111 protein-coding genes, 1 tRNA gene and 3 other annotated features (2 of these 115 running past the window's edge) are annotated in these 115,343 nt (G+C 41.6%); of the genes, 10 read left to right on the top strand and 102 right to left on the bottom strand.

Annotated features, from left to right (window positions below; translation table 11 throughout):
- From HNR63_RS07780 to HNR63_RS07685, 20 genes are all read right to left on the bottom strand, one after another.
- A protein-coding gene (locus HNR63_RS07780; protein WP_181520359.1) for a DUF3196 family protein crosses the window boundary here: on the bottom strand, positions 1-289 show its 5' end (the start). Its footprint begins 632 nt before the window's first position; only the first 289 of its 921 coding nucleotides appear in the window; it begins with the start codon at positions 287-289; the stop codon falls past the left edge of the window.
- An 83-nt stretch (positions 290-372) separates the two neighbouring features.
- Entirely contained in the window at positions 373-957 is a 585-nt protein-coding gene (gene leuD / locus HNR63_RS07775; protein ID WP_181520358.1) for a 3-isopropylmalate dehydratase small subunit, read from the bottom strand.
- A 12-nt stretch (positions 958-969) separates the two neighbouring features.
- Positions 970-2,385: a 3-isopropylmalate dehydratase large subunit gene (gene leuC, locus HNR63_RS07770; RefSeq protein ID WP_181520357.1), complete on the bottom strand. Its 1,416-nt coding sequence runs from the start codon at positions 2,383-2,385 to the stop codon at positions 970-972.
- A gap of 11 nt (positions 2,386-2,396) precedes the next feature.
- The gene (gene leuB / locus HNR63_RS07765; RefSeq protein WP_021093839.1) at positions 2,397-3,506 is read right to left on the bottom strand and encodes a 3-isopropylmalate dehydrogenase; all 1,110 of its coding nucleotides are present in this window, start codon (positions 3,504-3,506) and stop codon (positions 2,397-2,399) included.
- Between the two features lie 16 nt (positions 3,507-3,522).
- On the bottom strand, positions 3,523-5,067 hold the full coding sequence (locus HNR63_RS07760; RefSeq protein ID WP_181520356.1) for a 2-isopropylmalate synthase: 1,545 nt from the start codon (positions 5,065-5,067) through the stop codon (positions 3,523-3,525).
- Positions 5,054-6,079, bottom strand: a complete 1,026-nt coding sequence (gene ilvC, locus HNR63_RS07755; RefSeq protein WP_009361777.1) for a ketol-acid reductoisomerase — start codon at positions 6,077-6,079, stop codon at positions 5,054-5,056. Before ilvC ends, HNR63_RS07760 begins: the two co-directional genes overlap by 14 nt.
- Positions 6,080-6,099: 20 nt before the next feature.
- The gene (ilvN, locus tag HNR63_RS07750) at positions 6,100-6,618 is read right to left on the bottom strand and encodes an acetolactate synthase small subunit (RefSeq protein WP_035062890.1); all 519 of its coding nucleotides are present in this window, start codon (positions 6,616-6,618) and stop codon (positions 6,100-6,102) included.
- A complete protein-coding gene (gene ilvB, locus HNR63_RS07745) occupies positions 6,615-8,333 on the bottom strand; it encodes an acetolactate synthase large subunit (RefSeq protein WP_009361779.1) in 1,719 nt (572 codons plus the stop codon). The genes ilvN and ilvB overlap by 4 nt, the downstream gene beginning before the upstream one ends.
- Positions 8,334-8,398: 65 nt before the next feature.
- Positions 8,399-8,656: a binding site (T-box leader), on the bottom strand.
- A gap of 12 nt (positions 8,657-8,668) precedes the next feature.
- Positions 8,669-9,571 (bottom strand): branched-chain-amino-acid transaminase, encoded by a 903-nt coding sequence (ilvE, locus tag HNR63_RS07740; protein WP_009361780.1) that lies wholly within the window; start codon positions 9,569-9,571, stop codon positions 8,669-8,671.
- A 263-nt stretch (positions 9,572-9,834) separates the two neighbouring features.
- Positions 9,835-9,908, bottom strand: a tRNA-Arg gene (locus tag HNR63_RS07735).
- An 80-nt stretch (positions 9,909-9,988) separates the two neighbouring features.
- Positions 9,989-10,501: a metallophosphoesterase family protein gene (locus tag HNR63_RS07730; protein WP_181520355.1), complete on the bottom strand. Its 513-nt coding sequence runs from the start codon at positions 10,499-10,501 to the stop codon at positions 9,989-9,991.
- Positions 10,498-11,109 carry an XTP/dITP diphosphatase gene (locus tag HNR63_RS07725; RefSeq protein WP_021093834.1) on the bottom strand — a complete coding sequence of 204 codons (612 nt, stop codon included), beginning with the start codon at positions 11,107-11,109 and terminating at the stop codon, positions 10,498-10,500. The genes HNR63_RS07730 and HNR63_RS07725 overlap by 4 nt, the downstream gene beginning before the upstream one ends.
- The gene (gene rph, locus HNR63_RS07720) at positions 11,106-11,873 is read right to left on the bottom strand and encodes a ribonuclease PH (RefSeq protein ID WP_085788730.1); all 768 of its coding nucleotides are present in this window, start codon (positions 11,871-11,873) and stop codon (positions 11,106-11,108) included. Before rph ends, HNR63_RS07725 begins: the two co-directional genes overlap by 4 nt.
- Positions 11,874-11,966: 93 nt before the next feature.
- Positions 11,967-13,013, bottom strand: a complete 1,047-nt coding sequence (locus HNR63_RS07715; protein ID WP_021093832.1) for a GerMN domain-containing protein — start codon at positions 13,011-13,013, stop codon at positions 11,967-11,969.
- A gap of 91 nt (positions 13,014-13,104) precedes the next feature.
- A complete protein-coding gene (racE, locus tag HNR63_RS07710) occupies positions 13,105-13,902 on the bottom strand; it encodes a glutamate racemase (RefSeq protein WP_085788728.1) in 798 nt (265 codons plus the stop codon).
- A 110-nt stretch (positions 13,903-14,012) separates the two neighbouring features.
- Positions 14,013-14,228, bottom strand: a complete 216-nt coding sequence (locus HNR63_RS07705) for a helix-turn-helix domain-containing protein (protein ID WP_032100525.1) — start codon at positions 14,226-14,228, stop codon at positions 14,013-14,015.
- A gap of 80 nt (positions 14,229-14,308) precedes the next feature.
- On the bottom strand, positions 14,309-14,758 hold the full coding sequence (locus tag HNR63_RS07700) for a thioesterase family protein (RefSeq protein WP_181520353.1): 450 nt from the start codon (positions 14,756-14,758) through the stop codon (positions 14,309-14,311).
- Positions 14,759-14,834: 76 nt separating this feature from the next.
- Positions 14,835-15,596 carry a succinate dehydrogenase iron-sulfur subunit gene (sdhB, locus tag HNR63_RS07695; RefSeq protein ID WP_009361787.1) on the bottom strand — a complete coding sequence of 254 codons (762 nt, stop codon included), beginning with the start codon at positions 15,594-15,596 and terminating at the stop codon, positions 14,835-14,837.
- A complete protein-coding gene (sdhA, locus tag HNR63_RS07690) occupies positions 15,593-17,353 on the bottom strand; it encodes a succinate dehydrogenase flavoprotein subunit (protein ID WP_035049252.1) in 1,761 nt (586 codons plus the stop codon). Before sdhA ends, sdhB begins: the two co-directional genes overlap by 4 nt.
- Positions 17,354-17,380: 27 nt before the next feature.
- Complete coding sequence (locus HNR63_RS07685) at positions 17,381-17,989, bottom strand: succinate dehydrogenase cytochrome b558 subunit (protein ID WP_181520352.1); 609 nt, start codon at positions 17,987-17,989, stop codon at positions 17,381-17,383.
- Positions 17,990-18,275: 286 nt separating this feature from the next.
- On the opposite strand from HNR63_RS07685, the gene HNR63_RS07680 reads away from it, so the two are divergent.
- Positions 18,276-18,713, top strand: coding sequence for a YslB family protein (locus HNR63_RS07680; protein WP_085788726.1), 438 nt, complete (start codon positions 18,276-18,278; stop codon positions 18,711-18,713).
- Positions 18,714-18,716: 3 nt separating this feature from the next.
- Here the strand turns inward: HNR63_RS07680 and uvrC are convergent, their stop codons facing one another.
- The 26 genes from uvrC to msrA form a co-directional block, all read right to left on the bottom strand.
- Positions 18,717-20,498 carry an excinuclease ABC subunit UvrC gene (uvrC, locus tag HNR63_RS07675; RefSeq protein ID WP_181520351.1) on the bottom strand — a complete coding sequence of 594 codons (1,782 nt, stop codon included), beginning with the start codon at positions 20,496-20,498 and terminating at the stop codon, positions 18,717-18,719.
- Positions 20,491-21,891, bottom strand: coding sequence for a glycosyltransferase family protein (locus HNR63_RS07670; RefSeq protein ID WP_181520350.1), 1,401 nt, complete (start codon positions 21,889-21,891; stop codon positions 20,491-20,493). Before HNR63_RS07670 ends, uvrC begins: the two co-directional genes overlap by 8 nt.
- Before the next feature lie 45 nt (positions 21,892-21,936).
- Complete coding sequence (locus tag HNR63_RS07665) at positions 21,937-22,851, bottom strand: FTR1 family iron permease (protein WP_181520349.1); 915 nt, start codon at positions 22,849-22,851, stop codon at positions 21,937-21,939.
- Between the two features lie 18 nt (positions 22,852-22,869).
- The gene (locus tag HNR63_RS07660; RefSeq protein ID WP_181520348.1) at positions 22,870-23,616 is read right to left on the bottom strand and encodes a hypothetical protein; all 747 of its coding nucleotides are present in this window, start codon (positions 23,614-23,616) and stop codon (positions 22,870-22,872) included.
- A 78-nt stretch (positions 23,617-23,694) separates the two neighbouring features.
- A complete protein-coding gene (locus tag HNR63_RS07655; protein WP_181520403.1) occupies positions 23,695-24,417 on the bottom strand; it encodes a glycosyltransferase family 2 protein in 723 nt (240 codons plus the stop codon).
- Positions 24,417-25,856: an alkaline phosphatase family protein gene (locus tag HNR63_RS07650; protein WP_181520347.1), complete on the bottom strand. Its 1,440-nt coding sequence runs from the start codon at positions 25,854-25,856 to the stop codon at positions 24,417-24,419. Before HNR63_RS07650 ends, HNR63_RS07655 begins: the two co-directional genes overlap by 1 nt.
- Positions 25,853-26,770, bottom strand: a complete 918-nt coding sequence (locus HNR63_RS07645) for a lysylphosphatidylglycerol synthase transmembrane domain-containing protein (RefSeq protein WP_181520346.1) — start codon at positions 26,768-26,770, stop codon at positions 25,853-25,855. Before HNR63_RS07645 ends, HNR63_RS07650 begins: the two co-directional genes overlap by 4 nt.
- Positions 26,760-27,707: an NAD-dependent epimerase/dehydratase family protein gene (locus HNR63_RS07640; RefSeq protein ID WP_181520345.1), complete on the bottom strand. Its 948-nt coding sequence runs from the start codon at positions 27,705-27,707 to the stop codon at positions 26,760-26,762. Before HNR63_RS07640 ends, HNR63_RS07645 begins: the two co-directional genes overlap by 11 nt.
- Positions 27,708-27,783: 76 nt before the next feature.
- Positions 27,784-28,992, bottom strand: a complete 1,209-nt coding sequence (locus HNR63_RS07635; protein WP_181520344.1) for a hypothetical protein — start codon at positions 28,990-28,992, stop codon at positions 27,784-27,786.
- Positions 28,993-29,119: 127 nt separating this feature from the next.
- Positions 29,120-29,434 (bottom strand): thioredoxin, encoded by a 315-nt coding sequence (trxA, locus tag HNR63_RS07630; RefSeq protein ID WP_009361800.1) that lies wholly within the window; start codon positions 29,432-29,434, stop codon positions 29,120-29,122.
- 146 nt (positions 29,435-29,580) lie between these two features.
- Positions 29,581-30,558: an electron transfer flavoprotein subunit alpha/FixB family protein gene (locus tag HNR63_RS07625; protein ID WP_181520343.1), complete on the bottom strand. Its 978-nt coding sequence runs from the start codon at positions 30,556-30,558 to the stop codon at positions 29,581-29,583.
- Between the two features lie 16 nt (positions 30,559-30,574).
- A complete protein-coding gene (locus HNR63_RS07620) occupies positions 30,575-31,348 on the bottom strand; it encodes an electron transfer flavoprotein subunit beta/FixA family protein (RefSeq protein WP_021093817.1) in 774 nt (257 codons plus the stop codon).
- A gap of 15 nt (positions 31,349-31,363) precedes the next feature.
- Positions 31,364-32,131 carry an enoyl-CoA hydratase gene (locus tag HNR63_RS07615; protein WP_181520342.1) on the bottom strand — a complete coding sequence of 256 codons (768 nt, stop codon included), beginning with the start codon at positions 32,129-32,131 and terminating at the stop codon, positions 31,364-31,366.
- A 37-nt stretch (positions 32,132-32,168) separates the two neighbouring features.
- On the bottom strand, positions 32,169-32,750 hold the full coding sequence (fadR, locus tag HNR63_RS07610) for a fatty acid metabolism transcriptional regulator FadR (RefSeq protein WP_085788313.1): 582 nt from the start codon (positions 32,748-32,750) through the stop codon (positions 32,169-32,171).
- A gap of 96 nt (positions 32,751-32,846) precedes the next feature.
- The gene (locus HNR63_RS07605) at positions 32,847-34,523 is read right to left on the bottom strand and encodes a long-chain-fatty-acid--CoA ligase (protein ID WP_181520341.1); all 1,677 of its coding nucleotides are present in this window, start codon (positions 34,521-34,523) and stop codon (positions 32,847-32,849) included.
- 192 nt (positions 34,524-34,715) lie between these two features.
- Positions 34,716-35,123, bottom strand: a complete 408-nt coding sequence (locus HNR63_RS07600) for a DUF350 domain-containing protein (RefSeq protein WP_009361806.1) — start codon at positions 35,121-35,123, stop codon at positions 34,716-34,718.
- A gap of 11 nt (positions 35,124-35,134) precedes the next feature.
- On the bottom strand, positions 35,135-37,480 hold the full coding sequence (locus HNR63_RS07595; RefSeq protein WP_181520340.1) for an endonuclease MutS2: 2,346 nt from the start codon (positions 37,478-37,480) through the stop codon (positions 35,135-35,137).
- Between the two features lie 19 nt (positions 37,481-37,499).
- Complete coding sequence (gene polX / locus HNR63_RS07590; protein WP_181520339.1) at positions 37,500-39,209, bottom strand: DNA polymerase/3'-5' exonuclease PolX; 1,710 nt, start codon at positions 39,207-39,209, stop codon at positions 37,500-37,502.
- Between the two features lie 49 nt (positions 39,210-39,258).
- Positions 39,259-39,798, bottom strand: a complete 540-nt coding sequence (locus HNR63_RS07585) for a CvpA family protein (RefSeq protein ID WP_181520338.1) — start codon at positions 39,796-39,798, stop codon at positions 39,259-39,261.
- The gene (gene zapA / locus HNR63_RS07580) at positions 39,791-40,066 is read right to left on the bottom strand and encodes a cell division protein ZapA (RefSeq protein WP_181520337.1); all 276 of its coding nucleotides are present in this window, start codon (positions 40,064-40,066) and stop codon (positions 39,791-39,793) included. Before zapA ends, HNR63_RS07585 begins: the two co-directional genes overlap by 8 nt.
- Before the next feature lie 364 nt (positions 40,067-40,430).
- Positions 40,431-43,553 (bottom strand): efflux RND transporter permease subunit, encoded by a 3,123-nt coding sequence (locus HNR63_RS07575; RefSeq protein ID WP_181520336.1) that lies wholly within the window; start codon positions 43,551-43,553, stop codon positions 40,431-40,433.
- Positions 43,550-43,996: a MarR family winged helix-turn-helix transcriptional regulator gene (locus HNR63_RS07570; RefSeq protein WP_181520335.1), complete on the bottom strand. Its 447-nt coding sequence runs from the start codon at positions 43,994-43,996 to the stop codon at positions 43,550-43,552. The genes HNR63_RS07575 and HNR63_RS07570 overlap by 4 nt, the downstream gene beginning before the upstream one ends.
- Before the next feature lie 663 nt (positions 43,997-44,659).
- Complete coding sequence (pheT, locus tag HNR63_RS07565; protein ID WP_181520334.1) at positions 44,660-47,074, bottom strand: phenylalanine--tRNA ligase subunit beta; 2,415 nt, start codon at positions 47,072-47,074, stop codon at positions 44,660-44,662.
- A gap of 15 nt (positions 47,075-47,089) precedes the next feature.
- On the bottom strand, positions 47,090-48,124 hold the full coding sequence (gene pheS, locus HNR63_RS07560; protein WP_181520333.1) for a phenylalanine--tRNA ligase subunit alpha: 1,035 nt from the start codon (positions 48,122-48,124) through the stop codon (positions 47,090-47,092).
- 46 nt (positions 48,125-48,170) lie between these two features.
- Positions 48,171-48,406 (bottom strand) — a binding site (T-box leader).
- Between the two features lie 69 nt (positions 48,407-48,475).
- On the bottom strand, positions 48,476-49,228 hold the full coding sequence (locus tag HNR63_RS07555) for a TrmH family RNA methyltransferase (RefSeq protein ID WP_181520332.1): 753 nt from the start codon (positions 49,226-49,228) through the stop codon (positions 48,476-48,478).
- Entirely contained in the window at positions 49,225-49,749 is a 525-nt protein-coding gene (gene msrA, locus HNR63_RS07550; RefSeq protein WP_042534097.1) for a peptide-methionine (S)-S-oxide reductase MsrA, read from the bottom strand. The genes HNR63_RS07555 and msrA overlap by 4 nt, the downstream gene beginning before the upstream one ends.
- 83 nt (positions 49,750-49,832) lie before the next feature.
- On the opposite strand from msrA, the gene sspI reads away from it, so the two are divergent.
- Complete coding sequence (gene sspI / locus HNR63_RS07545) at positions 49,833-50,042, top strand: small acid-soluble spore protein SspI (RefSeq protein ID WP_019416728.1); 210 nt, start codon at positions 49,833-49,835, stop codon at positions 50,040-50,042.
- Between the two features lie 15 nt (positions 50,043-50,057).
- Here the strand turns inward: sspI and HNR63_RS07540 are convergent, their stop codons facing one another.
- The 33 genes from HNR63_RS07540 to HNR63_RS07380 all read right to left on the bottom strand — a co-directional run bounded on the left by HNR63_RS07540 (position 50,058) and on the right by HNR63_RS07380 (position 85,592).
- Positions 50,058-51,113 (bottom strand): aldose epimerase family protein, encoded by a 1,056-nt coding sequence (locus tag HNR63_RS07540; protein WP_181520331.1) that lies wholly within the window; start codon positions 51,111-51,113, stop codon positions 50,058-50,060.
- A gap of 53 nt (positions 51,114-51,166) precedes the next feature.
- Entirely contained in the window at positions 51,167-52,186 is a 1,020-nt protein-coding gene (locus tag HNR63_RS07535) for a LacI family DNA-binding transcriptional regulator (RefSeq protein WP_181520330.1), read from the bottom strand.
- A 22-nt stretch (positions 52,187-52,208) separates the two neighbouring features.
- Entirely contained in the window at positions 52,209-54,152 is a 1,944-nt protein-coding gene (locus HNR63_RS07530; protein ID WP_181520329.1) for a beta-galactosidase, read from the bottom strand.
- 16 nt (positions 54,153-54,168) lie between these two features.
- A complete protein-coding gene (galT, locus tag HNR63_RS07525; protein WP_181520328.1) occupies positions 54,169-55,680 on the bottom strand; it encodes a UDP-glucose--hexose-1-phosphate uridylyltransferase in 1,512 nt (503 codons plus the stop codon).
- A 3-nt stretch (positions 55,681-55,683) separates the two neighbouring features.
- Positions 55,684-56,670: a UDP-glucose 4-epimerase GalE gene (gene galE, locus HNR63_RS07520; protein ID WP_181520327.1), complete on the bottom strand. Its 987-nt coding sequence runs from the start codon at positions 56,668-56,670 to the stop codon at positions 55,684-55,686.
- A complete protein-coding gene (locus tag HNR63_RS07515; RefSeq protein ID WP_181520326.1) occupies positions 56,667-57,848 on the bottom strand; it encodes a galactokinase in 1,182 nt (393 codons plus the stop codon). Before HNR63_RS07515 ends, galE begins: the two co-directional genes overlap by 4 nt.
- A gap of 149 nt (positions 57,849-57,997) precedes the next feature.
- Positions 57,998-59,017 carry a galactose/methyl galactoside ABC transporter permease MglC gene (gene mglC, locus HNR63_RS07510; protein WP_181520325.1) on the bottom strand — a complete coding sequence of 340 codons (1,020 nt, stop codon included), beginning with the start codon at positions 59,015-59,017 and terminating at the stop codon, positions 57,998-58,000.
- Positions 59,018-59,029: 12 nt separating this feature from the next.
- Complete coding sequence (gene mglA / locus HNR63_RS07505; RefSeq protein ID WP_181520324.1) at positions 59,030-60,535, bottom strand: galactose/methyl galactoside ABC transporter ATP-binding protein MglA; 1,506 nt, start codon at positions 60,533-60,535, stop codon at positions 59,030-59,032.
- A gap of 125 nt (positions 60,536-60,660) precedes the next feature.
- Positions 60,661-61,713 (bottom strand): galactose/glucose ABC transporter substrate-binding protein MglB, encoded by a 1,053-nt coding sequence (gene mglB / locus HNR63_RS07500; protein WP_181520323.1) that lies wholly within the window; start codon positions 61,711-61,713, stop codon positions 60,661-60,663.
- 321 nt (positions 61,714-62,034) lie between these two features.
- Positions 62,035-63,120, bottom strand: coding sequence for a M20/M25/M40 family metallo-hydrolase (locus HNR63_RS07495; protein ID WP_181520322.1), 1,086 nt, complete (start codon positions 63,118-63,120; stop codon positions 62,035-62,037).
- A gap of 55 nt (positions 63,121-63,175) precedes the next feature.
- Positions 63,176-63,664: a dUTP diphosphatase gene (locus HNR63_RS07490; protein ID WP_181520321.1), complete on the bottom strand. Its 489-nt coding sequence runs from the start codon at positions 63,662-63,664 to the stop codon at positions 63,176-63,178.
- A gap of 60 nt (positions 63,665-63,724) precedes the next feature.
- The gene (rplT, locus tag HNR63_RS07485) at positions 63,725-64,084 is read right to left on the bottom strand and encodes a 50S ribosomal protein L20 (protein ID WP_003397837.1); all 360 of its coding nucleotides are present in this window, start codon (positions 64,082-64,084) and stop codon (positions 63,725-63,727) included.
- 18 nt (positions 64,085-64,102) lie between these two features.
- Positions 64,103-64,303, bottom strand: coding sequence for a 50S ribosomal protein L35 (gene rpmI / locus HNR63_RS07480; protein WP_003397838.1), 201 nt, complete (start codon positions 64,301-64,303; stop codon positions 64,103-64,105).
- A gap of 19 nt (positions 64,304-64,322) precedes the next feature.
- Complete coding sequence (infC, locus tag HNR63_RS07475; protein WP_004889092.1) at positions 64,323-64,865, bottom strand: translation initiation factor IF-3; 543 nt, start codon at positions 64,863-64,865, stop codon at positions 64,323-64,325.
- A 26-nt stretch (positions 64,866-64,891) separates the two neighbouring features.
- Positions 64,892-65,015: a sequence feature (ribosomal protein L20 leader region), on the bottom strand.
- Between the two features lie 118 nt (positions 65,016-65,133).
- A complete protein-coding gene (gene thrS / locus HNR63_RS07470) occupies positions 65,134-67,065 on the bottom strand; it encodes a threonine--tRNA ligase (protein WP_181520320.1) in 1,932 nt (643 codons plus the stop codon).
- Between the two features lie 296 nt (positions 67,066-67,361).
- Positions 67,362-68,216, bottom strand: a complete 855-nt coding sequence (gene ytxC, locus HNR63_RS07465; protein ID WP_181520319.1) for a putative sporulation protein YtxC — start codon at positions 68,214-68,216, stop codon at positions 67,362-67,364.
- 62 nt (positions 68,217-68,278) lie between these two features.
- Complete coding sequence (gene dnaI, locus HNR63_RS07460) at positions 68,279-69,211, bottom strand: primosomal protein DnaI (protein ID WP_181520318.1); 933 nt, start codon at positions 69,209-69,211, stop codon at positions 68,279-68,281.
- A gap of 10 nt (positions 69,212-69,221) precedes the next feature.
- On the bottom strand, positions 69,222-70,619 hold the full coding sequence (locus tag HNR63_RS07455; protein ID WP_085788298.1) for a replication initiation and membrane attachment family protein: 1,398 nt from the start codon (positions 70,617-70,619) through the stop codon (positions 69,222-69,224).
- 33 nt (positions 70,620-70,652) lie between these two features.
- Positions 70,653-71,123 (bottom strand): transcriptional regulator NrdR, encoded by a 471-nt coding sequence (nrdR, locus tag HNR63_RS07450; RefSeq protein WP_009361824.1) that lies wholly within the window; start codon positions 71,121-71,123, stop codon positions 70,653-70,655.
- Positions 71,124-71,184: 61 nt separating this feature from the next.
- Positions 71,185-71,577 (bottom strand): hypothetical protein, encoded by a 393-nt coding sequence (locus HNR63_RS07445; protein WP_021093798.1) that lies wholly within the window; start codon positions 71,575-71,577, stop codon positions 71,185-71,187.
- A 75-nt stretch (positions 71,578-71,652) separates the two neighbouring features.
- Positions 71,653-72,027, bottom strand: coding sequence for an adenosylmethionine decarboxylase (speD, locus tag HNR63_RS07440; protein ID WP_003397846.1), 375 nt, complete (start codon positions 72,025-72,027; stop codon positions 71,653-71,655).
- Between the two features lie 242 nt (positions 72,028-72,269).
- Positions 72,270-73,298 carry a glyceraldehyde-3-phosphate dehydrogenase gene (locus tag HNR63_RS07435; RefSeq protein ID WP_181520317.1) on the bottom strand — a complete coding sequence of 343 codons (1,029 nt, stop codon included), beginning with the start codon at positions 73,296-73,298 and terminating at the stop codon, positions 72,270-72,272.
- A gap of 107 nt (positions 73,299-73,405) precedes the next feature.
- The gene (coaE, locus tag HNR63_RS07430; protein WP_085788297.1) at positions 73,406-74,008 is read right to left on the bottom strand and encodes a dephospho-CoA kinase; all 603 of its coding nucleotides are present in this window, start codon (positions 74,006-74,008) and stop codon (positions 73,406-73,408) included.
- A 12-nt stretch (positions 74,009-74,020) separates the two neighbouring features.
- On the bottom strand, positions 74,021-74,644 hold the full coding sequence (gene ytaF / locus HNR63_RS07425; RefSeq protein WP_042894966.1) for a sporulation membrane protein YtaF: 624 nt from the start codon (positions 74,642-74,644) through the stop codon (positions 74,021-74,023).
- Positions 74,645-74,711: 67 nt separating this feature from the next.
- Entirely contained in the window at positions 74,712-75,527 is an 816-nt protein-coding gene (gene mutM / locus HNR63_RS07420; RefSeq protein ID WP_181520316.1) for a DNA-formamidopyrimidine glycosylase, read from the bottom strand.
- 17 nt (positions 75,528-75,544) lie between these two features.
- Positions 75,545-78,172, bottom strand: a complete 2,628-nt coding sequence (gene polA / locus HNR63_RS07415) for a DNA polymerase I (protein ID WP_181520315.1) — start codon at positions 78,170-78,172, stop codon at positions 75,545-75,547.
- Positions 78,173-78,366: 194 nt separating this feature from the next.
- Positions 78,367-80,130 carry a two-component system histidine kinase PnpS gene (pnpS, locus tag HNR63_RS07410; protein WP_181520314.1) on the bottom strand — a complete coding sequence of 588 codons (1,764 nt, stop codon included), beginning with the start codon at positions 80,128-80,130 and terminating at the stop codon, positions 78,367-78,369.
- Positions 80,123-80,839 carry a response regulator transcription factor gene (locus HNR63_RS07405; protein ID WP_181520313.1) on the bottom strand — a complete coding sequence of 239 codons (717 nt, stop codon included), beginning with the start codon at positions 80,837-80,839 and terminating at the stop codon, positions 80,123-80,125. Before HNR63_RS07405 ends, pnpS begins: the two co-directional genes overlap by 8 nt.
- A 90-nt stretch (positions 80,840-80,929) precedes the next feature.
- Positions 80,930-81,400, bottom strand: coding sequence for a MaoC/PaaZ C-terminal domain-containing protein (locus HNR63_RS07400; RefSeq protein WP_085788293.1), 471 nt, complete (start codon positions 81,398-81,400; stop codon positions 80,930-80,932).
- Between the two features lie 56 nt (positions 81,401-81,456).
- Positions 81,457-82,395 (bottom strand): malate dehydrogenase, encoded by a 939-nt coding sequence (gene mdh / locus HNR63_RS07395; RefSeq protein ID WP_021093789.1) that lies wholly within the window; start codon positions 82,393-82,395, stop codon positions 81,457-81,459.
- A 22-nt stretch (positions 82,396-82,417) separates the two neighbouring features.
- The gene (icd, locus tag HNR63_RS07390; protein WP_085788292.1) at positions 82,418-83,692 is read right to left on the bottom strand and encodes an NADP-dependent isocitrate dehydrogenase; all 1,275 of its coding nucleotides are present in this window, start codon (positions 83,690-83,692) and stop codon (positions 82,418-82,420) included.
- 65 nt (positions 83,693-83,757) lie between these two features.
- Positions 83,758-84,876 (bottom strand): citrate synthase, encoded by a 1,119-nt coding sequence (gene citZ / locus HNR63_RS07385; RefSeq protein WP_085788291.1) that lies wholly within the window; start codon positions 84,874-84,876, stop codon positions 83,758-83,760.
- A gap of 260 nt (positions 84,877-85,136) precedes the next feature.
- Positions 85,137-85,592: a DUF441 domain-containing protein gene (locus tag HNR63_RS07380; RefSeq protein ID WP_085788290.1), complete on the bottom strand. Its 456-nt coding sequence runs from the start codon at positions 85,590-85,592 to the stop codon at positions 85,137-85,139.
- An 88-nt stretch (positions 85,593-85,680) separates the two neighbouring features.
- On the opposite strand from HNR63_RS07380, the gene ytvI reads away from it, so the two are divergent.
- Positions 85,681-86,799, top strand: coding sequence for a sporulation integral membrane protein YtvI (ytvI, locus tag HNR63_RS07375; RefSeq protein WP_085788289.1), 1,119 nt, complete (start codon positions 85,681-85,683; stop codon positions 86,797-86,799).
- A gap of 18 nt (positions 86,800-86,817) precedes the next feature.
- Here the strand turns inward: ytvI and HNR63_RS07370 are convergent, their stop codons facing one another.
- The 9 genes from HNR63_RS07370 to HNR63_RS07330 all read right to left on the bottom strand — a co-directional run bounded on the left by HNR63_RS07370 (position 86,818) and on the right by HNR63_RS07330 (position 98,593).
- On the bottom strand, positions 86,818-87,210 hold the full coding sequence (locus HNR63_RS07370; RefSeq protein WP_021093784.1) for an FxsA family protein: 393 nt from the start codon (positions 87,208-87,210) through the stop codon (positions 86,818-86,820).
- A gap of 46 nt (positions 87,211-87,256) precedes the next feature.
- Positions 87,257-89,017 (bottom strand): pyruvate kinase, encoded by a 1,761-nt coding sequence (pyk, locus tag HNR63_RS07365; RefSeq protein ID WP_181520312.1) that lies wholly within the window; start codon positions 89,015-89,017, stop codon positions 87,257-87,259.
- A 48-nt stretch (positions 89,018-89,065) separates the two neighbouring features.
- A complete protein-coding gene (gene pfkA, locus HNR63_RS07360; RefSeq protein ID WP_021093782.1) occupies positions 89,066-90,025 on the bottom strand; it encodes a 6-phosphofructokinase in 960 nt (319 codons plus the stop codon).
- 189 nt (positions 90,026-90,214) lie between these two features.
- Complete coding sequence (accA, locus tag HNR63_RS07355) at positions 90,215-91,192, bottom strand: acetyl-CoA carboxylase carboxyl transferase subunit alpha (protein WP_021093781.1); 978 nt, start codon at positions 91,190-91,192, stop codon at positions 90,215-90,217.
- Complete coding sequence (accD, locus tag HNR63_RS07350; protein WP_021093780.1) at positions 91,177-92,049, bottom strand: acetyl-CoA carboxylase, carboxyltransferase subunit beta; 873 nt, start codon at positions 92,047-92,049, stop codon at positions 91,177-91,179. Before accD ends, accA begins: the two co-directional genes overlap by 16 nt.
- Positions 92,050-92,118: 69 nt before the next feature.
- Positions 92,119-92,721 carry a FadR/GntR family transcriptional regulator gene (locus HNR63_RS07345; RefSeq protein ID WP_181520311.1) on the bottom strand — a complete coding sequence of 201 codons (603 nt, stop codon included), beginning with the start codon at positions 92,719-92,721 and terminating at the stop codon, positions 92,119-92,121.
- Positions 92,708-93,961 (bottom strand): NADP-dependent malic enzyme, encoded by a 1,254-nt coding sequence (ystJ, locus tag HNR63_RS07340; protein ID WP_181520310.1) that lies wholly within the window; start codon positions 93,959-93,961, stop codon positions 92,708-92,710. Before ystJ ends, HNR63_RS07345 begins: the two co-directional genes overlap by 14 nt.
- Before the next feature lie 87 nt (positions 93,962-94,048).
- The gene (dnaE, locus tag HNR63_RS07335) at positions 94,049-97,270 is read right to left on the bottom strand and encodes a DNA polymerase III subunit alpha (protein ID WP_181520309.1); all 3,222 of its coding nucleotides are present in this window, start codon (positions 97,268-97,270) and stop codon (positions 94,049-94,051) included.
- 105 nt (positions 97,271-97,375) lie between these two features.
- Positions 97,376-98,593, bottom strand: a complete 1,218-nt coding sequence (locus HNR63_RS07330) for an RNA-guided endonuclease InsQ/TnpB family protein (protein ID WP_181520308.1) — start codon at positions 98,591-98,593, stop codon at positions 97,376-97,378.
- 214 nt (positions 98,594-98,807) lie between these two features.
- On the opposite strand from HNR63_RS07330, the gene ytrH reads away from it, so the two are divergent.
- Together ytrH and ytrI are read left to right on the top strand one after the other, a co-directional pair.
- Positions 98,808-99,146 (top strand): sporulation membrane protein YtrH, encoded by a 339-nt coding sequence (gene ytrH, locus HNR63_RS07325; protein WP_021093776.1) that lies wholly within the window; start codon positions 98,808-98,810, stop codon positions 99,144-99,146.
- Positions 99,143-99,643, top strand: a complete 501-nt coding sequence (gene ytrI / locus HNR63_RS07320) for a sporulation membrane protein YtrI (protein WP_181520307.1) — start codon at positions 99,143-99,145, stop codon at positions 99,641-99,643. The genes ytrH and ytrI overlap by 4 nt, the downstream gene beginning before the upstream one ends.
- An 8-nt stretch (positions 99,644-99,651) precedes the next feature.
- Here ytrI and HNR63_RS07315 read toward each other — a convergent pair whose 3' ends face one another.
- Entirely contained in the window at positions 99,652-100,599 is a 948-nt protein-coding gene (locus tag HNR63_RS07315) for a DHH family phosphoesterase (RefSeq protein ID WP_181520306.1), read from the bottom strand.
- A 98-nt stretch (positions 100,600-100,697) separates the two neighbouring features.
- Here HNR63_RS07315 and HNR63_RS07310 point away from each other — a divergent pair, with 98 nt between their 5' ends.
- Positions 100,698-100,997: a YtpI family protein gene (locus HNR63_RS07310; RefSeq protein ID WP_021093773.1), complete on the top strand. Its 300-nt coding sequence runs from the start codon at positions 100,698-100,700 to the stop codon at positions 100,995-100,997.
- 16 nt (positions 100,998-101,013) lie between these two features.
- Here the strand turns inward: HNR63_RS07310 and HNR63_RS07305 are convergent, their stop codons facing one another.
- Complete coding sequence (locus HNR63_RS07305; protein ID WP_181520305.1) at positions 101,014-102,324, bottom strand: CBS domain-containing protein; 1,311 nt, start codon at positions 102,322-102,324, stop codon at positions 101,014-101,016.
- A gap of 73 nt (positions 102,325-102,397) precedes the next feature.
- Complete coding sequence (locus tag HNR63_RS07300; protein WP_021093771.1) at positions 102,398-103,075, bottom strand: metal-dependent hydrolase; 678 nt, start codon at positions 103,073-103,075, stop codon at positions 102,398-102,400.
- A 105-nt stretch (positions 103,076-103,180) separates the two neighbouring features.
- On the opposite strand from HNR63_RS07300, the gene HNR63_RS07295 reads away from it, so the two are divergent.
- On the top strand, positions 103,181-104,275 hold the full coding sequence (locus HNR63_RS07295; protein WP_181520304.1) for a M24 family metallopeptidase: 1,095 nt from the start codon (positions 103,181-103,183) through the stop codon (positions 104,273-104,275).
- Between the two features lie 17 nt (positions 104,276-104,292).
- Here the strand turns inward: HNR63_RS07295 and HNR63_RS07290 are convergent, their stop codons facing one another.
- Positions 104,293-105,072 carry an SDR family oxidoreductase gene (locus HNR63_RS07290; protein WP_181520303.1) on the bottom strand — a complete coding sequence of 260 codons (780 nt, stop codon included), beginning with the start codon at positions 105,070-105,072 and terminating at the stop codon, positions 104,293-104,295.
- 81 nt (positions 105,073-105,153) lie between these two features.
- Positions 105,154-105,282 carry a hypothetical protein gene (locus tag HNR63_RS13925; RefSeq protein WP_021093768.1) on the bottom strand — a complete coding sequence of 43 codons (129 nt, stop codon included), beginning with the start codon at positions 105,280-105,282 and terminating at the stop codon, positions 105,154-105,156.
- Positions 105,283-105,387: 105 nt separating this feature from the next.
- Between HNR63_RS13925 and HNR63_RS07285 the strand changes: the two genes are divergently transcribed.
- On the top strand, positions 105,388-105,840 hold the full coding sequence (locus HNR63_RS07285) for a universal stress protein (protein WP_009361531.1): 453 nt from the start codon (positions 105,388-105,390) through the stop codon (positions 105,838-105,840).
- A gap of 12 nt (positions 105,841-105,852) precedes the next feature.
- Here the strand turns inward: HNR63_RS07285 and argH are convergent, their stop codons facing one another.
- Complete coding sequence (gene argH / locus HNR63_RS07280) at positions 105,853-107,229, bottom strand: argininosuccinate lyase (RefSeq protein ID WP_181520302.1); 1,377 nt, start codon at positions 107,227-107,229, stop codon at positions 105,853-105,855.
- Positions 107,226-108,434 (bottom strand): argininosuccinate synthase, encoded by a 1,209-nt coding sequence (locus tag HNR63_RS07275; RefSeq protein ID WP_181520301.1) that lies wholly within the window; start codon positions 108,432-108,434, stop codon positions 107,226-107,228. Before HNR63_RS07275 ends, argH begins: the two co-directional genes overlap by 4 nt.
- Positions 108,435-108,580: 146 nt before the next feature.
- Between HNR63_RS07275 and HNR63_RS07270 the strand changes: the two genes are divergently transcribed.
- The gene (locus HNR63_RS07270; RefSeq protein WP_021093765.1) at positions 108,581-108,895 is read left to right on the top strand and encodes a hypothetical protein; all 315 of its coding nucleotides are present in this window, start codon (positions 108,581-108,583) and stop codon (positions 108,893-108,895) included.
- 239 nt (positions 108,896-109,134) lie between these two features.
- On the opposite strand, the gene HNR63_RS07265 is transcribed toward HNR63_RS07270, so the two are convergent.
- The 5 genes from HNR63_RS07265 to HNR63_RS07245 form a co-directional block, all read right to left on the bottom strand.
- A complete protein-coding gene (locus tag HNR63_RS07265) occupies positions 109,135-110,328 on the bottom strand; it encodes an acetate kinase (protein ID WP_043965415.1) in 1,194 nt (397 codons plus the stop codon).
- A 157-nt stretch (positions 110,329-110,485) separates the two neighbouring features.
- Positions 110,486-111,460, bottom strand: a complete 975-nt coding sequence (locus HNR63_RS07260) for a class I SAM-dependent methyltransferase (RefSeq protein WP_181520300.1) — start codon at positions 111,458-111,460, stop codon at positions 110,486-110,488.
- 85 nt (positions 111,461-111,545) lie between these two features.
- Positions 111,546-112,052, bottom strand: coding sequence for a thiol peroxidase (gene tpx, locus HNR63_RS07255; protein WP_085788280.1), 507 nt, complete (start codon positions 112,050-112,052; stop codon positions 111,546-111,548).
- 77 nt (positions 112,053-112,129) lie between these two features.
- Positions 112,130-112,558: a GerW family sporulation protein gene (gene ytfJ, locus HNR63_RS07250; RefSeq protein ID WP_181520299.1), complete on the bottom strand. Its 429-nt coding sequence runs from the start codon at positions 112,556-112,558 to the stop codon at positions 112,130-112,132.
- Positions 112,539-113,189, bottom strand: a complete 651-nt coding sequence (locus HNR63_RS07245; RefSeq protein ID WP_181520298.1) for a DUF2953 domain-containing protein — start codon at positions 113,187-113,189, stop codon at positions 112,539-112,541. The genes ytfJ and HNR63_RS07245 overlap by 20 nt, the downstream gene beginning before the upstream one ends.
- Before the next feature lie 125 nt (positions 113,190-113,314).
- On the opposite strand from HNR63_RS07245, the gene HNR63_RS07240 reads away from it, so the two are divergent.
- Positions 113,315-114,118 carry an NAD kinase gene (locus tag HNR63_RS07240; protein WP_085788277.1) on the top strand — a complete coding sequence of 268 codons (804 nt, stop codon included), beginning with the start codon at positions 113,315-113,317 and terminating at the stop codon, positions 114,116-114,118.
- Positions 114,119-114,139: 21 nt separating this feature from the next.
- On the opposite strand, the gene HNR63_RS07235 is transcribed toward HNR63_RS07240, so the two are convergent.
- The gene (locus tag HNR63_RS07235; RefSeq protein WP_181520297.1) at positions 114,140-115,270 is read right to left on the bottom strand and encodes a phenylacetate--CoA ligase family protein; all 1,131 of its coding nucleotides are present in this window, start codon (positions 115,268-115,270) and stop codon (positions 114,140-114,142) included.
- Positions 115,270-115,343 carry the 3' portion of an ABC transporter ATP-binding protein gene (locus HNR63_RS07230; protein ID WP_009361542.1) on the bottom strand. It continues 715 nt past the right edge of the window, so 74 of the gene's 789 nt are visible here — the last part of the coding sequence; its start codon lies beyond the right edge, outside the window; the stop codon is at positions 115,270-115,272. The genes HNR63_RS07235 and HNR63_RS07230 overlap by 1 nt, the downstream gene beginning before the upstream one ends.

The following is a 115,343-nucleotide window of genomic DNA, read 5'->3' as shown; positions in this document are numbered from 1 at the left end:
CTTCATCGTATTGTTGTAAATGAACGAGCATAGAAATGTATACTGTCCAATCCCCTCTGCCGCGCTCTAACAGTTGTTCACATCTTTCTTTTGCCTCTCCTACATGTCCCATTTCAAATAAACAGACGACAAGTGCCATTTCTACATCATCATCGTGAAGTTGCAGCTCTTTTAATTGTGTTAAATACGTATACGCTTCTTTATATCGCTTTTCTTTTAACGCATTCATCCCTTCTGTTAACAACCGCTCTTTTACATATGGATGTGGAACGACTTTTCGTTTTTTCATATTCGTTCACCTTCGCTTACATTTGCCTTTAAGTTTAACAATGTTTTTGAACAAACTCAACGAAAAACGCCCTCGACAAATCGTCAAGAGCGTGCTTTTTCATAGGCGATAATATATGGTTCATATACGAACGTTAAGTCGATTTCGTCCCATCCTTTTAGAAGAAGCTGTTTTCGGTACGGGTCGATGTCAAACGCGCTTGTAAATCCTTCGTCGTCAAAAACGACTTGTTGTTCAAGAGAAATAGTTAGTTCATAATCTGGCCGCTCCGCTTGTTTTAATAAATACACGACATCTTCTTTTGGAAGTTTAATTGGAAGTAAACTATTTTTTAAACAATTGTTATAAAAAATATCCGCAAATGAAGGAGCAATAACGGCACGAAATCCGTAATCAGCAAGCGCCCAAGGTGCATGTTCACGCGATGAACCGCAACCAAAATTTTCATTTGCCACTAAAATCGTTACTCCTTCATTTTCAGGGCGATTTAACTCAAAATGCGGGTTTGGCGTCCCGTCTGGAAGATAGCGCCAATCATAAAAAAGAAATTGACCAAATCCGGTGCGCTCAATTCGTTTTAAAAATTGTTTCGGAATAATTTGATCCGTATCCACATTGGCACGATCTAGACCAGCTACTTTTCCTTTATGAATAATGAATGGTTCCAACGCGTTCTCCTCCTATCGTACCGCTTCTTTATACAATGTGCGCACATCAACAAAATGTCCGTAAATCGCAGCCGCAGCTGCCATCGCTGGACTAACGAGATGCGTGCGCGCTCCTTTTCCTTGCCGCCCTTCAAAATTGCGGTTTGACGTTGAAGCACAATGCTCACCTGCTGGCACAGTATCCGGATTCATGCCAAGGCACATGCTACAGCCAGAATCACGCCATTCAAAACCTGCATCAATAAAAATTTGAGCAATTCCTTCTTCTTCCGCTTGTTTTTTCACTTGTTGTGAGCCCGGAACGACGAGCGCCCTCACGCCCGGTGCAACTTTTTTTCCCTTCACAATTCGTGCCGCTTCTCTTAAATCGCTTATGCGTGAGTTCGTACACGATCCGATAAACACATGTTGAATAGCAATATCTGTCATTTTTGTTCCTGGCTTTAACCCCATATATTGCAACGCTAACTGAGCTGCCTTTCTCTCCGTTTCTGTCGCAAACTCTTCTGGGTGAGGGACGGTTCCATCAATCGGAGAACTCATCGCAGGCGTCGTGCCCCATGTAACCGTTGGAGCAATTTCATTTCCATCAATATGAACGACACGGTCATATACCGCTCCTTCATCTGTGCATAACTGTTTCCACTTTTCAACTGCCTGTTCAAACGCTTCTCCTTTTGGAGCATATTTTCGCCCGCGCAAATATGCAAACGTCACATCATCTGGAGCAATTAACCCCGCGCGCGCGCCCGCTTCAATCGACATGTTGCAAATCGTCATCCGCTCTTCCATCGAAAAACGACGAATGACATCACCCGTAAACTCAAGCACATACCCCGTTCCGAAATCAACGCCAAACTTTCCGATAATCGCTAAAATGACGTCTTTTGCTGATACACCTGGTGCCAACGTGCCTGTGACGTTCACTTGCATCGTTTTTGGACGGTGTTGCCATAATGTTTGCGTCGCCAACACATGCTCCACTTCGCTCGTGCCAATGCCAAACGCTAACGCCCCAAAAGCACCATGTGTCGACGTATGACTATCCCCGCACACGATTGTTTTTCCCGGCTGCGTCAATCCAAGTTCGGGACCGATGACATGTACAATGCCTTGTTCTGGACTGTTTAAATCGGCAAGCGGAACGCCAAATTCATGACAGTTCCGCTCCAATGCCGTCATTTGATTTCTTGCCACTTCATCTTCAATGACAAACCGATTGACCGTTGGAACGTTATGATCCATCGTTGCAAACGTTAAATCTGGGCGGCGCACTTTTCTTCCTTTTTGACGCAATCCTTCAAACGCTTGCGGCGATGTCACTTCATGAACGAGATGTAAGTCAATATATAATAAATCCGGTTTTCCATCTTCACGGTATACAACGTGCTCATCCCAAATTTTTTCAATAATCGTCTTTGGCGCCACCTCAATCCCTCCTACACATACACTTGCATAATTCGTTCAATTGCTACATCGTCTAAAATAGCATCTTTTACTTTTTCGACCATTTCTGTCGTCGATAATACACAATCACCTTGTTGAGCAATGTCTGCAGTACGATACCCAGCATCCAACACCTGCTTAACAGCTCGTTCGATAACATCGGCCTCTTCTGTCAATCCGAACGATAAACGAAGCATCATCGCCGCCGATAAAATCGTTGCAAGCGGATTCGCTTTATTTTGCCCAGCAATGTCTGGAGCCGAACCGTGAATCGGTTCGTATAATGCCGGTCCGTCAACAGACAAGCTTGCCGACGGAAGCATGCCGAGCGATCCTGTTAACATCGATGCTTCATCGCTTAAAATATCGCCAAACATATTTTCTGTTACAATGACGTCAAACTGTTTGGGAGAACGAACGAGCTGCATGGCGGCATTATCGACAAGCATATGTTCCAGTTGAACGTCTGGAAAACGTTTAGCGACTTGTTCGGCTACCTCGCGCCACATGCGACTTGACTCTAATACATTCGCTTTATCAACAGACGTTACTTTTTTCTTTCGCTTTTGTGCAAGTGTAAAAGCAAACGTAATGATGCGCTCGATTTCTGCTCGTTTATAAAACAACGTATCAACAACCGTTTCTTCTCCTTTTTCCACACGCCGTTCACTCGGTTTTCCGAAATATAAGCCTCCGACTAACTCCCGAACGATAACAAAGTCGGCTCCTTCAATCACATGTGATTTTAATGGTGAAGAAGCTGATAAGCTGCTATAAAACGTCACCGGGCGAATATTTGCAAATAAGTTCATTTCTTTCCGAATTTGCAACAGTCCTTTTTCGGGACGAACGTGCGGCGGATGACTGTCCCATTTCGGTCCACCAACAGCACCAAGCAATACCGCATCGCTTTGTTTGCACATTTGAAGCGTTTGTTCTGGAAGCGGTGTTCCTTCACGGTCGATCGCTTCTCCACCGATCAAACCGTATGAAAAATGAAACGTATGGCCGAAACGATCACCAATTGCTTGCAAAACTTTTACCGCTCCTTTTGTCACTTCTTTTCCAATACCATCCCCAGGTAACACAGCGATACGATACATAAGACATCCCCCTTCGTTATTGCGCGGCAAGCGCTTGTTCTTCTTTCATTTTTTCAATGACAAACATACGATTGACGGCGTGAATATATGCTTTGGCTGATGCTTCTAGCACATCTTGTGCTGTTCCACGTCCGCTTGCTTCTTTCCCATGGAGCGATACTTTCACATATACTTGCGCTAAAGCATCACGTCCGCTTCCAACGGATTCAATGCGATAGTCAAGCAACGTCACCGGCAATTGCAACGCTTTTTCTAAAGCGTTATATAGCGCCTCGACACTACCAGCTCCCGTTGCCGCTTCTTGAATGTCGTTTCCTTCTCCATCTTTCAGTACAACAACGGCTGTTGGAATTTGATTTGTCCCGTACTGCACTTGAATCGAACATAATTGGTAAAAGTTTTTATACGTATCTAGCTTTTCATCTAAAATAAGGGCAATTAAATCATCATCGGTAATATCTTTCTTTTTATCTGCTAAATCTTTAAAGCGAACGAATAAACGATTCACTTCTTCTTCTGTTAACGCATAACCAAGCTCTTGAATGCGCGTGCGAAACGCATGGCGTCCCGAATGTTTTCCGAGCACCATCGAATTCGATTGCACGCCAACAAGTTGCGGAGATATAATTTCATACGTTGTTTTTTCTTTTAATACTCCGTCTTGGTGAATGCCTGATTCATGGGCAAAAGCGTTTTTACCGACAATCGCTTTATTTGGTGGAACAATCATTCCTGTTAGCTTGCTTACGAGGTTGCTCGTTCGTTTAATCTCTTGCAAGTTCAAGCGCGTCTCAGCTTGGTAGTAGTCTTTGCGAATATAAAGCGCCACCGCCACTTCTTCAATTGCAGCGTTTCCTGCTCTCTCGCCAATGCCATTGATTGTTCCTTCAATTTGTGTCGCTCCCGCTTCAATAGCCGCAAGCGAATTTGCGACAGCCATTCCTAAATCATCGTGACAATGAGCAGACAAGCTAATTTTCTCAATATTCCGAACATTTTTCTTTAAAAAAGAGAATATGTCGCCATATTGTTTCGGAGTAATGTAGCCGACTGTATCTGGAATATTAATGACGTTCGCTCCTGCTTCGATCACTCGTTCGATAATCGTCGCAAGAAACGGAAGATCGCTTCGACATGCATCTTCTGCTGACCATTGTACAATCGGAAAATATTTTTTCGCATAACGAACAGACTCAACGGCTGTTTCAATCACTTGTTCTGGTGTCATGCGCAATTTATATTGCATATGAATAGGTGACGTTGCGATAAATACGTGTAATCGTGGTTCCGCTCCGTCTTTTAACGCCTCCCACGCTGCATCGATGTCCGACTGAACAGAGCGAGAAAGACCTGTAACCGAACAGTTGCGAACGGTTTGAGCGATCGCTTGAACGGCTTGGAAATCACCTTTTGATGCGGCAGGGAATCCCGCCTCGATGATATCTACACCGAGGCGTTCTAACTGCCGGGCAATTTCTAGCTTTTCATGCAAGTTTAAATTGACGCCTGCAGACTGCTCTCCGTCGCGCAACGTCGTATCAAAAATGTTAATTTTTCGCACCGACCGTCACCACATCTTTCTGTTTAGCGTTGACAAACGGCATCATTTTACGTAATTCGCGGCCAACAACTTCAATTAAATGCTCGTTTTCGCGGCGGTTAATCGCGTTAAACTCCGGACGATTCGCTTGATTTTCTAAAATCCAACCTTTTGCAAACTTCCCTGTTTGAATGTCTTCAAGCACTTTTTTCATTTCTGCTTTTACCGCATCGTTAATGATGCGTGGACCTGTAACAAAGTCACCCCATTGTGCTGTATCAGAAATAGAATAACGCATGCCTGCCAAACCGCCTTCGTACATTAAATCAACGATAAGTTTTAACTCATGTAAACATTCGAAATATGCGATTTCCGGTTGATATCCCGCTTCAACGAGCGTTTCAAATCCTGCTTTGACAAGGGCAGTCAACCCGCCGCAAAGAACCGCTTGTTCACCAAATAAATCCGTTTCTGTTTCTTCTTTGAATGTCGTTTCAATCACACCTGCTCGAGCCGAACCGATCGCTTTTGCATACGCAAGCGCTGTTTCTTTCGCTTCGCCGCTTACATTTTGATATACAGCAATTAACGCTGGTACACCTGCTCCTTCTGTATATGTGCGACGAACTAAATGACCTGGTCCTTTCGGTGCAACTAAAAAGACATCCACATCGCTCGGTGGGACAATTTGGTTAAAATGAATATTAAACCCGTGTGCAAACACGAGCGCATTGCCCGGCTGTAAGTTTGGTGCAATTTCTTCTTTATATACTTTCGGCTGATGTTCGTCTGGAAGTAAAATCATTACAATATCCGCTTGCTTTGTCGCTTCATCCACTGGCAAGACGACAAATCCATCTTGTTCTGCTTTTTCCCACGATTTCCCCTTTCTTAATCCAATGATAACATCAACGCCGCTATCGCGAAGGTTTTGCGCGTGGGCATGACCTTGAGATCCGTATCCGATAATCGCTACTTTCTTCCCTTGAATGTAAGCTTCGTTTGCATCGCCATTGTAATATACTTTTACCATAATAAAATCCTCTCCTTAATTTAAATGATGAATAGTGATTTATTTGTTGATGATGCGCGTTGTGAACCGCGCGGAAACGCTGTTGTTCCTGTTCTTGCAACTTCCTTTAATCCGTATGGCTTCAATAAGTCGATGAGCGCATCAATTTTTTCTGGCTCACCTGTTACTTGAACGACAAGACTATCGCGGGCCACATCGACAATCGCTGCACGAAACGGTTCAATCAATGTATAAATTTCGCCGCGCGTCGCCGGTGTAACCGCTACTTTAATTAAAGCAAGCTCTCGAACGATAATCGCTTGATCGGTAATATCGACAACTTTTAACACATCAATTTGTTTGTTTAATTGTTTTGTAATTTGTTCAGCAATGCGCTCATCATCTACATTGACGACAAACGTCATGCGTGAAACACCTTCTGTTTCCGTATGACCAACTGTAATGCTTTCAATGTTGTAATGTCGCTTCGTAAACAAACCTGTAATGCGATTTAATACACCCGGACGGTTGTTTACTGTCATTGTAATAATTCGCTTCACCATTTCACCCCCACCATCTCATGAAGCCCTTTCCCAGGAGCTACCATCGGATAGACGTTTTCCCCTGGATGAACATGAAAATCAAGTAAAACTGGTGCATTTGTCGCAAACGCTTCTTTCAATACGTATTCTGCTTCTTCTTCCGTCGTTGCGCGCATCGCTTTCATGCCGTATGCTTCCGCTAACCGAACGAAATCCGGTTGATTCGGAATGAGTGAATGAGAATATCGTTTTTCATAAAAAATTTCTTGCCATTGACGCACCATACCGAGCGCTTGATTGTTCACGATGACAATTTTAATTGGCAAATTTAACTCTTGAATAACCGATAGCTCTTGTAACGTCATTTGAAACCCACCGTCACCAACGATCGCTACAACCGTCGCTTCTGGTTGTGCCAATTGAGCACCAATTGCCGCTGGCAAGCCGAATCCCATCGTTCCAAGCCCACCGGATGTGACCCAACGATGCGGCTGTTTAAATTTATAATATTGGGCGACCCACATTTGATGTTGACCGACATCTGTCGTCACAACCGCTTCACCGTTTGTATATTCGTGAATCATTTCAATGAGCCGCTGCGGTTTGAGCACGCCCGGTTCGCGCTTGTACATAAGCGGATATTCGCGTTTCCATTCATTTAACTTGTTCAGCCACTCTGATACATCTGGTCGCTTTCCGTTTTGTTCAATTAATTGAATGAGTGCTTCTTTCGCATCACCAACGATCGGAATTTTTGTTGGCACATTTTTTCCAATCTCTGCTGGATCGATATCGATATGAGCGACCGTTGCTTTTGGTGCAAAATGAGCTAAATTTCCAGTCACCCGATCATCGAATCTTGCGCCGACATTAATGAGCAAATCACACTCATACAACGCCATATTTGCTGTGTACGTTCCGTGCATTCCTGCCATTCCGAGAAATAGCGGATGGTCGGCAGGAAATCCACCAAGTCCTAAAAGCGTATGAATCACAGGAATATTTTGTTGTTCGGCATATTGTTTTAACTGTTCATGGGCGTTCGCATGGAGAACACCTGCTCCAGCTAAAATGACCGGGCGTTTTGCTTGGCTAACGGCTTCAACAAGCTTGCGAATTTGCAAATGGTTCGGTTTTGTTGTCGGCTGATAACCCGGCAACTGTACGTCCTGTTCGTAATCAAACTCCGCTTCAGCGACGGCCATATCTTTTGGAATATCGATTAATACAGGACCTGGGCGCCCCGTTGTTGCAATATGAAACGCTTCTTTAATGATTTTTGGCAGCTCGTGTATGTCGCGTACTTGGTAACTATGTTTTGTAATAGGCATTGTAATTCCTAACACATCTGCTTCTTGGAAGGCATCTGAACCGATGACATTTGATGCCACTTGCCCTGTAAAGACGACGAGCGGAATGGAATCCATCATTGCATCTGTTAAACCTGTCACGATATTTGTCGCACCCGGTCCAGATGTAGCGATGACGACACCAGGTTTTCCTGAAATGCGAGCATACCCTTCCGCTGCATGAATGGCGCCTTGTTCGTGACGTGTTAGCACGTGGAATACGCCTGATTCATAAAGCTTGTCGTAAATCGGTAACACAGCACCTCCCGGATACCCGAAAATAACTTTCACGTTTTCTGCTTTGAGCGCTTCAATTAACATGAGCGCCCCACATAACGTTTGCTTTTTTGCTACTCTTTCTTTCACTTTCATATTCGCTGCCATTTTTTCACCCCTAAAAAATGTGAAATAAGAAAAGCCTTCTCACCCCTCCATCGGTCCACGTGGACCAAAGGGGCGAAAAGGCTTGCATCCTTCCCGCGGTACCACCCTTCTTCGTGGCAAAGCCACCTCAGGAGCACGCGACGATCGTCGCAGCGCTCGTTTTAATAACGAGTGACGTGCACCCGTCCGTCCCTACTAGAACGAATCGTTCAAGACGGCGCTCCGAGGGGAGTTCACTAGCGGAGACATCACCGGTTTTCAGCTTCCCCGGCTCTCTGTAGATGCCCGATCCGCTAGCTACTTATCCTCTTCAACGCTTTTTTCTTATTTACTTGTCATCCTGCATTCACATTTTGTGTAGCATAAACTTTTACGCCTTCAGAAACAACTCGTTTGCGAAACTCTTCTAACAATCGTTTTGTATGTTCGCCCGGTACACCGTCGCCAATGACACGACCATCGACTTTGACGACCGCAATGACTTCTGCTGCGGTTCCTGTTAAAAATACTTCGTCTGCCGTGTACACATCATGACGAGTGAACGGTTCTTCTTTAACGACATAGCCGAGGTCTTTAGCGATGTCCATGATCGCATCACGCGTAATGCCTTCAAGCGCCCCGACATATCCTGGTGGTGTATATAACACGCCGTTTTTGACGATAAATACGTTATCTGCTGAGCCTTCAGCGACATATCCTTGGTCGTTGAGCATAAGCGCTTCGCTGACGTTTGCTAAATGCGCTTCAATCCGCACTAATACGTTGTTTAAATAGTTTAACGATTTTACTTTCGGGCTTAGTACATCTGGTCGATTTCGTCTCGTTGCTACAGTAACGACTTCAATGCCCGTTTCATATAAATGTTTTGGGAAGATTGCCAACGGTTCAACGATGACGACTACTTGTGGCTTCGGACATTTGTATGGATCAAGTCCAAGGTCACCGACACCGCGTGACACGACCACGCGAATATAAGCATCTTCAAAGCCGTTTTTTTGCACCGTCTGGACGATAATATTTGTTAATTCTTCTTTTGTGTACGGAATGTTCAATAAAATGGATTTCGCTGAATTGTATAGGCGGTCAATATGTTCTTTCATGCGAAACACGTTGCCGCTGTACACGCGAATGCCTTCAAACACCCCATCCCCATAAAGAAAACCGTGATCGTATACAGAGATTTTTGCATTTTCTTTTGTGACAAATTCATCGTTCAGAAAAATCCACTGTTCACTCAATGTTTTTCCCCTCTTCCCCTGTTCGCCGTCTCTTGCTTCTTATGTTGATTGCGACTTTTGTTAGATTTATTTGAAAATTATCATACGACCATTTACCAAAAGAGTCAATACTATTTCATCGAATTTTTTGATTATTTCGATTAGTTAAAATGCTATGTATCCGCTTACATAATTGATATATCAAGGAAAAGAAAGGGTATAAAAAATTTTGAACATTTTTTGACTAATAAAAAATCCCCTTGCTTGTGCAAGGGGATTACTAGCGTCCCAGGAGAGATTCGAACTCCCGACCGACGGCTTAGAAGGCCGTTGCTCTATCCAGCTGAGCTACTGGGACATATGATCTTGGTTTGGACAATTGTTATTGTAATGATGTTTATGAAAAAAGTCAATAGGGGCGGCGGAATTTTCTTGCCCCTATTGTGTTTTGTATATGCTCGTTAAATCATGAAGGAGTTGGCCGTCGATGTTGTAAAAATGTACGGTTATGTTTGTTTCGTCTATATGAAGCATAGCATATGTTTTTTCACGACGCAGACGCGGTAAATAAATGCTTCCTGGATTAATGAAAAGAACGTCATCGATTTGTTCACATCCTGCGATGTGCGAATGACCGAAGCAAACGATGCGTGCCCCGACTTCTTTTGCTTTATAATATAGGTTCATGAGCGTCATTTTGACGTTGTACAAATGACCATGTGTAATGAAAAAGCGAACACCGTTCACATCTTCAACAAGATCGGTTGGAAAACGACGTTCATGGTCGCAATTTCCTCGCACAACAAGCATATGTTGCAACGCTTCATGATCGCTCGTCAACTCCGAGTCACCGCAATGAATGATTGCATCGACATGTTGTTTATGACGTGAAACGATTGTTTGTAATTCAGTTGTTAATCCGTGGCTATCGCTTATGATTAATACGTTCACGACTCATTCCCCTTTTCAAACAGCTTGTCCCATATGCTCAAAAGATGTTGTAACGCCTTTGCCCGATGGCTTATTTCATTTTTCTCCTCTTTTGTTAATTGGGCCATCGTTCGTTGTTTTTCAGGCACGTAAAAAATCGGGTCGTACCCGAAACCGTTCTCACCTATTGGCTCTTCTGTAATATATCCTTCGCACACACCGTCTACCGTCGTTGTTTCCCCGTTCGGTTTTGCAACAGCTAACGTGCAATGAAAACGGGCGGTTCGTTGTTCAAAAGGCACACCTTGTAACTTTGTAAGCACTTTTTCAATGTTTGCTTGATCGTCTTTTCCCTCGCCAGCGTAGCGAGCCGAGTATACGCCCGGCTCACCGTTTAGCGCATCGACGATTAAACCAGAATCATCTGCAATGACGACTTCATGAAGCATATTCGCAATCGTCGTTGCTTTTAATATCGCATTGTCTGTAAACGTCGTTCCCGTTTCTTCAACATCCGGTATGTCATCGTAGTCAAGAAGCGAACGAACGTCGATTCCTTTTTTCGCAAACAATTGTTGAAACTCGGCTACTTTTCCTTTGTTTTTTGTAGCAATGATCATCCGCTTCACTTTGCTTCTTCCCCTTCCGAACGATGTTGCATAATTTGTTCCGCAAGGGAACCGAGCGCTTCTTTTTGTCGGGCAATCAGCTCGTGAATGCCTTTTTCAGCAACCGTTAATAAATCGAGCAACTGCTCGTATGAAAATGTCGCTTCTTCCCCTGTTCCTTGAATTTCAACAAAGCGCCCCGAGCCTGTCATGACAATATTCATATCGACATGTGCTTTTGAATCTTCAACGTAATTTAAATCTAAAATAATGCCATGCTCTTCATCTATTCCGACTGATGTGGCAGCTAAAAAATCTGTAATCGGGAGCGTCGGTAATTTTTTTTCTTCGACCATTTTTCCGAGCGCCAACGTCATGGCGACAAATGCCCCTGTAATTGACGCTGTGCGCGTTCCACCGTCCGCTTGAATGACATCACAATCAATCCAAATCGTTTTTTCCCCTAACTTTTGCAAATCAACAACAGAACGAAGCGCCCGGCCAATAAGCCGTTGAATTTCCATCGTTCGCCCTGACAACTTTCCTTTGCTTGCTTCGCGAATGTTTCGTTGCTCGGTTGCGCGCGGAATCATCGCATACTCCGCAGTAATCCATCCCTTTCCACCTCCACGCATAAACGGTGGAACTTTATCTTCGATGCTTGCTGTACAAATGACTTTCGTATCGCCAATTGCAATGAGCACCGAGCCTTCTGGATGTTTTAAATAGTTCGGTTCAATATGTACGGGACGAAGCTCTTCATTTGTTCTACCATCTACTCTCACAAAAAATCCTCCTCAATGTATGTTCACGAAATAAGAGGCAGGAACACTGCCTCTCGACGATGAATCTTTATATAGTATAGCAAAAAATTGGTTTCAAAAACTACCTGTGTTCACATTTTGCGGTCTTGTTACCGGTTCGGATAACGGTTTGCCACTTTCATCAACTAATTCCGCTTTTCCGTTCACTGTAATGGCAACGCTCTCCACTCCTGGCTGTTCTGTTAACGACAACACTAAACAATTGAGCACATGCGTTGACACAACGTTTTTCTCCACGCTGCCATAAATCGCTTCGTTAAAGTTTAACGTCACTTTTCCATTTTCATATTTTGGCGCTTCTAACAATTTTGCATCCGCTTGAAAATCGCTTAATAACCCAGAACCGTAGCTTGGTCCTTTAATCAGCTCATTCACAACAGCAGCTAACTCATCTTGTTCGCTATTCGGTACGCGTCTCGTTACCGGTACATAATACGTTTGTTTCCCGTCTTGCGCTAAAAAGTAGACGATGACCGGATGCGTATTCGTAATATCGACAACACCGTTCGTTTCAATGTTAATTCCGTCATCTCTACTTAGTTCGTCGCTAATTGGCGTTCCGTTGACCGGCATCATGTTTTGGTCATGGCCATTCATCCGAATTTTTACACGTTTCACATTATCAAATTGCGTCACTGTCCATGTGATTGCTTGTAAAATTCGCTTTTCATCTTCTGGACGATAATTCGCAAATTCTTTCGAAAAATCAATAACAAGCGTGCCATCTTGTTTTAAATTGACGCTTAACACTTGGGTGTCAGCTGGAAGAACGGCACGAAATCCGTTTGGCAACAGCTCTGAAATTGGACCATTTTCTACTAAATATTCGAGTACTTGTTTTGCAGCTGCGTTTGTTTTTGGCAAGGCAAACGTTTGTGGAACGACAAAGCCGTTTTTATCAATTAAGTACAATTCGCGTTGAACGGTTTCTGTCGCTTGTTCTTTTTGTGCTGCTTCTTTTTCTTGCAACGCTTGCTCGTCTTCTATATACGTTACATCTTTTGGCGGATCAATTTCCTTTGTTGCTTTTTCACCTCCAAACAGCCCACATCCTGACAGAATAAAAACAAACATTGTTACAATGATCCATACGCGGCGCATGGACTCCCCTCCTCACACGGTTTGTACTACTATGTATACGAGCCGTCCAAAAAAGTAGAACAAAAAAATCCTTCGGCATATGCGAAGGATTTTAAAATAATTGGATCGTTTCGACATGTTCAATTGGATGACCGAACCATTTCGAAGCAATTTGTTGAAACATTTCTTTCGGTCCAGTCGTTAAAAATATATGTTCGCGACGTTTATTCCCCGTATAAAGCAAATCGCTATGATGCAAAATCGTACTCACTTCCCGCGCTGTTTCATCGCCAGAACAAATAAGTTTCACGTGCTCCCCCATATATTGTTGAATAAGTGGACTTAAAAGCGGATAATGTGTACAGCCTAAAATGAGCGTATCAATCGGTCGATCTTTTAACGGTTGAAGCGATTCGGCAACAATTTGCTTTGCTTCTTCCCCTTCAAACTGTCCGCTTTCCACTAAAGGAACAAACTTTGGACAAGCTAAACTTTCTACTTTCACATCACTATTAATGGATTTTAGCGCTTGTTCGTACGCGCTGCTTTTCACCGTTCCGATCGTGCCGATGACACCGATATGATAGTTTTTTGTAATTTTTAACGCGGTACGAGCGCCAGGATGAATGACACCGATCACGGGAATGTTGAGCGTATCGCGAATTTCTTCTAGTGCGACAGCAGTTGCTGTGTTACATGCAATAACGAGCATTTTTATGTCATATCCAAGCAAATAGTTCGTCATTTCCCATGTAAATTGTCGAATTTCTTCCCGTGGTCTCGGTCCGTACGGACAGCGTGCTGTGTCTCCTAAATATACAATTTGTTCTTTTGGTAGTTGGCGCATGATTTCTCTTGCAACGGTTAATCCACCAACGCCTGAATCAATAACTCCAATCGGTCTTTCCAATGTATTCGCCTCATTCTTTGTTGATGTATGACAAAACATCTTTCATTATAACACACATCAAATCAATAGAAAACCGGCTTGCCTAAACTAAAAAGGCGAGCCGGTTCTCTTTATAGTTCAAGTTCTCCCATTCGAAGCAATTCAACAACAGCTTGTGAGCGCCCCTTTACCCCAAGCTTTTGCATTGCATTCGAAATGTGATTCCGAACTGTTTTTTCGCTAATGAACAGTTCACTAGCAATCTCTTTCGTCGTCTTGTCTTGCAACAACAGTTCGAATACTTCTCGTTCTCTTTTTGTGAGCAGCGGCTTCTGATTCAAGTGGATAACCCTCCTTGCTTTTACCAGACCGAAACGGATGGGTATATATTTAGTCAACATATCGTATGCAAGAAGGGAAATAACGGTTACATATTTTCAGCTAATCGCGCACGTGCGCTTTCGTCCCAAGCGACTCCTTTTCCTGTCGTTTTTGACATTTGCACCATCGTCCCACGCCCTGTAAATGCAATCGTTCCATCTTGTTTTTTCCCAACGTAATGTAAATCGACAGAAGAGTTGCCGATGTGTGCGACTTTTACACCGATATGTAGCTGCTCACCAAAATATACTTGTTGTAAAAAGTCGCATTGTAAATTCGCCACAACCGGAATGGCATCGTGTTCTTTCCCTAACCAATCGTGCATAAAACCGAGATGTTCAAAAAATGCGATGCGCGCTTCTTCAAAATATACAAAAGGAACGGTATTGTTTAGATGGCCAAACATATCTGTTTCTGAAAAGCGAACGCGCACCGGATGAAAAAAAGAAAAACGTTGTTCCCATTCTTTCATATCGTCAATATAAGAGATTTTCACCTTCCCTCTCCCCCTCTACAAAAATTTAGCTAACATCAGAAACATAAGGCCGACTCTTTAAGAGCCGACCTTTTTGTTACACTTCATCGCTACCGAAGAAATTGCGGAACATTTGAATCGTTGCTGCGCGGTTCAATGCCGCAATAGACGTTGTGAGCGGAATGCCTTTCGGGCAAGATTGCACGCAGTTTTGTGAATTTCCGCAGTTCGCTAATCCACCATCACCCATAATCGCTTCAAGACGCTCCGCCTTATGCATTGCTCCTGTTGGGTGAGCATTAAATAAACGCACTTGCGAAAGCGGTGCTGGACCGATAAAGTTTGATTTACTATTGACGTTCGGACAAGCTTCTAAACATACACCGCACGTCATACATTTAGATAGCTCATACGCCCATTGCCGTTTGCGCTCTGGCATGCGCGGTCCTGGACCTAAGTCGTACGTTCCATCGATTGGAATCCATGCTTTTACTTTTTTCAACGAATCAAACATGCGGCTACGGTCGACTTGCAAGTCGCGAATGACAGGGAACGTGCGCATCGGTTCTAAACGAATAGGCTGCTCAAGCTGATCAACAAGCGCCGTACACGATTGACGCGGCTTGCCGTTAATTACCATCGAACAAGCGCCACACACTTCTTCTAAACAGTTCATTTCCCAAGCAACAGGCGTCGTTTTTTCCCCTTTCGCATTGACCGGATTGCGCCGAATTTCCATGAGCGCCGAAATAATGTTCATATTCGGACGATACGGAATGACAAACTCTTCTTCATAAGGGGCTGTATCCGGACGGTCTTGTCTTGTGACAATAATCCGAATCGTTTTATTTTCGCTCATGATTTCACTTCCCCTTTCTTTTTCGTATAGTCGCGCTTGCGCGGTTTAATGAGTGATGTATCCACTTCGCGATAATGGAATGATGGCCCATCTGGCGTGAAGCTTGCCATCGTTGTTTTTAACCATTCTTCATCGTTTCGCTCAGGAAACTCTGGTTTATAGTGCGCTCCACGGCTTTCGTTACGGTTGTAAGCGCCAAGCGTGATGACGCGAGCTAGCTGCAACATGTTGTAAAGCTGACGTGTAAACGATGCACCTTGGTTGCTCCATTTCGCTGTATCGTTAATGTTAATGTTCTTATAACGCTCAAGCAATTCTTGAATTTTTTCATCTGTTTTTAATAGTTTATCATTATAACGAACGACCGTGACGTTATCTGTCATCCATTCACCAAGCTCTTTATGCAAGACGTAGGCGTTTTCTGTGCCGTCCATCGCCATAATTTGCGCCCATTTTTCTTGTTCTTGTTTTAAATAACGATCGTATAAAGAAGAAGGCATTGCATCTGCTGATTTTTCAAGCCCTTTCATATATTCAACTGCTTTTGGACCAGCTACCATTCCACCATAAATCGCAGATAATAACGAGTTCGCACCGAGACGGTTAGCGCCGTGCATCGAATAGTCGCACTCGCCTGCCGCAAACAATCCTTTAATGTTTGTCATTTGATCATAATCAACCCATAATCCACCCATTGAATAGTGGACAGCTGGGAATATTTTCATCGGTACTTTTCTCGGATCTTCACCCATAAACTTTTCATAAATTTCAATAATGCCACCTAACTTAATATCGAGCTCTTTCGGATCTTTATGCGATAAATCTAAATAAACCATGTTTTCGCCGTTAATACCGAGCTTTAAGTCGACACACACATGGAAAATTTCACGCGTCGCAATATCGCGTGGAACGAGGTTTCCGTAAGCCGGATATTTTTCTTCTAAGAAATACCACGGTTTTCCGTCTTTATACGTCCAAACTCGCCCACCTTCTCCACGCGCTGATTCACTCATTAAACGAAGCTTATCATCGCCCGGAATAGCTGTCGGATGAATTTGGATAAACTCTCCGTTTGCATAATACGCACCTTGTTGATATACGATCGATGCTGCTGAACCTGTATTAATGATAGAGTTTGTTGACTTCCCGAAAATAATCCCCGGACCGCCTGTTGCCATGATGACCGCATCTGCTGGGAATGCTTTAATCTCCATCGTTGTCAAGTTTTGCGCGACAATTCCGCGACATACTTGCTCATCATCTAAAACAGCACCCAAAAACTCCCAACCTTCATATTTTGTCACTAAACCAGCGACTTCGTGACGGCGCACTTGTTCATCAAGCGCGTAAAGAAGCTGTTGTCCTGTCGTTGCCCCTGCGTATGCAGTACGGTGATGCTGCGTTCCACCAAAGCGTCGGAAGTCAAGCAATCCCTCTGGCGTACGGTTGAACATGACACCCATGCGATCAAGCAAATGAATAATGCCTGGGGCCGCTTCACACATCGCTTTTACTGGAGGTTGATCCGCTAAAAAGTCCCCACCATATACTGTATCATCGAAGTGTTCCCACGGGGAGTCTCCTTCCCCTTTTGTATTGACCGCACCGTTAATGCCACCTTGTGCACAAACAGAGTGAGATCGCTTCACAGGAACTAATGAAAATAAATCTACTTTTACGCCTGCTTCGGCAATTTTAATTGTTGCCATTAAGCCGGCAAGACCTCCACCAACAACGATAATTTTTCCTTTACTCATGTCTCCTCACTCCTTCAATGTTGTGGATTAAACGAATGCTAAAATCGCGCGTATACCAACGATCGAAAGCGCGACAAAAATCCCCATTGTCACGTACGTAGAAATTTGTTGTGAACGAGGAGTCACTGTAATACCCCAACTAACGAAAAACGACCATAGCCCGTTTGCAAAGTGAAACACCGCAGAGACGATTCCAACAATATAAAATGCAAGCATAAACGGGTTCGCAACGATGTTCGCCATCATATCATAGTTCACTTCCGCACCAAATGCAGCTTGAACACGCGTTTCCCATACGTGCCAGACGACGAAAATGAGCGTAATAATCCCCGTTAAGCGTTGCAACATAAACATCCAGTTACGAAAATATCCGTAACGACTGACATTGTTTTGTGCCGTAAATGCGATATATAGCCCATAGATGGCATGGAATAATAGCGGAAGAAAAATAACGAAAATTTCTAAAAAGTAACGAAACGGTAGCTGCTCCATAAAAGCGGCCGCCTTGTTAAATGCGTCTGCTCCTCTTGTTGCAAAATGGTTAACAACTAAATGCTGCATTAAAAACAGCCCGACTGGAATGACTCCGAGCAATGAATGGAGTCGACGATAAAAAAACTCTCGATTTTGTGCCATACATAACCCCCCTTGAAATTGTCATCTTCCTTTTCTATGAGCTCCCATCCGCATCTACTAGACAATGAACAATAGAAGTGTAAACACTTCCATTTCCATTGACCATTGTCACATTCATTGTACTCCCAGAATGTAGGAGCGTCAAGAAAAGGTGTTCACGAAATGTTCAATCATTTAAAATTTTAAAACAACTATACTTCTAGTGAAGTCCGAAATAAAAGAAAAGTCAATACTGTTTTTCATGTTGTTGTGCGCTATAATGAAAAAATAGAGAGGGGAATTGAACGTGAGCGGGCATGAACAGTGGAAACAAATAAACATTTCTGCTTTTAGCGACTTTTTATTTCGGCAAGAATTGTTGCCAAATTTGTTCGGAAAAGAAACGCCATTTATTTTATATTGGGCAGGAAAAGATTTAGCGAGAAAATACCCGCTAGCTACAATCGATGATGTCATCGCTTTTTTTGAACAAGCGGGTTGGGGAAATTTATCGCTGCTTGAAGAGAAAAAAGATCAATGTGAACTTCGATTAGAAGGACCGCTCGTCGCGATGCGGTTCGATTATAGTGGAGAGTGCACATTTCAACTTGAGGCAGGCTTTCTTGCTCAACAGTTTGAACAGCAAAAAGGATATGTCACCGAAGCGTTTGAACAACAAAAACGGCGCGCCAAAACTGTTTTGTTCACAGTCAAATGGGACCGAAAAGATGAAGCTGACCGATGACGGTCAGCTTTCATACGTTTGAAGCGTTTCGTAAATTTTTTGTGCCACATGTTTTGGAATGTTCGCTTCTTGAAGCTGTTCAACCGTTGCCTCTTTCATTTTTTTAATCGATCCGAAATGTTGCAATAGCGCTTGTTTTCTTTTTGCACCAACTCCCGGAATTTGATCGAGAATGGAATGAAACGCAGATTTTGAACGAACTTGCCGATGAAATGTAATCGCAAACCGGTGCACTTCTTCTTGAATGCGCTGCAGCAAATAAAACTCTTGACTATTTTTCTCTAATGAAACGATGCTCGGTGGATCACCAAAAAGGAAATGGGACGTTCGGTGTTTCTCGTCTTTCACTAACCCAGCGATCGGAATTGATAACCCAAGTTCGCATTCCAACACTTCTTTTGCGGCTTGTATTTGCCCTTTTCCTCCATCGACAACAATGAGATGAGGGAGCGGTAAACGTTCGCGTAATACACGAGTATAGCGTCGGCGAATGACTTCGCGCATCGACTCGTAATCATCTGCCCCTTGCACCGTTTTTATTTTATATTTACGATATTCTTTTTTTTCCGGCTTTCCATCAATAAATACGACCATGGCGGCAACAGCGTCTGTTCCTTGAATGTTTGAATTGTCAAACGCCTCAATCCGATGAGGTGTCGGAATCCCGAGCGCTTCACCTAGCCGTTCAACCGCGCGAATGGTTCGTTCTTCGTCACGTTCAATTAAAAAGAACTTTTCTTGCAGCGCAATGTGCGCATTTTTACAAGCTAAATCAACAAGTTCTTTCTTTTTGCCGCTTTTCGGCTGTGTAACGTTCACATCGAGCAATTTCGCCGCCATTTCTCCATCGATTTCTCGCGGCAATACAACTTCGCGTGGCTTTAAATGATAATGTTTACTGTAAAATTGACCTAAAAACGTTAAAAATTCTTCTTCCGGCTCTTGGTACAGCGGAAACATCGACACGTTTCGTTCGATGAGCTTCCCTTGTCGAATAAAAAATACTTGTACGCACATCCATCCTTTATCGTACGCATATCCGAAAATGTCGCGGTCAACGAAATCGTGTAAAATCATTTTTTGTTTTTCCATTAATGTTTCAATATACGAAATTTGGTCGCGGTATTCTTTCGCCCGCTCAAACTGTAACTGTTCCGCTGCTTCCATCATCTTTTCTGTCAATGTCTCTTTGACTTCTTTATAGCCGCCGTTTAAAAAGCGCGTAATTTGTTCAACAATTTGTTTATTTTCTTCTTCCGATACGTGATATTCACACGGTCCTAAACATTGTCCCATATGATAATATAAACAAACTTTTTTCGGCATCTTCTCACATTTTCTTAACGGATATAAACGATCGAGCAATTTTTTCGTTTCATGAGCTGCTTGGGCGTTTGGGTACGGACCAAAATATTTCCCTTTATCTTTTTTCACCGTCCGAGTAATGATAAGACGCGGATGTGTTTCACCGGTAATTTTAATGAATGGATAGCTTTTATCGTCTTTTAACATGACGTTATATTTCGGATCGTATTTTTTTATTAAATTCATTTCTAAAATAAGCGCTTCCAAATCCGAAGACGTCACGATATATTCAAAGTCGGCAATTTCGTTTACTAAGCGAAGCGTTTTTCCGTCATGTGTACCTGTGAAATAAGAGCGAACACGATTTTTCAACACTTTCGCTTTTCCAACGTAAATGACCGTTCCTTGTGCATCTTTCATTAAATAGCATCCCGGCTGATCAGGCAAAATCGCCAACTTTTCTTTTAATCGCTCATTCACGTTCTTCCTCCTCTCGCCATTCATATACTGTAATGCGTCCATATACAGGGTCAGACAATAAGCTCGATTCATACGTCCGAATCGGGCGAATATATGGGCGAACGTCTATGCCTTGCGCTTGAAACCCTTTGACGACATGATCAGTCACATACACTTTCGCATGTGGAAATACCGCTTTTTCACGTTGAAAAACATCAAACGAGAACACGCGTTCATGCGGAAAAGAAACACGTAAATATTCAAGAACGCGCGTCTCTTCCCACGTAAATAAAATAAACGGTTGTTCTTTCTGTTCAAAATCATACGCCAACTGATATGTCGCTGGCAACTGTGTCGCTTGATTGTTTACCCCTTGCATGCCGATTACCGTTTGAGAAACGAGTAAAGCGAGCATAACGATGAGGCGCATGCGCGATGACGACTGAAGGGCACTTACAAACAAAAAGAATGAAACGATGATGACAATCGGCAATATATGCCTAGGTTTTTCAATATTTTGCGCAAATAGCGCCCAAAGAAAATACGTCAATAAAAGCAAACGATATAAATTGGGCAGAAATATATGCTTCCACGTCATAAAGAACAAAATAGCAAAACAACTAAGTAGCCATACAGACTGCTTTGCCATGCCTGTCCAAATGATATTATAAAAAATAAGCATATATACTCGCTGCCAAAACGGTGCTTCATCCGTTGAAACCGTTCCTCCCCATTGTGTGAAATGCCCTGTTACAAACGAAAAGGCAAGCTGCCAAAAACTTTCTCCTTCCGTTGCAGCTACTGCACTTATCCAAATGAATTGAAACGCAATCGCTGCCAAACTGTATAACAAAAGCTGTGTCAAACGATACCTCCGCTTCCACCAAACATATAATATACCAACCCCAAAAGGAATGTACGATAAGCGAATACCAAGCATGATGCTAAATAATAATAACGGTAGCCATTGCACATGAACACGGTCCGAGTGAAGCGCACGTTCTAAACTCCACACATACCACCATAAAAGAGCGAGAGCACTCCCCTCCGACATCGGTTGTGAGACGATTAACATGACGTAGCTAAGCGATTGGACGAGTGCTGTCATGAAGAGCGCATACTTTTTTTCTACGTATGTTTTAGCAAGCAAATAAATTGGAATTATCGCACTCGTCATGAGTAATCCGTTCCAAATCGCAAGCGCTTTAGCAGCATTGTCAACAAACGAATGAATGAGCATCCCGCCAAAAATAAAATACGGATATCCTGGAAAATGTGGTTGCATCGCAAGTAAATCGTATCGATCGAGGGCGAGAGCAAAGTCCACTTCATCCCACGTTGCTGCAAACGGGCTAGCATAGACGAAATACGATGCGCATACGGTAAACAGCACGATGATTGAAACAATTCGCACAATAAAACCCTCCTAAGTAAAAAAGTACAAGGCTCCCCTTGTACTTTACATCACTTGTTGTTCAAGCACCTTCTCATTTTTTTCGTTTTTTTCTTCTTTCGTACCATAACGTGTTTTCACAAGTAAATAAATGACGACGAAATAACCAATATATGCTAACACTTCTTCAAGTGAAGGCATCGATGAATAACCGAATAACGCCTTGAAGAAAATACCGACGTCACCAGAAAAAATCGGTTCTTGTCCTGTATCGCGCACGAAATGTTCATGGTCAATCGGATGTTCTGGCATAAACCATGTAATATCGTACACGTGCGGCATGACGCTACCGATAATTTTTAAGTCTTGCAACATCGAAATGCCTTGTACAAGCAACCCAGCGGCAATCAAAATGATAAATGCACCTGTGACTTTAAAAAACGTTTTTAACGGTACGCGCATCGTTCCTTTAAAGAACATGTAGCTGACAATAGCAGCGATCGTCAAACCGGTAATGGCTCCCCATCCTTGTACCGCTGCTCCGATGTTTCCACCTGTAATGGCAGCGAAGAAAAACACCGTCTCTACTCCTTCGCGCAGTACAACTAAAAACGAATGCATCACCATACCAAATACGTCCCCTTTAGACACGTATTTGCTCATTTTTCCTTCCATACTACTTTTTATATCTTTGCTATGTTCTGCCATCCAAAATACCATTTGCGTCAGCAAGATGGAAGAAATGAAGATGATGCTCACCTTTAAATATATTTCGCTTGCCATCGTGGAAAAACCAGTTAGCACGACTTGGAATAATAATGCGACAATCGCGCTTGCAAACACAGCTAGCCCTGCGCCGAGCCAAACATATTTCACATAACGTGATTGATCAATGCGCTTCAAATACGATGTAATAATCCCAACAATTAATAGCGCTTCTAACGCTTCACGAAACGTAATGAGCAGTGCTTGAACTTCCAACGCATGTGCCCCCTTTCTTTACTTCCGTTTTCTCACGGCATACACGACAACCGCAACAATAACGGCGATAATAGCAATAATCGGAATCCAGTTTTTCACATCCGACAAATCCGTCCATTCCTTCTTTTTTGCCGCTGCTAATCGATCTAAATCTTCTTCAGTAAAATGACCCGTTTCAATATTTTCTAATTCAAATTGATCTTGCAACGCTTTCAAAATCGTTTGTTTGCTTTCTTTAAATTGATTGATGTTCGATTCTTTCTTTCCTACTCCAAACAATCCCGGATTCCCGAGCGATTGAAGGGCAACATCAAACTGTTGTTTTAATTTTTCATCTAACTCGGCATCGTTTTGTTGTACAATCGGGGAAAGGGCTTTATATGTAGCAAATGCTTTCGCTAATAAACGTTTGCTCGTATCGTAATTATCGAAATTCTTTTCTACATTTTCTAAACGACGCGCAACGTTTAACACAAGCACTTTTTGCATTGCTGAAACGATCGTATCCTCATCTTTATTTTCAATCGCCTCTAAAATAATCTCAGACGGTTCAGGTCCCATATGCATATCAATTTCTTTTTGCACCGTTTCATAAATCGCCTTCACTTCATCGAACTTTTTCTCCTGCGCTTTGGCGACCATCTCTTTATACGCTTCAGCAACCGCTTCTTCGTTCGGATCACCGTATGAGTAAGCGAACGAAGACATAGGGGCTGAAGTGAAAATTAATATCATTGATAAACAAAAAAATAAAAACTTTTTCACTCCGATCTCCTCCTTCGATGATAATGATAATAATTATCATGATTGTTGTCAAGAAAAAATGCTAGAGAATCTCTCTCTCTAGCGTTGTTGAACAGAGCGCATATACTTTCGTTTTACCGGGCGACACATTTCTTTCACGATCGCAGGAAGAACGTGTTTTAAGTAAGCTGTAAACTTAATAAACGACTGACCTGTTGTCCTCACTTGATATACAATCGGCACTTCTTTTAAGCGGAATCCTTTGCGAACTAAATTTAACGTCAATACTTGAGCGTAGTTGTAATCATGAATAATTTCCGCTTCTTCCATCGCCTCACGTGAAAAAGCCCGCATGCCTGATTGACCATCGTAAATCCATGTTTTTAATAAAATGGATTGAAGCAACGTAAACATATAATTTCCGATGCGGCGATGCCATTTCATCCCATGAATCGTTCCTAAAAAGCGAGAACCCATTGTATAATCCGCTTCTCCACATAAAATAGGCATGATGAGATCTGGGATTTGCTCTGGCGGATATTCATTATCTGCATCAATCATGACACCGATGTCGGCATCAAGTTCGACACATTGTTGTAAGCCGGTACGTACAGCTGCCCCTAACCCACGATTTCGTTCGTGTCGATAAATGAAATCAGCTCCCGCCTGCTTAGCGACGTCAACCGTACGATCCGTTGAGCCGTCGTCAACGACTAGTACATGCACTTCTATATTCGATCCAATATGTCTCGGAATACGACGAATGACTTCTCCAATCGCTTCTTCCTCGTTATGTGCAGGCAAAAATACAACGACTTTCATCATCTTCCCTCTTTCTTCAGCGCTTCAACTAACACAGGGCCACGGCTATGGCTCGGATATGGAGCTCCTAACAAATAAGCAATCGTTGGAGCAAGGGAAACGAGGCTATGTTTTTCGTCAATGCGCTTTCCTTTTTCAATCATCGGACCGTACATGAAAAATGGGACATATCGTTCTCCTTCGTCTAAATGGCCGTGTCCACCAATTCCATCTGCTTGTCCATGATCGGCACAAACGATGAGCGTCGTGTTGTCCATTTTCCCTTTCTCGTGTAGCCATTCAACAAATTGTTGAATGAGCCGATCAACTTCTTCAATTTTTTGCACATACTCATCATAATGTACACCACGACTATGACCGGTTTGATCCGTTCCAATAAATTGAACAACAAATAAATCTAAATCTTGTTCGGCCATGATTTGTTTCGCCCGCTCCATAATGTTACGGTCTGCCACATCGTTATGCATGACAGCTGTCACTGTTTCGACATCATTTCCTAGGGAATCGACAAGATGAGCGATACCGAGCACTTTTCCTTTTTTCCCCGCTTTTCGAAGTGAATCAAAAATACTTTCTACTCGAATGCCTAACTTCCATACCATATTTGAACGAATACCGTGCTCAAACGGATACGTTCCTGTAAGCATCGACGTAAAACAAACGACCGTCCGAGCAGGATATACTGTTTCCATTTGTGTAAAATCTGTTCCGTTGGCACGGAGCGATTTTAAAAATGGAGCGTTTGCTTGTTCAAAACGATCTTTTCTCATCCCATCAATCACGAGGACGATGACGCGATCACTCAACGGCCTATCATTTGTCGGCACATTGTTCGTGTACTGATCGATGACTTTCGGTTTCCAGTCAAATAAATAGCGATGCAAAACAAACGACCATATGAAAACAAATGCGTAAAAAGCAATGAATGACGGAACATGTACATCATGTTGCATCCCGTATTCCCACATAGAAAGAAGAAGCAACACTTTCGGTAATTGTTCTTGCGCATTTCCGCTTGTAGAGTCGCTATTTTTTAATACGAGTTTCCAAAAGCGAGTGAAGTTCAACCACGTTGTTCCAATGCGTAAATGATAATATAACGTTCCCCAAAAGAAAACGGTAAAAAAGAAGTAGAGACTGACAGCAAGCAAAAGTAAGCTCGTTGGAACGAAAGACCAAATCATTAAAAACATGACGTACGGAACCCATAAATAGTTACGTAAAAATAACGGATAGTCATATACGTAGTACAAAACGAAAAGGGGGAGGGTGAGTAAAAAGCTACGAAATAACTTTTCCCCTTCTTCCAACGTCATACCATCAAATAAATGAAAAAGAACGATCGTTCCGATGACAAAAATTGGAGTAAATGGTTTTCCTTCATTTAATAAGTTCCAACATCTTGCCGCTATTTTTTCAAACTTCGATGCTTTTTTCACGCTGCGTCCTCCTTTCGAACGAATGTCCATAATGTCGGGATGCGAAACCATACATATAGTCCGACGACATAAGAAAATAAAAATTTAAACAAATGGGTCACTAACGCAAGGGCGTATGCTTGTTCCCAATACGGATGAATGCGCGTTAACGCAAATGCCATAACGGCTTCATACGTAGCTAATCCTCCTGGAGTCATTTGAAATATTTGTCCTCCAACGGTCATGCTATTTACCCATAACGATTGAGCAAATGAAAGTGGAAAGGCCACCATTTTCGCCATTTCAAACAAAACGACAGCTTCACATATCCAACTGAACACAATAGCAACAACAATCGGCACAAAGCGACGGCTTTTCCATATCATGTTCCAATGTTGTTTATGTTTTTGTAGCCATGACAAGTCGATGCGTTGAAGGACGAAAAACAACATAACGATACCGCCGAAAACGAGGGGAAAAATAACGGCGGAACGAATAACGGTGTGCATATAAACGATTGCACCAAAAAAAGCAAAGAAAAATAAAACGAGCAAATCGAGAAGGCGTAATACAATAACAGACTCGGCAACAATCGCAAACGAGATGCGATCTCGCCTTGCGCATATGCCAATGCGAGCAGCATCGCCAATTTTAATCGGAAAAATGTGATTGATAAATAAACTAGCAAATAACCCATCGATACACGTTTGAAAACGAGCCTGAGGCAAATACCATTTCCATGCCATTGCACGTAAAACAAAGGCAAGTCCATACATGATGAACATATAACTTGCATGCCACGGTTGCGAAACAAGCGTGTGCATAAGATCGAACAACCGTTGGGCATTAAAATGTTGAACAGTCATCCATATAAACATTGCAATAAACAGAAAGCTAATGAGCCGTATCACGATGTTGATTTGTTTATTTTTCATATTGCTTCGCCCATTCAATCGTCTTTGCTAATCCTTCTCGTAACGATACGCGCGGCTCATATCCGAGCTGCTCTTTCGCTTTCGTAATATCCGCCCATGTAGCGACGACATCGCCAAGCCGAGAAGGTTCGTAATGAATGCGCATATGTGGAAAATGGGCTTGGAACTCTGCAAGCAACTGCTTCATCGTCACCGGTTGACCAGCCCCAAGGTTAAACACATCACTTGCCCCTTTCCGATCTAGCGCTCGAATCATTCCATCAACAATGTCATCAATAAACGTATAATCGCGAGCGGTATGTTCACCGTAAACGGTAATCGGCTCGTCGCGCAACAATTGACGAATAAATTTGCTAATGGCCATATCCGGCCGCCCCCACGGTCCGTATACAGTAAAATAACGAAAAATCGTCATCGTGTAGCCGTATATATGCGCATATGCATGGCAAAACGATTCCGCACTATATTTTGCCGCTGCATACGGGGAAACGACTTGTCCATTCGCCATATCTTCTTTTAATGGCTGAAACGCTTGATCGCCGTACACAGAAGAAGAAGAGGCGAACAACACATGCTCAACCTCCGCCTCCCCTGCTGCTTGCAATACGTTTACTGTCGCTTTCACATCGTAGTCAATATATGCAAGCGGCTCCGTTAATGATGGCTGTACGCCAGGTAACGCTGCTAAATGAAACACAACATTAGGGCGATGATGTAAAAAAATTTGTTTTAAAACATCCGCTTGCAAAATATCTACATCGTAAAAGTGAAAAAAACCGACGTCTTTTATTTGTTGAAGCTGACGCTGTTTCCGATATGTTGAATAGTACGGATGGAAATTGTCGATCACAACGAGCTCATGCCCAAGTTCAAGCAATTTTTTTCCCAGATGACTACCAATAAATCCTGCTCCACCTGTGATACATACTTTTGTCATTTATCTGACTCCCTCATCGTTTATGCGCTACTATTGTATCACAACAAAAAAGCCGCGTGTTATGCGCGGCTCTTTTTTATTGAATGATCGCACTGACAGCATCAAGCACAGCTTTGCTATGTTGAGCAGCTTCATCTTTTTTGTTTTCAGCAATGGCGTTATACCATTTTTCTGCAGCAGCAAACACTTCTGTTGCTTTTTGTTCACCTAATTTTGCTTTCACATCTAATTCGATCGCCTTTAAGAACATGTTTCCTTCTAACGCTTTCACTTTCGCTTCGACAACGTTATTTTCGTCTAACTGTGCCGGTGCTTTTTCATGATAGCCTTTCATTTTACCAAACAACGCTTTTGCAAATAATGCACTCACTTCTTCTGCTTTAATGTTTTTGTAATCATTATTCAATGATAAAATCTCATCTAAGCGAGTTGTTGCAGCCTCATCACCTTCAGCTAAAGAGCCTTTGATCGCTTGTAAAAAGCCCCACGCTTCTGCTTGTTGACCTTTTAGCTCATCTTCTGCTTTACCTTCTTTCACACCTGCTTCAATTTTTTCAGCATATGATTTTGATGCTAAATAGTAGCTGCGATAGATCGATTTATCCGTTAACTGAATGTACACTTTAAAATCATCTACGTTATTTGCTTTTAACGCTTCTTCTTGCGCAGCTAAACCAGCGTTAATGCTTTGCTCAAGGCTAGATTCTCCCGTTAATTGATAATATTCATCACGTTTCATCGCTGTTGGAACGAAAATTTCCGCTGCTAGCAACTTAATTTGTTCGAACAATGTTGTCGCTTTTTGTTGGTCGCCAGCTTCAAGTGCAGCTACAACGTCTTTTTGCAATTTCTTTTGCAACTGATAAAAATATGACTGCGTCACTTTATCTACAATTTGGCGCGCTGGATGTACGTTTAGCTCCCCGCTTTTTCCACCTTGAATCGCTGCTTCAATCGTTTGGGCAAATGTACCATCTAGTTCGTTAATTGGCTTTTGCAGTTGCTCTGTATATGTTTTTTCCACAACGCTCCAATCAACTGGTTGTCCTTCTTTCGCTTTTTCTGTTTCTGCTTTGATCGCTTTATAAGCATCGATGAACGCTTGAACGTTTACTTGCTCTTCTGCTTGCTCAGTTTCAGCTTGTTGTTGCTCTTCTTGTTTTTCTTCTACTTTTGTTTCTTCCTTCTTCTCTGTCGTTTCCGTTTTTTGTTGGCCGCAACCTGCAAGCACTCCACCTGCTAATAAAAACATAGCAAATACAGCTTTTAATTGACGTTTTTTCATTTCGTATGTATCCCCCTTTTTTTGATAACGATTTTCATTAACCGTTATCATTATAGTAGAGAACGATTTTCAATGTCAATATAAAATTTCAAAAAAAAATACCTCGGATTTCTCCGAGGCATGTCGATTATAAATGTTTGCTTAAAAGACCAACAAGCGCTTCTTTTGGTTGGAAACCAACTGTTTTGTCGACAACTTCACCATTTTTAAAGACAAATAACGTTGGGATGCTCATAACGCCAAACTTTCCAGCTGTTTCTGGGTTGTCATCGACATTCACTTTCACAACCTTCACTTTGCCGCCAAGCTCGCGATCAACTTCTTCTAATACAGGTGCAATCATTTTGCAAGGTCCGCACCAAGGTGCCCAAAAGTCAACGAGCACAACTCCTTCTTTTACTTCATTTACAAACGTTTGATCTGTTGCATTTACAATTGCCATGTTTCATTCCTCCTTAAGCATTTCAGTTCCATGCACATAGTATACCATTGAACGTATTCATTACGCCAATCTTTTGCTTCGCTTCTACTATTTCCTTGTCGTTAAAAAATATGCTGAAAAGAAAAGGCAAAGCATCATGCTCTGCCTTACGAATGTACTTTTAGTTTTTTAAACTCCTCAATTAAAAGCGGAACGACTTCAAATAAGTCACCAACGATGCCGTAGTCTGCTACTTTGAAAATGTTCGCTTCTGGATCTTTATTAATCGCTACGATCACTTTCGAGTTAGACATGCCTGCTAAATGTTGGATAGCACCAGAAATGCCGCATGCAATATATAAGTCTGGTGTAACGACTTTGCCCGTTTGACCGATTTGAAGAGAATAATCGCAATATCCCGCATCGCACGCTCCACGCGATGCCCCAACCGCACCGCCAAGCAAGTTCGCTAACTCTTTCAATGGCTCGAATCCCTCGGCACTTTTCACGCCACGGCCTCCAGCAACAATCACCTTCGCTTCAGATAAATCGACACCTTCTGCTGTTTTTCGCACAACGTCACGAACGATTGTGCGTAAATCCTTTATATCTACTTGCACGTCAACGATCGCACCTGTTCGACTCTCATCTTTTTCAAGTGGAGCGATGTTGTTCGGACGAACGGTAACAAACATGAAACCGTCTGTAACAATTTTCTTTTCAAACGCTTTACCTGAATAAATTGGTCTCGTAAAGACGATATTTCCTCCCGTTTCTTCAACAGCAACAACATCGGATACAAGCCCAGACTGCCATCTTGCAGCAAGTTTTGGCGATAAATCTTTCCCAAGCGCTGTATGTCCGAATACAATTCCTTCTGGCTTCTCTTGCTCGACAACCGCTTGCAACGCTTGAGCATAACCGTCTGGTGTATAAGCCGCTAATTTTTCATGCTCGACAACAATGACACGGTCTGCACCGTAAGCAATGAGCTCATTCGCTAATGAGCGAACGCTCGCTCCGACAACGACAGAAACAACCTCTCCGCCTTCCGCGATCGTTTTTGCCGCAGCAATTGCTTCAAACGATACGTTACGCAACGCTCCGTCGCGCACTTCAGCTAATGTTAACACTTTTCTTGCCATAATCCCCATCCCCCTATTAAATGACTTTTGCTTCCGTATGAAGAAGTGAAACGAGTTCTTTTACTTGCTCTGAAATGTCACCTTGTAAAATTTTCCCCGCTTCTTTTTTCGGTGGTAAAAAGATTTCAATCGTTTTCGTTTTTGCTTCGACATCTTCTTCTTCCAAATCCAAATCATCAAGCTCTAATTCCTCAAGCGGTTTCTTTTTCGCTTTCATAATCCCCGGCAATGACGGATAACGCGGTTCATTTAAACCTTGTTGCGCCGTCACTAATAACGGTAACGATGTTTCAATCACTTCTTCGTCCCCTTCAACATCGCGTACCACTTTCACATTTGTTCCATCAATTTCTAGTTTCGTAATTGTCGTTACGTAAGGAATGCCTAACAATTCAGCAACGCGTGGGCCGACTTGACCTGAACCACCGTCAATCGCTACGTTCCCTGCTAAAATTAAATCGGCTTCTTTATCTTTTAAATACTCCGCAAGCACTTTTGCCGTTGTATATTGATCGCGGTTTTCTACATCGTCTTCAATGTTAATGAGCACCGCTTTATCGGCCCCCATCGCAAGCGCTGTGCGAAGCTCTTTTTCCGCATCTTCGTTCCCGACGGTGACAACTGTCACTTCTCCACCGTGTTGATCGCGCACTTGAATCGCTTCTTCAATCGCATATTCATCGTACGGATTAATGATAAATTCCGCACCTTCTTCACTTACTTTCCCATTTTGAATCACAATTTTTTCTTCCGTATCAAATGTACGTTTCATTAATACGAAAATATTCATGCTTCTCTCCCCCTCTTATTTTCCTCGGAACTGTGGTGTCCGTTTTTCAATAAATGCAGAAATACCTTCTTTCGCATCTTCCGTAACAAATACTTGCCCAAAAAGCTGCGCCTCTTTTTCCACACATTCGTGGAACGTTTTTGTTCTTGCCTCATTAACAAGCTGCAATACCGCTTGAACAGAAATCGGGCTCTTTTGAGCAATTTTTTGTGCAAGTTGCTTTGCTGTATGAAGCAACTGTTCTTCTGGTACCGCTTGATTTGCTAGCCCCCATTGAACAGCTTCTACTCCTGTTATCGGTTCGCTTGTCCACATCATTTCTAACGCTTTTGCCATACCGACGTGGCGCAACAAACGCTGCGTACCTGCAAATCCAGGAATAATGCCAAGCTGTAATTCTGGCAAACCAAGTTTAGCGGTTTCAGATACGATGCGCAGATGGCAACTCATCGCCAACTCTAAACCTCCACCGAGTGCGGCACCGTGAATGGCCGCAATAATCGGTTTCGGAAACTGTTCAATTTTCTCCATCACTTGTTGCCCTGCACGAGCGAGTTCAGCCGCTTGTTCGCTCCCATCAATCGCTGTAAATTCTTTAATATCCGCACCAGCTGAAAAAAATCTTCCTTCCCCATGAAGAACAATGACGCGCACTTGATCATTTTCTTTTAGTGTATCAAGCCGTTCTGAAAGCTCTTTCAAAACAGAAGAGGCTAAGGCATTGGCTGGCGGACGATGAAGCGTCAAAATTGTCACATACCCCTCTTGTTGAACGGAAAACATGTTCCCCCTCCTTCGTATATATCCGGAAGGTTGTTGTTTATACACAACAACCTTTCGTTAACAACTGATGAACCGATCTTGCTAATGCGACAAGATCATATTTTTGTTCGTTCATTACCCATGTCGTCACCATTTCGTCAATGGTTCCGAAAATCATTTGACGCGTAAGCCGTACGTCTAAATCCGAACGAAATTCCCCTTTGTCAATCCCTTCTTGTACAATCCGATCGACTACTTTCAAATATCCTTTCAAAATTTCGTTAATTTTCAGACGTAACGATTTATTCGATTGTCGAAGTTCCAATTGGGTAACGATTGCTAAATGCGGATCTGCCGCTAACATTTGAAAATGTTTTTGAATCAGCAAGAACAACTTCTCCGACGGACTCGAAATTCCTTCTATTTCTTCTTCAATTTTCTCAATAAAATATCCCATTTTTTCTTGAAACAACGAAATTAAAATATCTTCTTTATTTTTAAAATACAAGTAGATCGTACCATCCGCTACACCTGCTTGTTTCGCAATTTTCGAGACTTGCGCTTGATGGTAGCCATTTTCAGCAATGACGATCACAGCTGCATCAATAATTTGTTTAAACTTCGGTTTATCGCGTTTCAACTTTGCATTCTCCCTTTCAAAAATATGAATGAACAATCATTCATATTTTTATTTTAAAGAGAGGTCAAAAGCGTGTCAAGAAAAAACGTGCAAAGGTTATTTTTGCTTTTCTTTTTCTTCTTCAACAAGCGCACGGCGCAATATTTTTCCGACTGCTGTTTTTGGCAATTCTTTTCTAAATTCATAAATGCGTGGCACTTTATATGCCGCCAATTTACTTCTCATAAATTGGTCAAGCTCTTCTTCTGTGCACTGTTCTCCTTCTTTCAGCACAATAAATGCTTTTACCGTCTCACCGCGATAAGCATCAGGTACACCAATGACGACTGCTTCTTGCACTTTCGGATGCTCATACAACACTTCTTCTACTTCCCGCGGATATACGTTATAACCGCTCGCAATAATCATATCTTTTTTCCGATCTACAACGAAGAAATAACCTTCGTCGTTCATATAGCCTAAGTCACCTGTATATAGCCATCCGTCCCGAAGCGTCGCAGCCGTTTCTTCTGGGCGATTCCAATACCCTTTCATCACTTGCGGTCCACGAACAACAATTTCTCCGATTTCATTTACATTTGCCCGCTCACCTGTTTCTAATGAAACGATCATCGCCTCTGTATCTGGCCAAGGCACACCGATACTTCCTTTGATTCGTTTTCCATCCCAAATGAAATTGGAATGCGTCACAGGGGATGCTTCTGTTAAACCGTATCCTTCAATAATTTTTCCGCCTGTTACCGTTTCAAATTGTTCTTGCACTTCAACCGGAAGTGGAGCTGAGCCGCTAATACATATTTTAATCGATGATAAATCGTATTTTTTCAAACTCGGGTGGTTCAGTAGCGCGATGTAAATTGTTGGCGCCCCCGGAAATAGCGTTGGCCGCTGTTTTTCGATCGTCTTTAACGTCGTTTCAACATCAAACTTTGGCAATAAAATCATTTTATATCCTTCCATAATGGATAAGTTCATGACCGCCGTCATCCCATATACGTGGAAAAACGGAAGCACTCCGAGAATGGATTCATTGCCGCGCTCACATTTATACATCCATTTTGTACACATAAACGTGTTTGCTGTTAAATTATAGTGTGTAAGCATGGCCGCCTTCGGAAATCCTGTCGTTCCACCTGTATATTGAAGCAGAGCAACATCTTCGACCGGATCAACATGCGCTTCTTTTACTTTTCCACTCGCTAACGATAATGCTTTCGTAAACAAATGACAATCTCCTTCATGTTTGACGCGCACAATCATTCCTGTTTGTTTCTTTTGTACAAACGGATATAATACGTTTTTCGGAAACGGTAAATAATCTTTTATACTTGTAATGATCATATGTTCAACATTTGTATGCGCTTTCACTTTTATGATTCTTGGATAAAGTAAATCAAGAGCAATAATAATTTTTGCACCGCTGTCATTTAACTGATATTGCAATTCTCGCTCGGTATATAGCGGATTTGTTTGTACGACAATACCACCTGCAAACAAAACGGCATAATAGCTAATGACCGCTTGAGGACAATTTGGCAACATAATCGATACGCGATCGCCTTTTTCTAAACCGAGCTGTTGCAAATACGACGCTAACTTGATCGCTTGCTCATATATTTCTTTGTACGTCAACTCCTTTCCTAAAAAGTGAATCGCTGTTTTGTGCGGAAACTGCTCCGCTGCTTCTTGCAAAAATTGTTGCAACGGCTTGCGCGGATAATCAATCGAATGAGGAACTTGCTGAGGATATAACGCTAGCCATGGCTTCTCCATTTCTCTTCCCCCTTTTTCTATAAGATTATTTATATTTTATAATATTTTCTGAAATTTTTGTATCAAAAAATGAAAAAAGGTGCCTACTGACACCTTTTATGCAAAAAACGTAAGGTATATGACACCTATAAGCAAAAATACACCGCACAATCCAAGCAATACTTTCGCTAACGTTTCCATTTCTTTCTCCTCTCACCGTATACTTGCTCCGATGACAAACGACAAGCCGATGGAAATGACCATCGAAATAAATCCTACCGCGCGATTATCGTTGGCAATTTCATCGTCAATGTTAAACTTTGGTGTTAAAAACTCATAAATAAAATAACCGACTAAAAGCAAAACAAAGCCATAAATCCCCCAACCGATCATCGTTAATAGTGAATCGTGATGATCGATTGAATAACGAAAAATATTCGCAATACCAAATATTTTTCCGCCTGTCGCCATCGCTACCGCCATATTTCCTTTTTTAATTTCTTCCCAGTTTTTATATTTCGTCACAAGCTCAAAAATAGCTAAAAATAAAACTAAACATAAAATGACGACACTAAAATTGGCAGCAATATGAATCATTTCATTTTCCCAAAAAGCGCTCATAGTTCCTCCTGTCATCGTAATTCGACAATGGTGACGCCTGTTCCCCCTTCAGTCGCTTCACCAAACCGAATGCTTTTCACCGAACGATGATTTTGTAAATATTGTTGCACCCCTTTTCGAAGTGCGCCTGTTCCTTTTCCGTGAATAATGGACACGCGTGGGTACCCTGCTAATACTGCGTCATCAATATACTTTTCAACGCGAAGCAACGCATCTTCATATCGTTCACCACGCAAATCTAGCTCAAGCGGAACGTGATAATCGCGTCCTTTCACCGTCGCAATCGGCTTTGTCTCCATTGGTGTTGGACTGCTTACATACTGCAAATTTTCTTCATCCACTTTCATTTTTAAAATACCGATTTGCACAAGCCACTCTTTGTCGGATACTTTCTCAATCAACTTCCCTTTTTGATTGAGGTGGGTGACTTTCACTTCATCACCAGGTTGTAAAGGTTGCTTTTCTTTCTGCACTCGCTTTTTCTTTTTCGTGTCGATTTGTGGTATAGCTTCTTCTAGCTTTTTACGCGCATCGATGAGTTCATGTTCTTTCATCGCGACCGCTTGTTGTTTTTGCATCTCGCGAAGGTTTTGAATGACTTCTTCTGCGGTTTTCATCGCTCTTTTCACAATCAGTTCTGCTTCTTCTTTCGCTTTTTCTAGCAAACGATCACGTTGTTCATGCCATTCGTTCCACTGCTTTTCTAATTCGTTTCGCAACTGTTCCGCTTCTTGACGAAGTTTTTCTGCTTGCTCCCACTCTTCTTCTGCCCGCTTTTTACTTTGCTCTAGAGAAGCAATCATATTTTCGACTTCATTGTTTTCCGCACTAATATACGTGCGGGCGCGCGCAATAATATGTTCATCTAATCCGAGCCGACGAGAAATATCAAGCGCATTGCTTCGACCGGGAATACCGATCAATAGTTTATACGTCGGACTTAACGTTTCGATGTCAAATTCAACGCTTGCATTCATCACACCACGACGATTATAGCCGTATGCTTTTAATTCAGGATAGTGTGTTGTCGCTACGACGCGGGCACCACGATTATGCACTTCATCTAAAATAGCAATGGCTAATGCTGCACCTTCTTGTGGATCCGTTCCTGCACCAAGCTCATCAAATAAAACGAGGCTATGCTCGTCCACTTGTTTTAAAATCTCAACAATATTGACCATATGAGAAGAAAACGTACTTAAACTTTGTTCAATCGATTGCTCATCTCCAATATCAGCATACACCGAACGAAATACGGCTAGTTGCGATCCGTCTAACGCTGGTACTTGCAATCCAGCTTGCGCCATGATGGTAAACAAGCCAATCGTTTTTAACGTGACCGTTTTCCCCCCGGTATTCGGTCCTGTAATCACCATTGTCGTGTAGTCGTTTCCTAGTTCAATATCGTTTGGAACGACTTGATCAGGTGGAATAAGCGGATGACGAGCTTGAATGAGGCGAATATATCCACGCCCATTGATCGCTGGCTTTGTTGCTTTGATCGCTTTAGCGTATTTTGCCTTAGCGAACAAAAAGTCAAGATGTGCGAGCAGTGCAACGTTTTCAATAATCGTTGTCGCCTGCTCTCCCACAGAGGCAGATAATTCACTTAAAATCCGTTCAATTTCTTGCTTTTCTTTTACACGCAATTGTTGTAGTTCATTGTTTAATTCTACAACTGATTGTGGTTCAATAAATAACGTCGCGCCCGATGAAGACTGATCGTGTACAATGCCACCATACGTATGGCGATATTCTTGCTTGACTGGAATGACGTACCGATCGTTACGAATCGTAATAATCGCATCAGACAATGTTTTTTGAGCCGATGATGAGCGAATAATACTCTCTAACTTATCGCGCACTCGCCCTTCAATCGTGCGCAGTTGGTGGCGCAACGAACGAAGCCGATCGCTTGCTTCGTCAAGCACTTCCCCGCTTTCATCAATACAGCGATATATATGTTGCTCAAGCTCAACGAGCGGAACGATTCGCTCGGCATATGCCATCATATGCGGAAGCTCTGCCTCCGTCCCTTCTAAAAATTTTCTCAACTGCCTTGCCGCTCGCATCGTGCTTGCGATATCAAGCAGTTCATGTGGGCTAAGCGTTCCCCCGATGCTCGCACGCTTCGTTTGTGGGCGTACATCAAATATACCACCTAACGGAACGTGACCGCGCAAACGAAGAACCGTTGCCGCTTCATCTGTTTCTTCTTGCCAACGCACAACTTCTTCAACATGTGATGACGGCATAAGCGCTACAACTTTTTCTTTTCCTAATGAGGAAGACGCATATTCCGCAAGTTGTGCTTTTACTTTATCAAACTCAACAATGTGTAACGTTTTTACGTGCACCGAGTAACCCTCCTGCTGTTTATTTTCGTAAAAAAGACATGAGTTGGTCGACATCCCATGTATTGATGACCGTCTCTTTTCGAATCCACCCTTTCCGTGCGAATGCAACACCGAGCTCCATATCATCGAGCATACGAATATTGTGCGCATCTGTGTTAATTGCAATTTTAACACCGAGTTGCTGCGCTTTTTGTAAATAGGTGTACGTTAAATCGAGACGATGTGGATTTGCATTTAGTTCTAGCACCGTATTTGTTTCTTTCGCAAGCTGTAACAATTCATCTATGTTTACAGCGTATCCGCTTCGCTCGCCAATTAACCGCCCAGTCGGATGAGCAATCATATGAACGTATGGATTCATTAGCGCTTCTTTTAGACGTTTCATTATCGTTTCTTCTCGTTGTGAAAAAGCGGAATGAATGGAAGCGATGACAAAGTCAACGGTTTGTAATATATCATCAGAAAAATCTAACGTTCCATCTGGTAAAATATCCATTTCAATGCCAGATAAAATAACAAAGTCATCGTATTGTTCGTTCAGGCGAGCAATTTCTTCTTGTTGCCGTTTTAATCGTTCAACAGTTAACCCATTGGCTACTTTTAAAAACTGCGAATGATCGGTAATCGCCATATAACGATACCCTTTTTTCCGGCATGCTTCCGCCATTTGCTGAATCGAAAACGCACCGTCGCTCCATGTCGTATGCATATGTAAATCGCCGCGTATATCGGCTAAAGAAAGGAGCGGCGTTCCGTCATATTCATCGACTTCTTGTCCACTTTCACGCAGTTCTGGAGGAATAAACGGCAAATGAAAATGAGCAAAAAATTGCTCTTCTGTCGCAAACGTTTTCACTTCACCTGTTTGTATATGCTCCACGCCGTACTCGCTAATTTTTTCACCACGTTCTTTCGCTAACTGACGCATGCGCACGTTATGATCTTTTGAACCAGTAAAATGATGAAGCGTCGTAGCAAAATGTTCAGGAGAAACGATGCGGAAATCAACATTGACAACATACTCATACTTTAATTGTAACGATACTTTCGTGTCACCGTTCGCAACAACGTCATGAATATGTTCAAGTTGCAACAACTGCTCACGAACAAGCGAATGATCGTTTGTTGCAATAATAAAGTCTAAATCTTTTATCGTCTCGCATACACGGCGCAAACTGCCCGCGCGCGAAAACTGAACAATCCCTTCCATCTTCGCAAGCTGACGTTCGACGTCTAAAGCCACTTCAAGCATGAATGCAATCGGCAACCGCTCAGGACGCGCATAGAGATTAGCGAGTGCGGCTAAAATGTTTTCTTCTGTTTTTGCGCCGAAACCGCTTAATTGTCGCACTCGTTGAGCTAAACATGCCTCTTTTAATGTTTCGATATCGGTCACACGTAGCTCATGATACAGCTTAGCAATTTTTTTCCCGCCAAGTCCCGGCAATTTTAAAAGCGAAAACAATCCCTCAGGAATTTCTTTTTTTAACTGTTCAAGCACATCGCTCGTCCCTGTCTGCAGCCATTGTTGTAAAACGGCCGCGGTTCCTTTCCCGATGCCTGCAATCGATGTAAAATCGGCAATATGTGTTAAGGCGCGTTCATCTCGCTCTAACGCTGAAGCTGCTTTGCGAAAGGCGGACACTTTAAACGGATTTTCTCCTTTGATCTCCATATATAAAGCGATTGTTTCAAGCAAACGAATCGCTTCTTTTTTACTTTTCTCCATTTCATTCCCTTCCTTTCGACGAAAAAACTTCTCTCAAACGGAGAAGTTTTTACGCCATATATTGCACGAGCATATGCTTCACAAAGTCGGATAAAATCGGTGTATGTTTGACGATCAAACTAGCGATCAATGAGTCGTGGAGCGGTTGTTGAATGGCAGACACAGGAACAAGGGCACTCACGTATAAAAGCACGAATAAAAGCAAATACACTTCCATAAACCCAAGCGCCCCGCCTGCCCAACGGTTTACGCTTTTTAGAAGCGGCAACTGTGCGACGAAGTCTAACATTGAACCGATCACTTGCATGACGATTTTCGTAGCAAAAAACAAAACAGCAAATGCAATCGCACGATAATATGCCTCATCTAAATTTGTGCTTTCAATGAGCAATTTCATCGTCTCACCGTCGCCGAAGCTCGGATACGGCACCCACAACTTCAGCCGTGGCGCTAGTTGGTCGTAATATTTATACGCAACGATAAACGCGATAAAAAAACCTGTCATATGAATAAATTGCAAAATAAATCCTCGTTTCAATCCAATCATTAGTCCCATGAGAAGGATGAAACAAATGAGCAAATCAATCATCGCTGTCATCATCCTTTTCTTTATTCATTTTTCGCAAAAGACGATCGTATTCATCTTTTAGTTTAATATATTCATGAACGATATTGACAGCCGTTAGTACGGCGAGCTTACTCGTATCAAGCGTCGGATTTTTCGCACTAATTTCACGCATTTTGTCATCAACAATTGACGCAACGAGACGAATGTGACTTGAACTTTCTGTTCCGACGATCGAATATTGTTGCCCGTATATATCTACTGTAATGCGCGTTTTTGGCTGCTCCTTCAAACCGTTTCCCCCATTCAGCCGATCTCCCGTTTCGGCAAAATTCTACCTTTTATCTTACCACGATTTGCAGATATATCAACTACCCAACGACTAAAGTCGTGGGCTTGCAACTCCCCAGAAGTGCAAGCGGACGGTGTCCTCCTTCCTTCATTTGGGGTTGCATCAGGGCAGGTTGACAACTACCCAACAACAAAAGTCATGCTTTTGTTGTTTCTTCAACGATGTAACATATCTCGTTCCACATTTCCTTTGCGTGAAAAAATCCAATCGTTTAGTTCAGACATATTCATTTTTCTCACTTCGTTTCACTCCAGAAACTATTTTTACATTATATCACAAAAAAAGCGGGCATCGACACCCGCTCTTACTTCATAAATGGCCACCAATTCGCCCGTCCAAACGTTTTCGCCATCACCGGAATAAATAACGGCAAAACGATCAGCGCATATAAGAAAAGGCCTGTTAAAATAATCGTCGCAATTTGCAAGAGTGATAGCACACCCGATGGATACATCGCCGCAAACGTTCCTCCTAAAATGACCGCTGCGGAAATAATGACTGTTCCCATGTGACGCATCGCTTCAAGCATCGCTTCTTGAACGGTTTTGTCACGATATTCATTAAAGCGGTCCATTAAGAAAATGCTATAGTCAATGCCAAGCGCCATTAAAATAACGAACGCAAAAAACGGAACAGCCCAGCTCACCCCTTCATAGCCAAGCATATTGACAAATACAAGTTCAGTGAATGCCATCGACGTATAATACGTTAAAATAAGCGATAACATTAAGTACGCAGGCATAATGAACGAACGAAGTAGGACAATTAAAATGATCGCAATACCTATAAGCATAAATAATGACGTGCGCGCATAATCGTCAGCAGAAATGTCGCGTAAATCTGAGTATATGCTTGTCACGCCACCAACGCCTACTTTCGCATGCTCAAGTTTCGTACCGTTCACTGCCCGAGCGATCGCTTCTTTCACTTCTGCGATTTTTTCCATCGTTTCCGTTTCATATGGATTGGACGAAAAAACAACGTCGAACGTCACTACTTTTCCTTCTTTCGACATATACGCTTCCTTCGCCTGCGCAAATTCCTTGCTCGTCAACAATTGTGGTGGCATATACCACCCTGCCATTTCTTCATCTGGCGCATTCGCTAAGTTAGAAACGTACTGTTTTGCGGACTGTAATCCATTTTCTACTTGTCGCAATCCATCGACGCTTTGATTTAATCCTGAGATGAGTTGATCTATTTGACCATTAAGTTGTGAAAAACCTGTAAGCAATTGCTGTTGTCCTTCATTTACTTTCGCTAGTCCATTTGTCACTTCTGGCAGTCGTTGAACAATTTGTCCTTGCCCATCTGCCGCTTGCTCTAATCCTAAGCGAAGCTTTCTAAGTCCAACGATGACTTCATCCATTCCATTCATGAGTGCTTTTTGTCCATTTGTGACTGTCGCAAACGATTCATTCGCCTGCTGCAAACCGAGCTGAATCCGTTGTAGCGCATCATTCACTTGAACAAACGCATGAGAGAGTGTATTCATTTGCACACTGATTTGTTCAATCGCTTGCTTCACATATGTATACTCCGCATCTTCACGCAAACCCGCATGCCGTTCTTCCACGCGATTCAGCGACTGAGAAAGAAGTGGCAATTGTTTCGAAATCGCAGTAAGTCCTGCTTCCATTTGTTTATATTGTTCGCTTAGTTGACGCAACCCGCCCGTTGCTTGCTCATATCCGTTTCGCAACTCATTCGCTCCATCATGCAGCTTTTTCATATTCGTTTGTATCGTCTGCAATCCTTTTTCTAAATCAGCTGCACCGAGCGCTCCGCTTCGCACGCCATCTTCTAATTGCTTCAATGCTTGTTGTAAATCGTTCATTCCCGTTTTCAACTTCGTCGTTCCGTTGACGAGTTCACGAATGCCGCCCGTCGCCTGCTCTAGTTTCGGGGCTGACTTCACCATTTCGCTGCTCGCTTCGCTTAAACCGGAACGAATTTGTCCGATGCCGTCTGCTCCTTTTCCTAATCCATCTTTTAACTGTTCGGCTTGCTTTGTCACAAACAATTGATCGATCGGCTCTCCAAGCGGGCGCGTCACCGAACGAACAGCATCCACACCATCAATATTTGCCACTTCACGGCTAATTTTTTCTATTAAATAGTAATATTGCTCGTCATTCATCGCTTCGTCGTTTTTCATGACGATTTTCGTAGGCATCGCTTCTCCTTCGCTAAAGTGAGAAGAAATGATGTTGAACGCTTTGACGGAAGGATATCGATCGCCAATTTCCTCCATTGAGTTAAAGGAAAGTTTGCCATCATACGTCAATAAAATCGGCAATGTGATGATCGCGACAATCGCAAGCGCCCATAGTGGTCGTGCGAAAGAAAAGCGACCTGCCACATCCCATAATTTACTTGGTTTATGTTCAAGCGCACCTTTCATCGGCCAAAACAGCTTTTCGCCAAGTGTAACCATAAAAAACGGCACAAGCGTAACAAGCGCAACAAGTAACACAACGACACCAACTGCGACGGCTGAGGCGGATTGATATAATTTAAACGTCGATAATCCAATCGATGCAAAGCCGATCATCACCGCCAGTCCGCTAAAAATCACCGTTTTTCCTGCTGTTTTATATGTCGCAATAATCGCTTCTGTCCGATCTTCTCGTTTCGCTAGTTCTTCTTTAAAACGGCTAAGCAATAAAATGCAATAGTCTGTGCCAATCCCGAATAAAACGGCAACTAAAAACGTTTGCGTAAATGTAGAAAGCGGAAAATCGACGCGGTCAACGAGAAAGGCGACAATCGATTGCGACACAACATACGTCAATCCGACCGTTAACAACGGTACAAACGGAGCAACAAGCGAACGGAACACAAGAAATAAAACAACTAAAATAAAAACAACGGTAATGCCTTCTGTTTTTTTCAACCCTTCTTGTGAACTTTGCACGACATCTTCATCGATCATCCAACTACCTGTGTAATAGTGCGGCACATCAATATGCTTGATCGCCTCATAAAGCGCTGTGCTTATTTCTTTTGCTGTACGTTTGTTTCGTTCTAATTGAAGCGAAATGAGTGCCGTTGTTTCATCTTTTGAAACGAGCTTTTCTTTTAGCGAGCTGTCATCAAGTGGCGAAACGATTTGCATTAAACCGAGCGATTCTTTTTTCATTTGCAGTTGTTCGACAGCCTTCTCTATTTCGTTCCAATCCTTTTCTTGTAATCTTTCTTTTCGATGGAAGACGAGAACAGCGCTCATTTCCCCTTCTTTCTTTTCTTGTTTTTGTACTTCTGTTAGTAGCTCGCTGGCAAGCGAAGACGAATAGCCGTCTGGAACGGTAATTTGCCCTTTTTCACGCACAAGTTCCCCCATATTCGGTGCAGTCATCATCAGTACGACGGCTGCTAAAATCCAGAGAAGCAAAACGGCCCACTTTCCGCGAATGATCGCTTTCATTTGCTTTCCCCCATTTCTTGTAAAATCATCGCTAGCTTTTCATACGTTTGAATAAACTGTTCAATTTCTTCATGTGAAAGTTTCGTCATAATTGCTTCCACAAGTTCATACACATTTTGTTCTGTTTCTTCAAGCCATTTCCTTCCCTTTTCCGTCAGCGAAAGCGCAATAACACGACGGTCGTCTCCCCCTCTCCCTCGTTCAATCATTCCTTTCTCAACAAGACGATTTGTCATCGCGGTAATGGCGCTTTTATTCACCGCAAACACGTCCGCCAATTCCGTTGATGTGCACACCCCTCGCTTATATATGTAGCGCAATACATAATATTGATCGTGCGTCACATCATCTAACTCACATTTCATCAGCGCCGCCCCTCGTTTATTGACAAGAAACGAAACGGATAAATAGCGCTCAATCAATTGTTGTATGCTTCGCTCCACCGCTCGATGCCTCCTATCCAAATAGTTCAATTGTTTAACTATTTAATAATATAACTATGAAATACAAAACGGTCAATGATGAAGTGATGTATGATATGGTTCTGTTTTTTAATTCAATCGTAAAAATATATTAAAAAATTTCCATAAAATCCGCGTGGTGCTAATTGAGCTCTAGCTCTCAACTAACACCACAGGTTAATGAATTACTTAAAGATAACTATTCAGTCCAACTTGTCGACAAAATCGACAAGCTAAACATTTCACTAAGTTGAAATATTTAATGTGTTGCCAAGTAACCGTACGCAAATACAAAAATAAAAATAAAGGTTAGCAGAACACCTAATATTGTTTGATTGTGTGTATTTTCATTACTGTTTAATCTTTTTAAAAAAATCGTGAAATTTAAAAACCATAAAGAACCAATTATCGGTAGAGTAATTAGGTATAGAAACTCCATTTTAAACCTCCTTGTATATTTTTCCTATCCAACCTCATTATACCTCCATTTTCTCACTCTTTCACCGCCAACTTGTGTCGGAACCCCGCCATTTTTTGACGGTGCGCCCGCCAATTTTGGCGGACTAGACAAAAAACGCTCTCACCGATTCGACGAAGACATAAAAACCCCCATCCAATGCTCGTGCATCAGATAGGGGATTCGTTTTACCCACGCAATGTGGCGCCGAATTGTTGTTCAACAGCTTTAATCACTTGTTCGTGAACGTTTGTTACTTCTTCATCCGTTAACGTCCGCTCTGGGTCGTAGTAACGGAGCGCAAAGGCAATTGATTTTTTGCCTTCTGGGAGGCGGTCTCCTTTGTAGACGTCGAAAATCGATACGTCTTTTAATAGTTCACCGCCTGCTTCGATAATCGCTTTTTGCAACTCACCCGCGACGACATGTTCATCGACGACGAGCGCAATATCGCGCGTAATGGATGGGAAGCGTGGAATCGCGGTATAGCGAATGTTGTCTACTTCCGCTTTCAGTAACACTTCAAGGTCTAGTTCAAACACATACGTTTCTTTTAAATCAAATTGTTTTTGTACGATCGGATGTAGCTGACCGATAAAACCAATTGTTTTGCCGTCTAGCAACATATCGGCTGTGCGCCCTGGATGAAGGTGCTCGCGTTTTGCTTGCTTGTATTCCACGCGGTTTTCTAATCCTAGCAACGCAAACAAACCATCTAAAATCCCTTTTGCGACATAAAAATCAACCGCTTTTTTCTCTCCTTGCCACAAATGCGTATGCCATACTCCTGTCAAGACGCCGGCTAACCGCTCTTTTTCGTTTGGCAGTTCGTGCTCGCCGTTAGCTAAGTATACCGAGCCGATTTCGTATAGCGCGACGTTTTCGACTTGGCGAGCGCGGTTGTAGCTTGCCGCTTCCAATAAGTGCGGCACTAAGCTTTGTCGCAAGACGCTGCGTTCTTCGCTCATTGGAAGAGCAAGACGGATCGGTTCCGCCGTTTCAAGCGCAAACATCGTCGCTTTCGCCTCGTTCGTGAGCGAGTACGTAATCGCTTGGAATAAGCCCGCATCTTCTAAATAACGGCGTACTTTGCGGCGCTTTGCTTGATATGGGGTGAGTTTCCCTGGCTTTGCTTCCCCGACTGGAAGAGTTGCCGGCAAGTTGTCATACCCATAAAGACGCGCCACTTCTTCAATGATGTCTTCTTCAATCGCAATATCGCGACGACGCGATGGAACAGTAATCGTAAACGTTCCGTTCTCTTCTGTGAACGTAAATTGCAAGTTTGTTAAAATGCCTGCGACTTCTTCTTTCGTAATTGTTGTGCCAAGCACGTTATTGATACGGTCTAATGTAATCGTGACAACGACATCTTTTCGTTGCAGTGTGTTCACTTCCACAACGCCGCCAACGACTTCGCCGCCAGCATATTCCGCCATCAATGCCGCTGCACGATCAAGCGCTTCTTTCGTGCGCGCTGGGTCGATGCCTTTTTCAAACCGTGTGCTCGACTCGCTGCGCAATCCGTGATCTTTGACCGCTTGGCGAATCGTTGCTCCGTTAAAATATGCCGCTTCAATAAATACGTTTACTGTTTCATCACATACTTCCGAGTTCGCACCGCCCATCACACCAGCTAAAGCAACAGGCTCTTTGCCGTTTGTAATGACAAGATGTTCTTCTGTGAGCGTGCGCTCTACATCATCAAGCGTCACGATTGTTTCACCGGCTTTTGCGCGGCGAACGACAATTTCTTTTGAACCGAGGCGATCGTAGTCAAACGCATGAAGCGGCTGACCGTACTCAAGTAAAACGTAGTTCGTAATATCAACGACATTATTATGTGGGCGAATGCCGGCCGCCATTAAACGCGCTTGCATCCAAAGAGGGGATGGACCAATTTTCACGTTTTTCACAATACGTCCCGCATATAACGGATTGTCTTCTGGCGTATCGACGCGCATAGAAATATAATCATGAACGCTTTCGCTGTTTTCGTGAAGTTCGATTGTCGGTAGCTTTACGCTCCGTCCTAAAATAGCCGCTACTTCATAAGCAACGCCAATCATACTTAAGCAATCAGCACGGTTTGGCGTTAAACTAAGTTCTAACACTTCGTCATCTAAGTAAAGTAGTTCTAGCGCATCAGCTCCGACCGGCGCATCGCTTGGGAAAACGAAAATGCCGTCGGCGTATTCTTTCGGCACTAATTTTGACTCCACGCCAAGTTCTTGCAACGAACAAATCATGCCGTTCGATTCCTCACCGCGCAATTTGGCGCGTTTAATTTTAAAGTTGCCAGGCAATACAGCTCCTACTTTAGCAACGGCAACCTTTTGTCCTTTTGCGACGTTCGGTGCCCCGCAAATAATTTGCACCGGCTCTCCTTCACCGATATCAACGAAACATTTGCTTAATTTATCAGCATTCGGATGTTGTTCACGCTCAAGTACATGTCCGATGACGACACCTTGTATTCCTTTATTGCGCACCTCAACACTTTCCACTTCAATGCCTGCTTTTGTGATGCGATCAGCCAATTCTTTTGCGGTAATGCCTGTTAAATCGACATATTGTTGTAGCCATTTATATGAAACAAACATCGTTCCAACCTCCTTTTACACCCGACTAAATTGTTGTAAGAAACGAACATCGTTTTGATAAAAATGACGAATATCATCAATGCCGTACTTCAACATCGCAATACGCTCTGGCCCCATCCCGAACGCAAAGCCTGTATATTTTTTTGAATCAAATCCCGCCATCTCCAGCACGTTCGGATGAACCATCCCAGCACCTAAAATTTCAATCCAACCTGTTCCTTTACATACGCTGCAACCGTGTCCACCGCAATTGGCACATGAAACATCTACTTCAACAGACGGCTCAGTAAATGGGAAAAAGCTCGGGCGGAAACGAATGTCGCGGTCTTCACCAAACATTTTGCGAGCAAACTCGCGCAACGTTCCTTTTAAGTCGCTCATGCGAATATGTTCATCGACGACAAGCCCTTCAATTTGCGTAAATTGATGCGAATGTGTCGCATCGTCGTTGTCGCGACGATATACTTTTCCCGGGCAAATGATTTTTACTGGACCGCGTCCTTGATGTTTTTCCATCGTGCGCGCTTGCACAGGTGACGTATGCGTGCGCAATAAAATTTCCTCTGTAATATAAAAGGAATCTTGCATATCGCGCGCTGGATGACCTTTTGGCAAATTGAGCGCTTCAAAGTTGTAATAGTCTTTTTCGACTTCCGGTCCTTCAGCAATCGTATAGCCCATGCCGATAAATAAATCTTCAATTTCTTCAATGACGCGCGTTAACGGATGATGATTGCCGCGTCTAATCGGACGTCCTGGAAGTGTCACGTCAATCGCTTCCGCCGCTAGTTTTTTCTCGACTTCTGCTTGTTCAAGGGTTGCTTGCTTTGCTTCAAGCGCTGTTTGAATCACTTCGCGCACTTCGTTCACAAGCGCTCCCATGACAGGACGCTCTTCAGGAGACAATGCTCCCATGCCGCGCAGCACTTCTGTAATTGGACCTTTTTTACCGAGATATGCGACGCGCACGTCATTGAGCGCTTTTAAATCGTTTGCCTGTTCAATTTTTTCAAGTGCTTCTTGTTGAAGCTGTTGTAACCGCTCCTTCATAAAAACCCTCCTCTGATCGATATAAATAAAAAAACTCGCCCCTAATATAAGGGACGAGTGCACCCGCGGTACCACCCTTGTTAGCTATGCCGTTCGCATAGCTCACTTCATTAAGATAACGGTTTACACCGGAACGCCTTTACATTTTGCATGTGCAAAATGGTCCAAGCGCCAACTCCCGAGGTGAATTCACTTGCTTCTACCATAAAAACGCTCGCAGTCTATGGCGTTTTCTCCCTGAATGGCGATCGGCAAGCTACTCTTCTCGATCATCGTCTTTTCATCATGAAATTCTTCATTTATTATAAGCAAATGTGCCATCAGGTGCAAGGCAATCATGTAAGCATACGTTTATTTTTTCTGTAAATGATACAGTAAAATGCCTGTCGCAATGGCGACGTTTAATGATTCCGCTTTCCCGTAAATCGGCACGTATAAGTTCGTTGTCGTCTGTTTTAGCCATTGCTCATTCACTCCGCTTCCTTCGTTGCCAACAATTAATGCAAACGATGACGAAGGAGCGACAGAACGATAGTCTACCCCATGTTGAAGCGATGTGCCATAAATAGGAATATGCCTATTTTGAAAGCGGGCGATCCATTGCCCGATATCTTCTTTTATAACAGGGAAATGAAACAGTGAGCCTTGCGTGGCACGAATGACTTTTGCGTTGTATATATCTGCGCTTCCCTCACCAACAACAACGACGTCTACTCCTGCGGCATCTGCGGTGCGAATGATCGTCCCGACATTCCCCGGATCTTGAACGGCATCAATGAACAACGCGGTTTGTACATCGTCGACGTTCCAATGCAATTGTTTGCATACCGCTGCGATGCCTTGCGGTGTTTCCGTGTCGCTAATTGTTTTCATCACGTCATTTGTCACGATCGTCATCGGAATGTGTGCAACGTTCCAGCTTGCGGGAATAATCGCATGCTCCGCAACAATCAGTTCTTCGATATGAACGCCACTTTTGATTGCCTCTTCGACTAAATGAAATCCTTCAATGAGAAACAACCCGGTTTTGTCGCGCTCTTTTTTCGTTGAAAGTTTTTTCCATTGCTTCACTCGCTCATTTTTTGTTGATTCAATTCGTTTCACTCGTTGTTCCCCCAATGTTTCGCAATAAATTCATCGCGACCTGAGGCAGCGCGGTCTTCTTTATAATGTTTCGGATTTTTTTTATGGTAATTTTGATGATAGTCTTCTGCTGGATAAAACGTTGTCGCAGGTAAAATTTTTGTCACAATCGGTTTTGAAAAACGTCCGCTTTCTTCGAGTTGTTTTTTCGATTGCTCCGCTAATGTTTTTTGTCGCTCATTATGATAAAAAATAGCTGTTCGATATTGCGGACCACGATCATGAAATTGCCCGCCATCATCCGTCGGATCAATTTGACACCAATATAACTCTAACAATTTTTCGTACGGAAATACATCTGGATCGAACGTAATTTGTACGGCTTCGTAATGTCCTGTCGTCCCTGTTTTCACTTGTTCATATGTCGGATGTTCGACATGACCGCCGGTGTATCCAGAAACAATGCCATAAATGCCATCAAGTTCTTCAAACGGAGTGACCATGCACCAAAAACAACCTCCAGCAAATGTCGCTTTTTCCATCTTTCTCTCTCCTCTTTGATGAATAGTAGTTACCATTATAGCAAAAACTACGTACGCAATACATAAAGAATGGAGTGAGTCAAATGGATTTTAATTTACGTGGTGCCGTGATGGCAAACGTCGCAAACAGCTCAAAAGACCAATTAGAACATACGATCGTCGATGCGATTCAACAAGGGGAAGAAAAATATTTGCCTGGTCTTGGTGTCTTATTTGAAGCATTATGGAATCACGCAACAGATGAACAAAAACAATCGATGCTTGCCACATTAGAAGAAGCAGTAAAAAAATAGCCTTCCATGCGAAGGCTATTTTCCATCAACAACACGAAACTTATATTTTGTCGTCGATGAGTATACTTCTCCCGCACGCAATATACAAGACGGGAAATGAGCATAATGCACGGCATTTGGCAATGCTTGCGTCTCCAAGCAAATCCCTAAATATTTTCGCGATGGTACACCGTCCATCTTTTCTTCATGAGGAAGGTGATTTCCTGTATATACGACGACACCAACTTCATCGGTTTCAACAATCAATATCCGCCCGCTCTCTCTATCACATAAAACAATTTCTTCATCATGATGGGCGTTTAACACAAATGGATGGTCATATCCTTGCCCGACTAAAACAATTTGCGGATCTGTTGAATCGATTACTTCTTTTAGCACTTTTCCTCGGCGCAAGTCAAAAGGTGTACCCGCTACATCTTTTATTTCTCCAGTCGGGATAAATTCATGATCTAACGGTAAAAAGCGATCACTTTTTATTTTTAATTCATGTTGCAAAATATCTCTTTTTACGTTACCGCTTAAATTAAAGTACGTATGGTTCGTTAATGTAAACGGTGTGTCTTGATCGGAAACGGCATGGTAAGAAATTATGAGTTCGTTTTGATTATTCAACGTATATGTCACTTGAACGTCGACATTTCCCGGATATCCTTCTTCCCCATCAACACTTCGATGGGAAAAACGCACACCGACTTCTTCTTTTTTTGAGAACCCTGTTGCTTGCCAAATGACGTGATGAAATCCTTTTTTTCCACCGTGCAAGTGGTTTTTATGTTCATTTGCATGTAGCGTATATGCTTTTCCGTTTAACTGAAAAGAACTATTTTTTATTCTTCCGGCTACTCTCCCAATGACAGCTCCTAAATACGGACGGTTTGTCAAATAAGAAGAGAAGTTATCAAATGCTAAAACGACATTCTCCATGTTTCCGTTTTTATCAGGAACGAGTATGCTTGTAATGATACAACCGTAGTTTAAACAAGTGACTTCCATTCCATGATCATTTGTAAGCGTAAATGCAATAATCGGTTGACCGTTTATTTTTGTTCGTTGTTCTTGTACAAGTTTCATGTTTATTCCCCTTTTGATTGTTTTAAAAGAAATAGCTTTCGCCAAGGCGGAAGCTATTTCTTTACCGTATGAGCACAGCTGCTTTCTCTGACGACAAGTTTCGTTGGAACAACAATTTTTTTCGGAATGTCTCTTTTCGTTTGAATTTGTTCGACAAGCAATTCAACCGCTGTTTCTCCCATAAATTCTGTGTAAACTTGCACAGTGGACAATGGAGGCTGAACAAATTTTGATGTAGGGAGATCATTAAAACCGACCACTGTGATTTCATTCGGAACGTCAACTCCTGCTTCATGCAACGCCCGCAACGCTCCGATAGCCATCGAGTCGCTCGCAATAAAAAATGCAGTTGGCCGATTCGGCAGCTGAAGCGCTTGTTTCATTAACATATACCCATCCTCTGCAATAAAACGCCCTGTGAACACATATTCTGGAATAAACATACCACGTAAATATAAATATTCATAAAATGTACGCTCGCGCTCATCTTGAATTAAATGACCGTCATCAACATATTCACGCCCTCCAATATAGCCGATATGTTTATGACCGAGATCAATTAAATATTGAAGAACGCGAGCTGTCGCTTTTCGAAAATCAACAACGACCGAATCAAAGCGATCTTCATCAGGTGAATAGTCAACAAAAACGATATGGTCGGTAACAGATGCAAACAAATCAATCTCCTTCTTCCCAAACTTCCCGACCGCAATCATTCCGTCTAAACCTGTCAGCCATTCTGATTCATACGAGCCATCTTTTTTAAATAACTTGACTAACTCAATTTGGCGACGAAAACATTCCTTTTCAACACCAAGGCGAACAGCCATGTAGTATGGATCGTCAAGCTCTTGAGATTCCGAATACCAGTTCACAACACCAAAACGCAATCGGTCTTTTGCATTCATTTGATTGCGCTCCCTAGGTGTTTTATAGTTCAGCTCTTGGGCAATTTCAAAAATGCGCTTTCTTGTTTCATCCGAGACGGATAACGTTGTATCGTAGTTTAACACACGCGATACAGTGGCGACCGAAACCCCTGCTTTCTCGGCAATTTCCTTCAATGTAGCCATCGATGCCACCCCTTTATTTATGCTAAATTTTAACGATTTGACTATCATACGGTTTTAAAATCAAATCGCCAAATTGTTTTTCTTGATCGGTATGGTTTAAAACGAATATATACTCTCCATCTTCACATACACGTCGATATACTTCGACACCTTCCTCACTTTCTACATGCCATATACGATGTTTTTGCACAACGTCTTTGGCGAGATCATCAAGAACATGGCGATCTATTCCACCGCCAATATAATACACGTTCCCATCACCATATTCATTTTCAGTTATCGCAGCGAGAGGATAAAACGGATCGTCATATCGATATAATACATTAGCTGTTGTTGGTTCAAGCAAATCTCGCCACACAGAGCACATCGCCTTCTTACCTTGCCATCGTCCTTCACCGATGATTGGAACATGACGATATGCTAGAGATTCTACTTCGTGAATATGCGCACCGACAAGATCGCTGACGTGCGCAGGTAATACATGTTTAAAATGAATATTATTTTGTTTATTTTTTAGCCCTGTTCGGAAAGAAAATATAATTGTCCCGCCACGACGAGCAAACGTTTTCAACTTTTCCGCTAATTGTTCGTCAATGATTTGTAATACAGGAACGATAAGTACTTTATATGTTGAAAAATCACGCGACACAGGAATGACGTCGATGTTCGCATTTAAACGATAAAACGGCTCATATAGCCGAAGAAGTTCGGTTGTAAAATCAAACGCCTTGCTTTGTGGCTGAAAACGCCACGACCAAATGTTATCATAATCATATAAAACAGCAATATCGGCTTGAATAGGTGATTGTAACACATGTTCAAATGTCGGAATATGTGAAAAAACAGATTGCACTTCTTTATATTTCCTGCCTCGTATATTGCTATGGTCAACGATGCCATAACAAAATTGTTCTGCTCCTCGATCCATTCCTCGCCAGCTAAAATATAACATATTCGTACATCCATGAGCGAACGCTTGATACGACCACATTTTTGCTTGATTCGGTCGCGGTAAATACCCGATCATTTCATGTCCTTGAGCTCCCATTAACTCTTCGACAATCCAATAATTTTTTCCGAGCAATCCGCGATTAAAATCATGACTCATCGCAATCGCGGCAGGAGAAATCGGCTCATCTAGTCCTCCCCATACCGGATAGTTGTCATAAGACACGAAGTCCATGTGGCGCACATTTTCTTCGTGATCAAACCATTTATAAAAAAATCCGCCAGATACGTTTGTCGTTACTTGCTGATGGGAACCTTTATATTTTTTGACGATGTTTGTCATTTCATGAGCGAAACGATTGACTGAAAACGAACGAAAACGAGCCCAGTCTAACTGCAAAGACGGGTTATGCGTGGTGATGGTTTTTGTTGGCATTGGAATTTCTGAAAAATCATTATACGTCTGTCCCCAAAAAATTGTTCCATACGCTTCATTTAATGCGTCAATTTGTTTATATTTTTCTTTCAAAAATTGCTGAAACTCACGATGACACTGTTCGCAATAACACATATCGCTTCCTTCATGTCCAAATTCATTATCGATTTGCCAAGCAACGATCGCTTCCTCATCTTTGTAATGTTTAACAAGTTGTTCCGTTATATTAGCTGCATATGCGCGATACGTTTTCGAACTAAAACAATATTGTCGTCGTCCTCCAAAAACACGAGTACGTCCATATTCGTCTTTCGATAAAATATCTGGGTGCTTTTTTGCTAGCCATGCTGGAAACGTTGCGGTCGGCGTACCAAACATGATCGAAAGCCCGTGTTCTTTCAACTTTTTTACTACTTCATCAAAAAAAGAAAAGTCAATATTCCCCTCTGTCTTCTCCATCAAATGCCAAGAAAATTCCCCAATACGAACGATGTTAGCTCCAAGCTCTTTTATTCCTTGAATATCTTCATCGATCATTTCTTTTGGCCAGTATTCTGGATAGTAGTCCACCCCTACATACATGTTTTCTCCTCCACCTTTATCTATATTGTTCTTGAATATGACGAATAAAACGATGAAACGCTTCTTTTCCTTCTTCCGTTCGTTTAAATACGCCCGCATGTTCGAGCACTTGTTCAAATCGTTTTCCTACTTCTTCTTTTAATAGCTCATGTACATCATCGATGATCGCATGTCTCTCCATGATCTCTTGCACCCATTCCCAATGTTTCAATAGCGACGAATCCCATTGCTCTCTTCGTGTGTTATTTTTCATGTATGTTGCAATCGTCTCTAATTCATTCGCTAATCGACTAGGCAATACAGCTAATCCCATCACTTCAATTAAACCGATATTTTCTTTTTTAATATGATGCAATTCCTCATGTGGATGAAAAATGCCGTACGGATATTGCTCTGATGTGCGATTGTTTCTTAACACAATATCCATCTCGTACAATTCCTCGCGTCTACGAGCAATTGGCGTGACCGTATTATGCGGTACATCGTTTGTTTGTGCGTATATATTCGCTTTCGGATCGCTATATTTTTTCCATTCTTTGTAAATAAAGTCACTCACTTCTAACACATCTTGTTTTGTTCCTCGGATACGTATCACCGACATCGGCCAACGAATGACGCTCATTTGTACATGCGGATAAGCTGGAAGTGTGAATGAAAAATCGGATGAAGCTTTTTCAATCGCAAATGTATATTTTCCACCTTGAAAATGATCATGCGATAAAATCGATCCTCCTACAATAGGTAAATCAGCATTTGAGCCGATAAAGTAATGCGGAAATTGATCGACAAAATCAAGCAACCGTTCAAACGTTTTTCTCTCCATTTTCATCGGTACATGCTTATCACGCAGTACGATGCAATGTTCGTTGTAATAAACGTAAGGTGAATATTGAAAAAACCAACGTTCCCCACATAACTCAATAGGGATAATGCGATGGTTCGCTCGCGCAGGGTGTCGGATCGTTCCAGCATATCCTTCATTTTCAATACATAGCAAGCAGGAAGGATAATGTTGCTCTTTCGTCTCCTTCATGCGCGCAATATCACGAGGATCTTTTTCCGGCTTAGATAAGTTGATCGTTATATCCATATCCCCATATTTCGTTCGCACTTTCCATCGTCTATTTTTCATCACTCGGTCTACACGAATGTAATTGGATGCTTGACTAAGTTCATAAAACCAAGTTGTTGCTTCTTGCTTATTTCGTTTATATTTTTCATAAAACGTTTGAATAATCGTTGATGGACGTGCCACAAAACAATTCATGATTTCTGTATCAAATAAATCACGCTCTGTCACTGTCCTTCCAGCAAATCGCCCATGCGCTTCCGCCCAATTCATAATATGTTGTAAAATCGAAACAAGTGGACGATCGGAGGAGGGAGTAACTCCTACTTGTTTCCATTCGTCCAACTTTAACAAAGCGAGCAGTCGATTGCGCGTATAAATGACGTCTTCCTTTTCGATTAAATGATGATGGAGCGCATACTGAATTAGTGCTTCAATTTCTTCATAAATGTTTACCATCGTTTACACCTCTTCATATCCGTTCGGATTCGCTTGATGCCACTCCCATGCCGAAGCAATAATTTTCTCTATCGTTGTGTACATCGGCTTCCATCCGAGCTCGCGTTTCGCTTTTTCGGATGAAGCAACTAAGCGAGCAGGATCCCCAGGGCGTCTCGGCATCATTTTGGCGGGAATCGGATGCCCCGTGACACGACGTGCTGCTTCAACGACTTCTTTGACAGAAAAACCGTTGCCATTTCCTAAATTGTATATGTTACTTTCACTCCCCTTTCTTAGTTTTTCCACGGCTAACATATGAGCATCTACTAAATCTAATACGTGAATGTAATCGCGAATACAAGTACCGTCATATGTGTCGTAGTCATCTCCAAAAATATGAAACTCTTCTCGTTTTCCTAGCGGCACTTGCAAAATAAGGGGAATGACATGTGTCTCTGGGCGATGGTCTTCGCCAAGCATCGTTCCATACGCGCCAGCGACGTTGAAATATCGTAAAGAAATGTAGCGAATACCGTATGCGACGTTCGCCCATTTCATCATTTTTTCCATCGCTAGTTTTGTTTCACCATACGGACTTTCAGGATTCGTTTCATCTGTCTCTTGAATCGGAATTTGTTTTGGCTCCCCATACACCGCAGCCGTTGAGGAAAATACAATTTGTTTTACGCCATGTTCATTCATGACATGAAGCAACACTTCTGTTCCATAAACATTATTGTTGTAATAAGCTAATGGCTTTTTCACACTTTCTCCAACAAGGGAATGAGCCGCAAAATGAATCACTGTATCTATTTCATGCTTTTTAAATATGTCGCTTAAAAAGTGACGATCACGAATATCGCCCTCGTAAAAAAGGGCATCTGGGTGAACAGCTTTTCGATGCCCTGTTTGTAAATTATCAACAACAACAACTTGTTCTCCTTTTTCAACGAAACGATACACCGCATGACTCCCGATATATCCTGCCCCACCACAAATGAGAATCATCGCATGCTCTCCCCTTCTTTTGTCAGTTGTTTCGCCCCGTCACCAATTTTCGCTACGTAAAAACTTGGTGCATATCCTATTTCCATTTCATACATTTGCCCAACTTCTTCGATAAACGACGGAATATGATCGTCTTTTACAATGTTTACTGTACAACCGCCAAACCCTGCTCCTGTCATGCGCGCCCCAATCGTACCTTTATGTTTCCACGCTGCTTCCACGAGCGTATCTAACTCTTTTCCGGTCACTTCATAATCATCACGCAACGATTCATGTGATTGGCGCATGAGTTGTCCAAACGTATGCAAATCTCCTTGTTGTAAAGCAAAGGCAGCTTGTTTCGTCCGTTCATTTTCTGAAACGACATGACGCACTCGTTTTTGTTCTGTCGATGAAAGAATATGTGCATATTCGTTAAACTGCTCAGTCGTTAAATCGCTAAGAGAGTGAATGCTTACATAGCGCTTTAATTTGGCGAGTGCCTGTTCACATGTCGCACGTCGCTCATTGTATGCTGAATCGGCTAAACCTCGCTTTTTATTCGTATTTGCAATAACAATCGAGCAATCTTCTAAAGAAAGAGGCAAATATTCATACTGGAGCGTCTGGCAATCAAGCAACAGCGCATGCCCTGCTTTCCCCATTCCAACCGCAAATTGATCCATAATACCACAATTCACACCGATATATTCATTTTCGACTTTTTGACTGATTTTTACTAATTCCATCATCTCTATGTTTAGTTGAAACAACTCGTTTAACATGACGGCGGTCACAAGCTCAATAGAAGCAGAAGAAGATAACCCTGCCCCATTTGGAATGTTGCCATAGTATAAGACATCAATCCCCTTTTGAACATGTTTCGGCATAAGTGCTTGGATCATTCCTTTTGGATAATTCGCCCATCCATGACGCTCATCATAGGCAAGTTCTTCTTTTGTCATCGAAACAATTCCATCTTCATGAAAGTTTTTTGAATAGAGCCGAATCATCCCATCATCATTTAATCTGGCAACCGCATACGTTCCGATATGCAATGAACAAGGAAGCACATACCCTCCGTTATAATCTGTATGTTCACCGATTAAGTTGACACGCCCAGGGGCGAAGAAGATTTGAATTTCTTTACTGTTCTCATCAAAAAGATCAATAAAATCCGATTTTAAGTCTCCAGTCATTGCTTCTCCTCCTTAAACATCTTTATAGTAAATATTTTAGTTAATTTTTTAGTAAAAACAAGCGATTTTTACTATAAATCTAAGTTTGTTTTACATGTACAATAAAAGTGCCTCAGTCCTAACCGAGACACCTTTATCTATTTATCAAATTATTTCTTTTTGGCGTGTTTACGCATATCAAATGCTACCGCTAAAATGATTATTAAACCTTTCACAATAAATTGGATATAAGGGCTTACACCAAGAAAAGCCAGACCATAGTTAATAATTTGGAAAATTAAAACCCCTGCTATAACACCTGAAACTGTTCCAATACCTCCAGAAAGAGACACACCACCTACTACGCAAGCTGCAATTGCATCTAGCTCATACATATTTCCAGTATTATTCGTTGCACTACCTACCCGTCCAGCTTCTAATGTTCCTGAAAAACCATAAAGAATTCCTGCAATCGTATAAATAATAATAAGGTTTTTTGTAACATTTACCCCAGAAACTTTGGCAGCTTCTGGATTACCCCCGATCGCATACATATTTTTCCCTAATTCTGTTTTGTTCCAAATAACCCATATAACAATAGATACAATCACCGCATAAATAATGAGATAAGGAATTTCAGATTGTCCAATAGGTATCCCTTTTTGAGCGAATTTGATAAACTTTTCACTTAATCCACCAATTGGTTGAGCTCCATAAGGTGGACGATCGAAATAAATCGAAGTAATTCCATAGACTCCAATCATCATTCCTAACGTAGCAATAAAAGGGGGAACATGAAATTTCGATACAATAACACCATTTAATGCACCTAATAGCCCTGTAACAACCATCGCAATCAAAATAGGTATAAATAAAGGAAATTCTGGTAAGTTAGGGTACATTTTGTAAGCATAATCTGGTGCTTGTAAAAGAGAAGCAGAAATGACCGCCGCGAGTCCAACCATTCTCCCTGCTGATAAATCTGTACCTGCTGTAATTAGAATTCCCGCTACTCCTAGTGCAATAATGATACGTGAAGATGATTGACTTAGTATGTTAATTAAATTCGTAATCGATAAAAAGTCAGGAGATATAATTACAATTCCTGCCACAAGGAATATTAAAACGACGTATATAACATTATCCACAAGCCATTTCATCACAGCTGAGTTTTTTATATCTTGAGTCATCTCTCCATCCTCCTAATACATCGCTGATAATCTCATGATCTCCTCTTGGGAAGTTTTAGCCGTATCGACGATCCCAGCTAATCTCCCATTGCTCATTACTAAAATCCTGTCAGTAACCCCCAGTAATTCAGGCATTTCAGAAGAAACCATGATAATGCCTTTTCCTTCTTTAGCTAACTCATTAATTAACTGATATATTTCAAACTTAGCACCTACATCAATTCCACGTGTCGGTTCATCCAATAATAAAATTTCAGGTTTTGTAAGTAACCATCTACCGATTATTACTTTTTGTTGATTTCCACCCGATAAGCTTCGAATCGGCGTTTTTTGTGAAGGAGTTTTTACTTTCATTGCATCGATAACCCATTTTGTATCGTTATGCATTTCACTATCAGATATAAATAATCCCTTTGTTCTATATTTACGCAAATTTGAAATGATAGAATTAAATCTAACACTTAGATCAGGGAATATCCCTGTTGTTCTCCTTTCCTCTGTTACAAGTGCAAATCCATTTTCAATTGCCTCTTTTGGTGTTCTATTATTGATAGCTCTCCCATGAATTTCGATTGTTCCAGATTGAATAGCCCTCAATCCAAATAATGATTCAAGCAACTCGGTACGCTTTGATCCTACTAGCCCTGCAATACCTAAAATTTCTCCTCTTCTTAACTCAAAGCTAATATCAGAAAAAGAAGGCTGCGTTTCAGCTGTCAAATTCGTTACTCTTAAAATTACATCACCAGGTTTATTTGTTTTTTTTGGAAAACGTTGTGATAATTCTCTTCCTACCATCAACCTAATAATCTCATCTGTTGTTAATTCCTTCGCACTTTTCGTTGTAATGTATTGACCGTCTCTCATAATTGTAACTTCATCAGATATCTTCAGAATCTCTTCCATTTTATGGGATATATAAATAATACTTATATTTTCTTTCTTTAACTTTTCAATAATTTTAAATAAATGTTCTACCTCTTTTTCAGTGAGAGAGGAAGTTGGCTCGTCCATCACAATAACTTTTGATTGATATGAAACTGCTTTTGCAATCTCCACCATTTGCATCTCTGAAACAGATAAAGTGCTAACTTTTCTGCGAGGATCGATATGAATATCTAACCCCCTGAAAATTTCCAAAGTATTCTCGTACATCTTCTTCTCGTCTATAAGAACACCTTTTTTTGGATAACGCCCTAACCAGATATTATCCATCACACTTCGTTGTCGTACTTGGTTAAGTTCTTGATGCACCATAGAAACTCCACTTTCTAACGCTTGTTTCGAATTTTCAAACTTCACTTCTTTCCCATCTAACAAAATTTTCCCTTCATCCATCGAATAAATACCGAACAAACACTTCATTAAAGTGGATTTACCAGCGCCATTTTCTCCCATTAATGCATGGACAGTTCCGGGTTTAACTTTCAATGTAACATTTTGTAACGCAACTACCCCTGGAAATCTCTTTGTTACGTTTTTCATTTCTAATATGTAACTAGCGCTAGATGCCGACATAAATTAAACCTCCTAGATAAACCGTATTAAAAAGAGGAGTGGTATGTGCAAATCCGTATTGAGAAAGCGCCCTAGCAACCATAGATTCGGTTACACTAAGGCGCTGCCTTCATTCAACTCGTTATTTATTTATAGGAGTCTTTCCCTACTTGAATGTTCTCTTTGGTTATTGCTACATAAGGAACGCGGACGGCTTTCGTTTCATCCAATTTCCATTCAGTTCCTTCTAAAACATCTTTCCCATTTGCAGCGTTTGTTGCAAGTTCAATTGTTGCTTTCCCTTGGTTTTTTGCATCATTCAATACTGTACCGATCATTTTTCCTTTTTCGATCATCTCAAGTGCCTCAGGAATTGCATCGACACCAACTACCGGGATAAACTTATCCCCATTAAAATACCCAGCTTTTTCAAGAGAAGCAATTGCACCAAGTGCCATTGCGTCATTATTACAAATAACAAATTCAATTTTGTCATTAAATTTAGAAATCCATGCGTCCATTTTTTCAGTCGCTTTCGTTGCATCCCACATAGCCGTATCCATAGCTAATTCTTCAACTTCAATTCCTTTTTGTTTGACTGTTTCAACAGAATATTTTGTTCGTGCTTCTGCATCAGGATGCCCTGGCTCACCCTTTAATAATACGTATTGAATCTTTCCGTCCTTATTCTTATCGTATTTGTCTTTATTAGCCTCCCATGCTTTTGCAATCAATTCCCCTTGAATAATCCCAGACTCTGCTGAATTTGTCCCCACATAATATGCTTTATCGTAACTAGCTAACACATTAGCATCTGGTTCCTTGTTAAAAAAGATAACCGGAATATTTTTCGCTTTAGCTTTGTCAATAACAGTTTGTGCAGCCTTTGGATCCACTAAGTTAATAGCCAGTGCCTTTGCACCTTTTGCTATTAACGTATCAATTTGCTCGATTTGTTTTGACTGATCGTTTTGTGAATCATTCAACATGAGATTGATTTTTCCTTTTGCAGTCTCCTCCATAGAGCGACGTACATAAGACATAAAGTTGTCATCAAATTTATAGATTGTGGCACCAACCATCGGGAGAGAATCATCTTTACTATCTCCACCACTTGTACTACTATTGCACCCTGTTGCCATTAACATACTAGACGCAACTACTAAAGATAATACGAAACCTTTTTTTCCTTTAAACATGGACTTAGTTCCCCCTTTTCTCTTTATGTAACCCCTTTCATAAACCGGTAGAAAAAAAGATAAATTTATTCATTTTTTGGAATATAACATTTCTCCTTTGCATCACCACCCTCTTTTTAGTTAATTTTTACTTAATATTTAAGTAAAATATAACAAAAACCATTCAGGTTATCAATGCTTTTTTTTAAATATTTTTATTCTTTTAATATGAAAGGGTTTTAATTCTTATTATTCATTTATCGAATTTGTAAATGACGCTAAGTTCTATCATCACTCACACAACGAAAAAAGCCGACCGTGTACAGGTCGACTTCTCTTCTCTTAATCAAACGTAATTTCTTTTACTTTCTCTTCATCCAGTCGCTTAATGACTTCGACTAATAGTTTTACTGTTTGTTCGTAGTCATCGCGATGAAGAAGCGCAGCATGGGAGTGAATGTAGCGCGTTGGGATGGAGATGGTCAATGCCGGAACACCGCGCATCGTCATATGGATCGCACCTGCGTCTGTTCCGCCACCTGGCATCGCATCAAAACGATATGGAATGTTCATTTCCTCTGCAACATGAATGACGAATTCGCGCAATCCTTTATGGGAAACGAGCGTTGCATCGTATAAAACGATATGCGGGCCACCGCCAAGTTTCCCCATCGCCTCTTTTTCTGATACACCTGGCGTATCGCCAGCGATGCCAACGTCAACCGCAAAAGCAATATCTGGTTCAATCGCAAAAGCAGATGTTCGTGCACCGCGCAAGCCGACTTCTTCTTGTACTGTGCCGACGCCGTATACGACGTTTGGATGCTCGACGTCTTTTAATTGTTTTAGTACATCGATCGCAACGGCGCAACCGATACGGTTATCCCATGCTTTCGCAAGCAACATTTTTTCATTGTTCATCACCGTGAATTCAAAATATGGCACAATGGCATCGCCAGGGCGCACACCCCAAGCAATCGCCTCGTCACGGCTAGAAGCTCCGATGTCAATAAACATATCTTTTATTTCCACCGGTTTTCTTCTTGCTTCAACAGGTAAAATGTGTGGCGGCTTTGAGCCGATGACGCCTGTAATATCCCCTTGTTTTGTTACGATCGTCACGCGTTGAGCGAGCATCACTTGTCCCCACCACCCGCCAAGCGGTTGGAAACGAATGAAGCCCTTTTCATCAATTTGCGTCACCATAAAACCAACTTCATCTAAGTGACCAGCAATCATCACTTTTGGTCCGTTTTCTTTTCCTACTTTTTTTGCAATTAAGCTACCGAGACGATCCGTCGTGACTTCATCTGCATATGGAGCGATGTACGATTTCATTACTTCACGTACTTCCCGTTCATTGCCCGGAACACCTTTTGCATCCGTTAACGCTTTCAACATCGTTAACGTCTCATCTAATTTCTTCACGTATGTCACTCCTCTCTATGTACAACATTCATTATACTAAACATTTTGACAGTTGTTAATAATTGTGACTTTGTCGCTCATGGTTCACTTCGTTTTTTGCGACATACGCTCGCTCAATTTGTTCAGCATTAAATTGAAGCGCATGACCGAGCTGTGCATACGCATACACTAATTGATCGTATGCTTGTTCGTCCATCTTTTTGCGAAACGTCTGAACGGCTTCAAATACGTGTAAAAACTGTTCAACGAGCGATTTACTTTCTTGCACATGCGGCCATTTTACATGCTCATGAAGCGAAAGATCAAGCCCGAGCGATAAAATAAAATGAAGGCCGTCTACATATTCCTCTAAAATTGTTTCTTCTGCCGCTTTCGGCTTCGAACTCCAAAATTTAAAGCAACGTGTTTCGTTCGCCAGTTCTCCAATTTCAACAAGAAGAGCTAACAACTTGCGCTCAACTAAACGTTCCCCGCGCAAACCACGCTCCGTTTCAATTCGCTCATCTAATTGCCGTTGCATAGAAAATAATTTTTTTATATCCATTTTTCTCCCCCTCTTATAAAAAATGACCATCCCCTCAAGGGAGAATGGTCATTTCCTTTATTACTTGTTTAAGTTTTCTTTTGCGATGTTTGCAAGTTGTGTGAATGCTGCTGCATCGTTTACTGCTAAATCAGCAAGCATTTTACGGTTTACTTCGATTCCCGCAAGTTTTAATCCGTGCATTAAACGGCTGTAAGAAAGACCGTTCATGCGCGCTGCAGCGTTAATGCGCGTAATCCAAAGTTTACGGAAATCGCGTTTGCGTTGGCGACGATCGCGATACGCATACATTAACGATTTCATTACTTGTTGATTTGCAACTTTATATAAACGATGTTTCGAACCGAAATATCCTTTTGCAAGTTTAAGAATTTTTTTACGACGTCTGCGTGTGACTGTACCGCCTTTTACACGTGGCATAACATTTCCCTCCTAAAATTATTTTACGTTATCTAACAATTGACGAATGCGTTTGAAATCGCCTTTTGATACGAGCGTTGCTTTACGAAGTTTACGCTTTTGTTTTTGTGTTTTGTTTGCGAATAAGTGGCTAGTGAATGCGTGTGAACGTTTTAATTGACCTGTTCCTGTCTTTTTGAAACGCTTCGCTGAGCCTTTGTGAGTTTTCATTTTTGGCATAAGGTGTTCCTCCCTTTTGTTATTTGTCGTTTTTCGGTGCTAGCACTAAAAACATGCTGCGGCCGTCCATTTTCGGAGCCGTCTCAACCGTACCAATATCCGCGCACGCCTCAGCAAATCGATCAAGCACGCGCTGACCAATTTCCTTATGCGTAATCGCACGTCCTTTAAAGCGAATCGTCGCTTTCACTTTATCTCCTTTTTCAAGGAACTTCCGCGCGTTGCGCAATTTCGTGTTGAAGTCATGTTCTTCGATCGTTGGGCTTAAACGAACTTCTTTTACGTTAATCACTTTTTGCTTTTTGCGCGCTTCTTTTTCTTTCTTTTGTTGCTCGAAGCGGAACTTACCATAGTCCATAATGCGGCACACTGGCGGTTTCGCATTTGGTGCAACCATCACTAAATCTAAATTTAAACGCGCTGCAATTTCTAACGCTTCTTGCTTCGTCTTAATCCCAAGTTGCTCTCCATTTGGATCGACTAAACGAACTTCACGTGCCCGAATGTTTTCATTAATAATAAAATCTTTGCTAATAACTAGCCACCTCCACGGTTTTTTCAAGCTTGTTTGTTAAAGCAGAACGCACACGACAAAAAAACGTGTGGGCACAATACACCCACACGTCTCGCTCACAACATTTTTCTGTCATGAAACCTGCTAACAGCCATACGGCGTCGATCAGGTGAGAAGCGGGTGCTTCTGCTTATGTTCAAACAAGTATTTACTTTTACTTTAACATATATACCATATATCAAAACACATTGTCAACTGATGTCAATTGATCACAACAAATAAAACTATAACAAACATAAAGAGAAAATGCAACTATTTATTTACGCACTTCTTTTACGATAGAGTCAACGAACGCATCGAGCGGCATCGTTTCGCTCTTTTGTTCCCCATATTTTCGTACGTTCACTGCCCGTTCGTTTACTTCGTTATCCCCAACAACGAGCATGTACGGAATTTTTTGCATTTGCGCTTCGCGAATTTTGTATCCAATTTTTTCTTCACGCTCATCGACTTCAACACGAATGCCTGCAGCTTGTAACGCCTGTTTTACTTCATACGCATAATCTATATGAACAGCTGGGGAAACAGGAATAACTTGTACTTGTACAGGCGCTAACCATGTCGGGAACGCCCCTTTATACTCCTCAATTAAAAAGGCAACGAAACGTTCCATCGTTGATACGACACCGCGATGGATGACAACCGGACGATGCGGTTTTCCGTCTTCACCGATATATGTTAAGTCAAAACGTTCTGGTAACAAGAAGTCAAGTTGAACCGTAGATAAGGTTTCATCTTTTCCGAGCGCTGTTCGCACTTGAACGTCTAGTTTTGGACCGTAAAACGCAGCTTCTCCTTCTGCTTCGTAATAGTCAAGTCCGAGCTCGTCCATCGCCTCTTTTAACATGCTTTGTGCTTTTTCCCACATCGCATCGTCATCATAATATTTTTCTTTATCTTGCGGATCGCGATACGACAGACGGAACGAATAGTCCGTTAAACCGAAATCTTTATATACATCTAAAATTAAATTAACGACGCGCTTAAACTCGTCTTTAATTTGATCTGGGCGAACGAAAATATGCGCATCATTCAACGTCATCCCACGAACGCGTTGCAATCCTGTAAGCGCCCCTGACATTTCGTAACGATGCATCGTACCGAGCTCTGCGATACGAATTGGCAACTCGCGATAGCTATGAATTTTATGTTTATACACCATCATATGATGCGGACAGTTCATCGGACGTAAGACAAGCTGTTCATTATCCATCTCCATTGGCGGAAACATTCCATCTTTATAATGATCCCAATGGCCAGACGTTTTATATAACTCGACGCTACCGAGCACCGGTGTATATACGTGTTGATAGCCAAGCGACAGCTCTTTATCGACGATATAACGCTCAATTGTTCGGCGAATAGTTGCACCTTTTGGAAGCCAAAGCGGCAATCCTTGTCCTACTTTTTGCGATGTCATAAATAAGTCAAGCTCTTTTCCGAGCTTACGATGATCACGCTCTTTCGCTTCTTGTAAGAGACGTAAATATTCATCTAAATCTTCTTTTTTGAAAAAGGCTGTACCGTAAATACGTTGCAACATTTTGTTTTTGCTGTCACCACGCCAGTACGCACCTGCTACACTTAACAGTTTAAACTCTTTAATTTTTCCTGTTGATGGGACGTGCACCCCACGGCAAAGATCGAAAAACTCTCCTTGTTCGTAAATGGAAACGACTTCTCCCTCTGGAATGTCGTGAATAAGTTCAATTTTTAAATGATCGCCAATTTCTGTATAGCGACGAATTGCCTCTTCGCGACTCACTTCTTTGCGAACGATATCTAAGTTTTCTTTCACAATTTTTTTCATTTCTTGTTCAATTTTCGGTAAGTCTTCTGCTGTAATTGGTACGTCAACATCAATATCATAGTAAAAGCCGTTTTCAATGACAGGGCCAACGCCAAGCTTCACATCTTTGTACAATCGTTTAATCGCTTGTGCCATTAAATGCGCTGTGCTATGACGTAAAATGTCAAGCGCTTCTGGCATATCTTGCGTAATAATCGAAATGGCGCCGTCTTCTTCAATCGGTGTACGCAAATCGATCATGCGATCGTTTAGCTTTCCTGCAATTGCTTTTTTCTTCAGTCCTGGGCTAATGGACGCTGCAATATCTTCCGTTGTCACTCCTTTCGGAAACTCCTTCACTGCTCCATCTGGAAATGTAATTTTTACTACATCCGCCAAAGCTGCTCACTCCTTTTTTAAAAAATAAAAAAACTCGTCCCAAAAACGAGGGACGAGTTGGTTTCGTGGTTCCACCCTTCTTCCCGTCTATACGAACATAAAGCGAGCGTATAAACGGCTTCATCTCGATAACGGCGCAAACCGTCAGCAATTACTAAACGGGCAATCGTCCCATTGTTCACTGCTGAAGTTTAGAGGTGGTAAGTGCATTTTCCGTGTTAGGAAGGTTTCAGCCTATGCCTTCCCTCTCTGTGAACCGTAAAAATACACCCATGTCCTCATCATCACTTTTTGCTTTATTCACTATGTATGTCATTATAAGCATATTTTTTTGGAAAATCAAGAGGTGTTCGTAGCTCGATTCGCTCTTGAAACACATTTTGAATCGTTTGGATCATTCCGACATCTGTCACATTTGTATACATATATATTTTTTCTGGTGCTATCGATACGAGCGGCGCTAATACAGATGTGTCAATGTACATCGGCTGACTCACCATCAATCGACGGTCAATAAACTGCTTTAGTTGATGAGGTGACAAGTAAAAAAAATGGTCATCGAAAAATTGAAACGTTTCGTTTTCGTATACTAAATGAAGGACGCTCATTTTCGGGTGGCGCGACGCCACAATTTCGCGCAACAGTTGAACGAAAGTTTGGTATTCTTGTTCTAATTTGTATTCGTCAATCGCTAATTCCACATAATGTATAAGCCGATCATAATACGGCTTTAAGCGAAAAGTGATAAGCGACTCGAATGAAAACACCCCTTCCTGCAAACATTCATGCAACGATTGAGCAATCAGTTGCTCACGCGGTACATTTATTTTCTTTCCGAGACGATAATCGTGCCTTTCCCCGTCAATAAACGAATATGTAAGCTGTAAAATTTGTTGTTGCTCTTCTTCGTTTTCATAAAAAAACGTGCGGGAAATGATCGATAAAATCCAACGTGTTTCAAATGCTCGAATGATGCATGAAGAAAAAATAGGAATGAACAATGCGCGCATATGCGCAACATTCTGTTCATGAAAGAAAACGGTAATCGTCTTGTCATCATAAAGCAACTTCCCATATGGTTGCGGCGCTTTACTTAATTGTTCAAATAGTCGTTGTGCATCTTGTCCATTTTGAAATACGATATAAATCAACGGTGCCCCCCCTTTTCCCGAAACATGCTTGTTTTATATATATGGGGAACACCGTTTGTTTATCACATTTCGATTCGGCGATTTTTTCCTGTCATTTCGATCGGAGTAGCTAAATAAACAATTCGTTCGATAATTCGTGCCGCTTTTACTTGTTCTTCTTCGCCTCGCTGCGAGTGAGCAAGGTGATGCGTCAGACGTTTTAAATCAAAATTTGATGTAAAACATGTCGGCAAATGCTCAAGCATGCGATATTGTAAAATCGGACCGAGCACCTCATCGCGCCACCAACTTGACATTAATTCTGCTCCTAAATCATCGAGCATAAGGACAGGTACTTGCTTTGCATATTCAATCGTATCCTGAAATGCATCGGTTTGAAGCGATGATTTCAACGAGCGAACAAATTCTGGTACGTACACGAGAAATGAAGCGATGTGCCTTTGTGCTAACTCATTTGCCATCGCTGCTAACAAATATGTTTTTCCGACGCCAAACGATCCGTATAAATATAGCCCTTTCATTCGTTTGCCTATTTCGTATGTCGATGCAAACGTGTTCGCAAGCTCGATCGCTTCAATTCGCCCAAGATCGTCCGTTTCTAGCTGATCAAACGCTGCTTGCAACATATCGCGCGGAATAAATAAACTACGAATAAGCGACTGTTGTTTTTTTCGTTCATCATCTTGCACTTTACGAGCACACCGCTCATATTGCACGTCAATGTTTTTCCCTTGCCAAATTAAATGAGGCGTATAACCTTTCAGTAAGTTCGGACATTGTTCTAAGCTTTGGCAACGTTCACAATGCTTGCTTTGTTGCACAAACTCGTACAATTTACCGAGATGACGATTTAACATCGCATCCGTCACGTGATGACCACGCAAAAATGTTTGAACATGAGGATCACGTAAAATGTCGCGCTTCATCGCCTCATATCGTTCTTTAAAATCGTGACGATTCATCAAATGGTGAATGGTTTCCCGAATTGGTTTCATCGTTTATCCCCTAACTTTTCGGTTTTTTTAACCGTTCTTCCAACTCGCGCCGTTTTTGTTCTAACTCTTCTTCTGATTTCACTTGTTTTCGCTCAAATTGTGAATAGTCCGTCTGCAGCCAATCTGGCAACAGTTCGGTACGAATCGGTTTTTTAGATCCTTTTTGTTCTTTTTCTTTCATAAATGTTTCATATTCTCGCGCCTCTTTTTTCGCCAATTCCATCGCTTGTTTCACCGTACGTACCTTTTTTCGCGCCCATGAACTCGCAATTTTTTCAACATATTTTTTCGGCAACTTCATATCTGTCCGCAGCATGACGTAGTAAATGAGCACGTTCATGACACCTGGCGGCAATTTTTGTTTAAACATAATGTCTTCAATCAACTGTAAATCAGCTAACGCCGGTTCAACTCCACCAGAAAAATCCATAAGCAATTGTCTCGGCGAAACGGTTTCAAGCTGTTTCATTAAATATTCTTCTTCATTTTTTGGTTCGGCATGTGCCATCGTTCGCTCTGCTAACGGTTGTACACGATCATATAGACGCGGAAGCGCTTCACCACGTTCAAATTGATACCATTCTTGCGCTGCTTTTCGTAATGCTTCAATATCAATTTGTTCAGCGGGATCGATGACGCCCATCACAATTTTTTGCATATCAAGAGGACCAATCCCATACAGAAAAGAAAGCTTTTTAATTGCATCTTTTACTTTTTCAGTAATCGCACGTCGTGGTACGAGGTGATGAGATAGTCCAGCGTAAAAGGCATCGAAGTCAAATATATCATCTTGCATCTTATATATCGCTCGTTCTTTTCCTATATACTGCTGTCCATCTTGAAGCATCACTTCTTGTTTCGCTTCATCACTTAATTTATGAATCATTTTTTCAGGTTGGATGGATGAAAAGACATCGTGAAATGAGCGGGTGATCGGTGTAAATGACGTACGATCAATGGCACGATCGGAAAAAAACTTTTTCAGCTTTTGAAATTTTGTTTTTCCGACACGATCATACAAAAATACATTTAAAACCCCATCGTTGAAAAATTGTTCTGGTGTAAGTGGAAGAAGTAGCTCATAAATAAATACCCGTTCATCGTCTTCATTCGTTCGTTTCATGTACGTATTTAACAACCCGATTCCTTCTAGTTTTAAACGCTCGGCATATATCGTTGGCAAACTGCATTGCATAATCGCCATTAAACTATGATGTGTCGTCTCCTCGCTCCATAAACGCGCCTGCTCAAGTTCGCTCCATAACGTCATATATAAGCTATACGCTTGAGCACCAATTAAAGGTTGATATAAAAGTGTCAATACTTTTCGGTCTAATTCGCTTAAAATTCCGTTCGCATGTACAATATATCGGTCGACCGCAATTAACTCTTTCCAACTATATTCCATCTTATCGACCTTCTTCATATGAAAAAGAGCACATTATGCCCTTTCTCCTTGTTCTTTTTTAATGAGCTCTTTTAATTCTTCAATAAAGACGTTTAAATCTTTAAACTGTCGATATACAGAGGCAAAACGAACGTAAGCGACTTCATCAATTTTTGATAATCTTTCCATTACCATTTCGCCGATCGTTTCACTTTTTACTTCATTTATGCCGCTATTACGCAATTCTCGCTCAATTTGCTGCGTCACTTGCTCTAATTGTTCAAGGGCAACCGGCCGCTTCTCACATGCTTTAATCAGCCCACGCAATATTTTTTCACGACTAAATTCTTCTCTCGTTCCTTCTTTTTTCACGACAATTAACGGTGTTTCTTCGACTTTCTCAAACGTTGTAAAACGAAAATGGCAACGTTCACATTCGCGCCGACGGCGAATGGAACGCCCTTCATCAACTGGACGCGAATCAAGTACCCGCGTCCCATGATGGTGACACGATGGGCATTTCATATGTATCAACTCCTGACAGTAATCTTACCCTTATAGTAGACAAAAAAAGGCGCATGCACAACTACTTCTCACTATATATTCCCGATCCGATGTATGTTAATCGTTTAGCTAATTGATCATATAAACGAATAATAAGTTGACGGCTAAATCCAAAGTCGATTGGCAACCACTTTGTTTCTGTCGTCACAGAAAAATCAATAGCTGTTTCGAACGGTCGAACAGAAATGACTGTGACGACGATAAATGCTTTTTTTCCTTTCGTAAGCGATACGCTCATTTCTCCTCTTTCTTCTGAGATTGCCACAATATGATAGCCGTCCATTTGCTCGAACAATTGTTTCACTTCTTTTAATGCAGCCGCTTGCGTCGTTTTATAATAACGGCTTTTCAACTGCTCATCCGGATGACGTTCCGATGTTTCATTATGATTCGTTAATACGTATTTCCATTTCACCTGTCGTCGCCTCACTTTTCAACGAATGATAAAAAAGAGGTGCAGAATCTACACCTCTTTTCCTCTTACACTTTATTATAAAGCTTTTGCTTGTTTAATTTCAATCGGACCCATGCCACGAGGCAATTCAATTGTTTCACGTGTTTGCGCACCTAACGCTTCTGCAATATAGTCAGCAGCAATCGTTGGATCTAAATGTCCACATGTGTACACATCAATACTCGCATATCCGTGTTCAGGAAAACTGTGAATCGTTAAATGTGATTCAGAAATGATCACAACGCCGCTAACGCCTTGTGGTGCAAATTTATGAAATGCAACTTCACGAATTTCCGCACCTGACTTTAACGCTGCATCAACAAATGTTTTTTCAATAAACTCGATGTCATTCAACTTATCAAAATCGCATCCCCAAAGTTCTGAGATAACGTGACGACCCATTGTATCCATGATCGTATCCCCCTTTAATAAATTTTGAAAAAAAATAAACGATGAATTTCTTTTGCTTTCTGGAATGTATAACTACCACGGGGGAAAGTTAGTCCAAAGAGGTCCTAACCCTTTAAGTAGTCACATTACCATGCGTTCAAGAAGTTCACGAAAAATAGTATACTTCGTTTATATCTTTTTTTCAATATTGTTTTTTGTTTTTTATGAAATTAGGCATAAAAAATAACGCTGGAATGCCAGCGTTATGACATCGCAACCGCTTCGTTTTTTGACAACTGTTTTGCAACAAGCTTTGTTAAATCAACAACGCGGCACGAATAACCCCATTCATTATCATACCATGCTAATACTTTTACTTTCCGATTTTCGATTACCATCGTGGATAATCCATCGACAATGGCAGAGTGCGGATTCGTATTAAAATCAATCGATACGAGCGGTTCCATCGTCACGTCTAAAATGCCTTTTAACGATCCACGTGCTGCTTGCATAAATGCTTCGTTTACTTCATCGACCGTTACATGTTTTTTTACATCGACAACGACATCAACAAGCGAAACGTTTGGCGTTGGAACGCGCAATGCCATGCCGTGCATTTTTCCTTTTAAATGTGGCAATACGAGCGCCAACGCTTTCGCTGCACCTGTCGTTGTTGGAATGATCGATTGTGCACACGAACGGGCACGGCGTAAATCTTTATGCGGATTGTCAATATTTTTTTGATCGTTTGTATATGCATGCACAGTTGTCATCAACCCATTTTCAATGCCGAATGCTTCATCAAGCACTTTTACAACCGGAGCTAAACAATTTGTTGTGCATGAAGCATTTGAAATAATGATATGTTCTGGAGAAAGCATATGTTCATTTACACCGATGACAATTGTTACATCTTCATCTTTTCCTGGCGCTGTTAAAATGACGCGTTTCGCCCCTGCTTCGATGTGCATCATTGCTTTCTCTTTTGCATTAAACTTTCCTGTCGCCTCAATAACAATATCGATTTGAAGCTCTCCCCATGGCAGTAGGCGTGGATCGCGGGAATTGAGTAACTGTACTTTTTTCCCATTCACAATAAGTCCATCTTCAACCGGAATGACTTCCCCTTCAAATTTGCCATGGTTTGAATCATATTTTATTAAATGAGCTAACGTTTCAGGCGGATAGCTCGCATTAATCGCTACAATATCAAAATCTTGTTCAATTATCGCTTTTCGGAACACCATCCGTCCAATGCGTCCGAATCCGTTAATCGCTACTCTCGCTTTCATTATATAGCTCCTTTCAATATATATGTTATACTATTTGTTCGTTATCTACAAAAATAGTATAACACTTTTAGTTTGTTTATGCTATAAAAAAATAAAAAAAGGGCGTCCTATTTTCCAAGAACACCCCAACGTACTAAACATGCATGCAATTGTCGTTTCGTTTCTTCTATCGTTCCGTTATTATCGATCACTGCATCGGCTTTCTTTCTTTTTTCTTCAAGCGGCATTTGTGCTTTCATGCGAGCCCGTGCTTCTTCAACCGAAAAGCCATTGCGCTCACAAAGACGATGAAGCTGGGTTTGTTCATCGACATATACAACGAGAATGCGATCAACAAGATGCTCTAATTTGCTTTCAAATAAAAGAGGAATATCGAGAACAACTGCCTTTTCCTTTTGTTTCGCATATTGTTCTTTTTGTTGTAGCATATGTTTGCGCACAAGCGGATGAACGATGGCATTTAACTGTTTTCGCTTTTGTTCATCATCAAACACGATCGTACCGAGTTTGCGGCGATCAATCGCTCCGTTTGCATCCAAAATGTCGCGGCCGAACGCTTCAACAATAGGTTTATACGCTTCACCATTGATTGCTGTGACACGATGAGCGATTTCATCTGCATCAATAACAGGAATATGTAAGTCGCGAAACATCGCCGCGACCGTGCTTTTTCCGCTCGCAATCCCCCCTGTTAAACCGATCGTTAACACTTACTATCCCCCCTATCTCATTTTAAAAATACCAAGCACAATGAGCATAATTCCAGGTAAAAACGAATATTTTTGTAGCCAGTCATACTTCCTAAACGACTTACCAATTTTTAAACCGCTAAATAAGAAGCTAAAGCTAAGCAAACAAATGAGAAATGTCGTAAACGTTACAGAATAATTTAAAAGCGCTGCGCTCACTCCTGCCCCAAACGCATCAAGAGACAAAGCAACACCTAAAAATACGGCTTCCATTCCTGTAATCGTACCTGACCGGTCAAAATCAGCCATCGTTGGCTTGCGTAAAATTTGAATAACAATACCGAGCGGACGAATTTCTACATTCATGAGAAACTTTTCTTCATTGTCGTCTCGTTTAAGGATAAATTGAATGATCATCCATAACCCTAATACGATCAATATACTTCCACCCATTGCGTTCGCAACAGCAGGTGAAAAAAACACATACATGATGCGCCCAATGCCCATCGCCACTAAAAAAGTCAGGCACGAAAAAAGCGAAATAATAAGCAATGACCGAAGCGGAATATGTACATTCCGCATACCGTACGTAATCCCGACAGTCAAACCGTCGATGCTAACAGCTAAAGCAAGTAAAAATAAAGACCATGTGATCATAAGCGCCTGCCCCTTCCTTTGAAAAACTACCATAGTATATGGAAGAGGCCTAGGCAATGTTCTTACACTATGTTTGACAATGTTTACAATAATGCGTACCGCGATTTGCGACCATTGTTTTGACAATGGGCTCCCCGCATCGCCGGCACGGCTTATTTACACGCCCATATACGTACAATTGCGTTTGAAATGTTCCTATTTTCCCTTGCGTATTGACGTACGTTCGAACCGTGCTGCCCCCTTTTTCAATCGCTTCTCGTATCGTTTCAACGATTGCTTCATGTAACGCTTCTATTTCTTGCTCCGTTAACGTAGCTGCGATACGTTCTGGATGAATGGACGAACGAAATAACACTTCGTCAACATAAATATTTCCTAATCCTGCAACAATCGTTTGATCAAGCAATACCGCTTTTATTGTTCGCTTTGTTCGTTGAAGCTGATCGGTAAGCCATAAAACAGTAAACTGTTCGTCAAGCGGCTCGATGCCGATGTTTGATAAAGGTGGAACGTTTTCCCCTTTATTGAACAAATGCATCGTTCCAAATTTACGCACATCGCGATAACGAAGTTCGGTACGATCTGTAAATGTAAAAAAGATGTGCGTATGGCGATCAAATGGGGCATTTTCTTTTTCGTATATGTAGCGTCCCTCCATACGCAAATGGGAAACTAGAACAACATCGTCCAATTGAAAAATTAAAAATTTCCCCCGTCGCTCAATATCGTAAATCGTCTGTCCTTTTAATCGATCACAAAATGTTTCTACGTCAGGATGTTGGACGATCTTTTCCCAATGTACTTTTACACGTTCAATCGTTTTGCCAACAACAAGCGGAAGAAGCGTGCGCCGCACCGTTTCCACTTCAGGTAGTTCTGGCATGTTTGTTCATCCTTTCCTTACTTCGCATCATACCACGTCGGTCCAAAGTGGTAATCGACCTTTAATGGAACACGTAATGATACTGCATTTTCCATGACATCTGGGACAATTTTTTTCAACAAATCAATTTCCTCTTTTGGAGCCTCTAAAATAAGTTCGTCATGTACTTGCAATAATAGACGCGCTTGTAACCGTTCTTCATGTAAACGTGTCGCTAAATCAATCATCGCTTTTTTAATAATATCCGCAGCACTTCCTTGAATTGGTGTGTTCATCGCTGTTCGCTCAGCAAAGCTACGAATATTAAAGTTGCTGCTTGTAATATCCGGTAAATAGCGACGACGGTGAAGCAACGTCGTGACATATCCTTTTTGTTTTGCATCTTGTACAATTTCTTCCATATATCGTTTGACACCTGGATAGCTTTGAAAATATCGCTCAATAAATTCTGCTGCTTCTTTGCGTGTAATGCCTAAGTTTTGCGACAATCCGTAGTCGCTAATTCCGTAAACGATACCAAAATTGACCGCCTTTGCTTGCCGACGCATATGTGCGGTCACTTCTTCTTCCTTTACATGAAAAATGTCCATCGCCGTTTTCGTATGAATGTCGAGATCATGATGAAATGCAGCAATTAAATTTTCGTCATTGGCAATATGGGCTAACACGCGCAACTCAATTTGCGAATAGTCAGCCGCAAAAATGACCCAATCATCAAAAGATGGGACGAACGCTTGACGAATTTTTCTTCCTTCTTCAATGCGAATCGGAATGTTTTGTAAATTAGGCTCCGTTGAACTTAAGCGCCCTGTTTGCGTCAATGCTTGTTGGAAAATTGTATGCACTTTCCCTGTATCTTGGCGCACTACTTTCATTAATCCTTCTACATACGTCGATTGTAATTTTCCGAGTTGACGATAATGTAAAATTTGCTCAATGATTTCATGGTATGGCGCTAATTTTTCTAAAACATCCGCCGATGTGGAATAACCTGTTTTCGTTTTTCTCACAATCGGCAACTGTAATTTCTCAAACAAAATCGTCCCAAGTTGTTTTGGGGAATTAATGTTAAACGTTGTTCCTGCTAATTCATAAATGCGTTGCTCAATTTGTTGGAGCTGAGCGGTGAACTCTCTCCCCATGTTTTGTAAGCAATTCACATCCACCTTTACACCGTAAAACTCCATTTGCGCCAAAATGAACGTAAGTGGTAACTCTAAGTGAATAAGCAATTCAAATTGTTCATTTTGTTTTAGTTCATGAATATATGTTTCTTTTAGAGAAGCAATCGCTTTTGCCTTTCGTACGAGATGTTCAGCTAATACATTTGTCGGCGGAACCGTCTGTTTTGCCCCTTTTCCGTACACATCTTCATCGCTTTGTACGTCTGTATATTGCTTCGTTTTTGCAACGGCTGCGATGTCCCCGTTTGCATCTGTCGGATTGAGCAAGTATGCCGCTAATAATAAATCAAAATCGATTCCTTTTAATTCAATGCCGTGCCACTTTAGCGCAACAATTGCTCGTTTCGCGTCAAACACACTTTTTTTACATTGCTCATTCTCAAGCCATGCTCGAAATACAGAAGATGCAAAAGCAACGTCTGTCGGGATAAAAAAATGTCCTCGCTCATTCACAAGTGCAAATCCGAGAATCGGTGCTTGATGATAATTTTCATCAAGCACTTCGATAACAAGGGCGCTATCTTCCGTCAACATGTGCTCGTCAATCGTTTGTACCGTTACGAAAGAGATATTCGTTAACGATCGTTGTTCATGCGAAGGATGTCCAATTTTATCCATTAGCGACGTAAAACCTAGCTCTCGAAACAATGCTGCCAGTCGTTCGACATCATATGACTGCCATGCTAATTCATCGAGCGATAGTGTGAGCGGAACGTCGCGATGAATGGTCGCTAACTGCTTACTTAGTAGCGCTTGTTCACGATACGTTTGTAAATTCTCTTTTAGTTTTTTTCCTGAAATATGTTCAAGTGATGCTAGTACGTGTTCAACTGTTCCGTACTCCTTTAACAACTTTAACGCTGTCTTTTCTCCGACTCCCGGAACACCCGGGATATTATCTGATGCATCCCCCATTAACCCTTTTAAATCAACAATTTGTGCGGGCGTTAATCCGTACTTTTCAAGCACATGCTCTGGCGTATATCGTTCCATATCTGTTATTCCTTTTTTCGTCACATGCACATGAATACGGTCAGACGCTAATTGAGTTAAATCCCGATCCCCTGAAATAATCACAACGTGAAATCCTTCTTTTTCCGCTTTTGTCGCGAGCGTCCCAATAATATCATCCGCTTCGTAATTTTCAAGTTCATATGTGCGGATGTTATATGCATCAAGCAACTCACGTAAAAATGGAAACTGTTCTGATAGTTCTGGTGGCGTCTTTTGTCTCCCTCCTTTATATTCTGTGTACACTTCATGACGAAATGTCGTTTTCCCTGCGTCAAACGCAACGAGCATATGCGTCGGTTTTTCTTCTTCAATGAGCTTCATTAACATCATCGTAAAACCGTAAATCGCATTTGTATGAATCCCTTTATCGTTATGTAAGAGCGGCAGAGCAAAAAAAGCGCGGTAAGCGATGCTATTGCCGTCGATCAATACTAATTTATTTGCCAAACCGAAAACCTCCTCTTTATTCACTTACGCTTATTTTACCACGATACCCGCTAAAAAAGAAAAAAGACGAGAACATTCGTTGTCCTCGCCTATTCCAAGACAATCGGCTTCTTGGATGAAGGGGTTTTCATTTGTTATCTTACCAGTATTTTTTTAATATATGGTAAATCGTTTGTAAATATATCGTTAAAAAATCATTCATCTAAACAAGCATCAACGCGAAAATGAACAGTAAATGTCGTTCCTACACCTACTTCACTTTTTACAGAAATCGTTCCGTGATGCGCCTCCACTAAATGTTTTACAATCGCTAAACCAAGGCCTGTCCCCCCTGAGTTGCGACTTCGTGCTTTGTCTACACGATAAAAACGTTCAAAAATGCGCGGAATTTCTTTTTGTTCAATACCAATCCCTGTGTCGCTGACATGAACATGCAATTGTTTATCGTCTTTTTCAATGGAAACGGTGACGCGTCCACCTGCTGGCGTATAAGCGATGGCGTTATTAATTAAATTAATAAAAACTTGCTTTAAACGATGTAAATCTCCATACATATAACAAATCGAGGCATTCGATGTGCATGATAATGCAATTTGTTTATCATTCGCTTTCCCTTCAAGCATGACAATGACTTCTTTTAATACGTCGTACAAGTCAACAACCGATATATTTAATGTAAATCCTTGTTGTTCAATTTTTGATAAATCAAGCAAATCTTGAATTAAATGTTGCAATCGTTCGCTTTCTTTTAAAATAATCGTTAAAAAATATTCAAGTGTTTGAGCATCATGCATTGCCCCATCTAATAACGTTTCCGCAAAACCTTTAATCGATGTAATCGGCGTTTTTAGTTCGTGCGAAACGTTCGCTACAAAATCTTTTCGCATTTGCTCAAGCTTTTTTAGCTCAGTAATATCGTGGAACACAACGATAATTCCTTTCCATTCATCGTTCGTTCCGATAATCGGTGTTCCGTATACTTCAAAATGTTTTCGCTCAATACCGACAGGAAGAAGCAATTGTTTCCGTACGTTTACTTCGGTCATAAATATTTCTTCCACAAGCGCAATAACTTCCTTATGCGGAAACGCCTCATAATATAAACGATGAACGTAGTCGGACGGATCAATATGAAACATTTCCTTATACGCGCGGTTCATGAGCGAAATGTAACCACGTTGATCAATTAAAATTAAGCCGCTCCCCATATTTTCAATTAATGCTCGCAAGCGATCTTGTTGCATTTCTTGCATGCGCACCATCTCTTGTAAATTGCGCGCTAAAATATTAAGCGACTGGCTAAGCATCCCCGTTTCATCTTCCCTGCTTTCGTACGTTCGCGCTTTATAATTGCCGCGTGCAAGTTCCATCGCCACTTTTGTTGCGGCCTCAATCGGTTTTGTATATTGATTTGTAATTCTAATACCTAATAAAAGAATAATGAAAAATGCGATACTTAAGCTGAATGTAAGCAAAATCCAAATTTGTTCATTTACCCGCTCGATCGCATCCATCGGCAAGCTGAGAACAATATGCCCAAGTTGCTCATCCCGCTGCCAAAATGGGACGGCATAATAATATAAATCTTGTTCTTCTTCAAAAATAACGGAACGATCTTCTTGTTTTAATAACGTTTGAATCAATTTTTTATGACGCTTTTCATCGATGGATACGTAATTGTTTGTATCAAACATAAGCTGTCCATCTCGGTCAACAATGGTGATGCGAGCAGACAGCATATCGCTAATGGCACGCAATTTTTGCTCAAACGATGAGGATTGGAACGATTTATTCTCTATATATAAAGCTAAAAGCTTGGCCTCCTTCTCCATCCGTTCATGGACGGTATCCGCATAAAATTTTTGAAATAATTGACCTAATAACACCCCAAGACCAAATAAAACAGATAAAATGACCGAAACGAGCCCGAGCAATAGCCGAGAGCGAAATTTATTCATCCACTTTCGGCTCCTCTAGCTTATACCCTAATCCGCGTATTGTTTTAATATATACGGGTTTTCGCGTATCTTGTTCGATTTTTTCACGCAAATGGCTAATATGCACATCAACAATGCGCGTATCTCCAGCAAAATCATAATTCCATACGGCGCTAAGTAACTGATCGCGCGTCAATACACGCCCTTTATATTTCGCTAAATATGCTAATAGCTCAAATTCTTTTGGAGTTAATTCTAATCTTTGCTCTGCAAAATACGCCTCATAACGATCTGGGAAAATTTTTAGTTGCCCGACAATGAGCGAATCGTCACCATTTTCTTGTTTTTCTTCATTTCCATGAATAGTCGTTCGGCGCAAAATCGCCTTGACACGTGCGACAACTTCGCGTGGGCTAAACGGCTTCGTCATATAATCATCAGCACCTAATTCAAGACCAAGCACTTTATCAAACTCATCGTCTTTTGCCGTCAACATTAAAATCGGTGTCATCACTTTTTGTTGACGCAATTGCTTACATACTTCAATGCCATCTAATTTTGGTAACATTAAATCGAGAATGATAAAATCAGGTCGTTCTTCCAATGCTTTATGAAGCCCTTCCTCCCCATCATAAGCCGTCAATACGGTAAATCCAGCTTGTTTTAAATTGTACTCTAATAGAGTGACGATCGAATGCTCATCATCGACAACTAACACACGTTTCGACATAGCCATCCTCCAACAACGTAAATTTGTTACATTTTTATTATAACGAGTTATTTTGAAAGATAAAAATAAAAAAAAGAGGCGATGCCCCTTTTAAAAGTTATCTAATGCTTTTTCTTCAATAAACGGATATGGCGGAACGACACGCAACGCTCCAACTAATATTTCTTCCCCATCTCGAACCGCTTGAACCGCAATATGAATTTCATTGTTTTCTTCATCAACATGCGTTACTTCAAATAAAAACTCGACATGCTCATAATGATATACTGGTCGTTTAAATTCAATCGTTTGGGAAACGATATGGCTTCCTGGACCCGGTAAATATTTTGAAATAGCTGATGTAATCATACCTGTTAACATAATCGCTGGTACGATTGGACGTTTCAACGGTGTTTGGGATGCATAATCATGTTGAATATAAAGCGGGTTCGCATCGTTTGTGAGCCCTAAATATAACAATAAATCTTTATCTTCAATCGCTTCCGTTAATACAAGCTTCTCCCCGACCGAAATGTCCGAAATTAAACGTCCAATTTTACGCTTTTTCCCTAACATCGTCATCTCCCCTTTGCTTGACCATATACAAAAATTCGGGGAAAGATCCCCCGAATTTTTTATCATTGTAACACTTTCATCACGTTTTTCACCGATTCAACAGATTTCGCTAATGCTTCTTTTTCTTCGTCTGTTAACTGTAATTCGATCACTTTTTCGATTCCGTTGCCACCTAAAATCGTTGGCACACCTAAATAAATGCCTTCATATCCGTATTCGCCTTCTAAATAAGCGATGGCTGGAAGAACTCGGCGCTGGTCTTTTACGATCGCTTCAACCATCTCAGCAAGGGACGCAGCTGGCGCATAATAAGCGCTACCGTTGCCTAGCAAGTTGACGATTTCACCGCCACCTTTACGCGTACGTTCAACAATGGCGTCTAAACGCTCTTTTGGGATTAACGTTTCAAGCGGAATGCCCCCTGCATATGAGTAACGCACAAGCGGTACCATATCATCTCCATGACCGCCTAAAACAAATCCTGTAATGTCTTTAACAGATAAGTTTAATTCTTGTGCAACAAATGTCCGGAAACGCGCGGTATCTAATACACCAGATTGGCCGATGACGCGGTTTTTCGGAAAGCCCGATTCTTTAAATACTGTATATGTCATCGCATCTACTGGGTTTGTTAAGACGATAATAAAGCAGTTCGGTGAGTATTTAACGACTTCTTTCGTTACAGCTTTCATAATGTTTTGATTTGTCGTTACTAAGTCGTCACGACTCATCCCTGGTTTGCGTGCAATCCCCGCAGTGATGACAACGATGTCCGAATCAGCCGTATCCGCATAATCCGACGTACCAATAATGTTGGCGTCAAAACCAAGAACTGGGCTTGACTCAAGCATATCGAGCGCCTTGCCTTTTGTCGGATTTTCCAATTGTGGAATGTCGACAAGAACGATATCACCTAGCTCTTTTTGCGCTAAAATAAACGCTGTTGTCGCTCCCGTAAATCCAGCACCGATAATTGAGATTTTTTTACGTTTCATACCCACGTTCTTCCATCCCCTTTTTCATTTATTCGCTCATATTTCGAATGAGAGCATCCGCAAATTCAGAGCATTTCACCTCTGTTGCACCTTCCATTAAGCGCGCAAAATCATATGTGACCACTTTGGATGCAATTGTTTTTTCCATAGAGTCAATAATGAGTTTCGCTGCCTCGTTCCAACCGAGATGTTCAAACATCATTACACCAGATAAAATGACCGATGACGGATTTACTTTATCTAATCCTGCATATTTTGGTGCTGTGCCATGCGTTGCTTCAAAAATTGCATGACCTGTTTCATAGTTAATGTTTGCACCTGGAGCGATACCGATGCCGCCTACTTGTGCTGCAAGCGCGTCAGAAATGTAGTCGCCGTTTAAGTTCATCGTTGCAACGACATCAAACTCGCGTGGACGAGTTAAAATTTGTTGTAAGAAAATATCTGCAATCGCATCTTTGATGATAATTTTTCCTGCTGCTTCTGCTTCCGCCTGCGCTTTGTTTGCAGCTTCTTTTCCATCCGTTTCAACGATGCGATCATATTCTGCCCATGTAAACACTTGATCGCCAAATTCTTGCTCAGCTAATTCGTAACCCCAGTTTTTAAACGCACCTTCTGTATATTTCATAATGTTTCCTTTATGAACGAGCGTCACCGATTTGCGGCCGTGTTCAATCGCATATTTAATCGCCGCCCGCACTAATCGTTTCGTTCCTTCTTCTGAAATTGGCTTAATGCCGATTCCTGATGTTTCAGGGAAGCGGATTTTGCGTACGCCCATCTCATTTTGTAAGAAATCGATCACTTTTTTTACTTCTGGCGTTCCTTTCGCATATTCGATTCCAGCATAAATATCTTCCGTATTTTCACGGAAAATAACCATATCTGTATCTTCAGGGCGCTTAACTGGAGAAGGAACTCCTTTAAAATAGCGAACCGGACGTAAGCATACAAATAAATCGAGCTCTTGGCGAAGCGCAACGTTTAATGAACGAATGCCACCACCGACCGGCGTTGTTAACGGACCTTTAATCGCAATTATGTATTCACGAATCGTATCAAGTGTTTCTTGTGGCAACCATTCACCTGTCAACTTAAACGCTTTTTCACCAGCAAGCACTTCTTTCCAAACGATTTTCCGTTCACCTTTATACGCTTTTTCAACAGCTGCTTCCAATACGCGAGAAGCGGCTGCCCAAATATCTGGACCTGTCCCATCCCCTTCAATAAATGGGATAATTGGATAATTTGGAACGTTTAATACTCCGTTTGTAACTGTAATTTTTTCTCCTTGCATCATCATACCTCCAAATCGTGTAGTGTAAAAAGGTGAGAGGCGAACTTCTCACCTTTTCTAAACAATCGTTATGCGCGTTCTTCAATCGGTACGTACACTTGTCTCATCGGTCCTGTATATTCTGCACGCGGGCGAATGAGACGGTTGTTTTCGTACTGCTCTAAAATGTGTGCAAGCCATCCAGACATACGGCTAATTGCAAAAATTGGTGTAAATAAATCGTGATCAATTCCTAAACTATGGTAAACAGAAGCTGAGTAGAAATCAACATTTGGTGGTAACCCTTTTGTCGATGTAACAATCTCCTCAATTTTCACCGACATGTCATACCAATGCGGTTCACCTGTTAACTTCGTCAATTTTTCAGACATTTTCTTTAAATGTTTTGCGCGTGGGTCTCCGTGACGATAAACGCGATGACCGAAGCCCATAATTTTTTCTTTGTTGTTTAATTTGTTGTGAATGTACGTTTCTACATTTTCAAGCGTACCGATTTCCGTCAACATTTTCATGACCGCTTCGTTTGCTCCGCCATGAAGAGGTCCTTTTAATGCTCCAATCGCTGCAGTAATGCCAGAGTATACATCTGATAAAGTAGCAACACAGACGCGCGCCGTAAAAGTTGAAGCGTTCAATTCATGGTCCGCATGAAGCACAAGCGCTTTATTAAACGCTTCTTCAGCGATTGGATCCGGCTCTTTACCTGTTAACATGTATAAAAAGTTTGCCGCAAAACTTAAATCTTTGCGCGGTGGTACAGGCTCTAATCCTTTGCGAATGCGGGAAAACGCAGCAACAATTGTTGATACTTTCGCCTGTAAACGAATCGCTTTGCGATAGTTCGCTTCCGGATTCATCGCTTCCGCTTCTTCATCGTACAATCCAAGGAACGAAATCGCTGTGCGAAGCGCTGCCATTGGATGAACTTTGTCAAGCGGATACATTTTAAAGTGATCAATGATTTGCTGCGGGATATCGGCATTTTCTGCCAACTGTTTCGTTAACGTTTCTAGCTCTTCTTTGTTTGGCAATTTGCGGTGCCAAAGCAAATAAACAACCTCTTCAAACGTAGCATGTTCTGCTAAATCATCGATATTATACCCAACGTACGTGAGCGTATCATCGATGATCGAACTAATTGTGGAAGTGGTTGCAACAACCCCTTCGAGACCGCGAGTTACTGTCATCTTACATCTCTCCTTTTCTCTTTTATTCCCCTTTTCCCATGTTGAAACGCGTCGTCGAGCGATTGCTCAAAACAGCTGAATAAAAATGCAAAGAAAATGCTTACATTTTGTTATATATTCACCTGTCCGCTTAACGAAGCGAGCAGGGGAATATATACGATAGTTTCGTACATGCTCCAATACCATTATAAACAATTATCAGACTTTTGTGAACTAAAAGAAATCATAATTCAAAAATATTATTATAAAAAAGTAATAAATCACGAAAATACATCGACCATTTTCATGAGCATATACGCAATACCCGCACCAATTAACGGCCCAACCGCAACACCTTTGAATAAAGATACAGCTAAAATCGTCCCAATGACAAGCGCAGTCGTCATATGCGGATCTTTTGCAAGCAGCGTGACGCCTCCTTTTGCTAATAAAGCGACCGCAATACCTGATAACATTGCAATCCACGCGTAAACCGATCGAACGGACTCTGTCAGCTCTTTAAAACCTATTTTTCCAGAGGCAATCGGAACTAATACAGCAATCGTAATGATGGTCACCCCAAGATTGATTCCTTTTTGTTGTAAGTAAGGGAATACTTTCGAACTTAGTCCGATGCTTTTCACAACGAGTAAAAAAAGCACTGCGACAATAAGGGAATGATTTTTTGCCATCATGCCAATGACAAGAAGGATAAATAAAAAAATAAACGGTTGCATCAAATATCACCTTCTTCTTTGAAACTTTTTCTTCTTTTGCATTGTATATTATAATAGTCATAAATGACAAAAGACGGGAGGTGAAGACGTGCCAAATCAATATGTATATCGCTCCCTTCGCTTTTTATTTGTCATCTTTGTCATCATTGCTGGGTTAGCGAGTTTATATTATGTATCAACGTTAACGTATCCGTTTTTAATTGCGTTAGCGATTGCCTTTTTCATTAATCCGGTTGTGGATGTATTAGAGAAAAAAGCGAAAATGCCGAGGGCGCTAGCGGTCATCGTTGTTTTAATTTTTTTACTTGCACTCGTTGCAGGGCTTGTCACTCTTCTTGTCGCAGAAATTGTGACGGGCACACAATATTTAGCAACAGTCGTTCCAAGTCATTTTCAAAAGCTTGTTGTTTACATGGAACAGTTTGTCGCCAGCCAACTTATTCCACTATACAACCAGCTAGCTACGCTCTTTAAAAATTTAGATACATCTCAACAAGATACGATTATGGCAAACATTCAGTCGGTTGGGACGAGAATTGCTACAACAGTTGGACAATTTATCCAAAATATATTACAAAATATCCCTTCGATTATCGGATGGTTGCCTAATTTTGCGACAATCTTTATTTTTTCATTGCTCGCTACATTTTTTATAAGCAAGGATTGGTATCGTCTAAAATCGTTGTTTCAAAAGCTGTTACCAAACAAAGTGCAAACGAGCAGCACAAAAGTGTTTACTGAACTAAAAAAGGCGCTATTTGGCTTCCTTAAAGCGCAAGCCACACTCATTTCCATTACAACGCTCATTGTATTAGTCGGATTGCTTGTGTTGCGAGTAGAATACGCGATCACTATCGCGCTTATTATTGGCATAGTAGATATTTTGCCGTATTTAGGAACAGGTTTAGTATTCGTTCCATGGATTGTTTACACAGCAATAAGCGGGGATACTCATTTTGCCATCGGTCTTGGCGTGCTATATATCGTTGTTCTCGTACAGCGACAAGTGATGGAACCGAAACTTCTTTCTTCTAATATCGGGCTCGATCCATTAGCTACATTAATTGCTTTATTCGTCGGTTTCAAATTGATCGGGTTTCTCGGATTAATCGTTGGACCGGTATTGCTTGTCATTGGACGCACACTACATCATGCTGGCGTATTTCAAGACATTTGGCATTTCATTGTTGGAAAAAAAGAAGCATAAGCGACGAGCTTATGCTTTTTATTTTCGAATGTATATCCAAGTTTTCGTATAAAACATCCACTTAAACAAACGGACGAGCCACGGTTTCATTTTTTCGCGCGCAAATGGGAGAAGCAAAATAAAACCTGCTGTATCAGTAATAAATCCTGGCGTTAACAATAACGTCCCGCCAACTAAAATGCAAATCCCATCTAATAGCGCATCGCTTGGGATACGTCCATTCATCCATTCGTACTTCGCGCGCTGAAGCGTGTGTAATCCTTGCTTTTTCGCTAAAAATGCACCGATAATGCCTGTCGCCACGATGAAAGCAAATGTTGGCCATACCCCGATTGCCTTTCCAGATAAAACAAGAACGACAATTTCTAACGCTGGGATAACGATAAAAAGAAGAAAAAAGATATTACGCATACATATCCCTCCAAAATGAGAAAAGAAGGGGTTGTCCCCCTTCTTATTATAGCACGCTTGCGTGACCACGATAAATGGCACCGAAACTTGCGTCTACTGTAATATCTTGTCCGTCTTTTAAAATGGTTGTCGCATTGTTTACACCGACGATGACCGGGATGCCTAAGCTTAAGCCGACCACAGCTGCATGGCTTGTTAAGCCGCCTTCTTCTGTAATGATCGCAGCAGCTTTTTCTAACGCTTTCATCATATCCGCATCTGTTGCAGGAGCAACTAAAATGCCGCCTTCAATCATTTTTTCAACTGCTTCTTCTGCTGTTTTCGCTACAACAACTTTTCCAAATGCTGATTTGCGACCAATACCTTGGCCTTTTGCAATCATATCGCCAATCATATGCACTTTCATTAAGTTTGTCGATCCTGTTTCTCCAACCGGAACACCTGCCGTAATGACGACGAGATCACCATGTTTCACAATACGTGTATCAAGAGCTGCTTCAACTGCAATATCAAGCATTTCATCTGTTGATGTAGCATGTTGAGCAACGTGTGGGTAAACACCCCAAACGAGCGCTAATTTACGCGAAACACCTTCATTCGATGTAACAGCGATAATTGGCGCTTTTGGACGGTATTTCGAAATCATGCGGGCTGTATGGCCGCTGACTGTCGGCGTAACAATCGCTGCGACATCTAAGTTTAATGCGGTGTGAGCAACCGATTGTCCAATGGCATCTGTAATCGTTGTGCCGCTTTGTTTGCTTCGCTTCGATAATAAGTCGCGGTATTGTAACGCTTGTTCTGTGCGCAAAGCAATGCGATGCATCGTCTGTACCGCTTCTACTGGATAAGCACCTGCTGCTGTTTCACCTGACAGCATAATCGCATCTGTTCCATCGAAAATGGCATTCGCGACGTCACTTGCCTCCGCACGAGTTGGACGCGGATTGCGCTGCATTGAGTCAAGCATTTGTGTCGCTGTAATAACTGGTTTTCCGAGCGCATTACATTTTTTAATTAATTCTTTTTGCACAAGCGGCACTTCTTCTGCCGGAATTTCAACGCCTAAATCTCCGCGGGCAACCATTAAGCCGTCTGCGACTTCCAAAATTTCGTCAATATTGTCTACGCCTTCTTGGTTTTCAATTTTCGGGATAATTTGAATGTGCAACGCGTTATGTTCTTCGAGCAATTCACGAATTTCAAGCACATCAGAAGCGCGGCGAACGAACGATGCAGCAATGAAATCAATGCCTTGTTCAATACCGAAACGAATATCTTCTGCGTCTTTTTCAGTAATACCCGGCAACTTCACTTTTACGCCCGGGACGTTCACACCTTTTTTATTTTTCAGTACGCCACCGTTTAACACTTTCGTCCGAATTTCTTTTGCCTCTTTATCGATCGCTAACACTTCTAATCCGATTAATCCATCATCTAATAAAATAGTTGAGCCAACGTGAACGTCATCAATTAACCCTTCATAAGTAATCGAAAATTTTTCTGGCGTACCGAGCACTTCTTTCATGGAAATCGTCACTTCAGAGCCTGCCTTTAACTCAATCGCCCCATTTTCCATGTCATGCGTACGAATTTCTGGACCTTTCGTATCCAATAAAATCGCTACCGTTTTTCCAGTTATTTTCGACGCTTCACGAATGTTGCGAATGCGCGCTGCATGTTCTTCATGACTTCCGTGCGAGAAGTTAAGACGAGCGACGTTCATTCCTGCTTCAATAAGTTGCACAAGCTTTTCTACACTTTCACTCGCTGGACCGATCGTACAAACAATTTTCGTTTTGCGCATAAACACCCTCCTACAATTTGCATATGGAAACGATACCATAAATATACATTAAATTGAAAGCTCTTTGGACAACTGATACATTTTTTGGTCAACTGTATGTTTTTGTGCTAACGCTTCAATGATGTCATGATCAACAAGTTGATTGTTTTGAATGCCGACGCAACGTCCGCCTTTTCCTTCAAGCAACAATTCTACGGCACGAGCACCTAAACGACTTGCAAGCACACGGTCAAACGCTGTCGGTGAACCACCACGTTGGACGTGACCTAATACGGTTACACGCGTTTCAAAGCCTGTTGCTTCTTCAATTCGTTTGCCGAATTCCACACCGCTACCGACGCCTTCCGCAACAACAATAATACTATGTTTTTTGCCGCGTTCGTGTCCACGTTTGAGACGTGCAACAATTTCATTCATATCATAATCCGCTTCTGGAATTAAAATGCTTTCTGCTCCGCCAGCAAGACCGGCCCAAAGCGCAATGTCACCAGCATGACGCCCCATGACTTCAATGACGTATGTACGCTCATGAGATGTCGCTGTATCACGAATTTTGTCAATTGCATCAATAACCGTATTCAATGCTGTATCAAAACCGATCGTGAAATCTGTTCCTGGAATGTCGTTATCAATCGTTCCTGGCACGCCGACGCAAGGATAGCCGTGTTCTGTTAATTTTTTCGCCCCTTGATACGAACCGTCACCACCGATCACAACGAGCCCTTCAATGCCATGCTTTTTCAATTGCTCAATTCCTTTTAACTGTCCTTCTAACGTTTTAAATTCTGGGCAGCGGGCAGTATATAACATCGTTCCACCACGATGAATAATATCGCCGACATCCCCGATTTCAAGCTTTTTAATGTTTCCGGCAATTAATCCCGCATATCCGTGGTAAATGCCGTACACTTCTAATCCATGGTAAATTGCTTTTCGAACAACTGCGCGAATGGCCGCATTCATTCCTGGTGAATCGCCACCGCTCGTAAGCACACCAATTCTTTTCATCGCTCTTCACCTCTTTAAAAAAATAAAATAAGAAGTATGACCTCTTACTTTAAGATAACATGAAGGTATATGGAACACAATACATAATGAAATGTTTCACAAAACGTTGATTTTTTCACGCTACAAAAAGTTTACCCAAAGTCGCTTATTTCATGTAATTAAAAAGGCCATCGAAATGGATGACCTTTTTTACGTAACGGACACGTGCTGTTGCGACTCGATAAAATCGCCAATTTTCTTATATTTTTCATATCGTTGTGCAATTAACTGTTCAGCGTTTAACGGAAGCAATTCACGCAACGAACGTTGAAGAACGTCATCAATATATTTCGCCTGTTCATCAACATTTCGATGCGCACCGCCGCGCACTTCTGGAATCATTTCATCAATGACGCCAAGCTGCTTTAAATCTTTCGCTGTAATTTTCATCGTTTCGGCAGCTTTTTTCGCGAGTGACGCATCTTTCCATAAAATAGCTGCTGCCCCTTCTGGCGAAATAACGGAATACGTTGAATTTTCAAGCATATGAACATAGTTTCCGACACCAAGCGCAAGCGCACCGCCGCTTCCACCTTCACCGATCACAATGCATACGACAGGGACAGTCAACCCCGCCATTTCAAACAAATTTCGCGCGATCGCTTCACTTTGTCCGCGCTCTTCGGCAGCTTTTCCTGGATACGCCCCTTTCGTATCAATAAAACAAATAATCGGACGCCCAAATTTTTCGGCTTGTTTCATTAGACGAAGTGCTTTTCGATACCCTTCTGGATGCGGCATGCCAAAATTACGGCGAATATTTTCTTTCGTATCTTTTCCGCGTTGATGTCCGATGACTGTCACAGGCAATCCGTGATATTTCGCAATTCCTCCGACAATCGCTTCATCGTCGCCAAAGCAACGATCACCGTGACATTCAAAAAAGTTCGTAAACAACCGATCGATATAATCGAGCGTTGTCGGACGATTTGGATGTCGGGCAATTTGCACACGATCCCACGGGCTTAAATTAGCATAAATATCATTTTCAAGCTTTTCAAGTCGCGCTTCTAACTTATTGATTTCATCTGAAAAGTCGACGTCACGATGTTTCGTAAACTCTTTCAGTTCGCTAATTTTTTTTCGCAGTTCTACAAGCGGCTTTTCAAATTCTAATTCGTATGCCATTCGTCTCCACCTCGCGATTGGTGAATGTCTAATACATTCGTTAATTTATCTTTTAATTCATGACGCGGAATAACAGCATCTAATTGTCCGTGTTTCAATAAAAATTCCGCTGTTTGAAAATCATCTGGCAACTCTTCCCGAACCGTCTGTTCGATGACTCGTCTTCCCGCAAAACCGATCAACGCCCCCGGTTCAGCAAAATTATAATCTCCAAGCGAGGCGAAGCTTGCTGATACACCACCTGTCGTTGGATGGGTCATGACTGAAATGATGAGTCCACCTTGTTCGCTAAACAGTTTTAATGCAGCGCTTGTTTTCGCCATTTGCATTAAACTTAATACACCTTCTTGCATGCGCGCTCCACCTGAAGCGGTAAAAATAATAAAAGGTACTGATTTTTCCATCGCTCGTTCGATGGCGCGTGCAATTTTTTCTCCGACAACTGATCCCATGCTTCCCATACGGAAACGGGAATCCATCACTGCAATAACAACAGGAAAGCCGTTTATCGTTCCTTCTCCTGTCACAACCGCTTCATTCAATTTCGTTTTCTCACGATCTTCCTCAATTTTCTCCATATACTGTGGAAAATCAAGCGGATTTTTAGAAAGAAGGTGACGATCGTATTCATGAAACGTCCCTTCATCTAACAAACAAGCAATGCGTTCAGGAGCAGACATCGGATGATGATAGCCGCACGATATACAAACGCGTAAATTTTTCACTAATTCTTTCGTATACATAATTTTTTTACACTTCGGACATTTTGTCATAATGCCTTCAGGTACATCTTGCTTTGCTTGTTCAGATGGAATGGTCGCATACTTCTTCTTTTTGGAGAACAAATCTTTCAGCACATGTTTCCCTCCCCTACTTAGTCCATTTCTACTTTACTGGATAAAGACAACTTTGTTTGTCACATTGTGTCAATTCTCTTTCGACATTTTTTGCATCACGTATTGTTCATAAATAGCAATCGCTTCTTCACAAGACCGTTTTTGTAGTGCGATCCGCATTTGTTTATAAAACTCGGAAGGGAGCTCGACCGTATATACGTGTTCAAAAAAATCGCTTAATACAAGCCAAATGCGCAACAATAAATAATTATCGGTCGCCTCCACAATCCGTCGGAAAAATGAATGGTACGTATGCTCCGTTTGTAATATAAGCTCGAGCTTTTCATCTGTCAGCCGTTCGCAAGCGAGTTGTAAGCATATGCGCTCTATGAATATTTTTGTTTCTATTAAATCTCTTTTTTCCCGATTTCCTTGCAAAATAAACGAGCCAAGTAGTTGAATGAGCTGATGGTCGCCAAACGGTTTCATAAACGTTCCTTCCCCGCGGCGCGTTTCAATTAATCCGAGCAACTCTAACGCCCGCAACGCTTCACGAACAGAAGAGCGTCCGACTCGCAATCGGTCGGCTAACTCTCGTTCAGATGGCAATCGATCGCCAGGTTGAAGACCTGCTTCTTCAATCATGCGATGAATTTGCCAAAACGTTTCAATGTATACTTTAGAAGTAGTCATGTTCACCCTCACCTGCAATCAGAGCTAATTGTCGTGTTCGTTTTTCTACCTCTTTTGGATCGACAATCACTTGGGCCACTCCTGTTTCCATCGCAGCTTTTGCCACAGCAGCAGCAACTGCTGGAGCGACGCGCGGATCGAGAGGAGCAGGAATAACATAATCAGCACGCAATTCATCTTCTGTAATTAAATGCGCAATGGCTTCTACAGCGGCCATTTTCATTTGTTCATTAATTTGTTTGGCGCGTACATCAAGCGCACCTCTGAAAATACCTGGAAATGCCAACACGTTATTCACTTGATTCGGATAGTCGGAACGTCCTGTCCCAACAACTGTTGCCCCTGCTTGTAACGCCTCTTCCGGCATAATTTCTGGCGTCGGGTTTGCCATCGCAAAAATGATTGCATCTCGATTCATCGTTTCAACCATGCTCGCTGTCAACGCTCCAGCAACAGACACACCAATAAATACATCCGCACCAACGATGACTTCCTGTAACGTTCCTGCTTTTTTCTCATCGTTTGTCCATTGAGCAATTTCATGTTTGATCTCATTCATTCCATATGGGCGCCCTTCATAAATCGCCCCTTTTGAATCGCACATGATGATATGTTTAACCCCGTAACAACGAAGCAACTTCATAATCGCAATTCCTGCTGCTCCTGCTCCGTTAATGACAACTTGAATATGTTCTATTTTTTTGTTCACTAACTTTAATGCATTCATTAAACCAGCAACGGTCACAATCGCTGTTCCATGTTGATCATCATGAAAAACAGGAATGTTCATTTCTTGCTTTAATCGTTCTTCAATCGTAAAACAATGCGGAGCAGCAATATCTTCTAAGTTAATGCCACCAAATGTCGGCTCAAGCAATTTGACGGTCTGAATCATTTGTTCTACATCTGATGTATTTAAACAAATCGGAAATGCATCAACCCCAGCGAAACTTTTGAAGAGCACCGCCTTTCCTTCCATGACTGGCAACGCCGCGTCTGCCCCAATATTTCCAAGTCCTAACACCGCACTTCCATTGGAAACGACCGCCACTGTGTTCGCTTTTAACGTATAATCATATATTTTGCTCGGTTCGGCATGAATGGCTTTGCACGGTTCTGCTACACCAGGAGAATACGCTAAGCTTAAATCGTAAGCATTTCTTAACGGCACTTTCGCTTTTACTTCCAGCTTCCCTTGATAACGCTCATGCATATGAAGCGCTTCTTTAAACAACGACACGACATATTCCTCCCTAACAAGCGGCCACTGGTCTGACCACTTAACTTCTATAAAAATATAATAAAAATGAAAAATAGTAAAGCATTTTTATTTCACAACGACATTCCCATCCCCCAGCAATGCCGTTAGTTGATGAATGCACTCATCGTGTGGGGACACAGCATATTCATGAGAAAGCTGCACTTTTTTTCGTTCTGCTTCATAGTACAAAATAACAGGTGCATATCCGCGATGAGCGATTAACACTTCTTTTAACTTCTGCAATATAGCTGGCGACGCGTGCTGTTCATCAATTTTCACGTAAACACATACCGGCTTCCTCACTTGTTGTACAATGAGATGCCAGCCATTTGGCCGCTGCTCTATTTTCCCTTCCATGTACAACACGCTTCCTTGTTGTAATAAAGAATGAAATCGGCTATAAATCGTCGGAAATGCGATCGCATACCATTCATCGCTATCGTCACAAATCGTCACAAACGCCATTTCTTCCCCTTTTTTTGTCCGCCTTTTCGTCACCTCCTCAACGTATGCGATCACTTTGCCAACATTCGCTTTTTCTATTTCCCATTCGTACATACGTTTTGCCCCCCACATCGAATAAAAATGGGCAAATGATTCAATCGGATGAGGGGAAACGTATACGTTAAGCCATTGCTTTTCGTATTTTAATTGGTCGATGAGCGATAACGGTTCAGCATGAACATATTTTGGTCGTACGTCGAGATTAGGGGTCAGAAACTCGGCATGCTCAAGCGCCACGTCAATACTTGCATAAAGGGTGGCACGCTCCACACGAAATTCGTCAAAACAGCCGGAAAAAATAAGCGCTTCGACGATCTTTCTTTGTGAAGGCTCGATACGTAATCGCGAAACGAAATCAAAAAAATCGGAAAATGGTTGTCTTTGACGCTCCCGAATTATTTGTTTAACAAAGGCAGAACTTACTTGTTTAATCGCTAACAATCCAAAACGAATATCGTTTCCATCAACGGTAAAATGCCCTTCACTTCGTCCGACGGAAGGAGGAAGTAAACGTATTCGTTTTTTGCGAAGTTCGTGTACACATTGCATCATCTTTTCTTTTTGTCCGATGACATTTGTTAATAAAACAGCGTAAAAATCGAGCGGATAATGCGCTTTGATATATGCAAGCATATATGCGATATAGCTGTATGCTACTGCATGGCTCCTGTTAAACCCATAACCAGCAAAACGAACGATGAGCTCATACAATTCGTTTGCGATATGGGCAGCGTACCCATTTTGCATACACCCTTCAATAAAACGCTGTTTCTCTTTTTCCATTTGTCCAACGTCTTTTTTACTTATTGCGCGACGTAACAAATCGGCTTCTGCTAACGAATAGCTCGCCATTTGTTCAGCAATTTTCATAATTTGCTCTTGATACACGATAACTCCATATGTCGATTGCAAAATCGATTGCAAATCATTATGCATGTAAACGATCGGCTCACGCCCATGTTTACGGGAAATATATGTTGGAATTTGTTCCATCGGTCCGGGACGAAATAAAGCGTTTACTGCTACAATATCTTCAAACGTTGTCGGTTGTAATTCGCGCAACACCCGCTTCATTCCTTCTGACTCAAGCTGAAACACACCAAAAGTATCCCCTTGACTGAAAAGCGCATACGTTTGTTCGTCATCAAGCGGTATATTTTCAAAACGCAAACGATAGCCTGTCCGCTGTTCAACGCTATGAATCATTTGCTCAACGATCGTTAAATTTTTGAGGGCAAGTAAATCAAACTTTAATAATCCGATTTGCTCAAGTGCATCCATCGCATATTGCGTCACATACGTTGTCGTTTGTCCGCCTTGAAGGGGGACGATGTCTGTTAACGGGCATGGGCTAATGACAATACCAGCAGCATGAATGGACGTATGCTTTGGCAAGCCTTCAATCCGTTGTACGACGCTATGCCATGGACGTGTATGATCGAATCGTCCCGTAGCTAACGTTTGCTCCATTTCTTGTTCATCTACCTCAAACACACGACCGACTTCACGAATGGCTGAGCGCATTCCAAATGTCCCAAACGTGATAATTTGCGCAACATAATCTTTTCCATATGTTTGTTCAATATAACGAATGACTTCTTCGCGACGATGATCAGGAAAATCGATATCAATATCTGGAAGTGACAGACGAGCTGGATTTAAAAATCGTTCAAATAAAAGCCCATATTGTAACGGGTCGACTTGTGTAATTCCGAGTATGTAAGCAACGAGGGATCCTGCGGCTGATCCACGTCCCGGTCCTGTCAATATTCCTCGTTCACGCGCAAAACGCATGAAATCAGCGACAATTAAGAAATAGTCACTAAAATTCATCTGTTGAATGATTTGCAGTTCATATTGTAACCGAGTAACATATGCTTCTGGCCGATCAGGAAAGCGTTTCGTGAATTGCTCCCAACACCACGTTTGCAAATATTCGTCAGCCGTTTTCCCCGAAGGAACAGGATAGCGCGGCATAAACCATTTTTTAGACTCAAACGTCACATTGCATCGCTGTGCAATACGCACCGTCTCCTCGATGGCTTCACGATACATTGAAAATAATGAGATCATTTCGTCAGCGCTTTTGAAATGGTATTCATTCGTTAAAAAGCGTGGACGGCTCGGGTCGGCCATTTTCTTTCCGTGTTTCATCGCAAGTAAACATTCAAAAGCAAGCGCATCTTCTTTACACATGTAACGTACATCGTTTGTCGCCACGAGCGGCATGTCCCATCGTTTACTATGTTCAAGAAGTAGCGGCAACAAATATTCTTGTTCTTGTAAGCCGTGTCGCTGCACATTTATATAAAAATCGCCGCGTTGAAATAGCTTCGCGTACGTGTGAACGAGCGTTTCTGCTTGATCGATTTCCCCGTTCAGCAAATGCTGCTCCACTCTCCCATGTACTCCGCTTGTCATACCGATTAATTCGCTCGTGTAGCGGGATAAGTCACATAAAGAAATGCCCTTTCCGTCGTTTAATTGAATGGCTGTAGCAATATGGACAAGTTGACGATACCCGTCGTTATTTTTCGCCAACAACACCAGTTGATCTGCATGACCGTGTTCATCAATCACCGTTGCAATCATACCGATAATTGGTTTGATTCCGTGCGCTTGACACGCCTTATAAAACGGAATTACCCCATACAAGACGTTTTCATCCGTTAACGCAACTGCTGAAAATTGAAGCTCACGCGCCCGCATAACGAGCTCCTCAATTTTCACCGTGCTACTTAATAAGCTATAACCACTTCGCACTTGTAGATGGATAAACGACAATGTGTCTCCCACCTTTTCTATTTTTTTCTATTAGGTTATCAATTTTATTAAAATCATAGAATAATGATAAAGATTTTAATAAAATTGTTTATCCGTCCACGTCGTTTAAGCGACATGTACTCGGATGGGGTGTAACCCCACACCCGCTATCCCATTGGCAAACGCCTTTGGGAATACTTTTCTCATAATGTTGTATGCCCCATTGACATCTGCGTGGATGAGCGTTCCGTTTTCAGATTGAAACAGTCCACGCTTGATGCGCGTTCCTTTGTATTGCTTTTGCTTTTTGATTTCTTCCATGTCTAAAAAACTGCATTTCGATGTATAGCTTTCTTCTGTCACGATGACGCGAATGCCATGCTGTTTTGCTTTGTACTGCAACTGATGAAGAAACGTTTGATACGGAATGTGAACGAACGCTTGATTCGTACGCTTTCCGAGATTGACTTCACGCTTCCAATCTTTATTCATCCCCACCACAATCGTATCGCAGTCTAAAGCCAACGCATGTTTCATGACAAAGGCACTCGCTTGGTGCATAAAGTTTTCCACGATGCGGTTTCGTTTTTCTGTCATTTTGCTCATTCGTTTTGTCCAACCGAGTCCATTCATTTGTTTCGCTACTTTGCGGTAGTGGCTCATTTGTTTGTTGTAGTATTGATTGACGGATTTTAGACCTTTACCATTGATGACGATCGGTTGTTTCCCCACGTTGTTCACAATGGTTGCGAAGTTATCTAATCCTAAATCAATACTGATGTATCTGTTGTGATCTTGTTTTTGCGGTGGAATAGGGATTTTGTAAACGACTTCGACGATGATATGGCGGTGTTTTGGAACGAATCGGACTTGTTGAAGCTTCCCTTTCATGTTTGTCTTTAGTTGAAACCCTTGGAAACAGGCAGGAAACGTGATGTGTTCATCGACGACTTTGCATGATTGATTCGTTAGCACAAGTACATATCGTCCGTCTTTTTTGAGATATTTGGGCGGTTTCGGTCTGCCTGTATATTTGTCTTTGTTTTTTGTCCAATCTTTCATCGACTTAAAAAATGATTGCCAATTTTGATGGAGTATTCTTAACGTTTGTTGGGCACATTGAGCCATTGGCATCGCCCGATAGTCTGCATCCATCCCTTCTGTTTTCAGCAGCTTGTCTAGCTTGTTGTAAGAAAGATACGTGCCGTGTTGAAAAAACGTTTGCCTGACTTGATAGTTGGCGAAGTTGTACAAATTTTTTGAACGAAAACAATACTCGTCGATCATCGGATAATACGGATGATTTGGATAAATGATGTGCCTTTCCACTCGATTCGCCATCATGATCGTTGTTCACCTCGCTTTCTCTTTTACTATATATGTTCATCAGAGAGCCATGCAATAAGATGTAAAGATAATCACAAAAGAAGTGTGATCTCAAATATATTTTATCAAAATTTTTACGATTGAATGAAAAAACAGAAACATATATGTTGAAAAGCAAAACATACCTTGCTTGTTTGTCCCATATACATAGTATACAGAAGGAGTGAGCGAGATGGAGATGAAAACAGCGTTTTTGCCTGCTTTTATTCAAAGCTATTTCATCGCTTTAGGTGTGTTAGTTGGAGGAGCGTTGATCGGTGGATTTGGAGCTTTTTTATCTGGAGAACCACCGCTGACAATGATGTATCGTTTTGCAAGCAGTTTAAAAATTTGGGCTTTAATTGCAGCGATCGGAGGGACGTTTGATACGTTTTATAGCGTTGAGCGCGGATTTTTCCAAGGAGAAACACGAGATGTCATTAAGCAATTTTTACTCATTTTATCAGCCACGGGCGGCGCACAAACAGGTATGACGTTTATTCGCTGGTTTACACAGGAGCATGGCGCATGAGAGTCCCACCGTATGCACGCGATCCAGGATGGCAACGTTTTTTTGCTGGAGCGGCCATCGGAGCAATCATTAGCTGGATCGTTTTTTTACAAATTTTCGTTATTTTACAAGAAAAACAAGTTCGCCAGCTCAACGTACAACGAGAAATCATCACCCAGTTGAAACACGATTTAAACATTTGGCAACAAGATTACATCGAACTAAATAAAGAAAATAAAAAACGACTAACGATTCAATCAATTGATGTCAAAGTCATTAACGCGCAATCATACGGCATCGATACGTACACAGCGTTTCGAATTGAAGAAGATATAAAAAAAGATATTCAACATATCACAGCGAAAGATATTGAAACAGTATATAAAAGTAAGGAGCTACTAAAAAAAGCGATTGAAAATAAAACGTATATCATCGACAACCGTACGTACAATCTTCATATCGAAACAATTTTATTTTTCACAAATATATCTATTGAACTAAAATTAAAGCAACAGTAGAGGCCTCTCTACTGTTGCTTACATACTTCGTTTAAATCTGCCAACACGTGTTCCACTTCTTCCCACGAATAAATAGACGCTCCTGCTGCTAGTGGATGGCCACCGCCTCGATATTTTTTTGCAACTTCGTTGACGATCGGACCTCTTGAACGAAGACGGACGCGAATTTGATCATCTTCTTCCACAAAAAACACCCATGCTCGTATTCCTTCAATATTTCCAAGCACGCTAACAAGTTGCGAAGCCTCTGACGGTGTTGCATCATATTGTTTTAATAATTGTTTCGTTAATATAATATGAGCCACTCCATGTTCGGATAGTTCGAAATTTTGCAACACATATCCGCTTAAATGCGCGATAGATAGTTTTGTACGATATAACTGATCATACAAGTCGACAAATGAAAATCCGTATTCAACTAATTCGCTTGCATATTTAAATGTTTTTGGATTCGTGCTTGGGAAAAGAAAACGACCTGTATCCCCAACAATCCCTGCATAAATCAGTCGAGCGGCTTCTTTCGTTAAAACGAGACCGTGTTCCTTGCCGACTAAATACAACTCATAAATCATTTCACTAACCGAGCTAGCGTTTGTATCTACCCATAAAATGTCACCATACGGATCTTCATTTGGATGATGATCAATTTTAATAACTTTTTTTCCAAGTTTATAACGTTGATCGCATACTCGTTCTTCATTTGCCGTATCGCAAACGATCACAAGAGCGTCGTTATACGTTTCATCAGGGATCACATCCATTTTACGCAAAAATTCGAGCGATGGTTCATCTTTTCCAACGGTATATACGTGCTTTTCTGGAAACGACGCTTGAATAAGCTCCGCTAATCCCCCTTGCGAACCGTACGCATCAGGATCTGGTCGAACGTGACGGTGAATAATAATCGTATCAAATTGTTGAATATGACGAATGATTTCCAAAATCTTTTGTTCCATGGCGCTTCTCCCTTTTTTTCTCCATTAAAACATATTTTATTATGATTCGAAAAGATGTAAAATAATCACGCAACGATTTTTTTGTTGGAGGACTGACTATGCCGATATTTGTTATACTTATCATTTTTTCACTTTCGTTTTATTTGTATTACAAAATCAAATATTTCCGCAGCAAACGGCCGATGGAGCGCAAATGGATTAGTGCAAAATCAAGCATTGCGCTTGGCTCATTTGTATTTTTCTTTGCGATCAATCAATTTTTTATTCACCGTTCAACTGTTTCCCTTATCGTTGGCATCGTCTTTCTTTTCGTTGGTGCAGGAAGCATATGGGGAGGCTATCGTGCCCATCGCTACTATTTTCCACTTGCAGTAAAAGAAGCGGAGGAAACGAAATAGGCTGCTATATGCAGCCTTATTGTCGTTCAAGCAACTGACACATCATTAACGCCTTTCCGACAAGCGTTCCTTCATTAAACACTTCGACGTCAACCTTCCCAAACTTACGACCTATTTCTAATAGCTTCGGCTTAATGTCGATGACGCTATCAATTTGGACAGGTTTAATAAAATAAATGGTGATGTTTTCTACGACGAGGTCACCTCGTTTATGTAAGCGAAGCGCGCGCGTCGCTGCTTCAGTTACAATCGTTGTAAATACCCCATATGATAACGTCCCTAAATGGTTCGTCATTTGTGGAGTAATGTTGCAACGAAAAACACCGTCAACCGTTTCAGTTAAAAACTGAGTTGTGACAATATCATCGATCGTCTCACCCATTTGCGGCTGACGTTGCACCATTTGCAATGCCTTTAATACGTCTTGACGGCTAATAATTCCTTGCAGTCGATTATATTCATCGACGACCGGCAACACTTCAATTCCTTCCCAAACCATCATATGCGATGCGGAAGCGACTGACGTTTTTCCGCTTACCGTAATCGGATGTTTCGTCATCACTTTCTCAATAAGCACGTCACGTTCATAGCCCATTACATCTTTTGCAGTCACAATCCCTTGCACTTTTAATTGTTGATCGATGACCGGAAAACGACTATGCTTCGTTTCACGATTGAGCTCATACCATCGTTCGACTGGATCTGTCACATACAAATATGCCGTTTTTTCAAATGGCGTCAAAATATCTTCAACGAGAACAATTTCTTTTTTAATCAACTGGTCATAAATGGCACGGTTAATCATTGTCGCAACCGTAAACGTATCATAACTTGTCGAAATAATCGGAAGCTGGCGCTCATCCGCTAGTTTTTTTACATGTTCTTCTGTATCAAAACCACCTGTGATGAGAACGCCCGCTCCTGCTTCAAGCGCTAATTCGTGCGCTTTTGTTCGGTTTCCGACAATCAGTAAATTCCCTGCTCCCGTATATCGCATCATCGCTTCAAGCTTCATCGCACCGATGACGAATTTATTTAACGTTTTATGTAATCCTTCTTTTCCTCCGAGCACTTGCCCATCAACGATATTGACAACTTCGGCATACGTCAGCTTTTCAATATTTTCTTTCTTTTTTTGTTCAATCCGAATCGTTCCGACTCGTTCAATCGTGCTCACATATCCTTTTGTTTCAGCGTCTTTAATGGCACGATAAGCCGTCCCCTCGCTTACTCCCATTTCTTTAGCAATTTGGCGCACAGATATTTTTTCTCCGACCGGTAAGCTCTCAATATATTGTAAAATTTGTTCGTGCTTCGTAATCGTCAAGTTGCCCCACCCTTTTTCGACAGTTTCTTACTCTTATTATAAGGGTGTGCATGACCGCATTCAATGAACGTTTTCACAGTTCAATACTTTCACCAACATGCAAGACGCGCCCAACGCCCTCAATCATCGACACAAACTGCTGTGGATCTTGTTGAATGACAGGGAAAGTATTGTAATGAATCGGAACAACCATTTTCGCCTTCAACCATCTCGCTGCAACAGCCGCATCTTCTGGTCCCATCGTAAAATTATCGCCAATTGGTAAAAACGCCACATCAATGTCATTCATTTCTCCGATGAGTTTCATATCAGAAAATAACGCGGTATCTCCGGCATGATAAATCGTTTTTCCTTCGGCATGAAACAAAATGCCACTTGGCATGCCTGTATACACGATCGTTTCGTTTTCTTCTACATAGCTAGAGCCGTGAAACGCCTGCGTCAATTTGACTTTTCCAAAATCAAACGTAAACGATCCACCGATATGCATCGGATGAACACGAACACCTTTCCAACTTAAATAAGTAGCTAATTCATACGGAGCAATGACAAGGGCGTCGTTTCGCTTCGCTAATGAAACGGTATCACCGACATGATCGTTATGACCATGTGTTAATAAAATTACATCAACGTGAACGTCTTCTGCTTTTAGATCTGTCATTGGGTTGCCCGTAATAAACGGATCAATGAAAATCGTTTTTCCGTTCGTCTCCATTTTAACGACAGAATGTCCGTGATAAGTGAGCTTCATCTTTCCTTCTCCTTTCTCCGTTTTTTACATCATTTTGTTTCTTCATTTCTGTCCTATTTCCTTCTTTTTTTATCCGTGATAATCTGAAAAAGAAAGGAAGTGAAAATGATGGAGCGAATAAGTAAACTCCAACAAAAACTGAAAGAAAAAAATGGATCATGGGCGTTCATTACATCAACAGCAAACGTTTTTTATTTTAGTGGCTTTTATAGCAATCCACATGAACGACTACTAGCCGTTGTGATCTTCCCCGATGACGAACCGTTTCTCATCTGTCCAGAGATGGATGCGAATCAAGCAAAACAGGCCGGTTGGGCATATACGATCGTCAGCTATGATGATGTGCATCATCCTTGGCATATGTTGCGCGATGAACTAAACAGACGAAACGTACAAACAGAACGAATTGGTATTGAAGCATCTCATATGACGGTAAGTCGTCTTGAGCAGCTACAATCATACTTTTCACATGCATCGTTTTTCGACTTAACTGATACGCTCCATGAACTGCGAATGACGAAAGATGAAAAAGAGTTACAAACGCTTCGTCAAGCAGCTGAATTAGCTGATTTCGGTGTCGATGTCGGCGTTCGTGCCCTAAAAGAAGGGAAAACAGAACTGGATATTATCGCTACCATTGAGTACGAATTAAAAAAACGAGGGGTACGCGCCATGGCGTTTGATACGATGGTGCTTACCGGAACAAATAGCGCACATCCTCATGGTGTTCCAGGAATGAATCGCATCCAACCGGGTGATTTTGTTTTGTTTGATCTCGGTGTCGTACTGGACGGATACTGTTCTGATATTACGCGTACCGTCGTATTTGGAAAGCCAACTGAACAACAAAAGCGAATATACGATGTCGTCTTACAAGCGCAACAGGAAGCTATTCATGCATGTCAAATTGGTGCATCTATCGGAAGCGTTGACAAGGCAGCTCGTTCACGAATTGAACAAGAAGGGTACGGAGCGTATTTTCCGCATCGAATCGGACATGGGCTCGGTATTGATGTTCATGAATATCCGTCGCTGAACGCAACAAATACCATGCCACTTCAAGCGGGAATGGTATTTACGATCGAGCCTGGCATTTACGTTCCTTCCGTCGGTGGCGTACGTATTGAAGATGACATTTATATGACCGACAAAGGACCGCTTCTTTTAACGACATATCCAAAAGAACTACAAATCATATAGGCTGTCATGTTGGCAGCCTATTTTCGATAACGATGAATAACATCAAGCCCTCCTGTCACTTCAATAACTGTTCCAGTAATCATATCGGAAAGATCATCACATAAAAACTCGACAACGCGCGCAATATCTTCCCCTGTCCCTGAACGGCCAATTGGCGTCATGTCGTCTTTCATCTGACGAGCATATGCAATCGTTGCTTCCTTCATTTCCCCGATAATATTTCCCGGACAAACCATATTCGCTGTAATGCCGTATTCTGCTTCTTCAAGTGCAATCGTTTTTGTTAATGAGACAAGCCCCACTTTCGCTGCGCTAAACGCTGATCGATACATCCATCCTGGCGCATGATCTGCCCCTTGAAAACCGTACGTTACAATGCGTCCGAAACGTTGATTCCGCATAATAGGCACAACCCGCTTAAATAAATGAAACATCGCACTTAAATTTCCTTCAACCATTTCATACCACTCATCATCCGTATAATCAGCTAATTTTTTTCGTTCAAATATGTAAGGACCTGCATTATGAATTAAATAATCGATGCGACCGAATGTAGCAAACGCTTCATCTACAAGACGAACTAAATCTTCTTTATTCGTCACATCCCCTTGCACAAAATAAAGGCGATCATGACAATGACGATACGCTTCTTTCAACGCTTCAACAGCTTGTATGTCGCTTCGGTAATGGACAGTGACAGCATAGCCTTTGTCTAAAAAGCGTTCCGTTACTTTTTTGCCAAGTCCTTTCGTTCCTGCTGTTACAATAGCATGTCTCACCATTATCCCTCCATCCATGCTTTGTTATGTTTATCGTACTACAAATAGACGGAGGAAAACACATATTATGCTCGATTACCACGAGAAACAAAAGAGGCATTATCGCCTCTTTTGCTCATCTTTCTGTTCAATAACCCCGCTAATGTATGCGTCCGTAATTTGTTCGGTCACTTCTGCGACCCCATTTTCATCGTAATACAATTGTTCTTTCTGTTCCTTTTCACGCATCGTTTTACCCCTTTCGTCATAAATTTTTCGACAATACGTAGTGTTTGTTTTACAAAAAATGATATACTTGAATTGGAAGGAAAATTTTTTATTGGGGGAGTGTTTATGTACAAGTACAAAAAAATTTTAGTCGCAGTCGACGGCTCAAAAGAAGCAGAATGGGCGTTTAAAAAAGCAATTGAAATTGCTAAACGGAACGATGCTTCACTCGTTCTTTCGCACATTATCGACGTTCGTTCATTTGCGACGATCGAAGCATACGATCGAACAGTGGCAGAGCGAGCGGAAAAATTCGCAAAAGAATTGTTGCAATCATACGAAAAGCAAGCAGTCGATGCGGGCGTCAAAGAAGTCGTCACAGATATTGAGTACGGTTCCCCAAAAGTAAAAATTTCAAAAGAAGTCGCTCCGAAATATGAAGTAGATTTAATTGTTTGTGGCGCAACAGGAATGAGCGCTGTGGAACGATTTTTCATTGGAAGTGTTTCTGAACATATTACAAGATATGCAAAATGCGACGTACTCGTCGTACGCACACCTGAACAAACAGAGGCATAAAAGCGTTTGCTTTTATGCCTCTATCATTTGTTTTGCTTTCTCAATCGCTTTTTTCACTTCCGTAAACCCTGTTCCTCCTGCGCTCGTGCGACGGTTGACAGCTGTGTACGGATTGAGCGCTTCATAAATATCTTCCTCAAATAAAGGGGAAGCTTGTTGATACACATGAAGCGGTAAATCAGCTAAAAAAACACCTCGTTCAATACATGTCAGCACAAGTTTTCCGACAATTTCATGCGCCTCGCGAAACGGCACACCTTTTTTCGCTAAATAATCCGCTAGTTCCGTTGCATTCGAAAAATCTTGTTTCGTTGCTTTTTCCATCACATCTGTGCGAATCGTCATCGTTTCAATCATACCAGCAAAAATTTTTAAGCTACCGATCACCGTTTGTACGGTGTCAAACATTCCTTCTTTATCTTCTTGCATATCTTTATTGTAAGCAAGCGGTAGCCCTTTCATAACGGTCAATAAAGCCATTAAGTTTCCATACACTCGCCCCGTTTTCCCACGAATGAGCTCAGCCATATCTGGGTTTTTCTTTTGTGGCATAATGCTGCTTCCCGTCGCAAACGTATCATCCATTTCGATAAACTGAAACTCCTGGCTCGACCAAAGAATGAGCTCTTCACAAAAACGAGATAAATGCATCATTAAAATAGAACTATTACTTAAAAATTCAATAATAAAATCGCGATCACTTACCGCATCTAAACTATTTTCATATATGCTATCAAAACCGAGAAGTTGTGCTGTTAAATGGCGATCGATCGGAAACGTTGTCCCTGCGAGCGCTCCAGCACCGAGGGGTGATTTGTTAATTCGTTTGAGCGATTCGGTAAAACGTTCGCGATCCCGTTCAAACATCCATACGTACGCCATTAGATGATGGGCAAACGAAATCGGCTGCGCCCGTTGCAAATGCGTATAGCCGGGGACAAGCGTTTCAATATGTTGTTCCGCCTTTTTGACAAGCACGCGCTGCAACTGACGAATGAGTTCAACGATCTCGATCACTCGTTTTCGCAAATATAAATGCATATCTGTCGCCACTTGATCGTTGCGACTTCTCCCTGTATGAAGCTTACCACCAACAGGACCAACTTCATCAATTAACATTTTTTCAATGTTTAAATGAATATCTTCATACGCAACAGAAAAAGAAAGTTCTCCTTGTTTCGCTTTTTCTAATAGCTTCATTAATCCGTTTTTGATCGTTGTGACGTCTTCTTTCGGTAAAATGCCACATTCGCCAAGCATCGTCACATGCGCCATACTTCCTTCGATATCTTCTTCAACGAGCTGTTGATCAAAATGGATCGATGCACCAAAGTCATCGACCCATTGTGCTGCTGTTTTTGTAAATCGTCCCCCCCATAACTTTTTCACACGTTCACCTTCTTTTCTCCATTGACGATGCTATATACTTTTGTAGGCAAGCCAAATAGAGAAATAAATCCGACAGCCGCTTGATGATCGAATTCGTCTTCTGCTGTATACGTCGCCAACTTTTCATCATATAACGAAAACGGAGATTTTCGCCCTTCTACAATCGCATGACCTTTAAACAATTTCACACGTACGACGCCGGTAACACTTTTTTGTGTTTCTTTTAAAAATGCAACAAGCGCATCTTTTAGTGGCGAAAACCAAAGACCGTTATAAATGACTTCCGCAATTTTTTGCTCGATGATCGGCTTGAAATGAGCTACTTCTTTTACAAGCGTTAAGTCTTCTAACTCTTTATGCGCTTTAATTAGCGTCATTGCTCCAGGACATTCGTACACTTCACGCGATTTAATGCCAACGAGCCGGTTTTCAACATGATCGATGCGGCCGACACCGTGTTTTCCTGCTAGTGCATTTAATTGTAAAATGAGTTCTGCAAGCGAATACGCTTTTCCGTTAATTGTTTTCGGTACCCCTTGTTCAAAGCCGATTTCAATGACATCTGGTTCATTCGGTGTATGTTCAAGCGCAGTTGTTAACTCATACGCTTCTTCTGGCGGCGCTGCCCACGGATCTTCCAAAATGCCACATTCGTTACTTCTTCCCCATAAGTTTTGATCAATGGAAAACGGGCTATCTAAATCGATTGGAATCGGAATGTTATGTTGCTTTGCATATTCAATTTCTTCTTCGCGCGACCATTTCCACTCCCGAACAGGCGCAATCACTTTTAAGTTCGGGTTTAATGCTTGAATCGATACTTCAAAACGCACTTGGTCATTCCCTTTTCCTGTGCAGCCGTGCGCAACAGCAACCGCTCCTTCTAATTCAGCAATTTCAACAAGCTTTTTCGAAATTAACGGACGGGACAACGCAGAGATGAGCGGATATTTTCCTTCATATAGCGCATGGGCTTGTAAAGCAATTAACGCATATTCATTCGCGAATTCTTCTTTCGCATCAATCATATATGATTGTACAGCGCCAACTTTCAACGCTTTTTCTTTCACAAATTCTAAATCTTTTCCTTCTCCGACATCTAAACAGCAAGCTACAACATCATATCCTTGTTCTTGTAGCCATTTAATCGCTACCGATGTATCTAACCCCCCAGAATAAGCGAGCACTACTTTTGGTTTTGCCATGATCGTTCCTCCCTAAAGAATAAAAATACTTATAATTTAATATTTATTCATTTTGCATATTAATAATGTAACAGCTATTTTTCTTTTTTTCAATAACTATTTTGATTAAAATAAAAATTAATAAATGAAAAGGATGGGAGAACGAAATGAGTGCACACTTTGTATATGATGAACGCCTTGGCATTCGCTTGCCACATTTAGAGAAAGCATGGGATATGTACACAAAAGAAGAACAAGCAGAAATTTTATTAGAGTGGGAGACGATTCGCGGGAAAATTCCTGATCGAATTATTGAATTAGAACAGCAAATTAATGAAAAGCAAAGACAACTCGGAGAAGAAAACGATTTCGCTCGCTCATGCATGCTCAACTTTGAAATTGCATCTCTCGCTTCAATCATTAACGATTTATGGATTTGGTATCGAATGAATCAAACGGTAACAAACCGCATACATCAATAGGAAAAGCGCAAAGCGCCCGCCTATCGGCGAAGAGCGCACAAGCCCCACCGAGGAGAACTCGAACCAAGCGGTCGCTTGGTTCTGCGTGGGTAACATCAACGAAGTGTCTCAATGTGTCGCCGCCAAAAGAAGGGGCGGAGCGACTCGAGCCGATGGCGCTTGGAGCTAGACAGCTCCCCAAATCTGAAATTTTATACTTTCTTATCTTTTAAAAAAGGTGCCCGTATGGACACCTTTTTTTACGCTATGTTCGCTAATCTCATGACGTCGCGAGCAATCATCACTTCTTCATTCGTTGGGATGACTAATACTTTTACAGGCGAGTGTGGATAGCTAATGAACGCTTCTTTTCCGCGCACTTTATTTAATGCCGGATCCCAGTATACGCCCATAAATTCAAGACCACGCAATACTTTCGCACGCACGACATCGCTATTTTCTCCAATACCTGCTGTGAAAATAATCGCATCGACACCACACATACGCGCTGCGTATGAACCAATATATTTATGAATACGTCCAGCAAATACTTCAAGCGCTAATTCGGCACGTTGATCGCCTTTTGCCGCCGCTTCTTCAATATCGCGCAAATCGCTTGAAAAACCAGTTAAACCAAGCATACCGCTCTTTTTATTTAAAATATCAATCACTTCTTCTGCTGTTTTTCCTGTTTTTTGCATAATGTATGGGATTAACGCTGGATCGATATTACCAGAGCGTGTCCCCATCGCTACACCTGCAAGCGGCGTAAAGCCCATGGACGTATCGATCGATTTTCCGCCTTCTACCGCTGCGATACTTGCGCCATTTCCTAAATGACAAGAAATTAAACGAAGTTGCTCAATTGGACGTCCTAATAGTTCAGCTGCTCGTTGTGTCACATATTTATGTGATGTGCCGTGGAACCCGTATTTACGAATGCCAAACTTTTCATAATACTCGTATGGCAAGCTATATAAAAACGACTGCTCTGGCATCGTTTGATGGAACGCTGTATCGAATACAGCCACAGCTGGTACGTTCGGCAACACTTCACGAAACGCTTTAATGCCAACAACGTTCGCTGGGTTGTGCAATGGGGCTAAATCTGACAAATCTTCAATTTCTTTTAACGTTTCATCTGTAATTAAAACAGAATCGCTAAACTTTTCACCACCATGCACAACGCGATGACCAATTCCTTCAATTTCATCAAACGATTGAATAATGCCAAGCTCAATTAATTTATCAAGCAACATTTTCACAGCAACCGCATGATCTGGAATGGATGTTACTTCTTTTATTTTTTCTCCATTGACCGTAATATTAAAAATCGCATCTTCAAAACCGATTCGCTCAACCACACCTTTTGTTAATACTTCTTCACTCGGCATGTTGAACAATTGAAACTTTAACGAAGAACTTCCCGCGTTGATCGCAATGACTTTTGGCATTTGACTAAACAGCTCCTTTAACATCGTTCACAATTATTGTATGCAAATATGCGAATTTCATCGGTACGTTTCTCATTTTACGGGTCGTTCATCGCTCTTTTCAAGTACGCAAACGTTACGAAAACGTTTTCTTCACATATTTGTTATATTCAGAAGGTTATGAACGATTTTCTTTCAGCCATTGTTCGAGCTTCACGACCATCGCTTGCATCGCCTCTTTATTTGCAAAGCTAGGAAGTTGTGCAAGCAACGCTTGTTTTGGCGCTTTCGCATGCGCGCCTTTCTTTTGCAAAATAAAAATACTTTTCGCTGCTGCTTCATTTTTAAACATCGAAAGCGGAAGCTGCAACAATCCTTGAATAAACGTTTCTTCTTTAATCAACGCATGCAATTTTTTTGATTCATCTGATGTAAAAAGCGTATTTGGGACGAGAAAAAATAAATATCCGCCTTCTTTCGTATAACGAATGCTTTGTTCAATAAATAAATAATGGGCATACGAATGGCCGCTTTCGGCATGTAAACGAAACGATTTTGCATGTTCATCGTCTGGATAATATCCGATCGGCAAATCGCATACGACTACATCGACCGGTTCAATAAACAACGGCTTTAAGCTATCTTGATGAAAAAATTGAATTTCATGTTGTTGTAAATTTGCATTGACATAAGCGAGTTTCAATAGTAAATCGTCCGCATCTGCTCCGTAGCTTTTTACTTTTTTATTTGTGAGTTGATTCAACACAGCCGTCATTAAATTTCCTGTTCCAACGGCAGGATCGAGAAGAGAGAGCGAAAAATATGTTTTTGTAAATTCATCAACTAAATAACCGATAAATACGGATACGGCATCTGGTGTCATTTGATGATGAGGTTGTACATATTGTTTCATTCCTTTTAACATCGCTAATTGTAACGCTTTACGAATATGTTCATTGTTCCAATCATGTAACCGGACGGATGTGTACGCTTTTTTTAACCGCTTTTTTAACAACTCGTTCACTTCTTCTTGCAAAACATCCCCGTGAAATAAGTTTTCACCTGTTTCTGCGACAGCTTCTAAATACGAACATTTTAACTCCTCTTGCAACAATGTCGCCGTTTCATCGATGACTGTAAATAGCTTTTCCAATGTGTTTCACTCCTTTCTGTCCGACATTTTATTTTAGGAAATTTAAACGAAAAAGGCTATCCCTTTTTGAGATAGCCTCAAGCAATTATTGTTGAGCCGCTTGTTTTGCTGCTTCGATTGCCGCTTCGTAGTTCGGATGATCCGTTGCTTCTGGTACGTACTCAACATATGTGACGCGATCGTTACGATCAACGACAAATACAGCACGAGCGAGTAAACGTAACTCTTGGATAAGCACACCGTATGCTTGACCAAACGATACATCGCGATGGTCAGATAACGTAACAACGTTTTCTAATCCGTGCGCTGCGCACCAACGTTTTTGAGCAAATGGCAAATCGACGCTAATCGTCAACACTTTTACTCCTTCAATGTTTCCTGCTTCTTCGTTAAAGCGACGTGTTTGTGCATCACAAACGCCTGTATCAATCGACGGCACAACGCTAATTAAACGAACAAATCCTTTTGTATCATCTAATGTCACCGGCGATAAGTCGTTAGCAAGCACAGTAAAATTCGGAGCTGCATCACCGACTTTTACTTCGTTACCAACTAATGTGACCGGGTTTCCTTTAAATGTAACCTTCGCCATAGTAAGCCTCCTCTTTATATAAGATACAGGCTCATCATAACGTAATTAGATAAAAAATTCAATTATTTCGATTGAGACTAAATATCAAAATCTGATACTTCGTTTTGTTGTTGCTTCGGCTTTTCTTTTTTCTCGAACATTTGTTGAATTTTTTCGATCGCTTGCGGGGCGAGATCTAAAATTTTCTCATATAAATGCGTACTTTCATCTACATGTAGTAGCTTCACACCTGAACTGTTCACAATTAAAAAAGCAATCGGTGTAATCGATACACCCCCACCACTTCCGCCACCAAACGGATGAGCTTCTTTTTGTTGTTCAATTCCATGATTTAACATAAACTCGCTACCGCCGGCCGCAAAGCCGAAACCGACTTTCGATACAGTTAAGATGACGCTTCCATCCGGTGTCTCGACAGGATCACCGATGATCGTATTGACATCGATCATTTGCTTTAAATTTTCCATCGCTGTCGTCATTAACCCTTCAATCGGATGTCCATTCATTTTCATTCCTCCTAGCAACTTTTGCACCTTTTTTCCAATGTTTGACGATCTTCAGTCCTGCTAATATAGCATAACCGATTCGAAATCGAATCATACATGTAAACGATGTACGCGATAATGCGCCTTGAAAAAAAGGGGCAATAAAAATGGAAGGAGCGCTACAAACGTTCATATATTTGCTAATGACTGCTACCATATAATATTTAACTGACCAGCCAATCCCAACGAGCATCGCTGTTTTTGCCGCATCTCCCACACCGATTTGCGTATGCCATTGAAACTGTAAAACGGAAACTTTTTGTAAAAATTTTTTTATAATCGTATGTAAATGAACGATGTCATTTACCCACTGTTTGATTTGTGCTAAACGTTGGCGCGCATCAGCAACGGTAAATGTCGTTTTTTCATCTTTCCCTGTATTTGTTTTTTGCTCTGTCACTAATCCGGCTTCCCTATTTGATATTTCAATGAGCGGAACAGTAAAACGATAACGAAGAAAACGAAGAAGGCGAATATGTATTGTTAATTGATCATCGTCTTGGGTATGTTGAAATTGAATGGTGATTCGCACATATAAAAAAGGAATAATCGCTAAGAAGGTAATAAAGATGATGGTAATCACGAAAATCATCGGTTTTTCACTTCCTTCCCGATGACATTTTCGACAAAATTGAGCAAAATTAAACGAATAAATTCGCTATGAATGGAAAATAAATGATAAAATAAACGTGAGGACATTTTAACGGAGGGAAAACGATGACTGAACGCCGTAATCGCATGTACTTCTTTCATAAACATGATGAAGAAACGACGAAACAAGTTCAACCGCTCATTGAACTCGCCAAACAGTATGAATTTGAAGTCGTGGATAATGCAAAACATGCAAACATTATTGTCAGCGTCGGTGGAGACGGTACGTTTTTGCAAGCGGTAAGAAAAACCGGATTTCGTGACGATTGCTTATATGCTGGCATTTCAACATTAGGCTCATTAAGTATGTATTGTGATTTTCATATTCACGATACAGAAAAAATGATTGAGGCGATGACAACGGAACAAATCGAAGTGCGTAAATATCCAACGATTTATGTGACAGTCAATGATTCTACGTCATTTTATTGTTTAAATGAATGCACGATTCGTTCAAGTATTATTAAAACGTTTGTCATGGACGTATTTATCGACAATTTGCATTTTGAAACATTCCGAGGCGACGGAATGATCATTGCTACACCTACTGGAAGCACAGCTTACAATAAGTCGGTTAATGGGGCAGTCGTAGACCCGATGCTTCCGTGCTTTCAAGTAAGCGAATTAGCATCACTAAACAATAATCGTTATCGCACGCTCGGTTCATCATTTATTTTAAGCGGGAATCGCAAGTTGACATTAAAAGTGGTACAAGACGGAAACGACTATCCAATTATCGGTATGGATAATGAAGCACTAAGCATTCAACATATCGAAAAAATTGATATTGCATTAAGTGGAAAAGTGATTAAAACAGTCAAACTGAAAGATAACTCTTTCTGGGAAAAAGTAAAGCGGACATTTTTGTAAAAAGAGGCATTACGCCTCTTTTTACCATTTTCTTTGATCGATGAGACACCGCTCTCCGTCATTTACACGATCAACGGAAACAAATGTCGGTGTAACACGAATAACGTTTTTTATTTTTTGTTTCGCTTCTTCATTCAGCTCTTTTTCCATGTAAATCGTCAATTGATCATGACCACCTTCATTTGTTACGACCGCTTGAAATAGCGGGCATCCTACCTCAGCCATGACTTGCTTCAACTGTTGTTCATGCACAAACATCCCTTTCACTTTTACGCTTGTTCCAACACGTCCAAGCACACCAACGATACGCTCCCCTTTATACCCATCGACCCAACGTGACACATCTCCCGTGCCAAATCGAACAAGCGGATACGTGCGATCAAATATCGTAACGACAATTTCTCCCTCCTCATCAAGTGGTACTCCGCTAATCGGATCGCACAGTTGGACGATAGCTCGCGAACTAATTTTTAAACCTGGACCTTGACGATCCTCAAATGCAATGCAACCGCAATCAGCCGTCCCATATCCTTCAAAAACATGAATACCCCGTTGTTCAAACTGTTCACGCATGCTTTCTGTTAACTTTTCTGCCGTAAAAAACGCCTTTTTCACCGCTACATGTATTCCTTTTTCATCCGCATACTGCAACAATAAATGTAAAAAGCTTGGTGTTCCAACATACCCAGTCACTTGCAAATCATTCATGAGCTGCACTTGCAATTCGCGATTTCCTGGTCCTGCCGGCACGACGGTTGCACCGATACGACGAAGAGCGCTATCAAACATAAAACCTGCTGGAGACAAATGATATGAAAACGTGTTCTGCACAATATCATCGCTTGTAAATCCAGCCGCTCGAAGCGCTTCTGCAAATCCCCAATCATCCTCTTCTTTTCCTTGCGGATCGTAAATCGGTCCTGGGGACATAAAAATGCGTGCCAATTCATTCGATCGTGTTGTAATCATATTTCCAAATGGTAACTCATGTTTTTGTAAAAGAGGTAATTGTTCTTTTTTCAATACCGGAATGCGACTCAGTTGCTCAATCGTTTCTAATTCATGTGGATTGATGTTTTCAGCGTCTAATCGCTCGCGCAATGCCGTAGACCGCTCATACGCTTCAATCAAAAACGATTTCCATCTTTTCATTACAACCACCGCTTTCTCCGTTTATACGACTTCACTTCTCGATAATTTTTACGCCCTTTTTCGCTCATCCCGA

The sequence above is a fragment of the Anoxybacillus ayderensis genome (genome assembly GCF_013761015.1).
Classification (GTDB): domain Bacteria; phylum Bacillota; class Bacilli; order Bacillales; family Anoxybacillaceae; genus Anoxybacillus; species Anoxybacillus ayderensis.
Note: the sequence above shows the minus strand (reverse complement) of the source record. Positions and strands in the feature narration are given on the sequence as shown.

Coding starts and splice junctions, on each gene's coding strand:
- leuB (WP_021093839.1), bottom strand. CDS start 3,506: ATGTATCGTATCGCTGTGTTACCTGGGGATGGTATTGGAAAAGAAGTG.
- ilvC (WP_009361777.1), bottom strand. CDS start 6,079: ATGGTAAAAGTATATTACAATGGCGATGCAAACGAAGCTTACATTCAA.
- ilvB (WP_009361779.1), bottom strand. CDS start 8,333: ATGGCAGCGAATATGAAAGTGAAAGAAAGAGTAGCAAAAAAGCAAACG.
- HNR63_RS07715 (WP_021093832.1), bottom strand. CDS start 13,013: ATGCGCCGCGTATGGATCATTGTAACAATGTTTGTTTTTATTCTGTCA.
- sdhB (WP_009361787.1), bottom strand. CDS start 15,596: ATGAGCGAAAATAAAACGATTCGGATTATTGTCACAAGACAAGACCGT.
- sdhA (WP_035049252.1), bottom strand. CDS start 17,353: ATGAGTAAAGGAAAAATTATCGTTGTTGGTGGAGGTCTTGCCGGCTTA.
- HNR63_RS07685 (WP_181520352.1), bottom strand. CDS start 17,989: ATGGCACAAAATCGAGAGTTTTTTTATCGTCGACTCCATTCATTGCTC.
- HNR63_RS07655 (WP_181520403.1), bottom strand. CDS start 24,417: ATGAAAGTCGTTGTATTTTTGCCTGCACATAACGAGGAAGAAGCGATT.
- HNR63_RS07645 (WP_181520346.1), bottom strand. CDS start 26,770: ATGAAAAATAAACAAATCAACATCGTGATACGGCTCATTAGCTTTCTG.
- HNR63_RS07640 (WP_181520345.1), bottom strand. CDS start 27,707: ATGACAAAAGTATGTATCACAGGTGGAGCAGGATTTATTGGTAGTCAT.
- HNR63_RS07635 (WP_181520344.1), bottom strand. CDS start 28,992: ATGAAAAAACGTCAATTAAAAGCTGTATTTGCTATGTTTTTATTAGCA.
- trxA (WP_009361800.1), bottom strand. CDS start 29,434: ATGGCAATTGTAAATGCAACAGATCAAACGTTTGTAAATGAAGTAAAA.
- HNR63_RS07625 (WP_181520343.1), bottom strand. CDS start 30,558: ATGGCAAGAAAAGTGTTAACATTAGCTGAAGTGCGCGACGGAGCGTTG.
- HNR63_RS07620 (WP_021093817.1), bottom strand. CDS start 31,348: ATGAATATTTTCGTATTAATGAAACGTACATTTGATACGGAAGAAAAA.
- HNR63_RS07615 (WP_181520342.1), bottom strand. CDS start 32,131: ATGTTTTCCGTTCAACAAGAGGGGTATGTGACAATTTTGACGCTTCAT.
- HNR63_RS07605 (WP_181520341.1), bottom strand. CDS start 34,523: ATGGAGAAGCCATGGCTAGCGTTATATCCTCAGCAAGTTCCTCATTCG.
- HNR63_RS07600 (WP_009361806.1), bottom strand. CDS start 35,123: ATGAGCGCTTTTTGGGAAAATGAAATGATTCATATTGCTGCCAATTTT.
- polX (WP_181520339.1), bottom strand. CDS start 39,209: ATGGAGAAAAGTAAAAAAGAAGCGATTCGTTTGCTTGAAACAATCGCT.
- HNR63_RS07585 (WP_181520338.1), bottom strand. CDS start 39,798: ATGATTGATTTGCTCATTTGTTTCATCCTTCTCATGGGACTAATGATT.
- HNR63_RS07575 (WP_181520336.1), bottom strand. CDS start 43,553: ATGAAAGCGATCATTCGCGGAAAGTGGGCCGTTTTGCTTCTCTGGATT.
- pheT (WP_181520334.1), bottom strand. CDS start 47,074: ATGTTTGTTTCATATAAATGGCTACAACAATATGTCGATTTAACAGGC.
- pheS (WP_181520333.1), bottom strand. CDS start 48,124: ATGAAGGAGCGGTTACAACAGCTTCAACAAGAAGCACTTGAAAAAATT.
- msrA (WP_042534097.1), bottom strand. CDS start 49,749: ATGGAAAAAGCGACATTTGCTGGAGGTTGTTTTTGGTGCATGGTCACT.
- sspI (WP_019416728.1), top strand. CDS start 49,833: ATGGATTTTAATTTACGTGGTGCCGTGATGGCAAACGTCGCAAACAGC.
- HNR63_RS07540 (WP_181520331.1), bottom strand. CDS start 51,113: ATGAAACTTGTACAAGAACAACGAACAAAAATAAACGGTCAACCGATT.
- HNR63_RS07535 (WP_181520330.1), bottom strand. CDS start 52,186: ATGGCTACATTGAAGGAAATTGCCGAGAAAGCAGGGGTTTCGGTCGCC.
- HNR63_RS07530 (WP_181520329.1), bottom strand. CDS start 54,152: ATGTATGTAGGGGTGGACTACTATCCAGAATACTGGCCAAAAGAAATG.
- galT (WP_181520328.1), bottom strand. CDS start 55,680: ATGGTAAACATTTATGAAGAAATTGAAGCACTAATTCAGTATGCGCTC.
- galE (WP_181520327.1), bottom strand. CDS start 56,670: ATGATTCTCATTTGTGGTGGGGCAGGATATATCGGGAGTCATGCGGTG.
- HNR63_RS07515 (WP_181520326.1), bottom strand. CDS start 57,848: ATGACTGGAGACTTAAAATCGGATTTTATTGATCTTTTTGATGAGAAC.
- mglC (WP_181520325.1), bottom strand. CDS start 59,017: ATGACTCAAGATATAAAAAACTCAGCTGTGATGAAATGGCTTGTGGAT.
- mglA (WP_181520324.1), bottom strand. CDS start 60,535: ATGTCGGCATCTAGCGCTAGTTACATATTAGAAATGAAAAACGTAACA.
- mglB (WP_181520323.1), bottom strand. CDS start 61,713: ATGTTTAAAGGAAAAAAAGGTTTCGTATTATCTTTAGTAGTTGCGTCT.
- HNR63_RS07490 (WP_181520321.1), bottom strand. CDS start 63,664: ATGGATATAAAAAAATTATTTTCTATGCAACGGCAATTAGATGAGCGA.
- rplT (WP_003397837.1), bottom strand. CDS start 64,084: ATGCCACGTGTAAAAGGCGGTACAGTCACACGCAGACGTCGTAAAAAA.
- rpmI (WP_003397838.1), bottom strand. CDS start 64,303: ATGCCAAAAATGAAAACTCACAAAGGCTCAGCGAAGCGTTTCAAAAAG.
- dnaI (WP_181520318.1), bottom strand. CDS start 69,211: ATGAAACCAATTCGGGAAACCATTCACCATTTGATGAATCGTCACGAT.
- HNR63_RS07455 (WP_085788298.1), bottom strand. CDS start 70,619: ATGGAATATAGTTGGAAAGAGTTAATTGCGGTCGACCGATATATTGTA.
- nrdR (WP_009361824.1), bottom strand. CDS start 71,123: ATGAAATGCCCATCGTGTCACCATCATGGGACGCGGGTACTTGATTCG.
- speD (WP_003397846.1), bottom strand. CDS start 72,027: ATGGATACAATGGGTCGTCACGTTATCTCAGAACTTTGGGGATGCGAT.
- HNR63_RS07435 (WP_181520317.1), bottom strand. CDS start 73,298: ATGAAAGCGAGAGTAGCGATTAACGGATTCGGACGCATTGGACGGATG.
- ytaF (WP_042894966.1), bottom strand. CDS start 74,644: ATGATCACATGGTCTTTATTTTTACTTGCTTTAGCTGTTAGCATCGAC.
- mutM (WP_181520316.1), bottom strand. CDS start 75,527: ATGCCAGAACTACCTGAAGTGGAAACGGTGCGGCGCACGCTTCTTCCG.
- pnpS (WP_181520314.1), bottom strand. CDS start 80,130: ATGAATAAATTTCGCTCTCGGCTATTGCTCGGGCTCGTTTCGGTCATT.
- HNR63_RS07405 (WP_181520313.1), bottom strand. CDS start 80,839: ATGTCGAAACGTGTGTTAGTTGTCGATGATGAGCATTCGATCGTCACT.
- HNR63_RS07400 (WP_085788293.1), bottom strand. CDS start 81,400: ATGACGATGTTAGGGAAAAAGCGTAAAATTGGACGTTTAATTTCGGAC.
- icd (WP_085788292.1), bottom strand. CDS start 83,692: ATGATGCAAGGAGAAAAAATTACAGTTACAAACGGAGTATTAAACGTT.
- citZ (WP_085788291.1), bottom strand. CDS start 84,876: ATGACAGTAACTCGCGGTCTCGAAGGGGTTGTTGCAACCACTTCCACA.
- HNR63_RS07380 (WP_085788290.1), bottom strand. CDS start 85,592: ATGCAACCGTTTATTTTTTTATTTATCCTTCTTGTCATTGGCATGATG.
- HNR63_RS07370 (WP_021093784.1), bottom strand. CDS start 87,210: ATGCGTAATATCTTTTTTCTTCTTTTTATCGTTATCCCAGCGTTAGAA.
- pyk (WP_181520312.1), bottom strand. CDS start 89,017: ATGCGCAAAACGAAAATTGTTTGTACGATCGGTCCAGCGAGTGAAAGT.
- pfkA (WP_021093782.1), bottom strand. CDS start 90,025: ATGAAAAGAATTGGTGTGCTTACGAGCGGTGGCGATTCACCAGGAATG.
- accA (WP_021093781.1), bottom strand. CDS start 91,192: ATGGCATACGAATTAGAATTTGAAAAGCCGCTTGTAGAACTGCGAAAA.
- HNR63_RS07345 (WP_181520311.1), bottom strand. CDS start 92,721: ATGACTACTTCTAAAGTATACATTGAAACGTTTTGGCAAATTCATCGC.
- HNR63_RS07330 (WP_181520308.1), bottom strand. CDS start 98,593: ATGATGGCGAATCGAGTGGAAAGGCACATCATTTATCCAAATCATCCG.
- ytrH (WP_021093776.1), top strand. CDS start 98,808: ATGGAGATGAAAACAGCGTTTTTGCCTGCTTTTATTCAAAGCTATTTC.
- ytrI (WP_181520307.1), top strand. CDS start 99,143: ATGAGAGTCCCACCGTATGCACGCGATCCAGGATGGCAACGTTTTTTT.
- HNR63_RS07315 (WP_181520306.1), bottom strand. CDS start 100,599: ATGGAACAAAAGATTTTGGAAATCATTCGTCATATTCAACAATTTGAT.
- HNR63_RS07310 (WP_021093773.1), top strand. CDS start 100,698: ATGCCGATATTTGTTATACTTATCATTTTTTCACTTTCGTTTTATTTG.
- HNR63_RS07300 (WP_021093771.1), bottom strand. CDS start 103,075: ATGAAGCTCACTTATCACGGACATTCTGTCGTTAAAATGGAGACGAAC.
- HNR63_RS07295 (WP_181520304.1), top strand. CDS start 103,181: ATGATGGAGCGAATAAGTAAACTCCAACAAAAACTGAAAGAAAAAAAT.
- HNR63_RS07290 (WP_181520303.1), bottom strand. CDS start 105,072: ATGGATGGAGGGATAATGGTGAGACATGCTATTGTAACAGCAGGAACG.
- HNR63_RS13925 (WP_021093768.1), bottom strand. CDS start 105,282: ATGCGTGAAAAGGAACAGAAAGAACAATTGTATTACGATGAAAATGGG.
- HNR63_RS07285 (WP_009361531.1), top strand. CDS start 105,388: ATGTACAAGTACAAAAAAATTTTAGTCGCAGTCGACGGCTCAAAAGAA.
- HNR63_RS07275 (WP_181520301.1), bottom strand. CDS start 108,434: ATGGCAAAACCAAAAGTAGTGCTCGCTTATTCTGGGGGGTTAGATACA.
- HNR63_RS07270 (WP_021093765.1), top strand. CDS start 108,581: ATGAGTGCACACTTTGTATATGATGAACGCCTTGGCATTCGCTTGCCA.
- HNR63_RS07265 (WP_043965415.1), bottom strand. CDS start 110,328: ATGCCAAAAGTCATTGCGATCAACGCGGGAAGTTCTTCGTTAAAGTTT.
- tpx (WP_085788280.1), bottom strand. CDS start 112,052: ATGGCGAAGGTTACATTTAAAGGAAACCCGGTCACATTAGTTGGTAAC.
- ytfJ (WP_181520299.1), bottom strand. CDS start 112,558: ATGAATGGACATCCGATTGAAGGGTTAATGACGACAGCGATGGAAAAT.
- HNR63_RS07245 (WP_181520298.1), bottom strand. CDS start 113,189: ATGATTTTCGTGATTACCATCATCTTTATTACCTTCTTAGCGATTATT.
- HNR63_RS07240 (WP_085788277.1), top strand. CDS start 113,315: ATGACTGAACGCCGTAATCGCATGTACTTCTTTCATAAACATGATGAA.
- HNR63_RS07235 (WP_181520297.1), bottom strand. CDS start 115,270: ATGAAAAGATGGAAATCGTTTTTGATTGAAGCGTATGAGCGGTCTACG.